This is a genomic window from Maridesulfovibrio spiralis (SeqCode), assembly GCF_048571135.1.
GTDB classification, from domain to species: Bacteria; Desulfobacterota; Desulfovibrionia; order Desulfovibrionales; family Desulfovibrionaceae; genus Maridesulfovibrio; species Maridesulfovibrio spiralis.
This window is the reverse complement of the sequence record NZ_CP182344.1, coordinates 4,376,923-4,485,098: the sequence shown is the minus strand read 5'-3', so window position 1 is coordinate 4,485,098 and position 108,176 is coordinate 4,376,923. Positions and strand designations below refer to the sequence as shown.

General features: G+C 48.8%; 96 protein-coding genes, 1 pseudogene and 1 riboswitch (1 of these 98 running past the window's edge). Of the genes and pseudogenes, 45 read left to right on the top strand and 52 right to left on the bottom strand.

Annotated features, from left to right (window positions below; all coding sequences use genetic code 11):
- Positions 1-18 precede the first annotated feature (18 nt).
- The 12 genes from ACNI29_RS20125 to ACNI29_RS20070 all read right to left on the bottom strand — a co-directional run bounded on the left by ACNI29_RS20125 (position 19) and on the right by ACNI29_RS20070 (position 12,011).
- Positions 19-429, bottom strand: a complete 411-nt coding sequence (locus ACNI29_RS20125) for a hypothetical protein (protein WP_419780156.1) — start codon at positions 427-429, stop codon at positions 19-21.
- A gap of 77 nt (positions 430-506) precedes the next feature.
- Positions 507-830 (bottom strand): hypothetical protein, encoded by a 324-nt coding sequence (locus ACNI29_RS20120; protein ID WP_419780155.1) that lies wholly within the window; start codon positions 828-830, stop codon positions 507-509.
- Between the two features lie 5 nt (positions 831-835).
- Complete coding sequence (locus tag ACNI29_RS20115; protein ID WP_419780154.1) at positions 836-1,534, bottom strand: flagellar basal body-associated FliL family protein; 699 nt, start codon at positions 1,532-1,534, stop codon at positions 836-838.
- A gap of 101 nt (positions 1,535-1,635) precedes the next feature.
- Complete coding sequence (locus ACNI29_RS20110) at positions 1,636-2,019, bottom strand: chemotaxis response regulator CheY (protein WP_015852469.1); 384 nt, start codon at positions 2,017-2,019, stop codon at positions 1,636-1,638.
- A gap of 10 nt (positions 2,020-2,029) precedes the next feature.
- On the bottom strand, positions 2,030-2,821 hold the full coding sequence (locus tag ACNI29_RS20105) for a FliA/WhiG family RNA polymerase sigma factor (protein WP_419780153.1): 792 nt from the start codon (positions 2,819-2,821) through the stop codon (positions 2,030-2,032).
- Positions 2,763-3,590 carry a MinD/ParA family protein gene (locus ACNI29_RS20100; protein ID WP_419780152.1) on the bottom strand — a complete coding sequence of 276 codons (828 nt, stop codon included), beginning with the start codon at positions 3,588-3,590 and terminating at the stop codon, positions 2,763-2,765. The genes ACNI29_RS20105 and ACNI29_RS20100 overlap by 59 nt, the downstream gene beginning before the upstream one ends.
- A 101-nt stretch (positions 3,591-3,691) precedes the next feature.
- On the bottom strand, positions 3,692-4,780 hold the full coding sequence (locus tag ACNI29_RS20095; protein ID WP_419780151.1) for a flagellar biosynthesis protein FlhF: 1,089 nt from the start codon (positions 4,778-4,780) through the stop codon (positions 3,692-3,694).
- Positions 4,781-4,793: 13 nt separating this feature from the next.
- The gene (flhA, locus tag ACNI29_RS20090; protein ID WP_419780150.1) at positions 4,794-6,881 is read right to left on the bottom strand and encodes a flagellar biosynthesis protein FlhA; all 2,088 of its coding nucleotides are present in this window, start codon (positions 6,879-6,881) and stop codon (positions 4,794-4,796) included.
- A gap of 69 nt (positions 6,882-6,950) precedes the next feature.
- Positions 6,951-8,012, bottom strand: coding sequence for a flagellar biosynthesis protein FlhB (gene flhB, locus ACNI29_RS20085; RefSeq protein ID WP_419780149.1), 1,062 nt, complete (start codon positions 8,010-8,012; stop codon positions 6,951-6,953).
- A gap of 89 nt (positions 8,013-8,101) precedes the next feature.
- Positions 8,102-8,905 (bottom strand): flagellar biosynthetic protein FliR, encoded by an 804-nt coding sequence (fliR, locus tag ACNI29_RS20080; RefSeq protein WP_419780148.1) that lies wholly within the window; start codon positions 8,903-8,905, stop codon positions 8,102-8,104.
- A gap of 297 nt (positions 8,906-9,202) precedes the next feature.
- On the bottom strand, positions 9,203-10,918 hold the full coding sequence (locus ACNI29_RS20075) for a bacteriohemerythrin (protein WP_419780147.1): 1,716 nt from the start codon (positions 10,916-10,918) through the stop codon (positions 9,203-9,205).
- A 163-nt stretch (positions 10,919-11,081) separates the two neighbouring features.
- Complete coding sequence (locus ACNI29_RS20070; RefSeq protein WP_419780146.1) at positions 11,082-12,011, bottom strand: LysR family transcriptional regulator; 930 nt, start codon at positions 12,009-12,011, stop codon at positions 11,082-11,084.
- Between the two features lie 153 nt (positions 12,012-12,164).
- Between ACNI29_RS20070 and ACNI29_RS20065 the strand changes: the two genes are divergently transcribed.
- Positions 12,165-12,602: a hypothetical protein gene (locus ACNI29_RS20065; protein WP_419780145.1), complete on the top strand. Its 438-nt coding sequence runs from the start codon at positions 12,165-12,167 to the stop codon at positions 12,600-12,602.
- A 10-nt stretch (positions 12,603-12,612) separates the two neighbouring features.
- On the opposite strand, the gene ACNI29_RS20060 is transcribed toward ACNI29_RS20065, so the two are convergent.
- The 5 genes from ACNI29_RS20060 to ACNI29_RS20040 all read right to left on the bottom strand — a co-directional run bounded on the left by ACNI29_RS20060 (position 12,613) and on the right by ACNI29_RS20040 (position 19,976).
- Complete coding sequence (locus ACNI29_RS20060) at positions 12,613-13,338, bottom strand: substrate-binding periplasmic protein (RefSeq protein ID WP_419782125.1); 726 nt, start codon at positions 13,336-13,338, stop codon at positions 12,613-12,615.
- Between the two features lie 65 nt (positions 13,339-13,403).
- Positions 13,404-14,318, bottom strand: a complete 915-nt coding sequence (locus ACNI29_RS20055; RefSeq protein ID WP_419780144.1) for a phosphate acyltransferase — start codon at positions 14,316-14,318, stop codon at positions 13,404-13,406.
- Positions 14,319-14,379: 61 nt separating this feature from the next.
- Entirely contained in the window at positions 14,380-14,859 is a 480-nt protein-coding gene (gene ilvN / locus ACNI29_RS20050; RefSeq protein ID WP_419780143.1) for an acetolactate synthase small subunit, read from the bottom strand.
- 97 nt (positions 14,860-14,956) lie between these two features.
- Positions 14,957-18,085: an EAL domain-containing protein gene (locus ACNI29_RS20045; RefSeq protein WP_419780142.1), complete on the bottom strand. Its 3,129-nt coding sequence runs from the start codon at positions 18,083-18,085 to the stop codon at positions 14,957-14,959.
- A 184-nt stretch (positions 18,086-18,269) separates the two neighbouring features.
- Positions 18,270-19,976 carry a Na+/H+ antiporter NhaC family protein gene (locus ACNI29_RS20040; RefSeq protein WP_419780141.1) on the bottom strand — a complete coding sequence of 569 codons (1,707 nt, stop codon included), beginning with the start codon at positions 19,974-19,976 and terminating at the stop codon, positions 18,270-18,272.
- A gap of 326 nt (positions 19,977-20,302) precedes the next feature.
- Between ACNI29_RS20040 and thiC the strand changes: the two genes are divergently transcribed.
- Together thiC and trhA are read left to right on the top strand one after the other, a co-directional pair.
- On the top strand, positions 20,303-21,568 hold the full coding sequence (thiC, locus tag ACNI29_RS20035; protein WP_419780140.1) for a phosphomethylpyrimidine synthase ThiC: 1,266 nt from the start codon (positions 20,303-20,305) through the stop codon (positions 21,566-21,568).
- Positions 21,569-21,714: 146 nt separating this feature from the next.
- On the top strand, positions 21,715-22,374 hold the full coding sequence (trhA, locus tag ACNI29_RS20030; protein ID WP_419780139.1) for a PAQR family membrane homeostasis protein TrhA: 660 nt from the start codon (positions 21,715-21,717) through the stop codon (positions 22,372-22,374).
- 222 nt (positions 22,375-22,596) lie between these two features.
- Here the strand turns inward: trhA and thiL are convergent, their stop codons facing one another.
- The 5 genes from thiL to ACNI29_RS20005 form a co-directional block, all read right to left on the bottom strand.
- Entirely contained in the window at positions 22,597-23,568 is a 972-nt protein-coding gene (gene thiL, locus ACNI29_RS20025) for a thiamine-phosphate kinase (protein ID WP_419780138.1), read from the bottom strand.
- A 260-nt stretch (positions 23,569-23,828) separates the two neighbouring features.
- Positions 23,829-25,943, bottom strand: coding sequence for an ATP-dependent helicase (locus ACNI29_RS20020; protein ID WP_419780137.1), 2,115 nt, complete (start codon positions 25,941-25,943; stop codon positions 23,829-23,831).
- Positions 25,944-26,207: 264 nt separating this feature from the next.
- Positions 26,208-27,503: an alkaline phosphatase family protein gene (locus ACNI29_RS20015; protein WP_419780136.1), complete on the bottom strand. Its 1,296-nt coding sequence runs from the start codon at positions 27,501-27,503 to the stop codon at positions 26,208-26,210.
- A 157-nt stretch (positions 27,504-27,660) separates the two neighbouring features.
- Positions 27,661-28,545 carry a DUF2156 domain-containing protein gene (locus ACNI29_RS20010; protein WP_419780135.1) on the bottom strand — a complete coding sequence of 295 codons (885 nt, stop codon included), beginning with the start codon at positions 28,543-28,545 and terminating at the stop codon, positions 27,661-27,663.
- Entirely contained in the window at positions 28,538-29,929 is a 1,392-nt protein-coding gene (locus ACNI29_RS20005; protein WP_419780134.1) for an MATE family efflux transporter, read from the bottom strand. The genes ACNI29_RS20010 and ACNI29_RS20005 overlap by 8 nt, the downstream gene beginning before the upstream one ends.
- 286 nt (positions 29,930-30,215) lie before the next feature.
- On the opposite strand from ACNI29_RS20005, the gene ACNI29_RS20000 reads away from it, so the two are divergent.
- On the top strand, positions 30,216-30,623 hold the full coding sequence (locus tag ACNI29_RS20000; RefSeq protein ID WP_419780133.1) for a winged helix-turn-helix domain-containing protein: 408 nt from the start codon (positions 30,216-30,218) through the stop codon (positions 30,621-30,623).
- 66 nt (positions 30,624-30,689) lie between these two features.
- On the opposite strand, the gene ACNI29_RS19995 is transcribed toward ACNI29_RS20000, so the two are convergent.
- The 8 genes from ACNI29_RS19995 to ACNI29_RS19960 form a co-directional block, all read right to left on the bottom strand.
- A complete protein-coding gene (locus ACNI29_RS19995; RefSeq protein WP_419780132.1) occupies positions 30,690-31,544 on the bottom strand; it encodes a hypothetical protein in 855 nt (284 codons plus the stop codon).
- A gap of 298 nt (positions 31,545-31,842) precedes the next feature.
- Complete coding sequence (locus ACNI29_RS19990; protein WP_419780131.1) at positions 31,843-34,101, bottom strand: carboxyl transferase domain-containing protein; 2,259 nt, start codon at positions 34,099-34,101, stop codon at positions 31,843-31,845.
- Positions 34,102-34,110: 9 nt separating this feature from the next.
- Positions 34,111-35,529: a biotin carboxylase N-terminal domain-containing protein gene (locus ACNI29_RS19985; protein WP_419780130.1), complete on the bottom strand. Its 1,419-nt coding sequence runs from the start codon at positions 35,527-35,529 to the stop codon at positions 34,111-34,113.
- Positions 35,530-35,927: 398 nt separating this feature from the next.
- Positions 35,928-36,536, bottom strand: a complete 609-nt coding sequence (locus tag ACNI29_RS19980) for a tetratricopeptide repeat protein (protein WP_419780129.1) — start codon at positions 36,534-36,536, stop codon at positions 35,928-35,930.
- 183 nt (positions 36,537-36,719) lie between these two features.
- The gene (locus ACNI29_RS19975) at positions 36,720-37,991 is read right to left on the bottom strand and encodes a Y-family DNA polymerase (protein ID WP_419780128.1); all 1,272 of its coding nucleotides are present in this window, start codon (positions 37,989-37,991) and stop codon (positions 36,720-36,722) included.
- The gene (locus tag ACNI29_RS19970) at positions 37,991-38,425 is read right to left on the bottom strand and encodes a LexA family protein (protein WP_419780127.1); all 435 of its coding nucleotides are present in this window, start codon (positions 38,423-38,425) and stop codon (positions 37,991-37,993) included. The genes ACNI29_RS19975 and ACNI29_RS19970 overlap by 1 nt, the downstream gene beginning before the upstream one ends.
- Positions 38,426-38,524: 99 nt before the next feature.
- A complete protein-coding gene (locus tag ACNI29_RS19965; RefSeq protein ID WP_419780126.1) occupies positions 38,525-39,442 on the bottom strand; it encodes an exopolyphosphatase in 918 nt (305 codons plus the stop codon).
- Between the two features lie 129 nt (positions 39,443-39,571).
- A complete protein-coding gene (locus tag ACNI29_RS19960) occupies positions 39,572-39,994 on the bottom strand; it encodes a universal stress protein (RefSeq protein WP_419780125.1) in 423 nt (140 codons plus the stop codon).
- Between the two features lie 828 nt (positions 39,995-40,822).
- Between ACNI29_RS19960 and ACNI29_RS19955 the strand changes: the two genes are divergently transcribed.
- The 3 genes from ACNI29_RS19955 to ACNI29_RS19945 all read left to right on the top strand — a co-directional run bounded on the left by ACNI29_RS19955 (position 40,823) and on the right by ACNI29_RS19945 (position 44,583).
- Positions 40,823-41,395 carry a TetR/AcrR family transcriptional regulator gene (locus tag ACNI29_RS19955; protein WP_419780124.1) on the top strand — a complete coding sequence of 191 codons (573 nt, stop codon included), beginning with the start codon at positions 40,823-40,825 and terminating at the stop codon, positions 41,393-41,395.
- A gap of 187 nt (positions 41,396-41,582) precedes the next feature.
- Positions 41,583-43,658: a transporter substrate-binding domain-containing protein gene (locus ACNI29_RS19950; RefSeq protein WP_419782124.1), complete on the top strand. Its 2,076-nt coding sequence runs from the start codon at positions 41,583-41,585 to the stop codon at positions 43,656-43,658.
- 19 nt (positions 43,659-43,677) lie between these two features.
- Positions 43,678-44,583, top strand: a complete 906-nt coding sequence (locus tag ACNI29_RS19945; protein ID WP_419780123.1) for a TIGR01777 family oxidoreductase — start codon at positions 43,678-43,680, stop codon at positions 44,581-44,583.
- A 234-nt stretch (positions 44,584-44,817) separates the two neighbouring features.
- On the opposite strand, the gene rsgA is transcribed toward ACNI29_RS19945, so the two are convergent.
- On the bottom strand, positions 44,818-45,858 hold the full coding sequence (rsgA, locus tag ACNI29_RS19940; RefSeq protein ID WP_419780122.1) for a ribosome small subunit-dependent GTPase A: 1,041 nt from the start codon (positions 45,856-45,858) through the stop codon (positions 44,818-44,820).
- Positions 45,859-46,051: 193 nt separating this feature from the next.
- On the opposite strand from rsgA, the gene ACNI29_RS19935 reads away from it, so the two are divergent.
- The 5 genes from ACNI29_RS19935 (at position 46,052) to ACNI29_RS19915 (ending at position 50,598) form a co-directional block, all read left to right on the top strand.
- Positions 46,052-47,017: a serine/threonine protein kinase gene (locus tag ACNI29_RS19935; RefSeq protein WP_419780121.1), complete on the top strand. Its 966-nt coding sequence runs from the start codon at positions 46,052-46,054 to the stop codon at positions 47,015-47,017.
- A gap of 39 nt (positions 47,018-47,056) precedes the next feature.
- Positions 47,057-47,545 (top strand): universal stress protein, encoded by a 489-nt coding sequence (locus ACNI29_RS19930; RefSeq protein WP_419780120.1) that lies wholly within the window; start codon positions 47,057-47,059, stop codon positions 47,543-47,545.
- Positions 47,546-47,582: 37 nt separating this feature from the next.
- Positions 47,583-48,566, top strand: a complete 984-nt coding sequence (locus ACNI29_RS19925) for an ABC transporter substrate-binding protein (protein WP_419780119.1) — start codon at positions 47,583-47,585, stop codon at positions 48,564-48,566.
- A 107-nt stretch (positions 48,567-48,673) separates the two neighbouring features.
- Positions 48,674-49,123, top strand: coding sequence for an arsenate reductase ArsC (locus ACNI29_RS19920; protein ID WP_419780118.1), 450 nt, complete (start codon positions 48,674-48,676; stop codon positions 49,121-49,123).
- Between the two features lie 266 nt (positions 49,124-49,389).
- Positions 49,390-50,598, top strand: coding sequence for an L-serine ammonia-lyase (locus ACNI29_RS19915; RefSeq protein WP_419780117.1), 1,209 nt, complete (start codon positions 49,390-49,392; stop codon positions 50,596-50,598).
- A gap of 40 nt (positions 50,599-50,638) precedes the next feature.
- On the opposite strand, the gene ACNI29_RS19910 is transcribed toward ACNI29_RS19915, so the two are convergent.
- Both ACNI29_RS19910 and ACNI29_RS19905 read right to left on the bottom strand, forming a co-directional pair.
- Positions 50,639-51,595 (bottom strand): ABC transporter ATP-binding protein, encoded by a 957-nt coding sequence (locus tag ACNI29_RS19910; protein WP_419780116.1) that lies wholly within the window; start codon positions 51,593-51,595, stop codon positions 50,639-50,641.
- A gap of 13 nt (positions 51,596-51,608) precedes the next feature.
- Positions 51,609-52,571 (bottom strand): ABC transporter ATP-binding protein, encoded by a 963-nt coding sequence (locus ACNI29_RS19905; protein WP_419780115.1) that lies wholly within the window; start codon positions 52,569-52,571, stop codon positions 51,609-51,611.
- A gap of 199 nt (positions 52,572-52,770) precedes the next feature.
- On the opposite strand from ACNI29_RS19905, the gene trmFO reads away from it, so the two are divergent.
- The 7 genes from trmFO to cobI all read left to right on the top strand — a co-directional run bounded on the left by trmFO (position 52,771) and on the right by cobI (position 60,176).
- Complete coding sequence (trmFO, locus tag ACNI29_RS19900) at positions 52,771-54,093, top strand: methylenetetrahydrofolate--tRNA-(uracil(54)-C(5))-methyltransferase (FADH(2)-oxidizing) TrmFO (RefSeq protein ID WP_419780114.1); 1,323 nt, start codon at positions 52,771-52,773, stop codon at positions 54,091-54,093.
- 105 nt (positions 54,094-54,198) lie between these two features.
- Positions 54,199-55,539: an MATE family efflux transporter gene (locus ACNI29_RS19895; protein WP_419780113.1), complete on the top strand. Its 1,341-nt coding sequence runs from the start codon at positions 54,199-54,201 to the stop codon at positions 55,537-55,539.
- Positions 55,540-55,558: 19 nt separating this feature from the next.
- Positions 55,559-55,762, top strand: a riboswitch (cobalamin riboswitch).
- Between the two features lie 105 nt (positions 55,763-55,867).
- Positions 55,868-56,770 (top strand): sirohydrochlorin cobaltochelatase, encoded by a 903-nt coding sequence (locus tag ACNI29_RS19890; RefSeq protein WP_419780112.1) that lies wholly within the window; start codon positions 55,868-55,870, stop codon positions 56,768-56,770.
- 19 nt (positions 56,771-56,789) lie between these two features.
- On the top strand, positions 56,790-57,851 hold the full coding sequence (locus ACNI29_RS19885) for a FecCD family ABC transporter permease (protein WP_419780111.1): 1,062 nt from the start codon (positions 56,790-56,792) through the stop codon (positions 57,849-57,851).
- Entirely contained in the window at positions 57,848-58,624 is a 777-nt protein-coding gene (locus ACNI29_RS19880; RefSeq protein ID WP_419780110.1) for an ABC transporter ATP-binding protein, read from the top strand. The genes ACNI29_RS19885 and ACNI29_RS19880 overlap by 4 nt, the downstream gene beginning before the upstream one ends.
- The gene (locus tag ACNI29_RS19875; protein WP_419780109.1) at positions 58,542-59,468 is read left to right on the top strand and encodes an ABC transporter substrate-binding protein; all 927 of its coding nucleotides are present in this window, start codon (positions 58,542-58,544) and stop codon (positions 59,466-59,468) included. The genes ACNI29_RS19880 and ACNI29_RS19875 overlap by 83 nt, the downstream gene beginning before the upstream one ends.
- Entirely contained in the window at positions 59,469-60,176 is a 708-nt protein-coding gene (gene cobI, locus ACNI29_RS19870) for a precorrin-2 C(20)-methyltransferase (protein WP_419780108.1), read from the top strand.
- Positions 60,177-60,235: 59 nt separating this feature from the next.
- Here cobI and ACNI29_RS19865 read toward each other — a convergent pair whose 3' ends face one another.
- The 5 genes from ACNI29_RS19865 to ACNI29_RS19845 form a co-directional block, all read right to left on the bottom strand.
- Positions 60,236-61,186, bottom strand: coding sequence for an aminotransferase class IV (locus tag ACNI29_RS19865; protein ID WP_419780107.1), 951 nt, complete (start codon positions 61,184-61,186; stop codon positions 60,236-60,238).
- A gap of 388 nt (positions 61,187-61,574) precedes the next feature.
- A complete protein-coding gene (locus ACNI29_RS19860) occupies positions 61,575-62,603 on the bottom strand; it encodes an aspartate-semialdehyde dehydrogenase (protein ID WP_419780106.1) in 1,029 nt (342 codons plus the stop codon).
- 93 nt (positions 62,604-62,696) lie between these two features.
- The gene (locus ACNI29_RS19855) at positions 62,697-63,569 is read right to left on the bottom strand and encodes a methylenetetrahydrofolate reductase (protein WP_419780105.1); all 873 of its coding nucleotides are present in this window, start codon (positions 63,567-63,569) and stop codon (positions 62,697-62,699) included.
- Positions 63,570-63,758: 189 nt separating this feature from the next.
- A complete protein-coding gene (locus ACNI29_RS19850; protein ID WP_419780104.1) occupies positions 63,759-64,175 on the bottom strand; it encodes a (deoxy)nucleoside triphosphate pyrophosphohydrolase in 417 nt (138 codons plus the stop codon).
- Between the two features lie 148 nt (positions 64,176-64,323).
- Entirely contained in the window at positions 64,324-66,315 is a 1,992-nt protein-coding gene (locus ACNI29_RS19845; RefSeq protein ID WP_419780102.1) for an ABC-F family ATP-binding cassette domain-containing protein, read from the bottom strand.
- A 279-nt stretch (positions 66,316-66,594) separates the two neighbouring features.
- On the opposite strand from ACNI29_RS19845, the gene ACNI29_RS19840 reads away from it, so the two are divergent.
- Positions 66,595-66,894: a GIY-YIG nuclease family protein gene (locus ACNI29_RS19840; protein WP_419780101.1), complete on the top strand. Its 300-nt coding sequence runs from the start codon at positions 66,595-66,597 to the stop codon at positions 66,892-66,894.
- A 67-nt stretch (positions 66,895-66,961) separates the two neighbouring features.
- Here the strand turns inward: ACNI29_RS19840 and ACNI29_RS19835 are convergent, their stop codons facing one another.
- The 5 genes from ACNI29_RS19835 to ACNI29_RS19815 form a co-directional block, all read right to left on the bottom strand.
- Positions 66,962-67,549 carry a hypothetical protein gene (locus ACNI29_RS19835; RefSeq protein ID WP_419780100.1) on the bottom strand — a complete coding sequence of 196 codons (588 nt, stop codon included), beginning with the start codon at positions 67,547-67,549 and terminating at the stop codon, positions 66,962-66,964.
- The gene (locus tag ACNI29_RS19830; protein WP_419780099.1) at positions 67,550-69,118 is read right to left on the bottom strand and encodes a sigma-54-dependent Fis family transcriptional regulator; all 1,569 of its coding nucleotides are present in this window, start codon (positions 69,116-69,118) and stop codon (positions 67,550-67,552) included.
- A gap of 172 nt (positions 69,119-69,290) precedes the next feature.
- On the bottom strand, positions 69,291-69,878 hold the full coding sequence (locus ACNI29_RS19825; protein ID WP_419780098.1) for an indolepyruvate oxidoreductase subunit beta: 588 nt from the start codon (positions 69,876-69,878) through the stop codon (positions 69,291-69,293).
- Positions 69,878-71,722 carry an indolepyruvate ferredoxin oxidoreductase subunit alpha gene (gene iorA, locus ACNI29_RS19820; RefSeq protein ID WP_419780097.1) on the bottom strand — a complete coding sequence of 615 codons (1,845 nt, stop codon included), beginning with the start codon at positions 71,720-71,722 and terminating at the stop codon, positions 69,878-69,880. The genes ACNI29_RS19825 and iorA overlap by 1 nt, the downstream gene beginning before the upstream one ends.
- Before the next feature lie 156 nt (positions 71,723-71,878).
- Complete coding sequence (locus tag ACNI29_RS19815; protein ID WP_419780096.1) at positions 71,879-72,529, bottom strand: tetratricopeptide repeat protein; 651 nt, start codon at positions 72,527-72,529, stop codon at positions 71,879-71,881.
- A 308-nt stretch (positions 72,530-72,837) separates the two neighbouring features.
- Here ACNI29_RS19815 and ACNI29_RS19810 point away from each other — a divergent pair, with 308 nt between their 5' ends.
- Together ACNI29_RS19810 and nadD are read left to right on the top strand one after the other, a co-directional pair.
- A complete protein-coding gene (locus ACNI29_RS19810; protein WP_419780095.1) occupies positions 72,838-74,097 on the top strand; it encodes a glutamate-5-semialdehyde dehydrogenase in 1,260 nt (419 codons plus the stop codon).
- A gap of 117 nt (positions 74,098-74,214) precedes the next feature.
- Positions 74,215-74,865: a nicotinate-nucleotide adenylyltransferase gene (gene nadD / locus ACNI29_RS19805; protein ID WP_419780094.1), complete on the top strand. Its 651-nt coding sequence runs from the start codon at positions 74,215-74,217 to the stop codon at positions 74,863-74,865.
- 109 nt (positions 74,866-74,974) lie between these two features.
- Here the strand turns inward: nadD and ACNI29_RS19800 are convergent, their stop codons facing one another.
- Positions 74,975-75,988: a glycosyltransferase family 9 protein gene (locus ACNI29_RS19800; RefSeq protein ID WP_419780093.1), complete on the bottom strand. Its 1,014-nt coding sequence runs from the start codon at positions 75,986-75,988 to the stop codon at positions 74,975-74,977.
- 251 nt (positions 75,989-76,239) lie between these two features.
- Here ACNI29_RS19800 and ACNI29_RS19795 point away from each other — a divergent pair, with 251 nt between their 5' ends.
- The 21 genes and pseudogenes from ACNI29_RS19795 to ACNI29_RS19695 all read left to right on the top strand — a co-directional run bounded on the left by ACNI29_RS19795 (position 76,240) and on the right by ACNI29_RS19695 (position 95,374).
- Complete coding sequence (locus ACNI29_RS19795; protein WP_419780092.1) at positions 76,240-77,307, top strand: hemolysin family protein; 1,068 nt, start codon at positions 76,240-76,242, stop codon at positions 77,305-77,307.
- Between the two features lie 14 nt (positions 77,308-77,321).
- A complete protein-coding gene (locus ACNI29_RS19790) occupies positions 77,322-77,738 on the top strand; it encodes a cytochrome c maturation protein CcmE (RefSeq protein WP_419780091.1) in 417 nt (138 codons plus the stop codon).
- 85 nt (positions 77,739-77,823) lie between these two features.
- Entirely contained in the window at positions 77,824-79,701 is a 1,878-nt protein-coding gene (locus tag ACNI29_RS19785) for a heme lyase CcmF/NrfE family subunit (protein ID WP_419780090.1), read from the top strand.
- A gap of 10 nt (positions 79,702-79,711) precedes the next feature.
- Positions 79,712-80,392, top strand: a complete 681-nt coding sequence (locus ACNI29_RS19780) for an ABC transporter ATP-binding protein (protein ID WP_419780089.1) — start codon at positions 79,712-79,714, stop codon at positions 80,390-80,392.
- The gene (locus tag ACNI29_RS19775; protein WP_419780088.1) at positions 80,385-81,062 is read left to right on the top strand and encodes a heme exporter protein CcmB; all 678 of its coding nucleotides are present in this window, start codon (positions 80,385-80,387) and stop codon (positions 81,060-81,062) included. Before ACNI29_RS19780 ends, ACNI29_RS19775 begins: the two co-directional genes overlap by 8 nt.
- A 36-nt stretch (positions 81,063-81,098) precedes the next feature.
- Positions 81,099-81,764 (top strand): cytochrome c biogenesis protein CcsA, encoded by a 666-nt coding sequence (gene ccsA / locus ACNI29_RS19770; RefSeq protein ID WP_419780087.1) that lies wholly within the window; start codon positions 81,099-81,101, stop codon positions 81,762-81,764.
- Positions 81,765-81,783: 19 nt separating this feature from the next.
- Positions 81,784-81,924, top strand: a complete 141-nt coding sequence (locus tag ACNI29_RS19765) for a CcmD family protein (RefSeq protein WP_419780086.1) — start codon at positions 81,784-81,786, stop codon at positions 81,922-81,924.
- Positions 81,914-82,534 carry a tetratricopeptide repeat protein gene (locus tag ACNI29_RS19760; RefSeq protein ID WP_419780085.1) on the top strand — a complete coding sequence of 207 codons (621 nt, stop codon included), beginning with the start codon at positions 81,914-81,916 and terminating at the stop codon, positions 82,532-82,534. Before ACNI29_RS19765 ends, ACNI29_RS19760 begins: the two co-directional genes overlap by 11 nt.
- 487 nt (positions 82,535-83,021) lie before the next feature.
- Positions 83,022-84,137 carry a branched-chain amino acid ABC transporter substrate-binding protein gene (locus ACNI29_RS19755; protein WP_419780084.1) on the top strand — a complete coding sequence of 372 codons (1,116 nt, stop codon included), beginning with the start codon at positions 83,022-83,024 and terminating at the stop codon, positions 84,135-84,137.
- Positions 84,138-84,217: 80 nt separating this feature from the next.
- On the top strand, positions 84,218-85,120 hold the full coding sequence (locus ACNI29_RS19750) for a branched-chain amino acid ABC transporter permease (protein WP_419780083.1): 903 nt from the start codon (positions 84,218-84,220) through the stop codon (positions 85,118-85,120).
- A 66-nt stretch (positions 85,121-85,186) separates the two neighbouring features.
- Complete coding sequence (locus ACNI29_RS19745; RefSeq protein WP_419780082.1) at positions 85,187-86,410, top strand: ABC transporter permease subunit; 1,224 nt, start codon at positions 85,187-85,189, stop codon at positions 86,408-86,410.
- Positions 86,403-87,206 (top strand): ABC transporter ATP-binding protein, encoded by an 804-nt coding sequence (locus ACNI29_RS19740; RefSeq protein ID WP_419780081.1) that lies wholly within the window; start codon positions 86,403-86,405, stop codon positions 87,204-87,206. Before ACNI29_RS19745 ends, ACNI29_RS19740 begins: the two co-directional genes overlap by 8 nt.
- Positions 87,199-87,906 (top strand): ABC transporter ATP-binding protein, encoded by a 708-nt coding sequence (locus tag ACNI29_RS19735; protein WP_419780080.1) that lies wholly within the window; start codon positions 87,199-87,201, stop codon positions 87,904-87,906. Before ACNI29_RS19740 ends, ACNI29_RS19735 begins: the two co-directional genes overlap by 8 nt.
- A gap of 400 nt (positions 87,907-88,306) precedes the next feature.
- On the top strand, positions 88,307-89,764 hold the full coding sequence (guaB, locus tag ACNI29_RS19730; protein ID WP_419780079.1) for an IMP dehydrogenase: 1,458 nt from the start codon (positions 88,307-88,309) through the stop codon (positions 89,762-89,764).
- A 12-nt stretch (positions 89,765-89,776) separates the two neighbouring features.
- A complete protein-coding gene (guaA, locus tag ACNI29_RS19725) occupies positions 89,777-91,324 on the top strand; it encodes a glutamine-hydrolyzing GMP synthase (protein ID WP_419780078.1) in 1,548 nt (515 codons plus the stop codon).
- Positions 91,325-91,552: 228 nt separating this feature from the next.
- Complete coding sequence (tatB, locus tag ACNI29_RS19720) at positions 91,553-91,885, top strand: Sec-independent protein translocase protein TatB (protein ID WP_419780077.1); 333 nt, start codon at positions 91,553-91,555, stop codon at positions 91,883-91,885.
- A 236-nt stretch (positions 91,886-92,121) separates the two neighbouring features.
- Positions 92,122-92,883 (top strand): annotated as a pseudogene (tatC, locus tag ACNI29_RS19715) (twin-arginine translocase subunit TatC); the annotation flags it as partial.
- A 206-nt stretch (positions 92,884-93,089) separates the two neighbouring features.
- Complete coding sequence (gene hisB, locus ACNI29_RS19710) at positions 93,090-93,677, top strand: imidazoleglycerol-phosphate dehydratase HisB (RefSeq protein ID WP_419780076.1); 588 nt, start codon at positions 93,090-93,092, stop codon at positions 93,675-93,677.
- Positions 93,677-94,333, top strand: a complete 657-nt coding sequence (locus ACNI29_RS19705) for a hypothetical protein (RefSeq protein WP_419780074.1) — start codon at positions 93,677-93,679, stop codon at positions 94,331-94,333. Before hisB ends, ACNI29_RS19705 begins: the two co-directional genes overlap by 1 nt.
- Positions 94,330-95,058 (top strand): 1-(5-phosphoribosyl)-5-[(5-phosphoribosylamino)methylideneamino]imidazole-4-carboxamide isomerase, encoded by a 729-nt coding sequence (gene hisA / locus ACNI29_RS19700; RefSeq protein ID WP_419780073.1) that lies wholly within the window; start codon positions 94,330-94,332, stop codon positions 95,056-95,058. The genes ACNI29_RS19705 and hisA overlap by 4 nt, the downstream gene beginning before the upstream one ends.
- Positions 95,059-95,167: 109 nt before the next feature.
- Complete coding sequence (locus ACNI29_RS19695) at positions 95,168-95,374, top strand: heavy-metal-associated domain-containing protein (protein WP_419780072.1); 207 nt, start codon at positions 95,168-95,170, stop codon at positions 95,372-95,374.
- Between the two features lie 75 nt (positions 95,375-95,449).
- On the opposite strand, the gene ACNI29_RS19690 is transcribed toward ACNI29_RS19695, so the two are convergent.
- From ACNI29_RS19690 to ACNI29_RS19655, 8 genes are all read right to left on the bottom strand, one after another.
- Positions 95,450-97,621 carry a pentapeptide repeat-containing protein gene (locus ACNI29_RS19690; protein WP_419780071.1) on the bottom strand — a complete coding sequence of 724 codons (2,172 nt, stop codon included), beginning with the start codon at positions 97,619-97,621 and terminating at the stop codon, positions 95,450-95,452.
- A gap of 164 nt (positions 97,622-97,785) precedes the next feature.
- Complete coding sequence (gene rbp / locus ACNI29_RS19685; protein ID WP_419780070.1) at positions 97,786-98,049, bottom strand: RNA-binding regulator; 264 nt, start codon at positions 98,047-98,049, stop codon at positions 97,786-97,788.
- A gap of 340 nt (positions 98,050-98,389) precedes the next feature.
- The gene (gatA, locus tag ACNI29_RS19680; protein WP_419780069.1) at positions 98,390-99,853 is read right to left on the bottom strand and encodes an Asp-tRNA(Asn)/Glu-tRNA(Gln) amidotransferase subunit GatA; all 1,464 of its coding nucleotides are present in this window, start codon (positions 99,851-99,853) and stop codon (positions 98,390-98,392) included.
- Between the two features lie 62 nt (positions 99,854-99,915).
- A complete protein-coding gene (gatC, locus tag ACNI29_RS19675; RefSeq protein WP_419780068.1) occupies positions 99,916-100,209 on the bottom strand; it encodes an Asp-tRNA(Asn)/Glu-tRNA(Gln) amidotransferase subunit GatC in 294 nt (97 codons plus the stop codon).
- Positions 100,210-100,335: 126 nt separating this feature from the next.
- Positions 100,336-102,396 carry a type 1 periplasmic-binding domain-containing protein gene (locus ACNI29_RS19670; RefSeq protein WP_419780067.1) on the bottom strand — a complete coding sequence of 687 codons (2,061 nt, stop codon included), beginning with the start codon at positions 102,394-102,396 and terminating at the stop codon, positions 100,336-100,338.
- Positions 102,397-102,534: 138 nt separating this feature from the next.
- Complete coding sequence (gene dnaK / locus ACNI29_RS19665) at positions 102,535-104,445, bottom strand: molecular chaperone DnaK (protein WP_419780066.1); 1,911 nt, start codon at positions 104,443-104,445, stop codon at positions 102,535-102,537.
- Positions 104,446-104,531: 86 nt separating this feature from the next.
- Entirely contained in the window at positions 104,532-105,110 is a 579-nt protein-coding gene (grpE, locus tag ACNI29_RS19660; protein WP_419780065.1) for a nucleotide exchange factor GrpE, read from the bottom strand.
- 143 nt (positions 105,111-105,253) lie between these two features.
- Positions 105,254-106,465, bottom strand: coding sequence for an aminopeptidase (locus ACNI29_RS19655; protein ID WP_419780063.1), 1,212 nt, complete (start codon positions 106,463-106,465; stop codon positions 105,254-105,256).
- 289 nt (positions 106,466-106,754) lie between these two features.
- Between ACNI29_RS19655 and ACNI29_RS19650 the strand changes: the two genes are divergently transcribed.
- Positions 106,755-106,988, top strand: a complete 234-nt coding sequence (locus tag ACNI29_RS19650; RefSeq protein WP_419780062.1) for a FeoA family protein — start codon at positions 106,755-106,757, stop codon at positions 106,986-106,988.
- Between the two features lie 3 nt (positions 106,989-106,991).
- Positions 106,992-108,176: the 5' portion of a ferrous iron transport protein B gene (feoB, locus tag ACNI29_RS19645; RefSeq protein ID WP_419780061.1), read on the top strand. It continues 996 nt past the right edge of the window; 1,185 of the gene's 2,181 nt are visible here — the first part of the coding sequence; its start codon is at positions 106,992-106,994; its stop codon lies beyond the right edge, outside the window.

The window sequence follows — 108,176 nt, the reverse complement described above, 5'->3', positions numbered from 1 at the left end:
GAGGGCCGCCGGAGGCATTTAACTATGCTGATCAATAATTAATTCAACTTCTTCGATGGAAAGACCGGTAGCCTTGGCTAGACGGCTGACGGGCTTACCTTCTTTGTGTCCGGTCAGGATAATCTGGCGCAGGAACTGAGGAGAACGCGAAAATTCTTCGGCCTGCGCAAGGATTTTTTTCAGTTTCTTGGACTTGCGGTCAAGCATCATATCCAGTTGGGCCAACTCTTCCTGCCTTTCAGCAAAGGTATTCATCATTTCGTTTTCAAGCTGGGTGTTGAACTGGAGTTTTTTTACAAATTCTTCTTGTTTAGCCTGAAGTTGCGTAACCAGTTCTTCAGATTTGCGCAGCCTTAAAAAGAAAAATATCACAGCGACAAGCAATGCTATTTCGGTTACCGAGAAGAAAATGAGCAGGAATACAGTCATGATTATCTATGGTAGAGGTTTGTTGAATAAGTAATAGTCTGCCCTGTTTAACGACGAAGAGCAATAGGCTCCAAATATCAAATCTTTACATTGATGATATTGCCGGACCACGGGGATTTCTTAGGGGATTGATCTTCTTCCGGCTCTTCTTCTTGCTTCTTGCGCCTTCGCCGGGAGTGCTGCTGCCCGCCACCGGCGTTGTCCTCGTCCTTTACGGAAACGGAGGCTTCGTCCTTTTCGGTCTTTTGAATTTGCTTTTGGGCTTCCTTATTCTTTTCCTGCTCTTCCGGATTAATCATGAGTGTCTGCTGAAGTTGAGCCTTGGTAACTTCAGAATTGGAAATCTTCTGAACATTCGCCAGTTGCGAAATGATAAGGGGCATATCCACGGAACCGGGCATGATATTTACCTCACGAGATACTCCTCAAAAAGGATTTTCTCAAATTCGCCTGCTACTATGTATTGGTTGATAACCATGAGCAGGTCTTTTTTTAACTTCTCTACATTCTTCTCATCGGCTAAAAAGTGTAAATCTTTATTTTTGAGGTAGAGGTAGACCGCATCGCGCAGGATAAGAGTCTTGCGCCCGTACTCAGCAACAACCCTTTCGTCAGTTGTAGTCAGCGCGAAGCGGGCAATAAGAAATCTGGTATGATTATCCTTGTCTTTCTGTTCGATCCAGAAAGAGTCCATGCGCAGTAAAGTTACGCCCGGTTCTTCAGGGGGCGGGGGAGGGGCTTCTTCGGGAATTTTCATGGGGATTTCTTCCATGGTTTCCTCTACAGCCGTATCTTCCTTGGGGGGTGGGGTGGAATCAAAAAAGAAAAGTTTTACCAGAATGGCGGAGAGCAGAAGGATGATTACTCCGATTCCGATAAAAACGAAAAGTTTGGTCCTGGATTTTTTTTCGACAGGCGCTTCTTCCAGCGCCTCTAGCTCTTCCGGTTCTTCATCCGGAATATCATCCTCGTCATCCTCGTCCTCAAGGAAAGGAGCATCATCAAGGTCCAGTTCAACTTTTTGAGCTGCCTTGTTACTAGGAGGGGCTGAAGATTGAGTTTCCTCCCCGGATTCAGAATCATCATCAATTGCGAGGAAGATCATGCATGTATCCCGATAGGCAAGTTCTCAAACGGGAGATGAAACACTTCCGCTCGAAAATGGTCAGCGGACATGACGTTCCATGTCCGCTGACCAGAAATAATCTATTCAAAAATTTTATTGATTTTCTGGCCGAGTGTATCAGGTGTGAAAGGCTTAACGATGTAGTTGGAAACCTTAGCCTGAACAGCCTCAATGATGTTTTCCTGCTGTGCTTCAGCGGTAACCATCAGGAAGGGGATATCGGCGAATTCTTCACTGGCTCTTACTTTGCGCAGTAGTTCGATGCCGGTCATCTGGGGCATGTTCCAGTCAGAAACGATGAACTGAATGCTGTCGTCTTTGTTCAGGGTTTCCCATGCTGTTGTTCCGTCATCTGCTTCCACGATATTAGTGAAGCCGATCTGGCGGAGGATGTTTTTGATGATACGACGCATGGTTGCGAAGTCATCCACAACAAGAACTTTCATAGAGTAATCAATCGCCATTTATTTCTCCTTAAGGTTCCGTAGAATATTTATCGTGGAACATTTTTCTCAATTTTTTCAATGCCTGAGAATGAAGCTGGGACACCCTGCCCTCAGTGATTTCCATTACTTCGGAGGTCTCTTTCATGTTGAGTTCCTCCCCGTAGTACAGTGATAATACCAGTTTTTCTCTCGGCGTCAAATTATCAATCAGATCAGCCACCTTGTCCACTGTTTCCTGAAAAAGAGTGTTTTGGAATGGCTCATCGTCAAGTTGCGAGTCGCTGTTGCTGGGAATATTGTCGTTGAATGCGTCTAGATTTACGCACAGCTGGTTCTGGAGGGCTTCAAGGCCCTGCTGGACTTCTTTGGGTGTCAGTCCGGTTGCTTCTTCGATCTGGGCACTGGTCGGTTTCTCACCTGTTACGTGCTCAATCTCGCGGATGGCGTTTTCAATGGTCTTTACTTTCTGGCGCAGTCCGCGTGAAAACCAGTCCATGCGGCGCAGTTCATCAAGCATGGCTCCCTTGATGCGGTTTTCGGCATAGGTTTCAAACTTAATTTTCAATTCCGGTCGAAACTTGCCAAGGGATTCCACCAGTCCCAGACTTCCGGCACTGATAAGTTCTCCAAGCTCCACGTTCTGCGGGAGCTTGGATTTCATGCGGAGTGCAATAATACGGATTTTCGGTGAATAATGCCGTACTATCGCCTCTTGATCTGCGGGCGAAAAATCTTCCCAGTCAGTAGTCCCGGCTTCGAGATTAAGCCACGGACTGTTCTTGGAAGAGAAGTTTTTTCCAGAAGAACTTGATATTACCATCTAGCTCGGATGTCGCTTTCCATTTGGTTATTTTATTAGCAGCTGCAGCAATCTGGGTACAAGCCGGGCTTGAAGGAGCAATCTTGCACAGCGGTGTTTGTTGAATGACAGCCTTACGCATGTTCGGATCGCGGGGGATGACTCCCACCAGATCCAGGGATACTCCGCTCAGGAAGTGGTCGCATGCCATGTAAAGCTTTTTGAATACTTCCTTGGCTTCCTTTATGTCCGGGGCCATGTTTACCAGAACCTTGAATTGGTCGACTCCGTGATGCAGTTTCATGACCTTGATCAGGGCATAGGCATCGGTAAGTGAAGTCGGTTCCGGGGTCAGTACCAGAAGGCGCTGCTGTACGGCAAGGTTGAAGTAAAGAACGTTATCGTTGATACCTGCGCCGGTATCTACGATAAGGTAGTCGATCTCGTCTTCAAGATGGTCCATAGCTTCCAGCAGATCCAGCTTTTGTCCGGTAGAAAGGGATACCATGTCGCTCACGCCTGAAGAGGCCGGGAGGATGTCGAATCCATAATCTGTCTTGTGCAGCACTTCCCTGATTCCGGTTCCTTCATGGAAGAGGTGGAAGAGGTTGTACTTAGGAGCAATCCCAAGCAGAACGTCGACGTTAGCGAGGCCTAGGTCGGCGTCCAGCAACAATACTTTCTTGCCCATGCGGCTTAAGTTGTAGGCTAGGTTTACGGAAATGTTGGTCTTGCCTACGCCCCCTTTTCCGGAGGTTACTGAAAATACCATGGGAAGATTGGAATTCATTTGTATCACCCTGTTCTTATTTATCTATACTGTTTACGTTGCCAGCGTTTTTTATGCAACGAATATTGTGCCTGATTTATCTAATTTTTCAGGAAAAAAAGTTAAACTGCCTTGGCAAAGTCCACTTTTTCAATGGTGGGGAGCTGGTGCTTGAAGACCAGTCTCCAGAAATCTTTTTCACAGGCCGGTTTCATACTGTTTCGCAGTCCGGAACCATAGGAAAGCAGGGAAACCGGAAGTCCGCTTTCATAGGAGGTGTTAACCAGTGCGCCATAGTTGCAGGCTTCGTCGAGTTTGGTCCAGATAAGGCTTTTGACTTTGTCGGACTTAAATTTTTTCAGGAAAGCGGTGTACTGCGCTGAAGCGTAGTAGGGATTCAGGACCAGATGTACGGCCAGATCACAGGGGCCGCGCATGCCGCAAGCGGCCAGCCAGCCTTCCAGTTCGGCATTTCCGCCGAGTCCGGGCAGGTCGATGAAAACCCGGTCAAATTTTTGGCTTTCACCAACAAGTCTTGCAAAGTCTTCGCGGGTTGCCAGTTCTCTAAACTCCAGTCCGGAGAGGTCGGCGTAGTGGCGCAGGACGAGGCGTCCTTTACCCTGTCCCTGATCAGCCGAGGCAAGGCAGATGCGGGATGCGGGGTTTTCTTTTTTTTCTTTGAGGGCAAGGCGGATAATTGTAGAGGTCTTGCCTGCGCCGTGCGGACCGGCGAGGGCTTGGAATTTATGGGGCCAGTTATCGGGGGTAAGCGCGCGAACCGGGGCGATCTTCTCAAGTTCAGGCAGGATAGCCTTGGACTTGTCGCCGCGCAGCTGCTGGAAGAGGTCGAGGATAACCTTGTTTTCCACGCCTTCCCGCTCAAGGTATTCGAGGGCCAGACGCTGGCGGGGTGCGAGCAGATTCAGGTTCATCTGCGGCTTCAGGAGAGCCATCATATGGCCTTTGATCTGGTTCCATTCCTGACACCAGTCGGGGATGTTGTTCATTGCGTCATCAATGACTTCTTCCCTTGTCTCCTTAGCCGGTACAGGTTCTTCCTGACCGTCAACGCCGACCATGATCTCGTGGATCTTGCGTCCGTCTTCCTCAACTGACTTATTGCTGAGGATGACTGCGTTGTCGCCGAATTCCGCCTTAATGTCGGCGAAGACCGCTGCCGTGCTGTTGCCTCTGAATGTTTTTACCCGCATATTACCAACCTTTTTAGAACTCTACGGTACCCGCAGACATGATTCTTACACTCGCAGGAATCTCGGCCTGCGATATTACAGGTATTGTAGGCAAGAAGCGTACCATCAGTTGAGCCAAGTGGCTTCGCAGCTGAGGGGCGCATAAAAGGACAGGCTGACCGTCAGTATCCAGTACATTTTCTGCGGTAGTATTGATGCTTTGGATCAACTGCTGGGCGCTGCCGGGGTCGAGTGCCAGAAAACCGCCAGTCTCGGAGGAGCGAACTGCATCGTTGAGCTTGGCATCCACGGAGGGGCCGAAGGTCAGGATGGGCAGGCTGCCGTCGCTGGCGAGGTAAGGCTTGATGATGGTCCTGCTCATGTGGGAGCGGACGTACTCAGTAAGCTGGTTGGGGTCCTGAATGGAAGGACCGTAGTCAGCCAGAGCTTCAACGATGGTCAGCAGGTCACGTATGGATACGTTTTCGCGTACAAGGTTCTGGAGAACCTTCTGGACCGCGCCAAGAGAGAGGATGTTGGGAACGAGGTCTTCAACAGCCTTGGGAGCGCGTTTGGAAAGGTTATCTAGCAGATCCTGTGTTTCCTGCCTGCCGAGGAATTCACCGAGGTTGCGGCGGAATACTTCGGTAAGGTGTGTGGCGATAACAGTAGAGGGGTCAACCACAGTGTATCCTGCGAGCATTGCTTCTTCCTTCTGGGTGTCAGGAATCCAGACAGCGGGAAGGTTGAATGCAGGCTCGACGGTTTCGATACCTTTGATTCTGTGTTTGGCATCACCCGGATCCATGGCCAACTGGTGGTCGATAAGGATTTCAGCGGAAGCCACAGCATTACCTTTGATGAGCACGCGGTATTCGCCAGGCTTGAGCTGCAGGTTGTCACGCAGGTGCAGTGACGGAATAATGACACCCATATCCAGCGCATACTGGCGGCGGATGGAACGGATGCGTGAGAGAAGGTTGCCGCTCTGCTCTTCGTCTACCAGGGGAATAAGGCCGTAGCCAACTTCCAGTTCAAGAGAGTCGAGGGGCAGCAGGGCTTGTACTTCTTCGGGGCTGTCCAGTGAAGGCTGTTCGGCTTTTGCTTTCTGTGCCTTTGCTTCTGTTTTCTGTTCTTCAGCTTCAACGTCGCGGCCAAGCAGGGATACGCAGTAGATCAGTACTGCGAGGCAGAGGAAAGGAATGGTGGGCATGCCGGGGACAATACCGAACACAACAAGGATGATAGAAACAAGCTTGAGTGCCCGGGAGTGAAAAGTAAGCTGCCCGATGAATTCTTCGCCCATTTTCGCTTCGGCAGCTGCGCGGGAGACGATGATACCAGCGGAGGTGGAGATGATCAGTGAGGGGATTGTGGATACCAGACCGTCACCGATGGTCAGCAGGGTATATGTCTGGGCTGCGTCGGTCCAGGCCATGTTTTTCTGGAGTACACCGATCAGAATCCCGCCGATGATGTTGATGGCGGTAATGATCAGACCTGCGTTAACGTCTCCCTGTACGAATTTACCGGCACCGTCCATGGCGCCGTAGAAGTCTGCTTCGCGGCGGAGGTTTTCACGCTGCGAACGGGCTTCGTCTTCATCGATCAGTCCGGAGTTCAGGTCGGCTTCAATGGCCATCTGTTTACCGGGCATGGCGTCGAGTGTGAATCGTGCTGCGACTTCTGCGATACGGGTAGTACCCTGTACGATAACGGTTTTGTTCAGGATGAACAGGATCATAAAAATGACCATACCGATGATGTAGTTACCACCGACAACAAATTCACCGAAACTTTGAATAACACTACCGGCCGCCGATGTTCCTTCGTCACCATGCAAAAGAATAGCTCGGGTTGTGGCTACGTTCAAGGCCAGTCGGAGCAGGGTGGTTACCAGCAAAAGTGTTGGAAAAATTGAGAATTCAAGAGGGGACTGCATGAACATGGAGGTAATGAGAATTACCAGTCCCAGTGAGATACTCACTGTGAGCATGAAGTCGATAAACATGGTCGGCAGAGGGATGAGCATGACGAAGAGGATGATTACAACCCCGCCCGCGAGAAGGACATCTCCCTGCTTGGCAAATTTTTCGTAATTTATTGCTTTGGATTCGGCCATGATTTTGACACCCCTTTGAGGTCTTGTTTTGCTGTGGCATTCTTACCCCGGAGGAGGTGGTAAAGCCTATTATTTGCGGGTAAATTTATTAAGTTTAGCCAGTATCGCCGCAACGGCTTTGTATAGTTCTTCCGGAATGATGTCACCGATCTCAACCTGTTTATACAAGGCTTGTGCCAAAGGCTTGTTTTCACGGATAGGGACTTTGTTCTCCCGGGCAACTTCTTTGATGCGTTGTGCTACTTTATTCATTCCCTTGGCAACCACCAGCGGAGCCGGGGCAACCATTGGGTCATACTTCATGGCAACGGCGTAATGGGTCGGGTTGGTAATAACCACGTCGGCTTTAGGTACTTCCGCCATCATACGTTGTTGCAGCAGGGCCATCATTTTCTGTTTCTGTTGCTGCTTGATCTTCGGGTCACCTTCAGCCTGTTTGCGTTCGTCTTTGACCTCGTCCTTGCTCATTTTCATTTCTTCCTGATAATTCCAGCGCTGGTACCAGAGGTCAGCCAAGGCGAGAACGAGCATGGGCAGCATAGTGTAGGTGACCATCTTGTAGCCGATATTCAGCATGTAGAGAGCCAGCCCTTTGGCATCTGTATAGAAGAGCGGTAGGAAATTTCCCACTTCATTTTTGATAATTATATACGGTGCAATTCCGACGATGACCGCGAATAGGATACTTTTAAGCAGCCTGATTGCGGTTTTCATATCGAACATGATTCTTTTTATGCCTTTCAGCAGGTTGAACATCTTCGAGAATTTCGGCTTGAAAACCTTTGTGGTCCAAAGACTTCCTACCTGCAGGCGGAGAACTAGGAATGCAATGAAAGCGATAAACAGAAAAAGCGGCAGCAGGATGACCGCCAACTTTTGCGAGCACCATTGGAAAAGCTGGTACACAGACTGTTTGTCCATGTTCATGAAGATGCCTTTTGTAAAGAACCAATGGAAAATTTCGTAAAACTGTTCGTAATAGATATCCATGACAAAGCGCAGGCAGATAACCCCGGCAATAAGGGTCATGATTTTGCCCATTTCTTCACCTTTGGCGACGCTCCCGTCTTTACGCGCTTTTTTTATTCGTTTGGGCGTCGCCTGCTCAGTTTTACTGGGATCTTTAGCCATTCAGCTGCCTCCCTGTGCTTGAATCCGCTACGTTCATATTTGTAATCTTATTGTTTTTATATCGGGGTGTTGGAAAAATAAACACTACGTCAGTTGCCTACCGGCAGAGAGGGAGGGCTTCCGGCTTTAATGATACTTAGCATGTAGCCGGGAAGGTCGGCTACGAATTCGCCAACATGCAGAGAGAGTACGGTGAATACCATGCTGAGTACAAAGAATCCGGCCATAATTTTAAGCGGGAAACCGAGCATCAGCACGTTCATTTGCGGAGCCATTTTACTGATCAATGCGAGTCCGAGGTCGACAACAAAGATTGTTGCGATGATTGGTGAAGCTACTTTGATAGCCAGTACGAAAAGGTCTTTGGATATAGTCATGATCTGGCTGGTCAGGGTGGATGATATGAAGATTTGTCCCGGTGGTATGTACTTGAAGGTCTCCACCATGGCAGACATCAGGTAGAGGTGACCGTTGATGCTCAGGAAAACCAAAATGGCACACATGTAAAGGAAGTGGGCGGTTACAGCTTCGTTGGTTCCGGTCAGCGGGTCAAGGACGTTTACCATGGAGAAACCCATCTGCACTCCGATGAGGTTACCACCGGTCTGAACGGCGGCAAACATGACATGCACGGAAATACCCAGAACCAGACCTAGAACTAATTCTCCCAGTATCATCAGGGCAATGTTGTAAGGGCTTGCAGGCATGAGGCTTCCATCGAAGGATACGTGGGAGTATATGCCCAGTGTCAAAACAATGGTCAGTGCTGCTTTAACAGGGTTTGGGATAGATTTTCCACCGAAAAAAGGCATCAAAAACAGCACGATACTTACCCTGAACAGGGTAAGGTAAAAACTCATCAGGTCGCTGGGATTGAAATTAAAAAAAGTCATGCTGTCCTCGTTTAAGATGGGTCTGCAAAATCAGGACCCATTCTTTAGAGTCTGTTATCATCAAGAGAGAAAGAGGGCAAAGGCTGGCAAGGGTTGAATATTTTTTTGTCAACTTCAATACGCATCGGTTGTATCTCAGGACAAACTCCGAAAAGCGAAAATGATTTCCTTGGGCTTTAAAACGCGAACGCCGAACCAAATACACGAACAAGGCTGTGGGGGATATCCCCACAGCCTTGTAGTGAAACAATTAACCGTAAATCCATTTCAGGACGGCTCACAGTGCGTATCTGGTTCCTAGTGGTAGCCGTTCTTATGCATGAAGTCGGTGTATTTGGCATCGACAACCATTATGTGCTTGATGAGCCAGTCTTTGAGGAAGCGGATCAGTTCGGTGGAAGCTGTAAGTTTACCGCCGTCAAGATCGTTTTTGAAGTCTGCAATCTTTTGAATAAAAATACCGTGCAGTTTCTTGTGTTCTTTGGTTTCAGGGTAACCATGCTTGTCGAAGATTTTTTCTTCGTAACCGAAGTGGTACTTGGTGTATTCAAGAAGGTCGTTGGTGAAATCAGCGATTACGTCGATGGACTTACGCTGTCTCATAGCAGCGTACAACTCGTTGATTAGATCAAGGAGTTTCATGTGGTGCTCATCAATGGTTCTTACATTGACGGAGAGGTCATCGGACCATTCAACTATTTTACCGGAGCTGGTATCGACGAGACGACCGGTTGAAATTCCCTGAACGATTGAATCCAGCTCTTCGACGACACTTGCGATTTCGTTCAGTGCGTGGGCAGATGCGGACATGCCGTCGGAAGTATCCTGAGCAACGCGGGCAACATCGCTGATAGCCATGTTGATTTCTTCTGATGCTGCAGATTGTTCTTCAGATGCTGCGGCAATGGACTCAACCTGAGTGTTGGTCTCATCAACAATACCGACGATGGCTTCCATGAGTTCACCGGATTTAGCGGCGGATTCTGTGGAGTTTACAATGTCTTCAGCTGCAGATTCAACAGCGGCGATGTTCTCGCGGGCATTGTCCTGAATTTTGGATACTGCTTCGCCGACACCTTTGGTTGCGTCCATGGTCTTTTCAGCAAGCTTGCGGACTTCATCGGCAACAACAGCGAAACCGCGACCGGCTTCCCCGGCTCTTGCCGCTTCAATTGCAGCGTTAAGGGCCAGCAGGTTTGTCTGGTCGGCAATATCGGTGATCACGGTCATGATCTGGCCGATATTGTCAGCCTGTTCGCCGAGGGTTGCCATTGTCTCTTTAAGATTGAGGATAGTATCCTTAATCTGCTCAAAAGACTGTATAGCTTCGGATACTCCCTGTGCCCCGTGGACGGCGTTATCTTTGGACTGCGCAGAGCTGTTTGCGGCCAGACCGGCATTCTGGGCAACTTCAAGAACGGTGCTGTTCATTTCTTCCATTGCTGTGGCAGTCTCGGTCACGCGGTCTCTTTGCAGTTCCATTCCAGCACTGACCTGATTAACCTGTGCGCTGAGTTCTTCAATCCCGGCGAAAAGTTTACCGGAAATTCCACCTGCGTTGGCAGCAGAGTTACTGATTGCTTCAAGAGCCTGTTTTTGTTCGCCTACTTCTTTGCGAGCATTTTCAATTTCCGTCTTGGCAGATTCAACACGGCGGTGGAGCTCTGCAGATTCTTCCTGTGCTTTGGCGCAGGCTTCGGCAAGGCTTTGGACTGCCTCACCTGATTTTTTAACCGCAGCCAGAAAATCATCATCCAAATCTGCTGGAACAGATGCTTTTGCTTTGCCTTTGGTCAAATCAACCAGATAGTTGCTGAGGATTTCCAGTTGTCCGCTTAAACCGGAATTAAGTGAAATGAAAGCCAGAACAGTCGCGGCTAGAGCAACGCATATATAAATTATCTGTAACGTAGAAAATCCGGCTTCTGGAGAAAAAGCGGCTGTGACGACCGAGGCGACGGCCATCAGGAAAAGTATTATGATTGATAGAGTTAGTTTCAGTTTAGCGGGCATGTTCTCTCCTTTTGCGGAAAATTCTGTAATCCGGTTTATTTATACTTTCTTTTTTAAGTAAAAAAAGCACGTTGCGCAAGCAAGTTTCGGCGAAATACATGTCTACACAAAATATTATAACATATTATCAGCAGAGATGTTAATTTTATGTGTTGATTGTCTTTTATAGACCAAGGGCCGGAAGTGTTGCTGCCACATTCCGGATCAACGTTCGCATCCATTTTTGCGCCGGATCGTCGTCGTTTACCGAATGCCAATGCTGAAAGACTTCAAAATCTGTATTTTTCAGTGGCATCCTGACAATCCGCAATCTTCCTTTGTCTGCATAAATTTCAGCCAGCCGTTGCGCGATACTGCCGACAAGGTCAGAATTCTCTACAAGTGAAGGAATTACTGTCTCCTGCTGCAGCACAATCTTTATCTTTCTTTGCACACCCTTGCGATAAAGGTAATCTTCCAGAAATCCCAATCCCGTTTCAGAAAGTGAAAGCGCGGCAAACTCACTATTGGCCATTTCGGCCTCGTTCATTACCTTTCCTTTTATGGGGTGACCGTTTCTGACCACGCAGACTTCCCGGTCTTCAAATAATTTTTCCTTCAGCACACCTCCCCCATAATCACGAGGACAACCGAGGAAAATATCAAGCTTACCGTTCTGCAGCATTTCTATTCTCTGCTCATAAGTCGTTTGTATGATGCGGATTGATATGTCAGGAGCCTTGGTTTCGAGTTCATGCAAAATTCCTGGCAGGAGCAGTTTGCACAGGTAGTCACTCAATCCAAGGCTGAAAACACGCTTCGATGAGTCGGGCTGAAATTCGCCGCTGTCAGCAATGGAGTGTATTATTTGTTTCAGGCTGGGAGAAATATTGGCTTGGATTTTTTTGCAGAGCGGGGTTGGTTCCATAATATTGCCCTGACGGACGAAGAGACGGTCATTGAAATGGTGGCGCAGTTTTGAAAGGGCGTGGCTTACTGCGGATTGGGTCATGAACAGTTTTTTCCCGGCCTGTGTCAGGTTTTTCTCGGAAAAAATAGTGTCCAGTATGATCAGCAGATTCAGATCAAGATTGGCAGGATTAGTTTTGCTCATACAGATAATGAATAACTTTCAGTGGTAAATGTTAATATGCGGGGCTAGTTATCTCTTCAAATGTGAAATTTAAAGCTGAACCTGTCTCACGTGCAGCTCTTATTTATTTTTTGATTTATTAATTTTTACTACTTCATTAATGGGGAAAATGAAATGTTCGCACTTTACGGTTCCATCGCAGTCGTTGTGGCTTCGTCTGTGATTTATCACCTTGCCCAGAAAAGTATTTCCGGCAGCGGTTCAATTTTTGGTTCACTGGCCTTCGCTTACGCTATTGCCATGGTTTTCAGCCTGGCCGGAATGTTTCTCCAGACTGGAAAAATTGAAGTTACCGAAATAGTTAATTTTAGAAATTGGCCGGTATTGCTGCTGGGGTTGGCGGTTTTCGGTATTGAGATCGGGGTATTGCTTACCTACAAGGCCGGGGCAAATGTGAATACGCTGCCTATTCTGGTAAACGGGGTGGTCATGGCCTGCCTTATACCGCTTGGCGCACTGATTTACCGGGAACACATCTCTCTTGGCTCGGTTATGGGGATTTTGCTGATAGGTTCAGGCGTTTGGCTGCTTTGCAATTCTTCCCACGTTTAGATGCCTTGGTCTATTTGCAGGGGGAAATCAATTCCGGAAGTATCCCAATACTGCGCATGACTTCCTCGCATTCATCAGATGTTTTGAATTTAATAAGATGTTTGGAGAATTTTCGGCTTATTTTCCCGTTTCCGGGATTGTTCGTGAAACCGATGTAGAGCGGACTGACATGTATTTTTCCGCGGCACTTTACAATTTGTCCAAGCATGTCCATTTCCTTCAGTACATGAAGGCCGACAGTACGATACCCGGCTACCAGATCGATCCGTCCGGCTTTCAGTTTAAGGAAATTCTGACGCAGATTGGCTACTTCTTCTTTGCGGAAAAGATTGCTTTTGTCGAATTCATTTCCGTACGTGTAGCCTTTGATTATTCCGATATTTTTGCCTGCCAGGGATGGGATACCGTCAAATACGAACGGATCATCCGCACGTTTGAAAATGACGGTATAGACATTCATGAGCGGCTCTTCGGGAAAGATCATCCAGCGCTGTCTTTCTTGTGTCCTGCGCAATCCGAAGACTCCGTCCACCTTGCCTGATTCAGCCATAAGTAAGGCCCGTTTCCATGGTACAAATTTAATTTTGAACCTGGTGTTCATACTGCTGAATATTATTTTGGCAAGTTCGTATTGCATACCCTGCGGCTTCCCATTTTTTTCATAGTAGAAGGGCGGGAATGGGTCCGTCGCAAAAGTCAGGGTTTTCGCAAAGGCGCAAGGGCTTGTAAGCAACATAGCTGCAAGAAAACAAGTGATCATTATTTTCATGTCCCGGCGCCTCATAGCATTTCTGCAATAACTTATAGCCCTGCCAGATAGCAGGCCAGAGCTATGGAATGGAATTTAGAACTATCAGAATCCCCACGTGATGAAACTACAATAGGTACATCGCTGCCTATAACTACACTGGCCATCGTTTTTCCAGCGATGGTGGTTAGGGCCTTATAAAGAATATTCCCGCTTTCAATCTCAGGGGTCAGCAGTATGTCTGCATCCCCGGCGACCGGATTATCAATACCTTTGCAGCTGGCCGCTGCTTCGGAAATAGCAAGGTCAAGGGCCAGCGGTCCGGCCACTTCTGCATCTCCGAAGGCGTCTTCAGCACCCATCTTAGCGAGGATGTCTGCATCAAGTGTGGCGGGCATGGCCGGGTAATTAACTTTCTCTGTAGCAGCAAGTATCGCCGCCTTAGGCCTTGCTATGCCGAGTTTGCGGGCCACATCAATAGCATTGCGCAGGATGTCCGCTTTACGCTGCAGATTCGGCTTGATGTTAACACCGGCGTCGGTCAGCAGGATCAGTTTCTTTTTGGATGATGCCTCAAAGATGCTGACGTGGCTGATGATACCTTTTGGCGGAACACCGGTTTGTTTGTTGAGAATTGCTTTGAGCACTACACTGGTACTGACCAGTCCTTTCATAATAAGATCCGCTTTGCCTTCCCTGAAGAAGGTTACAGCTATAGCTACTGCTTCGGCGTCATCGTTTTCTTCATGGAATTCAAAGCCGTCTATGTTCAGGCCGTGCTGCTCGGCGACGGCAAGTGATTTCTGGCGGTTACCGATAAAAATGGGTTCGGCAATGCCTTCTGCATGAGCAGTTAGGGCAGAGCGGATAACGAATTCTTCAGCGCAGGGAGCAATGGCCACCCGCGCAGGGCTGCCTTGGTTACGGACTGCTGAAATGATTTCATCTAATGCTGTGATGGTCGTCATGTGCATACCTTTATCAGGTCTGGGAGTTCAGTATAGTTCTTTAAGATTCCGTAACTATGTACTATTCATCACCGCGCTTAAGGGCGATCATGCCTGTACGGCAGAGGCTTTTGATTCCGAATGGCTGCAGGATTTTGATCAGGCCTTCAACACGTTCCTGATCGCCGCTGAGTTCAACAGTGATGGTCTTCTGGCCCATGCCGACAACATCTGCGCGGAAGACTTCGAAAATCTGCATGATCTGGGACATGGTGTCTTTATTTACTTCAACTTTGATCAGCACAAGCTCACGGTCTACAAATTCTTTTCGGGCAAGGTCATCCAGTTGGATAACGAAATCCATTGCCTTAAGCTGCTCTGTGACTTTGCTGATTTCTTCCCTGCTGCCTTCAGCGCAGATAACCATGCGGGAGACATCCATATTTTCTGTTTCGCCGCAGGAAATGGAAGTGATGTTGATTTTATTGTCTTGGAAAGCTGCTGAAGATTCAGCCAGAACCCCGGTCTTATTTTTAACCAGTGCAGATATTGTGTGTTTCACTATGTTCTCCTGAAATGAAAGTTCTTTCAAAAGATATACACGTAAAACAGTTTGCAAACAAGCAGCGATAATGGAAGAGCAGGGAATAGAAGGATAATTATATGCTTGTCAGCCCGGGCGGGCAGAATCCCTCAGAACGCATTTTAACGAGTCTTTCAGCATCTTCCATGGTCTGGGGTTTATCAAAGTAAAAGCCCTGAACGTAGTCACAGCCGATGTCTTTCAGCAGAATCAGCTGCTGGCGAGTTTCAACTCCTTCAGCAATAACATCCATACTCAGGCTGTGTCCGAGGGCATTAACCGCACGGACAATCTCAAGAGATTCGTGGTCTCCGGCCATATGGCTGACAAAGGAACGGTCGATTTTAACCGTGGAGGCCGGGAATCGTTGCAGCTGGGCCAGAGATGAATACCCGGTTCCGAAATCATCAACGGCAAGTCTGATGCCCATTTCCCCGATTTTTTTCAGGTTCAGGGAAGATGCCGCATTTCGTTCCATGATTGCGGATTCGGTTATCTCCAGTTTCAGGCTGTCGGGTGAGATTCTGGTTTCGTGGACAACTTCCTGAATGGCGTCGGCCAGATCAGGTTTGGAAAGCTGACTTGGCGAAAGGTTTACGGTCAGGAAAAGGTCATCAATATTAGGAAAATTTCTGCTCCAGGCGGCCATGGCCCGGCAGGCTTCAAAAAGTATTACCCGGTCCAGCTCAACAATCAGCCCGGTTTCTTCAGCAACGGGAATAATCTGGTCCGGGGTCAGGAATCCGCGTTCAGGATGGTTCCAGCGCACCAGAGCTTCAAATCCTGCCAGATTGCGATTTTGCATGCTGTAAACCGGCTGAAAGTAAGGGAAGAATTCCTTTTCAGGAATACCCTGCCGGATTTCGGTCTCTATGAGCAGGCTTTGCAGTGCCTTTTCGTGCATTGATTTGTTGAAGACTTTGAACTTGTTAACGCCCTGTTCTTTGGCCTTGTACATGCTGATGTCAGCGTCACGTACAATATGTTCCGGATGGTCATAGCTTGAGGTCTTGAACACAATTCCGATACTGGAACTGATAACTACCTCGCGGGATGAAATATTCACCGGTTTGCGGATTTTGTTACGGATATCGCGGATTATCCGGATAACCTGCTGCGGTGTAGAAAAATCATCGATCAGCACAGCAAATTCGTCGCCGCCCATTCTGGCTACGGTATCCACCGGTCGCAAACAGTGTTTGATTCTTTTGCCCACCTTGACGAGCAGTTCATCCCCGGCCTGATGCCCAAGGCTGTCATTGATGCGCTTGAACATGTCGATATCCAGCATGAGCACTGCAAAAGTGCGTTCAGGCATTTTGCGTGAAAGGTCAAGTGTTTCTTCCAGTCGTTCAAGAAAGAAGGTCCGGTTGGGTAATCCGGTCAGGGAATCGTGTAAGGATTGGTAGGAAAGTCTGCGTTCGTATTCCTTGCGTTGCGAAATATCATCGTAGATTATGAACGTTCCCGATATCTCGTCATTATAAATAAAAGGGTAGCCTAGAATTGAAACAGGAATCAATCTGCCGTTCTTGTGCCTGCGCATATCCTCGGTGCGAAATGTATTACCGCTGAGAATTTTTTTCAGGTTGGCTTTGATTGCCCCCGTGTTGGAGGGTGAAAGGTTGTCGCAGCAGGGCGACATTTCTTCCGTGGAGTATCCGAAAAGTTTACTGAAAGCCCGGTTGGTATCAACAACATTTCCTTTGGAGTCAGTCAATGCGATTGCTTGTGGTGAGCTTTCAAAAAGCTGCATGAACCGGGATTTGTGCCGGAAAATTTTGCGTTCGGCCACGATTTCAAGGGTAGAGTCGAAAGCTGTGCCTGTATAGAGAACAGGAGTTCCATGTTTATCGTAAGACGTACGGGCGTTGATGGTAACCCATTTTTCGTTGCCGTCACGGTGGTTGACCCGTAAAAGCATGCCATTCACAGCACCATCGGTCAGCAATCTTTTTAAAAATTGTTGTCGGCTTATACGGTCAAAGATGAATTTTGAAGCGCGGTCGTTGGCTTTCAGCATTTCGTCAACATTATCATAGCCCATTATTGAAGCCAGCGCAGGGTTGGCGACTGTAAGCTGCCCGGTAGTTGAAATCTGAAAAATGGCCATGGTGGCGTTTTCAAAAATTGAACGGAATTTCTTTTCGCTCTCAAGTAGTGCGTTTTCTGTCTGTCGGCGCAGCAGTGCCGCCGCTACCTGCTCAGATATGGCTACCATCAGGTCTATGTCTTGTGATGTGTAAATTCCGGTCTGCTTGTATGACTGGATGGCCATAACCCCGGTCGTTTTTCCGGCAAAGCGTAAAGGTACGCCCAGCCATGATTTAGCCGGAGAACCAATGTGGTTTATGTTGTTGTCCTTTTTGAAATCTTCTTCATTCAGCAGCATGGGATGTCCGGCTTTGATTACTTCCACGCTGAGGCTTTTCCCGGGAATTACCGGGACAATTTCGTTTGGAGCGATGTAGTCTTTTTCGTCAGCGTAGTAAGGAAAAGAAAGGGTCCCATCTGTTTCATCAAAGAGGGAAACATAGAAATTTTCTGCATCAATAAACGGTTTCAGGCTTTCGTGGACCTGCTGAAGAAAAATAGGGGTGTCCGCTGCAGTATTGAGGGCAGATGAAATTTTGAACAGAATATCGTTGATATTTTCGATTTGTTTCCTTGCTGATATATCGCGAAGGGATTCAACCGCTCCAATGGGATTTCCGTCGGTGTCGAGAATAGGGGCGGATTGGACCCAGAGGTTGGTGCTTTTGCGGTTGCCGAGGTTTTGAATACAGATTTCCGCAGCCAGTGCTTTGCCTCGGCGGCTGATAGCTTCATATTCGATTTCCCCGACATCTTCACAACCGTTAACAAGGTCAATCAATCCGGGAGTTCTCTTGCCGTGGACAATCTTGATATGTTCGTAATTTCTTTTTCCGATAACATCGCAGGCATTTACGCCGGTGAGCTTTTCCAGCGCAGGGTTCCACGCAATGACAACCCCTTTGCGGTCAATGATAAAAGCGGGATCAGGAATGAATTGTAGGATGGAGACTGAAGGGGAATCGGCAACGAGGGTGGAAGCATCAATGCCGGAATAGGTGTTTTCCACCAATTTGATGAACTTGTTCAGCTCATTGGATAGCTCTTCGGATACTTCAGTAATCTTACTTCCGATGGTTTGATTCAATTGTTTTTCCAGCAATTCGTGCATTGTAGGTAGGGGATACTTTATTAATTGTTTAGATGCAAGGTATGGTGTCTTAATTTATGAAATATCGTTATTTCTTTAGATTGTAGACATATTTCTGGTTAATGAAACTAAAAAAATCCCTCTCTCCGGTTTTATCCGGTGAGAGGGATTTCATTTTAATCTGCTTTGTTAAGTGCTGCTTTAGTTAGTTGGCAACAGGCTTACCAACGAATCTTACCAGCGCGAGGATGGCAAGGACTCCGATGGGCAGTACCATCAGAACGGGCATTCCCAGACCTGCGGGGATGTATCCGAAGAAGATGGAAATCAATGCTACCGGAACTGCGTAGAAGAGCTGGGTTCTGGTGTGGTCGATATGGTCACAGGCGGAACCCATTGAGGACAGGATTGTGGTGTCCGAAATGGGGGAGCAGTGGTCACCGAAGATTGCTCCGGTAAGAACCGCACCGATGTTCAGGATTACGTAGCCCTGTTCGGGAACCAGTGCGAATGCCAGCGGGATGCACAGCGGCATAAGGATACCCATGGTTCCGTAGGAAGTTCCTGTTGCAAAAGAGATGATGGAACCCATCACGAAAATGATGGAGGGCAGCAGGAAGGGCGGGATGGTGTCGGAAAGCACACTTACGAGGTACGCGGCGGTTCCGAGTTCCTTAATTATACCGGAAAGAGACCATGCCAGCAGCAGGATAACTGCGGTGATGTTCAGGGATTTAACACCCTGTACCCAGGTGGAGATTGCTTCGTCTACAGAAAGGATGCGTTTACCGATGGCGATGGCCAGAGCCACAACACCGGCGACGAGAGCAGCCTGAAAGAGAACAACGGAAGCATCGGAAGCACCGAAGGCTTCACGGATAGCAACAAAGCTCATTGGAGCGTCTTCGAAAATCTGTTTAAGCGCAGCATCGTCACCACCCATGATTCCATTGTAACCGTTGAAGTAGAAGCCGAGGAAGGCTGCAACAATCAGGGTTCCGATAGGGATGATGGCGTACCAGATGCTGGGGGTGATATCTGCAGCAGGTTCCAGTTCGGTTGCTTCGTCTGCGACCATGGGTTTGGCGTTATCGTCCAGAACTTTACCGGTAGTACGGGCGCGCTGCTCAGCTTTGTACATGGGACCGAATTCACGCATGAACCAGATGGTGGCGAGAATGAAGACCAGAATGAGAATGTTGTAGAAGCGGTAGGGGATGGTTTCCACGAATACGCCGTATGCGTTCATGGTATAACCGATGCCCTGAAGGCCGTCACGGATCAGACCGACTTCGTATGCAACCCATGTGGAGATCAGTGCGATACCGGCGATAGGTGCTGCGGTAGCATCAATAACGAAAGCCAGCTTTTCGCGGGAAACTTTCATTTTATCAGTTACCGGACGCATGATCGGACCGACGGTCAGAGAGTTTGCGTAATCATCAAAGAAGATGAACAGGCCGAGTACCCAGGTTACAAACTGGGAGCTTCTGGGACTTTTGGCTTTTTTAGCAAGAGCATCCGCGATTGCTTTTGCTCCGCCCATTTTAGAAACAAGAGCGATAAGACCGCCGATGGCGAGGCACTGCAGGACGATACCGGCGTTCCATGAATCAGCAAGTGATCCGAGGATTTCGTTGGAAAGACGCAGAAAACCGCCAACAAAGCCGTTGTAGATGTCAAATCCCTTGGCTTCCAGCATGAAAGCACCGGAAAAAACACCGATGAAAAGTGAAAGAACAACGTTCTTGGTAATGAAAGCAAGAACAATGGCCACCAGAGGCGGAATCAGTGTGAATAGACCGAAAACCTTGGCGTTTACCGGGCCGAGGCTGGAGTCAGCCGCGAATGCGGGCTGGCACAGCAGTGTAAATAGCACTGTAAGTAAAAACAGTCCTCTCCAATTGCGCATGTAAATTTCCCCCTTGAAATATAAGTGTCGCAAAAAAAATATGTTCTGCCATGTACTAGAAAATTTATGTTAATGCAAATTTCATTTTGTATCTGTTTAATTTTCCATGATAAAATTCTGAAATGATAGACTTTAACCGTAGGTAATTAGATCGGAGGGTAATGCTGTCGGGGACTGGAAATCTTCGGGAAGTCACGCTCTTATTTGATTTCGGGGTAAAAAGTTCCATTGTACCCCGTAACGATTTGGGGTATGGACTTGCCTGTACAGACACCATTGATAATACGTAAAATGCACAATCCTAAATAAAGTAATAAGGAAATCAGATGTTTTCAAAAAATAAAGCTCTCAAAAGCATATTTGATTCCAGCATTGATGAACTTTGCAAGAGCGAAGGTCTCTCTAAAGAGACAATTATTCAGGGCATTGAAGACGGGACCATGGTTCTGCTCGGGAACCCCAACCATAAGAATGTTACTCCCACCCTTATCGGACAGCCCGCAAAGGTAAAAGTAAACGCTAACATCGGTACTTCTCCGTTTAAGAATGACCGTGAAAAGGAAATGAAGAAGCTTGATGCTGCATGGAAAGCTGGCGCACACGCCGTTATGGATCTTTCCACTGCTGGTGATCTTGACGGAATCAGGACCGATATGCTGAACAGCTGCCCCCTGCCTCTGGGTACTGTACCCATCTACGCTATGGCGCAGCAGTATGTTGCACGTGATGAAGATCCTGCAGGTTTCTCCATCGACGAACTTTTTGCAGAAGTAGAAAAGGAAGCTGAACAGGGTGTTGATTTCATGACCCTGCACTGCGGTCTGACCCGTCAGGGAGCCGAGTGGGCAACCGGCGGTGACCGTCTGATGGGCATCGTTTCCCGTGGCGGCTCCATCCTCACTCGCTGGATGCGTGACCATGATCAGGAAAACCCCCTGCTCACAAACTACGATCGTCTGCTTGAAATATGCCTCAAGCACAACGTGACCCTGAGCCTTGGCGACGGTCTGCGTCCCGGTGCTGGTGAAGATGCTGGCGATGCTGCACAGTGGGAAGAAGTTCTCTGGCTCGGCAAGCTTGCAAAACGCGCCCACGAATTCGGCGTACAGGCAATGATCGAAGGCCCCGGCCACGTGCCCATGCATCTGGTTGAAACCCAGATCCGCGGCATCAAGGCTGCTACCTACAATGCACCTCTCTACGTACTCGGACCTCTGGTCACAGATTCCGCTCCCGGTTATGACCATATTGCCGGTGCAATCGGTGGTGCTATCGCAGTTCAGAACGGTGTAGACTTCCTCTGTTACCTGACTCCTGCGGAGCACTTGACTCTGCCCGAAATCGACGACGTATGGAACGGTGTTAAAGCATCTCTTGTTGCAGCACAGGCCGGTGAAGTTTCCCTTGGCCGTAAAGATGCTGTAGAGCGTGACCGTGCTATCTCTCAGGCACGTATGGAACTTGATTGGGACCGCATTGCCAGTCTGGCAATTGACCCCGCTCTGGCCTGCGCACGCAGAAAAGATCACAAAGACGAAAAAGAATGCGCAATGTGCGGAAAATTCTGCGCAGTTCGCATGCTTTCCGAATAATCCCGATTAGAAATTAACGAGCCGCTCTGTACATTCTATAGATGATAATGGCCCGTAACACCGCTGGTGTTACGGGCTTTTTTTGTGTACTATTTTCAAAACAACTTAAACGATCGTTTAAATTTGTGATCCTTGGAGGAGTGGCAATGTTTCAATATGTTCGGGACCCCATGAGCGGGTTGACCCATTTTATCGGTTTCTGTCTTGCCATTGCCGGGCTGGTTATGCTGCTGGTCGCTTCGGTTAATCCCACCAGCGTTATGCATGTGGTTACCTTCTCAGTCTTCGGCGGGGGGATGATTCTGCTTTATCTGGCCAGCACGCTCTACCATTGGCTGCCGCTTTCAAAACGCGGCATCATGTGGTTGCGCAAGCTTGACCATTCCATGATCTATATTTATATCGCCGCAACTTACACACCCATCTGCCTCGTTGGTTTGAAGGGGACGTGGGGCTGGTCGCTTTTCGGTGCAATATGGGGAATGGCTGTTGCCGGGATAATAACCAAAATGCTTTGGCTGAACGCGCCGCGCTGGCTTTCCACGGGCTTTTATCTCGCCATGGGCTGGCTGGTTATCGTCGGGGCATACCCTTTGATTCATGCTTTGCAGACCGGGGCGCTGCTCTGGCTGTTGGCTGGCGGGATTATGTATTCGATCGGTGCAGTAATTTATGCCCTGAAGCGGCCTGATCCGTGGCCGGAATTCTTCGGGTTCCACGAAATTTTCCACGTGTTCGTCATGGCCGGAAGCTTCTGCCATTTCTGGGTCATGTATGAATATATTACTGAGCTGGGCTGGGGTTGATTTGATGCGCTATCGCGCTTTTAAGGATGAAAAGAGTATGCCTCCGGCGGCGCTTTCAGCGGGACCACCGTTGCTCTCAATATCCGTAAGACTCGAGCAAAAAGCTCTCGCCTAACGGCTATAGGTGAGAACCCTTTTGGAAAAGGTTTCTCTGGACTCTCCTAAAACTTTTATTAGGCTTCGCAACGTTAATTTTAAGAATTCCGTATTAGTCAAGAGTGGCTAGCCCGAAAAGTGGTCAAATCCCCCGGATGTGTATTCCCTGCCGTTCAGTGTTATTCTGTTGTCTGCGGTGATGGTTCCTATTTTATGGAGGCCGGGGATAGATTCGGCCAGCTCCGCAAATCCGTCTGCTGATGCAGCCCCGAACAGCGCGTAGTCTTCGCCGCCTTGGAAGGCGTGTTCCGCTGCGGAAATTGATTTTGATTCAGCGTAGCGGAGAATTTCTTCATGCAGCAGCTCTTCGGGCAGTGAAATTTCAGCACCCACATTCCCTTCACAATTTCCCAAAAAGCGGGGCAGGTCACGGGCAAGGCCGTCCGATAGATCCATCAGCCCTTTCACGTCCGGTGACACGGCCAGCTTGATACCGGCGGCAACCCGCATCGGCGGACGCAGGTGCGCTTGAGTGGATTGCGGATAATTCTTGAGCGCGTAAGTTGCGTTTTCTTCAAGGCTCAATAGTCCGGTCCGGGCCATGCCGGCAGGGCCGTGCAGAAATAAAACATCACCAGATTCGGCATTCCCACGCGAAAGGAAACGGCCCCCTGCGCTTTCGCCCCAGACTGTGACAGAAATTCCCAAATATTGGCCACCGGAAAGATCTCCGCCAGCCAGCATAACACCGTGCTGCTCTGCAAGTGCGGACATGGATGCGAAAAAAGGTTCCCAGAATTCACTTTCCAGACTGGGCGGGACAATTAAACCCAGCGCAAACCCGCAGGGCTGTCCACCCATGGCTGCGATGTCACTGATATTGACCGCCAGAGATTTGTAGCCGATGTCCGCCGGGGAAAAGTAAGACCTCCTGAAATGTACATCTTCCAGAAACAGATCTTTACTGATGCAAAGGTCAGTTTCAGCTCGCAGAACGGAACAATCATCTCCGCGTCCAAGCGTTACATGACCGTTTTCGGATGGGAAATATTTGTCGATCAGAGTTAGGAAATCCTGTTCGGAATTTAATTTTGTCATATATGCCTCTGGCGGCCCTTTCGGGAAACCCTGCCGGGGGCCTCAAACCCTTTTGGGAAAAGGGTTTAAGAATCCCAAAACTTTTTATCAGGGTTTCGCCGTAGTTAAATTTAGTATTATGTTTATTTCTTATTGGACCCAACTAACGCGTTTTGGGAAGGGGGAGAGGAGTCCAGAGGAGAGGGGGAAACACTTTTTGGCGTTAGCAAAAGGGTTTCCCCCTCTCCTCTGGTCCCCGAAGGGCCGCCGGAGGCAATAAACTATAACATTTCCACAAAATCTTCGACAATGACTTTGGGGCCGAATCCGGGGAAGTTGATACGCAGTTTGTTAGGCTCGATGCGTTCGATTATTTTGCCCCTCCCGAATATCTTGTGCTTGCAATGTCCCATTTTCATGGGTGCAGGCTTTTTGCTTGCCGTTACCGAAGGCGAGGCATAAGCGGGCTGAACCGGGGTGTTCTTCTTAACATTCATGCCGCCGGAATAAGACTCCTGCAATTCTTCGAAAAGCTCGGTATCCAGTTCGCGCAGAAACGGGCTGGGCACTGCAGGTTCGGAGAAATCGGTGTTCTTGCGGTTGATGGAAGCCGGAGCACACATGATCAGTTCTTTTCGTGCGCGGGTGCAGGCCACGTAGAGCAGTCTGCGTTCTTCTTCATATTCCTGCGGTTTTTGCATGGATTTACGGGAAGGAAACCGGTCTTCCACAAGATCAATGATGATAACCGCATTCCACTCCAGACCTTTAGCAGAATGGATGGTGGAAAGGGTGACCACATCTTCCTTTTTCTCTTCCTCGTTGTGCTGATCAGGATCAAGACAGAGGTCGGTCAGGAAAAATTCCAGATCGTCATAGTTTGATGCAATCTGGCTGAGCTGCTCGATTCCGGCCTCGCGGCGCGGGTAGTCGTCCGGGTACTGAGCCACCAGCAGCGGCCTGTACAGCGGTACGATTACTTCAAGGCATGTTGCGGGTGATGACTTCTGCCTACGGAGTCCGTCTAGATCGCGCAGGATATCCTTGAGCAGTTCATATTTCTTGGTGAACTTGCCCAGCGATTTCTGATCTGCTGAAATGACCGAGTTGGCGATTTTGGTTGCGGTCTTGGGTCCAACTCCCTTGATGTGCCCAAGGGTACGCTGCCATGCTATTATATCCGCCGGGTTGCTGACCAACCGCATGAAGGCCAGTACGTCTTTGATATGCGCGGCTTCGTTAAATTTCAATCCGCCGTACTTTTTGAAGCCGACACCCAGACGTTTAAGGGCAACTTCCAGCCCGTAACTCTGGTATCCGGCCCGGAAAAGAACTGCTACTTCCTCAGGACCATGTTTTTTCTGTAATTCAATGATTCGGTCCAGCACACGGTTGGACTGGCTGAAATCACTGAGCGGGACCATGAGTTGCGGTTTGCTGCCCCATGTCTGTTCGGTGAAAAGTTTTTTGTCGAACTTGATTTCCGCACCATCAAGAATGGCGTTGGTCAGGTCGAGGATGGGCTGGGTGGAGCGGTAGTTCTGCTCCAGACGAACAATTTTTACATCCTCAAAAATATCCGGGAATTTCAGAATGTTGGTAACGTCAGCTCCGCGAAAAGAGTAAATGGACTGGGCATCATCACCAACTGCCATGACATTTCCGTTTTTTCCGGCCAGAAGACCGACAATACGGGCCTGTACAAGGTTGGTATCCTGATATTCATCGACCATGATGTACTGGTAGCGCGATCGCAGGGAATTGCGCAGAAATTTGTCGTTCTGAAGCAGTTCTTCAAGGTAGAAGAGCAGGTCGTCGTAATCCATCAGCCCGTGTTGTTTTTTATAGACAGCGTAGCCCTTGGCAATTTCTTCCATTTCGGAAGCGTAGGTCGCTAGATGGAATGCTTCTGAATTGACCAGTGTATCAATGGAAACTTCTTTGTTTCGCGACTTACTGATCATATCCAGCAGGGTGGATTTTTTAGGATAGGAGCGGTCGCCTTTACCGAATTTCAGCCCGTCTTTAACTTCTTTAACCGCGCCTTCGCTGTCAGCTCGGTCCATAAGTGTGATGCCGTTGGGATAGCCTATTTCGGCAGCGTTCTGGCGCAATACGGAATAAGCAAAAGAGTGGAATGTTCCGCCCTGTGTGCCGTGCAGCGGGCGTCCAAGAATCAGTTCCGTACGTTGCAGCATCTCATGCGCAGCTTTACGGGTGAAGGTCATCAGCAGGATGGATTCCGGGGGAATTCCCTGTTCCACCAGCCAGGCCAAGCGGTAAACAATTGTACGGGTCTTGCCACTGCCCGCACCCGCAATTACCAGTACCGGTCCCTGCGGATGAGTTGCTGCTTCATACTGCGCAGGATTTAATTCTTTTTTGAAATCTATCATATATATGTGCCTCCGCGGCCCTTCGGGGACCAGAGGAGAGGGGAAAACCCTTTTGCTACCGCCAAAAAGTGTTTTCCCCTCTCCTCTGGACTCCGCACCCCTTTCCCAAAACGCGTTAGTTGGGGTAATTGTAAATATTGATTTGGGTATTAAAGTTTACCCCGGCGAAGCCCAATAAAAGGGTTTAAGCCGCCGGAGGCGAAATCATATTAATAAACAACGTTTGAGCGTATCAAAATGCCCCCGGCAGGGTCGCCGAAGGCTCTAATCTGGCAAATTGATATCAAACCAGTCAAGTATGATTTGTCCGGTCTGGTGTATGGATTCGATCTGTTGCCCGTCGGAGCTGTAGAAGAACGCATCTTTTACGGTATGCGTCCCGGTCCTGCCGTGGAAACCAAATATCTCGTCACGGTCAAATTTGGCTTTGAGATCAAATCCCGGCTTGGCGGTGCAGATCAGGTCCGGCGGGTTGCCGGTAGGACTGTCACCGTATGCTTCGCGTTGGGTCAGAACCTGTTGCATAACCTGTTGCCCGTTGAATTCGAGCTGTATCAATTTTGCTGAGATTTCAGTCGCGATTTTGTCTGCCTGAGCATGGTCGACCTGTCCGCGCGCGAAATCAGACGTATGGATATATATTCTTCCGGGATCAAGGGCAAATGCTTTGCTGGTCGGGGAGATGATTGTGGAATCCCATTGGTCTTTTGCCGGATGGGTGTACTCAAGGTATCCATTTTGAACGAGAAAAGTGTTCAGGTCCACTTCGGTTTCAAGGGCGGCGAAGCCGTGGTCTGCGAAGGATATCAGTTTTTTCTCACCCGGCAGGGCTTCGAATTTATCCAGCACAATACCGATTGCCCGGTCCCATTTGCGCATGAACTCAGTTGCCTTGGTATAGAGCGGATGGTTCTCGTTTTCGAAGGCGGGGTAAAAGAAATGGAAGAGACGGTCGGTCTCTGTGAAAACTATGGTGAATAGATCCCAAGCGAGATCGTTCCAGAGCAGTTCAAGAGCCTTCAGGCGGCAGTCAAGTGTGCGCGAGACCTGATCGAAAAGGTATTCCGGGTCCATGATACCCCGGCTGGTGTCTGCTTCCAGCTGGTAACCTGCATCACGCAAAGGGCCGAGCAGAAACGGCGGCTGCACAGCCTGCTCAAGAGTATCAGCTACAAAACCGGAAATGAGCATGCCCCGCAACGGCTTGGCTGGATAGGTATTAGGCAGGTTGATGACTTTACTGATCAGTCCTTTTGCGCCCAAAGCATCAAAAATAGTCGGGCAAAGCACTTGCTCAAAATTATTAATGGACAGGGTGTAGCTCTGCGGATCAATAGAAGTAAAGCCGTAAAGTCCATGCTTTTCCGGCTTTTGTGCCGTAAAGAAAGATGTCCAGTTTACAGGGGAAAGTTCCGGCAGTTCAGCGGATATCGGAGAATTTTTCCCGGCAATACGTGATAAATTGGGGAGCTTTGCTGCCCATTTGAGTGCGAGAGAAGACGGAAGCCCGTCCAATCCTAAAACAACAAATCTTTTACGTTCTGTCGGAGTTAAAAACATATTTAATCAACTGACGAAATTAATGAGCTGAGCGGCGAAGCCCTGATGAAAGGTTTTGGGATTTTTAAACCCTTTTTTCAAAAGGGTTTAAAGCCCCCGGCAGGGTCGCCGAAGGCAAAATCTTTTTATTAAAAGCGCGTAGCGTATCAAATTAAATTTACAAAACTACAAGCTCATACTTTTTCATGAAATGTACGGGATTGTATGACTCTTTAGCTTTTCGCAGGCCGGGTTCACCGAGATCCTGTTCGCGGTTGACGAATTTCTTGTCGCTGGCGTTATTCTCAAGGAACATCTGGTTGATGGCCTGATAGACGCCTTTGAAATAGGTATTTCCTTTTTCGAAATGGATTACGATGGTGTCGTCTCCGAGCGGTTCGGCAATTGTGTAGGCTATGATCCGGTTGCCTATACGCAGGGTTCCGCCGGTAAGATTGCGGATAGTATCCATTTCTTTGAGTACCTTGGCGATGGCTTCGTTCTCGGCCACCAGTGCGGGGGAGAAGTTGTTTTCTTCCTGCCAGCGATACCATTCGAGCTGCATTTCAAGCACTTCTTCGACGCAATCAGGGGTGATTTCGCGATACTCGTAATCGTATTTCTTCATGAACTGGCGGTACAGGTTTTTCTTTTTATGGAACCGGTTTCCGCGCAGCTCGATGAGTTCCTGAACTGAGTACACGTAATCGAAATGGTCGCGGTTCTCTGTAATTTCTATTTTGTCGCCGAATATTTCCTTAAGATGCAGGGCCAGCTCTTCAGGAAGACGTGTAAACTTAGTGCCGGGGGTATTCAGTAGTTCGCATTTGCTCCAATCCGCACTGAACCAGTCGCCGATAGGGGCCCAGTTGATAGCTTCGGGTTTGGTCTGGCGTATGTGGATCAGTCCAGACTCAGCACAGCGTATTTCGAGTCCGTAGTGCTCGGTCCAGCCCCAGATATTGGCGAAGGTAAAGTCGGAAGTGCGCTGCGGGCAGGCCGCAAGCGCTTTATCAAATTCGTCTTGGCATTCAAGGGTAATGGGCTTGAATTCGTTATTCATTACTGGTCCTTTTATTGTTTTTCTTGATCATGCTGAATTTCTGCCAGTTTCTGCACGAGAATGTGTAAAAAATTATAGATGCCTGCACGCCTTGCGAAATGAGCATAGCCATCCAGATTCCGGTGGGGGAATGCATAACCTGATGTCCAAGCACGTATGCCAGCGGCAATCTGCATCCCCAGACAGTGACGGCAAAAATGAACAGGTTGTAGATGGTCGCACCTGCACCGTTCAAAGCCCCGGCCATGATCATGGAGGTCAGGGTAAACGGAATGGCAAGCATATTATAATAAAGATAGTTTACGGCTTCATCAAGGACCACCTGTTCCGGGGCGATGATGGCGGTTACCGGGTATATTACCTGCCAGAGCAGAAGTGCGGTGACGCTCAAAAATCCTATGGCCAGAAATAGAATTCTATAGCCGAATTTTTTGGCTTCGTCAGCTTTGCCGTCTCCTAAGTAATGCCCAATGATGATTGAAGCGGTCATGTTGAAGGCAAAAGCGGGCAGGAAAAGAATTGACTCGATACGAATTCCCGCAGTCATGCCGGCCAGCGCGATAACATTGTTTTCCGGCAGACTGGCGGTAATGGAGTAGAGCACCATATATCCGGAATGCCAGACCAGTTGCATCAATCCGCTGGGCCACGCGACTTTGAAAAGATATGGAAAGGCACTTTTCATCCAGCGCAGCGGAGCCATGGTCTTGCGGCGCAGATGTCCCATTTTGAAAAGGACTCCCATGTTGAAGATAGCCCCGGCCGTTATGGAGCCGAAAGTGGCCCATGCGAGACCTTTGTAACCCAGATCAGGTATTCCCCACATACCGAGTCCCAAGCCGAGGTCACCGATGGTGTTGAGCACGGTAACGATGATCATGCTGTAAAGCGGCAGCATGACACGTTTCTGGGCCCTGAAAATAGCATTGGTGATGATCAGCATGTAGTAGATGGGTACGAGGTAGAGGAATACCTCGATGAAATATTCCATCACATAGCGCATTTCCTGCGGGACTTGCAGGAGGGTGAGAAGTCCGTTGCGGAAAGGGAACCCGATGATAAAAATAGTTGAGCCGAGCACAGCTCCAAGGATGATGCACAGCCCTACATAACGGGTTGCGCGGGCCAGCAAACCGGCCCCGATGGATTGGCTGATGGCCGCAACTGCTCCGTTGGCTGTTGCCATGGCTATGACCAGAAAAAAGAACAGGGATTGGCTGATCATGCCCATGGAAGCCTGAATTTCACGGCCCAGTTTGGATGCCACCCAAACATCCACAAGACCGATCATCAGGTGGAAGAGCATCATCAAAATTTGCGGCCATGACAGGTTCCATATTGTTCTGTATGGAGCGTTGGTCATGTCGGCGGTGGTCATATTCATAAGCGGGAAAAACTCCGTATAAAAACTTATCTTAGACAGCCGTAATATAGCGGATTCAGGTTTAAGGAATCAGAGGAAAGGTGGATTCGGCTGTGGAGCTAGCATTTTAGTTACAGTTTCAGGAAATGCAAGGGGCGCGGGGCCATAATATTATTTTTGCCGCGCTTTTATAATTTATGGTTCTAGATTCATTCTCATGACCTTGGTCATTGTACTTTGTGGTCGGGTTTGTTTATGTTAGGAAAAACATGAATTCAGAAGTGATTGGTAAATACAGGAGGTTTTAATGTCGAGTGATGAAAATTTCTGTCCCCGCGTGCGGTTGAATCTTTGGCTGGAAACAGAAGAAGGTATGCTTTTCGGTCTCGGAAGGGCTCAGCTGCTGGAGCAGATTGAAAGACAGGGTTCGCTCAACAAAGCGGCCAAAGCACTCGGCATGTCCTACCGTGCGGCTTGGGGCAGACTCAAAAATACTGAAGAAGTTCTCGGCGATTCTCTGGTGCTGAAAACCAGAGGCCGTAAAGGTTGCAGCCTGACACCCCTTGGTGAGCGTGTGCTGGAAGATTATCGCCAGTGGGTGCAGGAAGTTGAGAATTTTGCAGTCATGACCGCCCGTAAATCCTTCCCTTGGAATATCGCTTCCTATGAAGAAGATATGGAGCGCATCGCTCAGGAAAAGAAAGGCAAGAAGTAATAGTTCGGTTTTAAAGTACCGCTGTAGATATAAGCCCCTTGCAACCTCGGTTGCAAGGGGCTTTTCTTAGTTCAGAATATAATCAAGATATTTGTTGTCAGACGGGCGATTGTTCTGGGTGTCATTGTTGTTTGAGTTGTCAGGTTTGTTGTTGGCCGGTTTGGGGTCCTGCTTGTTTTGATAAGTGTTGCCTGAGTTGGAATATCCCGTATCCTGAGTGTTAGAATAGGAGTTGTTGTTTGTAGCGGCAGGCGGGGGATTATAGCTGCCCTGACGCGTGCAGCCCGGTCTGTTTACGTTGACAGTCACGTTGGTATCGGGGTTGGTGTTTGAATTGATAGTCGGGTTTTGGTCAGGAAGGCTTTGCTGGTTATTGTTGTAGGTATTTGAATAACCGGAATTGGTCGGCCCGGAAACTCCGGGATAATGCCATGCATTCATGGAATTTCTCATTTGAATTCTGACCCGGTCATGTCCTTTCATCGCGTAGCCTACGAAAATATAATTTGTTCCCCTGTAGTTTGAAACGACAAGGTAAGAGTCATACCATTTCCCATCGCGGTCCCATCCTGAAAAGAATCTGAGTATTGCCGGATATCCGGATACGTGTCCCGGTTGTTCGTTTAAAAGGCGTTGGTAGGGCATGCCGTTACGCCGTAAATCTTGAGTCCACTTGTCGAGTTCTGCAACCAGAGAAGTTGAAGCACTGCTGGTGGCATATAGTTCAATCACCGCGTCGTTAGTTTGCGGAACGCATCGTTTGAGAAGAGTGCGGTATCTTAGCAGCGGGGGCATCTGTTTTGTTCTCTGCCAGTCAGAAGGGCATTGCAGTCCATCGGCCATGCTCCCGGCCATAGAAACTGCAGGCAGCAGGAGGGTTGTAAAAATTACCAGAATTAAAAGTCTTACAGCTTGTTTCATTTTCTGCCTCCTGCTTTAAAAATTTCAGTCCTTAGTTATTGTATACCACTATCGGGAACTGTGACAGCATATTTTATTTTGCAGGAGTCTACTGGTATTGAAATGGAAATTGGCGGGAAAAAGGTTTCTTTTTATTGGGAAAGTTGAGTCGTATTATATTAGAATTCGGTTGATATGTTTCTTGAAGGTTTGAAGGAACGCTTGATTTGATTTTAATTAAAGAGCTTAGCTGCAGACTAGAACACCCCCTGTTTCCGAAGGAGCAGGGGGCGTTCTGTATATGAGGGGTGTGTGGATATTATCTGTAGTACAGATTGCGTCCGCCTACGGTCAGGAATGCCTGATGCAGGTTTCTGCGGATATCGCGGCGGTCCCAGATGTCCTGAATGTGACCTCTGGAAAGCGCGTTGTATGCGGAATGGTAATCCGGCGGAATATCCATACCGGTGGTTTCTTTGATAACGCCCGGACCGGCAAAGCCGATGCGTGAAGAACGCACAGCGTACTGGTAGGGGGAGCAGCCGAGGAAACTTGCTACCGGGCCGGCGTAGGAGTTGGTATCGTAGAGAACGATATACAGTCCACCGGACTCGATGTAGCGGCGTACAGCCATGGTTACACGCGGCATCTGGATAAGGCCGTTGGTACCTTCCTGAATACGGATACCGGCAGTACCGTGTACGTATGCGAGGAAGGGGTAACGTTTCTTACCTGCCAGTTCAAGGGCGCGGATGAATTTTTCACCTTCTGCTGCACCTACGGAGCCGCCGCGGAAGGGGGCTACTAAGGTTGCACAGGTCACCTTAGTGTGCTTGATGGCACCTTCGAAGGTGATACAACCGGACTGCAGACCTGTTTTGGCTTTTGCAGCATCCAGCCTCTCCTGAAAGTTGGGGAAGCCGGTGGGGTTTGCGGAGCAGATGGATTTGTTGAACTCCCGCACTGTGCCCCAGTCGAAAAGGTTCGCCATGTACCAGCGGTATTCCATGGGGAAATGATGACCGCAAGTGGGGCAGACCCCGGCGAATTCGTCGAACAGGTCGCGGGACCAGATTTCGAGACAGCCGTTTTTCTCAGCGTTGGGACAGGTAATTTCCTTGTCTTCGCTGGCACGGGGGCTGACGTAGTGGCGGTAATCAGACGGTGGTACGTCCGGTTCCGCATCTTCGGAGAGTTTGGTCAGAGCCGCTTCAACTTCGGACTTGGTTTTGGAGCCAGCACCCATCTTGCCGATGAGCATGTGCTTGAGCTTGTCGAACTTGTTGGTTACGACGTGCATTTCGTCCTTGGCTTCTTCGGCAAGGGCCTGAATCTTGGACTGGTACTTTCTGATCATATCGTAGCGGACAGTGGAGTACGCTGCGGCCATAGCGTCAACTTTTGCGGAGTTGAGCTTTTCGAGGAAAGAACGCTTGTCCTCGAAACTGTCCTGCGCCATGCGGCGGTACTTCTTGTAACGCTTCCAGAGCAGGCGGTCTTTGGCATTGGGGCTGATCTGCCAGCGAACGAATACGGATTCGTCAGTGAGATCTTTTTTATTGCGGTTCTTGATGGCCGCTTTACTGAACAGGCGCAGGCCCTTAACGCTCAGCACAACTTCGTCGGTTGCGCGGATAACTTCCGCACGGACCATCTTGTAGAAATCAAAATGTACGGGGCGTGCACCGAGTGCTGGTTCGCGGATGATGCCGTCGATGTAGCCGAAACGCAGGTTGTCGTCCGCAGTGATACACTGGGATTTCGCGCAGGTTTCGATCAGTTCGGTCGGTGCACGTTCTCCGCCGCGGATACGGCCTTCAATAGCGGCAGCACCTTCGGGGGAGATAACAGAGTAGTAACCATGGGAAAGCATGAGCCTTTTATCGGCCATGGCGATTGCTTCCGCACCACCGGAACCACCTTCGGAAATAACAGAAATGACAGGCACATCAAGGCCGCACATTTCGTAGATGTTTTCCGCGATCTGCTGTGCTGCTCCGGGGTAATCTTCCACGGGAAAGGAACCGGGAGTGAATACGTAGGTGTGGATGGGAATGTTTTCGCGGGCGGCAACTTTCATGTAGCGCAGGGCGTTGGCATTACCCCAGGGCTTGATGCAGCCGCCGTTGCGGAATTCCTGACCGTGGCCTTTTTCCTGACCAACGACCATAACCGGCTGGTTGTGGACTTTCTTGCCCACGCGCCGGGTGATATAGGCACGGGCGATGACCATGCCGGGGTCGATGCTCATATCATCCTTACCGCCGACGACAGTGTAGTTGTCGTAGACGTTTTCAAGGATGTCTTCGAGGCAGATTCTTTCGGAGTGACGTACGATACGAACCTTGTCCATGGCGGACAGGGTTTTATCGAGGTCTTTTTCCAGTACTGCGAGGCTCTCATCGTAGGTGTTGAGTTTGTCCCACAGCTCTTCCTGAGTCTTGTTTATGCTGGTTTCAAGGAATGCATCAAGCTTGCCCGCAAAGGCAGTAAGGCGTCTGTCCTCGGCTTCACCGAGAATATCACGCGCATACTGGACCCGCTTGACCAACCCGTCCAGTTTTTTTTCAATATCCATAATGTATTATTAGAATTCCAGTATGTTTGTTGATTTCTTGGCCAGAAACTTGAGGTTGGACTTAAGGGAAATTTCCTTTCTGTCCTTACCTTCCAGAACGAATTCATTCAGGAATTCGAGTCCGCGTTTCTTGGATTCTTCAAGGTCTTTGCCCCAGATGATGGCCAGTGCCAGGTTGGGGTCAAATTCTGTGGGAATCTGATAGGGCAGATCTTTGGGGATGTGGGTGTGCATCTTGAGCCATTCGTGCTCGTCCCAGTGGAGATTTTCGATTTTGCCTGCCCATGGTGCGAATTTTTCATCAGTATCTTCAGCAATGATCCTGTATTCGATTCCCACACCTTCAAAGGTGATGTCATCCTGAGTGTAGCCCATATCATCACCCAGAGCGAGTCTGATCTGTTCTTTGATCAGGTTCACATCAGAATTGCCTTTGATACGGGAGATGGCAGCAGAAACACCGTTTTCAACCTGAATACGGGTGTTGACTTCCATGAGGAAGGGTGCGCCTTTAGGAGTTACAATCCATTCCCATGTTCCTACGTTGTCGTAGTTGATTTCACGGGCCATGTTCAAAGAGTGTTCAACGATATCGTCGAGAACTTTCTTTGCATCAAAGGAGTAAGCGATGCTTTCCGGGCAGAATCCGGGAGCAATTTCGATCCTCTTCTGGCGTCCGGGGCTCTGTACGGAGCAGTTACGGGTGCCGAAGTGGACGTGTTTTTTACCGGAACGTTCGGAAACAATCTGAACTTCAAGGTGGTTGAAGTTGAAGATACGCTGCTCAATGAGTACGCCTTCGTCGTTGAAGGTACGCAGGGAGTAGTTTCTGATGCGGCGGTATACCTGACGGAATTCCTCGATGGAGTAAACTTCGTCAATACCCATTCCTCCACCGCCTGCGGAGGCTTTAACGAGAACTACGGGGTTGCGTACACCCTGTTCTTTCTGGAATTCGAACAGGTTGGATGCGATTTCTTCTGCTTCCAGCTCGTCGTAGATTGCTCTGTCGGAGCCGGGAATGGTAGGAACGTCGAGCTTTCTAGCCAGACGTTTGGTGTTGATTTTGTCACCGAGATCGCGGATTACCCACCATGAAGGACCGATAAAGGTCATGGGGCGGTCACGCTCGGTTACCCTGCGTGCAAACCGGAAGTTTTCGGAAAAGAAACCGTATCCGGGATGAACCGCAGTACACATGGTCTCGTCCGCAACAGAGAGAATATCCCCGGCATCGTTGTAAGACCTGATTTTATAGACTGCAGCTTCACCGCCAAGCTTTTTTGCCATGGTGATGTGTCCTGAGTCCTTGTCCTCTTCCGTGTATACACTGACAAAACTGAGTCCGAGATCTTTACACGCCTGCATGATGCGTACGGCGATTTCGCCTCGGTTAGCAATAAGTACTTTATCTGTTTTGGGATTCAAAACGACTCTCCTGAGTCTTTCTGGTTAATTTCAATATATGATTTTTGGTAGACTGTTTTTTTACAAAAATACGCAACCGTTTTAAGCCAAATAAGGCTTCTGTCAAGCTAAATATAACTGACACTTACGTAGGTATAATGGTGCCTGCTCCGGGTGTGGAGACAAAATTATAACCAGTTAGAGCAGTTAGGTTGGTGGTTTTGTTGGAAGTTGACCTTTCATGACGATCCGATTTTTCGGACATGGGTTCAGCCAGAATTCATTTCAGCTTGCCCTGATAAAACAAACACGCGCATTTCGTCAAATTTCTAAAGTTGGCACAACTGGCGTCAGAAAAAATAAAATCCCGCATTCTGTCATCAAAATGCGGGATTGGTTTTACTCAGGCAGACGGTTGATTAGATGAGGCCGAAGCTCAGCATCCCGAGGATGTCTGTTTCTTCATCTTTCGGTTCTGTCGAATTCGGTCCGGATTTGGCTTTTGTGGACTCTTCGATGATTTTATCCACCGCCAGATTTTTTTTGTCTTCAGGAAGACTAAGCTCCGCCACGAAGTTCTCTGTGTCGGATATTTTCTGGGCTGTGAATTTATCCTGCCAGACTGACATGCGGGTATAGATGGTTATGTGCTCAAGGGCTTTCTCGGAATTTCCAAGCTCCTTGTAAGCCCGTGCCAGCTTACGGTGGGCCAGTCTGATGTGTCCCTGTTCCAGCTCAAGGTTGAGGCCTTTGCTGATAACGTCAACCGCTTCCTTGTACTTGCCTTCCCGAAGGTAGCAATCCCCGAGCATGATGTAGCTGGGGCCGTATTCCGGGTTGGAGTCGATTGCTTTTTCAAAGTAAACAGAAGCCGCCTTGTCTTTATTGAGCATGAAGGCGACTGCGCCTGTCTGGTGAAGCCCTGCGGCTTCGTTTTTTGTGCCACAGCCGGTAAGTAATGCTGCGGTTATCAGGGCCAGTCCGATGAGAGAGGCTGTTTTCCTGATGCGATTGAATTTTTTACTCATAATTTTGTGAATCAGTAATCCTGTTTTTCCCCGGTTAGGGCTTTTGAGTTTTACTTGCACTTCGTTTAATGCCCGAAACTTTTCGAATGGGCAAGCAGGATCGGGACAGGATTTTGCCTTTTTACTCTACTGTTAAAGGAGGGGGTGGTCTTAGGCAGGTTATATATTTTTGATTTTACAGAATTAGCCTATGCTGGGCAGTTCGTCCCAGCAGGTCGTGTAGGCCGGTGATTTAAATTTTCTGTTCATCTGCCATGGCTGTTCGATTCCCTCTGAAGCATAGCTCAGGGTCTGGCGTCCGAAGCGGGAGTTTGTTGCATCCAGCAGGTTCATGAGTTTATCTTTTTTGACCGGATTATCCTCACGCTCCAGTTCCAGCAGATTGCATTGGCGGTTGTACTTGCCGCAGAGATCAAGCAGGACTACGCCTGTTTTCTTGTAGCTGTATCCTTCCTTATAGATAGATCGGATGCATGATTGCGCAATGCGGATCAGTTCCGGGGTGTAGTCTGTGGCAATGGAAAACATGTGTGTTGCCGAGTTGGAATATTGTGGCAGATTGTTGAATCGGTTGGTGGTCAGATAGGCCATAACCCCACCGGTCAAGGAATTCTGCTCGCGCAGTTTTTCTCCGGCCCGGGCCACATAGGTTGCTACGGATTCTTCAAGGTCGGTGAGGGTGGAAACGGGGCGTCCGAAAGAACGGGAGGATGATATGCTTTTTTTGGGCTGAGGGGTATTGTCCAGCTCAAAGCAGGGAGTTCCGCGTAGTTCAAAAGCAGTGTGCAGTCCGGTTATGGACATATTCTTTTTGAGCCACAGGTTGGGCAGGTCACGGAAGGCGCGGGCAGTATTTACTCCTCGAGCGGTTAGTTTTTTACCGTGTCGTCTACCGATGCCCCAGATGTCAGTGACCGGGACTCTCTCCAGCAGGCGGTCCATATCGTTGCGGCCGCAAAGACTGAAGGTTCTGCCGGTCTGCTTATGTTTTTTAGCGAACGATGCGGCCAGCTTGGCCTGTGTTTTCGTTTCCCCGAAGCCCACAGAGACTGGAATCCCGGTCCATTTTAGAATTCTCTCTCTGATTTCGCGGCCTATAGATGGCAGTTCCCGAAGCATGCAGGGCGGGAATTCGAGGAAGGATTCATCAATAGAGTAAACTTCAAGATCCGGGGTGATTGATGCAAGGGAGGCGGTCACCCTCTGGGAGAGGTCTCCGTAGAGGGCGTAATTGGATGAAAATATTTCAACCCCGTGGTGCAGGAAAAAATTTTTATACTTGTAGGCCGGAGCGCCCATAGGGATGTTCAGGTTCTTGGCTTCCTGCGACCGGGCTATGACACAGCCGTCGTTGTTGGAAAGGACAACCACAGGGCTGGTCTTGAGTTCCGGGCGAAAAAGACGCTCACAGGACACATAGAAATTATTACAATCCACCAGTGCGAAGATCCTCATTAGACTGCCTTGTGGATTATGTATGTGACCACGCCCCATATTTCGAAAGATGTTTCGGCTGTTATTTCCAGCGGGGAGTAATCCGTGTTTTCAGGAATAAGATAAATTCTGCCGTTTTGTTGCTTTATTCTTTTTACGGTCAGTTCACCGTTGACTACCGCAATGATGATCGAGTTGTGGTGGGCGTCTTTGGACCGGTCTACTATCAGAATATCGCCTTCTTTGATGTTGGCATCAAGCATGGAATCGCCATAGGCGCGTACCAGAAAGGTTGCGGCTTTGTTGCTGATAAGCTGCTCGTTGAGGTCCATCTTTTTATCGATGTAATCATCTGCTGGAGAGGGAAAGCCTGCGATGACTTCAGATAGGAGCAGGGGTAGCTCTATTCTGTCTATAGCTTCCGGGGAAAGTATTTCTGCGTGACTAAAGTTCATGTTTATTTTGTATTGACTTTTTGTATTGCGTGTCAATCTTAAATAAACAATACTTCCAAAAAAGAACCTGAACGGAAATCCGCTCAGGTTCTTATAATTTTATTTTTTGTTCATGAACATGGCAACCATCTGACCCAGTACAGCGTCTGCTTCGTCGTGGGGGACCTGACAGGTTCCGACCTGCTTGTGCCCGCCGCCGCCGAATTTGAGCATTACGCTACCTACGTCTACTTTACTGGTGCGGTTGAGGATGCTGTGTCCGACAGAAAAAACTGTGTTTTGCTTCATCTTACCCCAGATGATCTGGATGCTGATGTTGCACTCCGGGAACATGGAGTAAAGGGTAAACCTGTTTCCGGGATATATTTCTTCCTGTTCGCGGAGGTCGAGAATTGCCACGTTGCCGAACATTTCTGTCCGGTTTTTCAGCATTTCGCGGAACTGCTGATCTCTTTTAAAGTAGAGGTCCACGCGTTCTTTGACATCGGGAAGTTCGAGAATCGCGCTTATGGGGAGTTCGCGGCAGTAGTCAATGAGGTGCTCCATGAGCTGGTAGTTGCTCACCTGGAAATGCCTGTATCGTCCCAGCCCGGTGCGCGGGTCCATGATGAAACCGAGCAGTATCCAGCCTTTGGGGTCGGCTATTTCTTCGGCGTTGAGGTCGCCGCTGTCCACCTTGTCGACGTAATGAAGCATTTCGTCGAACTTGTCGCCGAACTTATCGTTGCCGCCAAAATATTCCCATATAACGCGGGCCGCGCTTTTGGCTGATTTGGACATGCCTTTGTAGTCGAAGTCCATGTTAAGGCGTTCGTCTTCACTGGAATGGTGGTCAAACCAGTATCCACATCCTTCAATATAAGGAACGTTGGCAACTATGTCGTTGGGGTCGCCGGGATAGCGTCCGTCCTGCACATCTTTCGGGTGGACAAACATCCAGTTGTCCATGATTCCTATTTCTTTGAGCAGAACCGCACAGGCAAGGCCGTCAAAATCAGATCGTGTCAAAAGCCGCATTAAACTCTCCATCTGCTGGGATGAATAATTAAAAATATCAATAATAACTTTTGAAATACTTAGTTGAAAACAAATTTAATTACAATCTCATTTTAATTATAGATTGTAATATTTTTAAAAATACCGGGATTATTTTACGACCAGTACAGGGCATTGCGCAGTGTGCAGCACTTTGTGGGTGACGCTGCCGACAACAAGTCCTTCAAGGTCTGATTTGCCTTTGGAGCCCATAATGATCAGGTCGCAGCCTTCAGTTTCGGCAACCGTTTTGATTGATTTCGCAGTTGATCCTCCTATAATTTTTTCTTCATAATTGATGTTTTTGTCTTTGATGTTCGCAGTCTGTTTTTCAAGTACGGCGTATGATTCGCGGGTGGCATTGTCGATCGCTTTCTGGAAATTGGGTTCCCCCAGTCCGGTGGGGACCGGGCGGTGGCAGTGGAGGACTATAAGCTTTGCGCCGGACATTTCGGCAAGGGAGGTTGCGTATTTCAGTGCCTGTGCTGAATGCTTGGAGTCGTCAACCGGGATGAGTATTTTCGAAAAGATCATGTTTGTTCTCCTTAAGGGTGTTTTGAGTACATTACTTTAAGCTCCGTTTTGCTGCAACAGTATCTATTCTGTCTCTTGCCTGAGTCTATGAATTTGATATGGTTGAATAGTTGATCAGTTCTTTTTCGGGTCAAAATTACCCAGTTTCAAGTCGGTAAATTAGGTTTTTTAGAGAGTGTTTTTTCGTTGTTATGTTCTTTTAAATCAGTATTTTATGTGTGAAATTGATTAAATGATCAAAAAAATAAAAAAATTTGTTGACAGGATTCAAAACTGAACGTAGATATTGTTTCCAGTTGATGTCGCTCTGAAAACGAGTTCAGGGTAGATGTCTGCAAGGGCTGATGCAGCCTTCAGGTTTAGCATGTTTCCTGCCTTCGGCGACTGTAGGGGTTTCCGGGAGTTAGTTTGAAAGCTTCGCCTGATAAAGTTGGATGACGATTCAACCTCAGCAGCTGATTGTAAGAGTTACTTTGACACAACACGGGGGGAAGCCCGCATCTCTCCCCGGGTCTGATGGACATCAATTTTGATCGGATAAGATTTCAGATGTACGAATAATTATCGTACACATGGTTTTAAAAGATCAGCTTAGTAAAACACCTTCCGTTTCCATTCCTTAAAGCATAGGCCCCTCCACCACCGGAGGGGCTTTTGTTCTTTAACGGCAAAGGCTGTGGGTATGAGTTCTTTGGAGAAGGGATTTAATATTCATAAGGCTTGAGATTAAAGGGGTGACCACTTTCAGAGTTGACCTTTGCTTGAATTTCCGTGTAATGATTTTTTGTGTCGATAAATTTCAACAAATTGAAATAACGAGACTTTATAATGACCAAAAAGGATACAGTTTTAAAGGCGGCCAAGGAGCTTTTCGGCGAGCTGGGTTACAGCGGTACCACATTCAAGAAAATTGCAGATCGCGCCGGTGTCGCGGTAGGACTGCTGTCTCATCATTATGGGAATAAGGAAAAGCTTTTTCGTGCGGCAGGTTTCGATGTTGCTGAACGTTTGACTCAGGCTTTGCAGGATGAAGTCGTGCAGGCGGAAAACGGCTTTGATGCTGTCTACAGGTTTGCCCGCCGTTACCTTGAGTTCTCAGTTGATCCCGATGAGGATTTTTTGGTGCTGATCAGGTGTTCGCCTTACAGTGATCTCAAAACCGGCGAGGATCGTGACGCTATGGTCCATAAATTCGTTCAGATTCCGGTCCTGTTGGAAAACTGTGTTGCCCGTGGAGTGCGTGACGGTTCAATCCCGAGTGTGCCTGTGTCAGAGACTGCTTCTGTAGTGCTCTGCAATCTGGTAGGTGCAGTCAGAACCAATCTGCTCACCCCGTATAGTCCGCCAAGTCTTTACAAGGAAATTTTGAATTTCATCAGCAGAGCGTTGAAAGCTGCATAGCTTTCTGATTGTTGTGATTCTATTGCCCCGTGCAGTTTCGACTGCACGGGGTTTTTTGTTTTCAATGCTGATTTTATGTAATTTCTGGACAGAAGCTATATGGATGACCTATTATTGTTTTTGAATTTCTTTAGGGTGGATGTTGTACGGCTTTAAGTTGTGAACAAGGGAGTGCGTTTTGTTTGCAGTGATAAATGCAGCAAGGCAAGTAATTGCTTTGTTGCTGGTGCTTATTGGGATTGTTTCGGCTACGTCTGTTTATGCCGAAAGTATTCTTGTGGAAGGAGACAGCAATTATCCTCCATATGAATACTTGGAGGATGATGTTCCGAAGGGATTCAATATAGACATTATTCGTGCCGTAGCTAAAGCATCCGATCTTGATGCCAGAATCAATCTTCGCCCTTGGGGCGAAGTTATAGAAAATCTGGAAAAAGGAGCCAGCGACGTGGTCTCCGGTATGTTTTTTACTCCTGCCCGTACAGAACTTTTCAGCTTTTCCATTCCTCATAATATTGTATCCCACTCAATTTTTGTCCGCAAAGGTTCGCCTATTAAAGGTCTTGATGATTTGCATGGTAAGGAAATACTCGTCCAGCGCAGCGATATCATGCATGACTATGCCCTTGAACACTATCCTGATGCCACAATCGTTCCTGTCGCATATCAGGACGATGCATTGAGAATCCTTGCGTCTGGCAAGCATGATGCTGCTCTGTTGGGGAAGTTGTTGAATCTGTTCCGTGCTTCTGAGCAGGGGATAGATAATCTGGAAACAACCGGAGCCGATTTTGCCTTCGGTAAATATTGTTTTGCTGTCCGTAAGGATGATCAGGAATTATTGAGCAGGCTGAACGAGGGGTTGAACCTGATTAAGAAATCAGGTGAGTATGATGAGATTTATGAAAAGTGGTTCGGAGTTTATGAACGCAAAACCCTTTACGATAAGATTCTCCATTATGCATTTCTGGTTTTGACTCCTTTGCTGGCGTTTCTTTTGCTGTTTATACTCTGGGTCGGTCTGCTGCGGCATAAGGTCCGGAAGAAGACTGAAGAATTGCGTTCAGAGCTTAAGGAACGGCATCGCGTTGAAAAGAGTTTAAAAGAAACACAGCAGTATCTGGCAAGCATAATTAACTCCATGCCGTCTGCCATCATTGGCGTTGATAAAGAATGCCGCATCAACCAGTGGAATATAGAAGCCGAAAAAGTTTATGGACGCAGTCGGGATCAAGTACTGGATAAAGCTTTGGAGTTAGCAGTTCCGGAGCTGAGCGCCCAGTTGGACCGAGTGCGGAACTCCCTTCAAAGCGGTGAGCAGGAAGTTGACCGGATGGTCCGCCGATATGTGGATATGCAGGTTCGCTATGAGACTGTGACTATTTATCCCCTGACTGAATCCGGGATGGAAGGTGCAGTCATACGTGTTGATGATATCACCGAGCGCATGAATTTTGAGCAGATGGTGATGCAGAGTGACAAGATGCTTTCTATTGGCGGGCTGGCTGCGGGAATGGCCCATGAAATAAATAATCCACTGGCGGTTATTTTAGGGAATGTCCAGAACATCATTCGCCAGACATCCTCCGGCCTGCAAAAAAACGATGCTGTTGCCAGGGAGTGCGGAACCTGCATGAATGCTGTCCACGGTTATATGGAAAAGAGAGGAGTTTTTCGTAAGATTGATAGCATATATGAGGCGGGAGTCCGGTCTTCTAATATTGTATCAAATATGCTGAGTTTCAGTCGCAAGAGTGATAAAGTAAAAGGGTATCATGCCTTGACGGTCCTTTTGGATAAGACCGTGGACCTTGTTTCCAGCAGCTATAATTTGAATGAAAAGTATGACTTCAAGCAGATTGAGGTTATTCGAGAATATGAAGGCGGTGTTCCTAATGCATGGTGTGAAAGCAGTGAGATTCAACAGGTCTTTTTGAATCTCATCCGCAATGGTGCCGAGGCCTTGCAAAGCAAGCATTATGAGACAGGTGGGCCGCGTTTGATTTTACGGGTTAAGCGTGCCGGGGACATGGTCCGGGTTGAGGTTGAAGATAATGGACCCGGCATGGATGAAAGGGTAAGCAAAAGAATTTTTGAACCGTTTTACACCACTAAAGAAGTGGGTAAAGGTACTGGGTTGGGGCTTTCGGTTTCCTATTTTATTGTAGCAGAACACCATGACGGAACCATGGAAGTTGATTCCATGCCTGGGGAGTGGACCCGTTTTGTAATTCAGTTGCCGATAGACAAGTCAAAGTGTTGATTTGCGGCAGGGAGGGACCATGCGAGTTGTAGTTACCGGCGGAACCGGATTTATCGGGAAGAGTTTGAGTCGTGAGTTGGTTGCCAAAGGGTATCAGGTTATATGTTTGACCCGTTCCAGCCGTCCTTCCGAAATTTCCGGTGTGCGGAATGTTGTTTGGGACGGTCAGAGTTCATCGGGATGGGCGGAGTATGCGGACGGTGCTGCCGCTATTGTTAATCTTGCCGGAGACAACATTGCTTCCGGACGGTGGAGCAAGGCCAAGCAGGAATCTATCCTCAACAGCAGGGTCAATGCTGGGCTGGCTGTAAGCGAGGCTGTAGCAAAGGCAAAAGTTAAACCTCAGGTTGTCATTCAGGGTTCCGCAATCGGTTATTACGGCAATTGCGGTCCTGAGCCGGTTAATGAAACTTCGCCCAAGGGGGATCTGTTTCTTTCTGATGTAGTGGAAAAATGGGAAGCAAGTTCCAAAACGGTGGAAGAGCATGGTGTGCGACGGGCGATTATCAGAACTTCCATGGTGTTGGGTAATGGGGGTGCTCTGGCAAAAATGATTACTCCGTTCAAGATGGGATTAGGCAGCTATCTGGGCGAGGGGCATCAGGGTGTCTCATGGATTCATATCAAAGATGAAGTCCGCGCGATAATCTTTTTGATTGAGAACGAGAAATGCCGCGGCATATTTAATCTCAGCTCGATCCACCCGTTGACCTTCAATCAGTTTGCCGATTCCCTGGCGGGAGTCTTTGGCAAGCGGGTTTTTTTGCGTGCTCCCGCCTTTGTTATGAAATTAATACTGGGCAGGATGGCCGAAGAGTTGCTTCTGGGTGGTCAGTTTGTGATGCCGGTAAATTTGATTTCTGCTGGCTTTAAGTTTGATTATACTGAGGTGGGCGAAGCGTTGTCTGCTATTGAGAAACGTTAAGTAAATCTTTTATAGTTTTGTTTTAATTATTTTGTGTGATCAAGTTGCCCAAGAAGATCAGCCGGTACTGAAATAAAAAGCGGGATGACGATAAAAGTCATCCCGCTTTTCAGTATCAAATTCAGCGAAGCTTATTGAAAGTTTTTGTGATTCTTAAAAGCCTTATTTAAAAAGGGTTTTAGCCGCCGTAGGCGAAATCTTTTAATTTAGGCGTGAAGCACATCAAATGCCTTTTTATTTTTTCCACTTACGGGAATAGTTCTTTTTCTTCCCGTCCTTGCGTTTTGTGCGTTCAGCTATTTCTTCAGTATTTTTTTCAGCTTCTTCTTTAAGCTTCAGGTAATTATCCAACCTGCGTTGGGTAATGCTGCCGTCTTCGAGTGCTTCACGGACACCGCAACCGGGTTCGCGCTTGTGGCTGCAGTCTGAGAAACGGCACATATCTTCTGCTTCGACTATTTCACTGAAAGCGCGGTTGATACCCGCATGACAGTCATGAAGCTGCAGTTCCCTGATTCCCGGAACATCAATGAGCAGTGCGCCTGATTTCATTACATGCAGAGAACGGGTTGTTGTGGTATGCCGACCTTTGTCGTCGCCATGGCGGATGGCCCCGGTCTTTTCTTTTTCAGTGCCGTTGACGGTGTTGAGCAGGGTTGTCTTGCCGACACCGGAAGAGCCGAGCAGGGCTACTGTTTCGCCTGGTCTGAACCATTTTTGGAGACATTCAACACTTTCCGGGTCTTTGCCGTTAATGGTTACAATAGGCATGCCTTCATGTAGATGCTCAGCCTGCTTGCGGTATTGTTGCGCTTCTTCGGTCAGGTCTTCCTTGGTCAGGACCAGCGTGAAATCCACTCCGGCTTCAAGGGCAAGGCAGATGTAACGTTCAATTCGATTCAGGTTGAACTCGGTATTGCAGGACGAAACAATGAAAAGTGTATCGATATTGGCGGCAATGGGTTGCAGCTTAACTTCCTGCCCCGGAGCCATGCGTTGCAGCAGGCTGGTCCTGTCCAGAACTTTAACCGGGACCATTGTTTCACGATCCATAAGCAGCCAGTCACCAACTGTCGGTTGTTCGTTTAGGCTTCCGATACCTTTCCCGGCAATCTTCAATAACAATTCAGATTCGCCGGTGGAAACAACCAGATGGCCCTTGTGGGTCATGGTTACCCGTGCGGGGAGATATTTAGCACTGTCTTCAGCTTCGTATTGTTTTTTGAAGCAGTCTTTCCAGCCTAATTCGTTCAGTGAATATTTCTTTTGATTCAATTAATCCTCCAATTCATAAATCTAAAGTACAAATTGAAGACAGGCAAGGGCAGACATACTAGATATTACAATTAAGCAGGAATATTCCAAGTAGGGTAAATCTGTTTTTCTTTCTTTATTTGTAGTGGTGTGTTAAATATTAGGTAAGGTTTGAAGTAGATTAGCTGAGCAGCCTCAATCGCGGGAGTTGACCATGAGTAAGGAAGTTCGGGATCTGATTAAAATGTACCTGCCTGATTACCGTAGTTCCCGGTTCGGGAATTTGTACACTGATACCACTGAGTTCATGAATATTGATTTCAGCGATGTAATTAAGTTGGGTGATGAGCACTTTTTTGTCTCGAAGAATGAAATGGAGCGTAGATTCGGCCTTGATGATCCCAAATATTGGGTGAAACGCTGCAAGAGACTTGAGGACGGTCAGCCTCAGATTTTGAAGCTCGCCTTCTATGAAAAATTTCCCATGAATATAGGTCCATTCAAAATTGAATGTTACCGCAGTCCCCGCAAGGAAGCACGTATTCTTGATCTTGTCCGTGGTGATATGCGTTTCATGCAAGGATACTCCGGAGAAGACTCCGCCGGAAACAATGTCCGGGTACTTGATATTATCCGGGGCAAGCGTCTGGATGTCTGGGTATACAATATTCAGGCAGATCACCGGACATATTTTTATGAGCATTTTCCAGATATTTTTGAAAAGTATATCGGGGCTTGTGAAGCCATCAAGTTTCTGCATGACCATGATGAAAAGCATGGTGACATCCGTCGCGATCATCTATGGGTTGAGTACGGGACTGGCGATTACCGCTGGATTGATTTCGACTATGCTTTTGAGCTTTACGAGAATCCGTTCGGGCTTGATGTTTTCGGGCTGGGAAGCATCCTTATCTATCTGGTGGGCAAGGCCAATCTTACCTCGCAGACTTTATTTGATCACAGTATTGATCCCGAAATTCTGAGGACAATCAATCCGGGGGATTACTCCGTTATTATCGGCAACAGGATCGTAAATCTGCGCAAAATATATGATTACATTCCAGAATCATTGAATAATATATTGATGCACTTTTCATCCTCAAGCACTGTTTTTTATGAAAGTGTGGATGAATTGATTTATGATATGAATATGAGTTTGAAAGAAATTCGCGGTTTGTAGACATTTTCATGCTGTTTTTGCAGCAGGGAGGAAGTCGAGATGAAGAACATGAAGATGCTGATTGCTTTTGATGGTTCCGAAAATTCATTTAAGGCTGTGGAATATGTAGGAAATATTGCAAGAAATTGTTCCGGTGGCGAAGTTGTTTTGTTTTATGTGGAGAGGCTGCCGGAAAAAGATATGTTTCCTGATGACCAGGCTTGGGAAAATCAGTGCGCCGAGAATGAGCAGGAGATCAAGGCAAAGCTTGCCGAAGCCGAAAAGAAATTGATTTCCATGGGAGTTAATTCGCAGGAAGTGCGGACCGAATATTTTGCAAGTTGCAAGTCGCCGTTTCATGAAACAGACATCTGCTCCACAGGAAGAAGCATTGGTATGGATATTCTGCGCATCCGGGAAGAGGGCGGGTACGGAACAATTGTAATCGGCAGACGCGGAGTAAGCAAAGCAGAGGAATTTTTGTTTGGCTCTGTTTCCACTAAAGTCGTGCAGTCAGCTGTCGGATGCACGGTCTGGGTCGTAAATTAAGCTCCATGCTCGCATTGTTTTACTCAGGGAGTTTCATTTGAAAAATTTATTCTTGCTCTTTGCATTGATGGTAATGCTGGTCTCTGCTGCTGCGGTTCAGGCGAAGCCGCGCGTTCTATTAATAGAAAGTTACCACAGCGGATACAAGTGGGATCAGGAGTTGAATAAAGGACTTGAAGGTGTACTTGGTGATAAGGTTGAGCTGTTTGATTTCCAAATGGATACTAAAAGGCTGCCAGCCAGCGAGTACTCTGAGCGTGCTGATCTGGCTTGGCAGTGCTATTTGGATATAAAGCCGGATGTTGTTGTCCTTGCTGATGACAATGCCATGTTGCTGCTGGCTGAACGTTTTCTTGTGACAGGTACTCCGGTTGTTTACATGGGGGTCAACAGCAATCCGCGTAAGTACGCTCCACTGGGTAGAAATATTACCGGGGTGCTTGAACGTCCTCTCTATAAGCGAACAGTTAAGTATCTTAAGGAGCTGTTGTTTATCGGCACTGATAAAGTCCTTATCCTGCTGGATGAGAGTACAACATCACAGGCTTTCAAAACAGCTATCTTTAATGATGAAGATAGTCAGGAAATAAGCGGTATCACCACTGATATAGAGCTTATTTCATGCATGAAGGACTGGAGAAAGACGATTCTGGATGCCCGCAAAAATGACTACAAAGCAATTGTCATAGGGTTGTATCATCGAGTCTTTGAAGATGACAATCATGTGGATAGTGAGGAGATTCTTGAGTGGACCTCTGCGAATTCGCCGGTTCCGGTTTTTGCTTTTTGGGAAATGAGCGTTGGTAAGGGTAAGGCTGTCGGCGGAATGGTCATGAACGGCGAAGTTCAAGGTAAGGCTGCGGGCAAAATGGTTCTCGATATTCTTGATGGTACTCCTGTCTATACTATTAAACCGGTAATTCCTGAGCAGGGCCGGTTTATTTTTAGTCGGACAGAATTGGACAGGTGGAAGATCAGGTTGCCTCGCTATATGTTAAAGCATGGTCTCATAGTTGAATAATGGCGGTAGGTGACATTTTTGTTACACTTATAGCTTGAATATTGACTCGATATAAAAGCTTCGGTAGTTGGTTTTGCTCTTTGGCAAAATATCGAAGCAGGTAAATTATGACTAAAAAGGTGAATCTTCTTTTTTTATGTACAGGTAACTCCTGTCGCAGTCAGATGGCTGAGGGTTGGACCCGTCACCTTAAAGGCGACGTAATTGATGTCTATTCTGCAGGAATTCAAACTCATGGTCTGAATCCCAGCGCAGTAAAGGTCATGGCTGAGGCCGGGGTGGATATTTCCGGGCATAAATCACAGCATATTGATGAACTTAAAGATGTGCCCATTGATTACGTGGTTACAGTTTGTGACCATGCACATGAGACATGTCCGTTCTTTCCCGGTGGCAGCAAAGTTGTCCATGTGGGCTTTGATGATCCGCCGCGTATGGCTAAGGACATTGCAGAGAAGGGCGGGTCACTTGAAGAGCAGATGGATTGTTTCCGCAAAGTCCGTGATCAGATCAAGCAGTATGTGGAAACATTGCCCGAAGCCTTAACAGTTCTTTAGTTCCCCGGAATTTAAAAAGCTCCTGTCTTTAAGATGGGAGCTTTTTTTATGATTGTATTGATGTTCTTTAGTGTAGCTGTTAATTTTTGTTTATTGGTATTTTTTTGTTTTTATTCATTTTATCTGATTTCCAAATGAAATTGATCATGTAATCAGTATTTTTTGGTTGTCTTTTTTAGTTAATGCGTAATATGGGTTGTAAAAATATGGCAAAGCACAGTGTGTTTTCAGGGGATGAATAAAAATATTACAAGGCGGCAGGTGATATGGAGTCTTTAAGAGAGTTGTACCGTATAGGAGTGGGGCCTTCTTCCAGTCATACTATGGGGCCGCGTATGGCTGCGGAAAATTTTTTGGAGAAGTATCCTGATTCTCAGCGTTTCAGAGTGACGCTTTTTGAAAGTCTCGCTGCTACCGGTAAAGGTCACCTTACAGACTGGGCTATACTCAGTGTTTTAGGTGATGATAAGACTGATATAGTCTGGAAGGCTGAAGAGAAGATGCCGGAGCACCCCAATGGCATGTATTTCGAAGCTCTTGATGATTCCGGTTCTGTGATTGGTAAATGGAAGGGATACAGCGTTGGCGGCGGTGCAATCCGTGAAGAAGGCGCGTCGGTATCGTCTTCCGAACCGGTTTATGATTTGAGCACCATTGCAGATATTATGGCACACTGTGAAGACAAGGGTATTAACTACTGGGAATATGTCGAGCAGTGTGAAGGTCCTGAAATATGGGATTTCCTGCGTGAAGTGTGGCAGGTAATGGAAGCTTCCCTTGAACGCGGTCTGGATGAAGAGGGGGTTCTACCCGGTTCCATCGGATTGCGCAGGCAGGCTAAATCCTATTACCGCCGGACCAGACTTGCCGGACCGGATATGCAGCTTACCGGATTGACCACTGCATATGCGCTTGCTGTTTCCGAAGAGAATGCCGGAGGCGGGGAAATAGTCACTGCGCCGACATGCGGATCTTGCGGCATTGTTCCGGCGACTTTGCGTTATCTCAAAGAAATTCATGAACTCAAAGAGAACGACCTGCTGCGGGCGTTGGCTACTGCCGGACTTTTCGGCAATGTAATCAAGACCAATGCTTCTATTTCCGGGGCCGAGGTAGGTTGTCAGGGTGAGGTCGGATCGGCTTGCGCTATGGCATCTGCTGCTGCCACCCAGCTAATGGGCGGAACCCTGCGCCAGATCGAATACGCAGCGGAAATGGGGCTTGAGCATCACTTGGGACTGACCTGTGATCCCGTGGACGGATTGGTGCAGATTCCCTGTATCGAGCGCAACGCCTGTGCTTCCACCCGTGCCCTTGCCCGTGCCCAGATGTCCATCCTTTCCGACGGATCGCACCGTATACCTTTTGATGAGGTTGTGGAGGTCATGAAAGAAACCGGACACGATCTACCCAGCCTCTACCGCGAAACATCGGGCGGGGGCTTAGCAAAAGCCTACAATGAACGAGCTAAATAAATTTAAAGCCGGGACCTTGGTCCCGGCTTTTTTTTGAAATTTAATACAAATGGCAGGCGACCTTATGTTCCTCTTCAGTCTCTTTGAGGTCCGGCTTTTTCTTGGAGCATATGTCCATGGATTTGGGGCAGCGGGTATGAAAGGGGCATCCGTTCGGCGGTGAGATTGGACTGGGCATATCGCCTTCAATAATTACATCTTCTCCCTGCATTTCGGGGTCGGGAACCGGGACGGCATCAAGCAGGATCTGGGTGTAAGGGTGCATGGGGTTGCTGTAAAGTTTTTCAGCTGTGGTTATTTCCATGAGCTGGCCTAGATACATGACCGCAACCCTGTCGCTGATGTGGCTGACTACAGAAAGGTCATGGGATATGAATACATAGCTTAAACCGAATTCTTTCTGGATCGACTTAAGCAGGTTGAGGACCTGTGCCTGTACCGATACATCCAGTGCGGAAACAGGTTCATCACAGATAATCAGGTCCGGGTTCATGGCAATGGCCCTTGCTATGGCGATGCGCTGACGCTGGCCGCCCGAAAATTCATGGGGATACCTCTTGCGGTGCTCCGGCCTGAGACCGACCTGCACCAGCAGTTCTTCGACCCGTTTTTGGATTTCATCTTTGCTGCCGGATTTATGGATGCGCATGGATTCGGAAATGATGTTTCCGACACGCTGGCGGGGGTTGAGTGATGAGTACGGGTCCTGAAATACCATCTGGAGCATGGTGCTGCGTTCAGTTGCGGTCCACTTATTAAGCTGGCGGCCTTTGAAATCAATGGAACCGAAATCCGGCTTTTCCAGCCCTGTCAGCAAGCGTGCAAGAGTGGATTTGCCGCAGCCGGACTCGCCTACAAGCCCTAAAGTTTCACCTTTTTTTACTTCTAAACTAATACCGTTAACCGCTTTAAGTGTTGTTTTTGTTAAGGAAAGCAGGCCGCCACTGACCGGGTAGTGGCGTTTCAGGTCTTTTACTACCAGTATATTTTCACTCATTGTTAATCCATTTCTATGTGTGCAGCCAGCAGCGAACCTGTCTGCCGTTTTTATTTAAGATTTGCGGTTCCTGTTCCCGGCAGAGGTCAAAGGCCCGGTTGCAGCGGGGGTGGAAGCGGCAACCCTTGGGTAGGTCAAGGAGAGCCGGGACGTTGCCGGGAATAGGTGTAAGTTCCTCACGGCATCCCAGACGTGGAACCGAGTTCAGCAGTCCCTGCGTGTATGGATGCAGCGGCTCTTTGAAAATATCTGCTATTGAAGCCGATTCCACAACCTGTCCGGCATACATGACCGCAACCCGTGTTGCCACCCGCGCAACTACACCTAGATCATGGGTGATGAGCATGAGTGAGCCGTTCATTTTGTTTTTCAGGTTATCCAGCAGCCGCAGAATCTGGGATTGAATGGTAACATCAAGAGCGGTGGTCGGTTCGTCGGCAATAAGGATTTCCGGTGAGCAGACCAGAGCCATAGCGATCATGACCCGCTGGCGCATACCTCCGCTGAGTTCGTGGGGAAAACTGTTGATCCGTTTGTGGGGGTTGGGGATTCCGACCAATTTCAGGGCATCTACCGCGGCTTCAGCAGCTTCTTTGGCATCCATTCCCCTATGTAACCGCAGGGTTTCACCGATTTGATCTCCGATTTTAAAGACCGGGTTCAGTGAGGTCATTGGCTCCTGAAATACCATTGAAAGCTTGTTGCCGCGAATTTTTTGCATTTCCTGATCCGAGAGCTGCACAAGGTCCTGATCGCGGTAAAGGACTTCGCCTCCTGTGATCCGGCCCGGAGGATCAGGTATCAGACCCATCACCGAAAGGGAGAGAACTGTTTTACCACAGCCGGATTCACCGACAATGGCTAAAGTTTCTCCTTGCCCTAAGTCTAGACTGGCATTATCCACAGCCTTAATGATTCCGCCCGGAGTGGCGAAAGATGTCGTCAGATTCTTGATTTTCAGGATAGGTGAGGTCATAGTTATGGAATCTCATACGCTGAATTTGTTAATTCAGCACAGATTTATATAATGAGAGCTTTAAAACCCTCAGGGATTCCAAAGGGTATTATCCCCTTTGGCCGCCGGAGGCGAAATCTTTTGATAGAAAGCGCGAAGCGCATCAACTAATTCTTAATTGAGAATATCAGAAAATACAATCGACTTTGGAGTACGATAAGTGAATAAAATTGCTGTAATCGGTGGCGGACTGGCCGGGTGTGAATGTGCTATGCAGCTTGCGAAGGCTGAAATTCAGGTAACTCTTTATGAAATGAAGCCAGATAAATATTCCGAGGCCCACCACCTGCCCGGTCTGGCTGAACTGGTCTGTTCCAACTCTCTGCGTTCCGGTGAACTGAACACCGCTATCGGGGTGCTTAAAAAAGAGATGGAAGCCCTCGATTCCGTGCTCATGAGAGCTGCCATGAATGCTCGCGTTCCTGCTGGGTCCGCATTGGCCGTTGACCGTGAGGTCTTTTCCAGACTGGTTACCGAAGAAATTGAACAGAACGAATTTATCTCCGTTGTCCGCAAGGAAATCAGCTCCCTTGATGATCCTGAACTTGCCGACTTCGATAAAGTTGTTGTCTGTGCCGGGCCGCTTGCCTCCGAAGGCTTGACCGAAAGCCTGATCTCCAAAATCGGCGAACAGCGTTTATATTTTTATGATGCCATCGCGCCTATAGTCAGCCGTGACTCCGTGAACATGGACGTGGCATTCTTCGGTTCCCGCTACAAGCCCGAAGATGATGATTACCTGAACTGTCCCATGACCGAAGAACAGTATAATTCTTTCATTAAGGAACTCAAGGAAGGGGAGCGCGTTGTGCCCCGTGAGTTCGAAAAGGAAATTCACTTCGAAGGTTGTCTGCCCATTGAGGAAATGGCCGACCGTGGTGAAAAAACCCTCTCCTTCGGGCCTCTGAAGCCTGTTGGTCTGATTGATCCGCGCACAGAAGAACAGGCCCATGCCGTTGTTCAGTTGCGCGCTGAGAATAAAGATAAGACCGCCTTCAACCTTGTAGGCTTCCAGACAAAACTCAAGTACCCGGAACAGAAACGTATTTTTCGCATGATTCCCGGACTTGAAGATGTGGAATTTCTGCGCATGGGTTCCATTCATCGCAACACCTATGTCAACGCTCCCGAAGTGTTGGACGAGACACTGGCTCTTAAAGCCGATTCCCGTATCCATCTCGCCGGGCAGATTACCGGTGTTGAGGGATATCTTGAATCCGCTGCTTGCGGTCTCTGGGTAGGGCGCATGCTTGCTGAACAGGCCAAAGGTAAGGAACTCCCTGCACCGCCGCCGGAAACTTCCATGGGTGCATTGCTTGGGCATCTGCGTGAAAAGAAAAAGAATTTCCAGCCCTCCAACGTCCAGTTCGGACTAATGCCCGCGCTCAATAAACGCGCACCCAAACGTGTCCGCAAAGAACTCTACGGCAAACGGGCCATGGAGATGTTTGAGGCTTGGTTAGAAAACAATATAGAAAAATAGACCTTTAAGCTTACTACGCGAAGCTTGGTAAAAGGTTTTGGGATTCTTAAACCCTTTTGCAAAAGGGTTTAAGGCTCCCGGCAGGGTCGCCGAAGGCATCTTTTCATGACAAACAAACAACATCCTTTTGAAATAAATCCGAACCGGACATTGCTGACTCTGGCAATTCCGGTTCTTTTTTCCATGGTAGCGGAGCCTCTGACAGGGCTGGTGGACACAGCTTTTGTTGCCAAGCTGGGACCTGAACCGTTGGCATCACTTGGCATCGGGACCATTGTGTTTTCATCCGTGTTCTGGGTTTTCGGATTTTTAGGAATCGGCACACAGACTGAGGTTTCGCACGCACTGGGCAAGGGTGATCTGGAACGGGCTTCTTCCCTTGGCTGGATGGCTGCGGGCATTTCCGCTGTACTGGGTGTAGTTCTGGCCTTACTGGTTTCTCCGTTTCTGGGAAACATCGCGGCTCTTATGGGCGGTGACGGCGCTGTGCGTGATCTGGCTGTTGATTACATGCGCTATCGGTTGCTGGGTGCTCCGGCAGTGCTGGTGGTACTGGCCTGCTTCGGCTCATTGCGCGGTTATCAGGATATGCGTTCCCCACTTTGGATTGCGGTGGGTATGAACGTCATTAACGTTGTGCTCGATTGGTGTCTGGTCTTCGGCAAAGGACCGTTCCCGGTTATGGGCGTGGGCGGGGCAGCTTTGGCTAGTGCAATCAGCCAGTGGATCGGTGCGGTCTGGGCGGTGCTGGTAGTGCGCAAGCATTACGGATTCAATACCGGATTCAGTCTTGCGGATGCACGGCGGTTGTTCGTGATCGGTGGTGATATGTTTGTGCGGACCGGATGTGTATGCCTGTTTTTGCTGCTCTGTACCCGGTTTGCAACCAAGGCCGGGGCGGAATCAGGAGCTGCGCATCAGGCTATCCGCCAGTTTTTTGTTTTTCTGGCCCTTTTTCTGGATGCATTTGCCATCAGCGGACAATCGCTGGTGGGCTACTTTGTGGGCCGTGCTGACAGGAGGACCGCCCGTAAAGTTGCCGCACTTGTCTGTAAGTGGAGCTTTGCAACCGGGGTGTTGCTGACCGTCGGCATGTATCTGGGGCAACAGCCTGTAGCATGGTTGCTGGTCCCGGAAGAGGCGGCAATGGTTTTTGCCCCGGCATGGCTGGCTGTAACTTTTTTGCAGCCCATAAATTCACTTTCCTTTGCCACAGATGGAATCCATTTGGGAACTGGTGACTTCCGCTATTTGCGTAATGCCATGCTCGCGGCGGTGCTGACCAGCTCGGCAGTTCTGTTTGTGGTAGACTGGTTGCATCCGCAGCATATGCTGTTCTGGATCTGGATTGTGGCCGGATTGTGGACTTCTTTGCGAGCTGTATTCGGTATGATCCGTATCTGGCCGGGGATCGGGAACGGCCCGTTGGCTGTGGATCGTGATTGACAATGTATGTGAACAATCATATCAAGCTTTTGCCTGAGGTGCTCTCACGAGCTTAATAGGGAATCCCGTGTAAATCGGGAACGGACCCGCCGCCGTGAGTCCTGTTGATAATTTCATCCCGTGGATCGGATTAATTCCGGTCCGGCACGCCACTGAATCAATATTTGGGAAGGCTGGATGGAATGGGACGAGTCGGAAGACCTGCCCGGGTGCAAATCACGATCATTCTGACGGATAACGGGGCTTTTAACTGTCAGAAATTACTACGCATACCCTTGGTCTGTGTGGTTTTACCATTCCCAAGCCCCCCAAATTTGAGGAGACTGTTATGCAGTGTCGCTTTGGGGACAAATTCAAATTCATCCCCGCATTTCTTCTGGTTTGTTGTCTGCTGATTCCTTCACTTGCCATGGCCGGACACGGTGAAGCAAAAACTGTCAAAAAAGGTATTATGCTGGCTGCTTTCGGTTCCAGCATGCCACAAGCTCAGGCTTCCTTTGATGCCATTGATGCAGCTGTGAAAAAAGCTTTCCCCGGTGTTCCGGTTTACTGGTCCTATTCTTCCGCTATCATCAGAAATGTGTTGGCTAAAGAAGGCCGTAGTGTGGATTCCCCGGCAATGGCTATGACCAAAATGATGGATGCCGGATTCACTCACGTTGCTGTGCAGTCGTTGCACACCATTCCCGGTGAAGAGTATTTCGGAATAGTTGAAACAGTTGAGGCTTTCGAAGGCATGCCCAAAGGCATGAGCAGGGTTACCGTCGGTAAGCCTCTGCTTTACTCCGACAAAGACATGCTGCGCACCGTTGATGCCATTGTTGCCAACATCCCTAAAGACCGTAAGGCTGAGGATGCGGTTGTACTCATGGGTCACGGAACCCACCATGCTGCAAATATTTATTATCCCGCTTCCCAGAACTACTTCTCCAAAGTTGACCCCAAGATCTTCGTTGGTACTGTAGAAGGCGCACCTTCCCTTGATGATGTGAAAGTCCTGCTCAAGAAAAGCAAGGCTGAAAAAGTTTATCTCATGCCTTACATGTCCGTAGCAGGCGACCACGCCCGCAATGATATGGCCGGTGATGAAGATGATTCATGGAAGTCCGAGCTGACTAAGGAAGGCTACAAATGCGTGCCTGTACTCAAGGGTACTGCTGAATTTCCGCAGGTTGTGGATATCTGGGTTGACCATCTCAAGGTTGCTTTCAAGCACCTTGGTGATCATTAATTAAAATCAGGCGGTGATGATGGCATTTATTGGTAATAGAAGGGCGCAGGCTGTTTTGGTTCTGTCTCTGCTCGTGCCTGTTTCCATCTTTGCCGCCTGTCTTTTCGGGGCTTATGGAACTGATCCCGCGCAGGTGCTGGCGGTTTTTAAATCCGTCCTCGGCATCGGGACGCAGAAGGTTGATCAGGCCCTGTCTTTTATCGTTATTGATCTGCGGCTCAGCCGGGTCTGCCTTTCATTTCTGGTAGGCATGTCGCTGGCTGTAGCCGGGACTGTTTATCAGGGCATCCTGCGCAACCCGCTGGCAGATCCGTTTACTTTAGGGGTGAGCAGCGGGGCGGCTTTCGGGGCCAGTCTGGCTATTTTTTCCGGCTCGACCATGCTCGGTGCGGAACTCTGGTCCAGATTCGGGAATCTGTTCCTGCCTCTGGCGGCCCTTGCCGGAGCAATGGCCGCGCTAGGTGCGGTGCTCGTGCTGGGGCGTATCGGCGGCAGACTGCGCCGTGAAACGATGGTCCTTGCCGGGATTGTGGTGGCGACCTTTCTTTCCGCGCTGATTTCCCTGCTCAAATCCCTTGATGAGGAGTCAGTAACGTCAATTGTCTTTTGGATCATGGGTAGTTTTCAAGGACGCGGCTGGTCGCATTTGCAGCTGTTCCTGCCGTATTTTATCGCCGGCTTGATTCCGCTGGTCTATTATTCCCGCGAGTTGGATATCCTTTCGCTGGGTGAGACTCAGGCCCGTCATCTGGGCATGGACGTCTCCCGCGTGCGCATGGCTTTGCTGGTCGGTTCCGGTTTGCTGACCGGGGCGGCGGTGGCGGTTTCCGGGATAATCGGATTTGTGGGGCTAATTGTCCCGCATCTGGTGCGCATGTTTCAGGGAGCGGAGCACAGGCCGCTGCTGATTTCCTCCTCATTGCTGGGAGGTCTGCTGCTGGTCTGGTCCGATGTCATTGCCCGTTCTCTGCTTTCCGGTGGCGAGGAGCTTCCGGTTGGTGTGGTTACGGCCCTGCTCGGCGGTCCGTTCTTCTGCATTGTGCTGCGTTCCGGTTTTAACAGCGGAGGAGGCTCCGCATGATCAGGATCAGGAACTTGAAAGCCGGATACGCCGGACGCGAAGTCCTGCACGGCCTTAATCTGGAGTTTCCGTCAGGCTCCATGACCGCAATCCTCGGGCCGAACGGCAGCGGCAAGACGACCCTTGTTTCATCAATTTCAGGTGTCCTTACCCCTCTTGAAGGTTCAATTGAAATTGAGGGCAGGGCTGTGGATGTTTACCGTCCCCGTGAACTGGCCGGGATAATGGCTGTGCTGCCGCAGCGTGTGGACCCGGCTTTTGGGCTGACCGTTAGATCCATGGTTATGATGGGCCGCTATGCACATGGTTCCGGCTTTTTCGGTTATGATGCAGCGGATGAAGAAATTTGCGCTGAAGCCATTCAACGGGTCGGCATCAGCCATCTTGAGGATCGTTCTGTTGCCGAGCTTTCAGGAGGTGAATTCCAGAGGGTGCTCATGGCCCGGACTGTTGCGCAGCAGGCCCGGATCATGGTGCTGGACGAAGCCTCTTCCGGTGTTGATGTGGCTGGTAAAATTGAGCTTTTCGACCTGCTTAAAAAAATGAACAAAGAGGGAGCAACAATCGTCTGCGTGATTCACGATCTTAATCTGGCGGCTCTTTACTTTGATCGGCTGGTTTTCCTGTCCAAAGGAAATCTGAAGCTGGACGGTTCTCCTGCAGAAGTAATTACAGAGGAAAATATTTCAAATGTTTACCAGACATCTGTTGCGGTTGTTGAGCATCCCCGGCTCCATGTTCCGCAGGTTCTTTTTTCTCCTGCTGATAATTAGTTTAGCAGGTAGCGCGCAGGCCGGGATTTCCATTACCGATGATTTCGGTAACGAAGTTGTGCTGCAGCGTCCGGCAAAGCGCATCGTGGCCTTGTACGGCTCTTTTAATGAGATTTTGTACGCAATGGATCTGGGAGACTGGCTGGTGGCCCGCACTGCTGCGGATCACTACCCGGAGCAGATAACCGCGCTGCCGTCCATCGGAACGCATATGCGGCCCAACCCGGAGCTGATCGTAGCTTTGCAGCCTGATTTAGTCTTGCAGATGGCCGGACGCTCTCAGGCGGCGACATCCCTTGAACCGCTACGTACACGGGGCATCCCTTGCGCCATGTTCAAGGTTGCCTCTTTTGACGAGATGTTTTCCATGATCCGCAGGCTTGGCGTACTTACCGGGGAACCGGGAGCAGCGGATAAATTGATTGCGTCAATGAATGCACGGCTGGATAAAGTGTTGCATAATCGTGCTGTTTCTGATTCCTTGCCGTCAGTTTTTTTTGAGATACGTTATCCCAATTTGTTGGCAGCGGGGCAGGGATCAATTGTGAATGACATTATCCGTCATGCCGGAGGCGTGAATTGCGTGACCAATAACAAGAAGATTGTGCGCATGGGTGAAGAAGAGCTGATGCGGATCAACCCGCAGAACTACGTCTACCAGACTGGACGCATGAATCCTTCTCCGGTCAAACCTGATGAGCGCAGTCATTTTAAGCTCATCGACGCGGTTCGCAGCAAAAGAATTTTGAAAGTGGATGAGTCGGTATTTTCCCGGCCCGGTCCCAGAAATGTGGAAGCCGTGGAGATTCTGGCGGACTTCCTTTTTAATACTAAAGAGAAATAAATGAGTAATTCTGGAAAAATATATGGCATCGGGGTCGGTCCCGGTGATTCCGACCTGCTGACTGTGCGCGCGGTGCGCGTGCTGGAAAAAGTTGATGTGGTCTTTGCCGCTTCTTCAACTAAAAATGAATATTCCCATTCCCTTGAAATTGCTTCAGAATTCGTGCGTGGTGATTGCGAGGTAGTCAAGCTCGGCTATCCCATGACCCGTGATAAAGATGTTCTGACCGCGGCTTGGGAAGAGAATTGCCGTACCGCACTGAAGTATCTTGAGGGCGGCAGGACTGCAGCTTTCCTGACCCTTGGCGATCCGCTGATTTATTCAACCTTCGGCTACATGATGCAGACCATGAAACGGCTCTATCCTGAAGTGGAATTCGATGTTGTGCCCGGGATAACATCCTATCAGGCTGCTGCGGCCAGATCACAGCAGGTGCTTGTGGAATCCGGTCAGAATCTGCTGCTGACCTCCGGTGTGGCTGATACTGCGAAGTTTGCTGAGTCATTGGATTCAGTCGATAACGCAGTAATCCTAAAAGCCTACCGCAATTTTCCTGAGCTGCGTGATACCGTGAATGAAATGGATAAGATGGATGTGAAATTCTACACCCGCCTCGGTCTAGACGGCGAAGCTATCTATCCGGACATCAACGAAGTGCCGGAAAAGACGACTTATCTTTCGCTTATGCTGCTTACGGCTCGAAAGTAAGTTTAGTTCGAGATGAATTTAAAAGGCCGTGAATTCCTGTGGATTCACGGCCTTTCTTTTTAGCTCTTGATAATCGGTGTCCCTGTTTCGTGCAGGTCCTTTTGCAGCAATTCACGCATGCGTTTGCAGATGGGACCGGGGCGGACATCGTGGATGGGCTTTTTGTTGAAGCGGACAACACCTACTGCATCAATGGATGTTCCGCAGATGATGACTTCTTTGGCCAGCAGGATGTCTTCTTCGGAAATTGCCCTGAAATCCACTTCAATCTCATTTTCGATGAGTTGCAGAGCACGGGCAATGGTAGTCCCGGCCAGAGAGTTGGTAAATTTCGGAGTATAGAGTTTGCCATCCTGACTGACGATGCAGACGTTTTCGGTCGCACCTTCGGCGAGGAAGCTTAAGCTGTCAAAGCAGAAGGGAACATCAAAACCTTCTTCTTTGGCATTGATCTTCATCATTACGTTGGGCAGGTAGTCGATGGACTTGATTGTTGCCAGATAGGGCTGCTTGGCCGGAACCTTGCTTCTGAAGGCCGTTACGCCTTTTTCATACCATGATTCCGGTTTAGGCTCGTGCTTGTAAACTACGATGTACAGGGAGGGAACCGGGCATTCGTAAGGGTCAATCCCGAACCCGCCGGGCCCGCGCCCAAGCAGAACACGTACAAGACCTGAATCCACCCCTGAAGCCCCGGCAACCTCAAGGATGAGAGTTTCCAGCTCTTCCCATGGGCAGGGCGGTTCCAGACTGATGGTCCGTGCGGAGCGTTTCATGCGGCGCATATGCGGGGCCAGTTGGTACATTTTGCCGTCTACAAATTTCATGGTTTCAAATACGCCGTCACCACGATGCACCAGGTGGTCATCCCAGGGCATGAGCATGAGTTTGGGGTCGGTGCAAACCAGCCCGATACGGTGTTCATAAAAAGCACAGACTTTTTCGGTTCCCGCGCGCATGGCGGAAAGCATTGCATCGATGTATTCGTTCGCGTCAACTTTTCTAATCAATTCCAGACTCCGTAAAATTATATATACCCTTTCGGGGATCATAACCGCCATATGCTCTCACGGAATCCACTTCCGCAAAGCCGGATTACATTATCGCCAAAGCACGGGATTTCGCAAGAGGGAATACAAGACACAAAAAAACGGTGAAGCTTAGAAGTAAGCTTCACCGTTTCAGATTTTGTAAGGGAACATTTAATAAGTTTTGCATTAATCAAAACTATTAAAAGTTTTTGGGATTCTTGAACCCTTTTTACACAAATCCGCAGGAAAGCGGATTTGCCCGGTGCCTGAAAGCACCGCCCCGAAGGGGTAAGCCCCAGGAAGGGGCGCAATAAAAAGGGTTTAAGGCTCCCGGCAGGGTTCCCCGAAAGGGCCGCCGGAGGCGTTCCTATTTTACACGAACCAGATCACGTTCGATCAGGGTCTCAGCGATCTGTACGGTGTTGAGTGCAGCACCTTTACGGATGTTATCGGAAACGATCCACATGTTCAGGCCGTTTTCAATGGTTTCGTCTTCGCGGATACGTCCGACATATACATCGTCTTCACCGGTAGCGTCGATGGCCATGGGGTAGAGGTTCTTCTCGGGAAAGTCCACAACTGTTACGCCGGGAAAATTGGAAAGCATGTTGCGGCATTCCTCAACAGTAACTTTTTCCTCGGTTTCGATGTTTACGGACTCGGAGTGGCTGTAGAAGACGGGCACGCGCACGGTGGTAGCGGTGAGCTTGATTGAGTCGTCGCCCATGATTTTTTTGGTCTCGTTGACCATCTTCATTTCTTCTTTGGTGTAGCCGTTCTCCATGAAAACATCGATGTGCGGCAGGCAGTTGAATGCGATCTGATGCGGGTAGGTGCTGGGGACCACTTCTTTGCCGTTGAAAAGTCTGCTGACCTGAGTTTCCAGCTCGGTGATGGCTTTCTGTCCGGTACCGGATACAGCCTGATAGGTGGAAACAATGATACGCTTGATTTTGGCTTCGTCGTGAATGGGCTTCAGCGCAACAACCATCTGAATGGTGGAACAGTTGGGGTTGGCGATGATGCCGGGATGCCAGTCGAGATCTTCAGGGTTAACTTCAGGTACTACGAGAGGAATCTTGGGGTCCATGCGCCACTGGCTGGAGTTATCAACAACTACGCAGCCCGCTTTAGCAGCGAGGGGGGCGAATTTCTCGGAGGTTCCGCCGCCTGCGGAAAAAAGAGCCAGGTCAAAACCTTCAAAGGAATCTTCTTTCAGCTCGATAACGGTCAGCTCTTCGCCTTTATAGGGAACCTTGGTTCCGGCGGAACGGGCGGAAGAAAAAGGAACAATTTCGGATGCGGGGAAGTCGCGCTGCTCAAGCACTTTGAGCATTTCACGTCCAACCGCGCCTGTGGCTCCAACAACAGCAACTCTGGGATTTTTTGTACTCATAGCTAAACCTCCGTATTCTTGACCCGGACCATCGGCAGCCCGGTTTATCTGTTAATCTTTTGCAGCAGTGTTTCTGCTTTTCCAATAGCCGTATTAAAATTTTAATGCCTGACCGATTTCAAGGCAGGCTTTAGCTCTATTCAAGGTGTAAAGATGTACTCCAGGTGCGCCGCCGTCCAGCAGTTCCTGGGCCTGTCTGGTGGCGAACTTAATTCCCAGTTTGTAAACCGCTTCATCACCGCCATCAGCATGTGCTTTTTCCAGCGCGCTGAGGAATTTCCCGGGAATGGCCGCGCCGCACAGTGAAAGAATGAATTTGGCTGATTTAAGGCTCATGATAGGCAGTACACCGGGCAGAACCGGAACATCAATGCCCATGCCTTTCAGTCTGTCACAGAAGTCAAAGTAGACCCGGTTATCAAAAAAGAGCTGGGTGATGATGAATTCGCCGCCCTCGTCGATTTTGTACTTCATCCACTTGAAGTCTTCCTTGATGGAAGGGGATTCAAGGTGCGCTTCCGGGTAACCGGCAACAGCTATCCCTACACCGGGATGTTTATCCTTCACGTACGTAACAAGGTCGGAGCCGTGCTTGAAAGCCTGGGTGTTGAAGTCAAAATCCTCGTCATCAGCAGGAGCGTCGCCGCGCAGGGCAAGGATATTTTCGACATCCGCTTCCTGAAGTGCGGAAACAAATTCACTGATATTTTCCGGGCTGGCACCGACACAGGTAAGGTGTGCAAGAGGTTCAACACCCGCATCCTGCTTCATTCTTTTAACAATTTCAAGTGAATTGTCCTGTGTTCCTCCACCTGCGCCGTAAGTAACGGATGCGAAAAGAGGATTCAGAACTTTGAGCTTCTCTACAACTTCAAAAAATTTAGGCCACGACTCACGGTCTTTGGGAGGGAAAAATTCAAGAGAAATGAACTGTCCGTTTTTATTGATTAAATCGATGATTTTCATATTTTACTCCAATGCCTCCGGCGGCCCTATCGGGAATCCCTGCGGGGCTGATTTGATGCGCTTTGCGCTTTTTGATGTAAAGAATTTGCCTTCGGCGACCCTGCCGAGCCTCAAACCCTTTGAAAAGGGGGTGAGAATCCTGAACTTTTTTATTAGGGCTTCGCCGTTTAGGCAGAAATTGTGCGGGGATTATTTGTTTTGAAGAGCTTTTTCTCGCTCTTTCAGCAGTTCAAGAATTTCGTAATTCACGGGCAGGAATTTTACGTCACGCATGTCGGTCAGGTCGAACCAGTCAAACCGCTGGTTTTCCATAGAACTGACTTGGCCGGAAAAATCCCAGATGTCGAAAAAATTCAAGTGCACTGTATATTCGGGGTACTCTACAGTTTTTTCCATCCAGAAGTCAAAGTTTGTTGGTGTTATACCCAACTCTTCCTGTAATTCGCGAACCAGTGCATCTCCGAGTGATTCATTCACTTCAACCTTGCCGCCGGGGAATTCCCACCATCCGGCATAATCCTTACCCGCAGGACGTTCAGCAGAAAGGAAAAGGCCGTCTTTCCAGATAACTCCGGCAACAACTTCAATTGGATTTATTTTTGTCATTATTAAGATGGTTGGTTCAGGAAATTAATTCGCGAAGCGTAATAAAAGTTTTAGGAGAGTCCAGAGAACCCTTTTTCAAAAGGGTTCTTTGGTCCCGCTGAAAGCGCCGCCGGAGGCAAAATCTTTTAATTAAAAGCGTGTTAGCGTATCAGCTCTCTAATAATTGCTTCTTACGTTCTTCGAGTTCAGTTATTTCTTCTTCCAGAACGGCCATTTTTTCCATGAGTTCATCGGCCCATGCGCATGTCTCGGTATAGCGTGAATTTAGTTCTACTGCAGCCGCTCCGTCGTTATAAAGTGCGGGATCGTTGAGCTGTTCTTCCATTTCTGCCTGATCTTCCAAGGTCTTTTCAAGATCCTTTTCGAGTTTTTCGTACTCGGCAGTCTTGGGTTTTAACTCTTTGTAGAGAGCATTGCGGATTTCAGCCTGACGGCGTTTGTCTTCCTTACTCAGTTTACGCTTGGCTGGCTTGTAGCTGTCGTCGGATTCAGATGAACCGGAAGTACTTGTCGGTGCTGCGAGTTTTTCTTTGCGGTAGTTGTCGTATTCTTCAAATGAAAAGAATGTCTCGACTCCTGTATCTGTCAAAGCCCAGATTTCGTCGGCAACTTCACCAAGCAGATAGCGGTCGTGAGCGACAAAGAACAGGGTTCCGTCATAATCTTTCAATGCCCGGATCAAACCTTCACGACTTTCAAGGTCAAGATGGTTGGTAGGTTCGTCAAGAATAAGCAGGTTGGCCCTTGAAAGGAAAAGCGAGGCAAGGATAAGCCTGTTTTTTTCACCGCCCGAAAGAGCGGAAACCCTGCGTTCAAAATAGCCTTCACCGAGGAGGAAAAGGCCAAGCACGCTTTTGAGCTGTTCCTCTGTGGTATCAGGGTCGCAGAGACGGCGGATTTCGGAGAGCGCGGTAGCTTCCTCACGCAGAGTGTCGCTCTGGTGCTGGCTGAAGTATGCCAGAGAAGTGTTTTGTCCGACTTTGGCAAAACCAGCATTAGGTTTGAGGTTGCCCATGATTACTTTGAGCAGGGTTGATTTACCGGCTCCGTTTGGTGCAGCCAGCGCAACCTTTTTACCCCGGAAAAGCTGGAAGTTGAGCAGGGGCCAGATGGACGGCGGTTTGCCGTCATATGAAAATTCGAGATCAACTATGCTGATAGCTGCTTTGTCTCCACGAGAGGTCGGCGGCAGACGGAAACTCAGAGTCCGGCCGGAACGGTTGAGGTCGGCTTCTCCCTGAATCTTGTTCAGCTCCTTGGACATCTTTTCCACTTTCTTGATCTTGGACTGAGCCTGAGCGGCCTTGCGGGCCTTTACGCGGAAGCGGTTGATGTAGGAGTTTTCAGCTTCGATGCGCGCGGAAAGTTTGGCAGCTTCACGGCTGCGCTGTTCGGCGTTTTCAGCCTGCCACTTCAGGAATTCGGTGAAGTTGCCGCGTCTTACTGTGGGACGTCCGGAGCCGAGGAAAAGTACATGAGTACCTACCTTGTCCAGAAAAATACGGTCGTGTGCAACATAGATTACAGCACCACGGAAGGAGAGCAGGTAGCTTTCCAGCCATTCAACTGCCTCAAGGTCAAGGTGGTTGGTAGGTTCGTCAAGCAGCAGCAGATCCGCACCCTGCAGCAGCACGCGGCCAAGCTTGGCGCGTTCACGCCAACCACCGGAAAGTTCTTTGATCTTGCTGAGCAGGTCGTGATCGGAAAAGCCAAGCCCGGTCAGGATGGTGCGGGCTTTGTGTTCCGGGTTGTATCCGAACTGGTGTTCAAGTTCTGCCTGTTTTTCGGAAAGGCGTTCCATGAGAGCCTGATCATTTTTCTGCCCGGCTTCTTCCCACTGTTCCCAGAGTTTGTTCCATGAAGGCAGTGCTGAGAGTACCCAGCTGAGCAACGTGTGTTCAAGGATTTCCCCGGTAAGTTCCTGCGCAACATAGCCGAGGCGTGCGCCTTTGGAGATGGAAAGTACGCCGGCATCCGGTTCGATTTTTCCGGCTATGAGTTTAAGCAGGGTGGATTTACCGCAACCGTTCGGTCCGGCTACGGCAAGGCGCATCCCGGCACTCACTTCGAATGAAAGGTCGCTGAAAAGGTCTTCACCGTTGTAGGATTTCTCAAGGGATGAAATGGTAATTCTGGGCATCTGATCTCCGAATACAGGTCTTGTCGGCCCTAAAGTAAAGGCAAATTATTTGATTCGCTTCGCGATTATGATATTTGATTTCGTCTCCGGCGACCAAAGGGACTAAGCCTCTTTGGAATCCCTATCTGTGTGGGGTGTTGCTGGAGATTGAGAACGAAGAAAAATATATGGAGATGCTTAAGAAAGCAAGGGCAAATGGTCCTACGGAGACGTTAATTAGCAAATATCAAATAGGAATAAAGTTTTGACCCTATAACAACTAAAAGTTATCTCAAATTCATGAGCACATGGTACGTATATCTCCTGCGTTGCAGCGACAATTCCCTCTATTGCGGTGTGACTACCGACCCTGAACGCAGGCTGAAGGAACATAATTCCGGTACAGGCGCGAAATATACCCGCTGCCGTCTTCCGGTGATCTTTGAAGCATACGAATCTTTCCCGGGTAAACGGGCTGCCTATCGTGCAGAATATGCGGTGAAGCAAAAGCGAGCAGCCCAGAAAGTGCGCTTTCTTAAAGAGTTGGCAAGCCAAGCCGAAAAACAAGAACAGTCTGAGAAGAATATCCGCGAAGCATAATAAAAGGGTTTAAGCTGCCGGAGGCAAAATCTTTCAATCAAAAAAGCGCGACGAGCGTCAAATCAACTTACTCAAATTTAAACAAAGAATCTGAAGTTCGGTTGAAATTTTCCACTTCTTCCTGCTGATCCGGGCTGAGATTATGCGGCTCCCATTGTTTGCAAAGCTCCTGCGGTTCACGAGCCCGGTTGCGTACACGGATCACAGCTAGACTGCGTTTTCCGGTAGGGATGAAAGTTGTACGTACCAGATGGCAGTCTATATGTGCAGTGAAGCAATCAATATTCTCGCCCCCATCTATGCATTGTCCGACCGACACGGTAGACCAGTCTCCGATTTCAGGCATGTCAACTTTCGCAGTGCGGTTCAGGATCATGCGGACACTGGCGGTGCAGTTCTTGTTGTCAAAATAGAAATCATGATGGGTGATATGTTTGAAAGACCGCTCATCACTTCCATCGGGGAAAAGCTTGATGGATACGCTTAGCTGTTTTTCTGTGGTGATGTGTTCTGAGTCAAAAGGAATTAGAAAGGGTTGCCCCGGTAACTGGTTAGCACCGGAACAACCCGTAATAATCAATGTAAGCAGGCAAAGAGCAGCCACGAAGATAGGCTTGGAATGGCCTTTTCCGGCGTGCTTTGAAGTCTGCATCATTTATTTCTTCTTTTTTGCGCCCGCGTATTTCTTGACGTCAATGTTGTACTTTTTGACCTTGTAGTTGACGATACGGTAGCTGACCCTCAGGTCGCGAGCTGCCTGTAACATGTTACCGCGAGCTTTTTTCAGGGAGTCTACCAGTAGTTCCTGCTCGAATTTAGCCACAGCTTCACCGAAAGAAAGTGAGGTGTCAGTGGCGGTTGATTCTGCTGTCTGCAGAGTCGGTGGCAGGTGGTAGGTTCTGATTACCTCTTCTTCGCAGATCAGAACCGCACGCTCGATGCAGTTTTTCAGCTCACGGACGTTCCCCGGCCAGTGGTACTGGGTGAAGAGGTCGATGGCAGGACTGGATATACGTTTGATCTGTTTGCCGTATTCTTCGGAAAACATATCGAGGAATTTTTCAGCCAGTGGGAGGATGTCTTCACGTCTTTCACGCAGATGCGGGATGAAGATGGGGAAAACATTGATGCGGTAGAACAGGTCTTCCCTGAATTTACCTTCACGCAGCAGGGTTTCGAGGGGCTGATGTGTAGCGCAGATCAGGCGAACGTCAACTGCGATAGGCTGTTCGGAGCCGACGCGCTGAATTTCCTTTTCCTGAATTGCGCGCAGAACCTTGGCCTGTGCGTCAAGAGAGAGTTCCCCGATTTCGTCGAGGAACAGGGTTCCGTTGTTGGCGATTTCAAAGAGACCGCGCTTGTTCTGGTATGCTCCGGTGAAAGCACCTTTCTGGTGACCGAAAAGTTCACTCTCAACCAGTTCCGCAGGCAGTGCTGCACAGTTGAGCTTAACCAGCGGCTTGTCCCTTCTGGGGCTGCAGGAATGGATAGCTTCGGCAAGAAGTTCTTTGCCTGTACCGGATTCCCCGCGAAGCAGTGCAGTCGCACGGCTGGGTCCGACCTGACGGGCCTGGCGGAGAACTTGTTTCATGCTCTTGGAAGTGGCTACGAAATCTGCAGGCGGGGGAATATCCACCGCTCCGGGCATCATGCCCTGAGAAAGCATCTGGGCCTGCATGGACATCTCTTCCTGTAGGCGGGAAACCTGATTGGAAATAAGAGCCGCCACAACTTCAAGAAAATGTTTGTGCTCCAGCAGGTCGTCCATGGGCAGGATCGGGGAATCAACGCTCAGCGCGCCGAGAACTTCCTGATTACCATCAGAGTCAGTACTCTTGATGGGTACGCAGATGAAAGATAATTTTTTCTGTTCTTCCTCAGACCTGTTGAAAGCTTTGTTCAGCAGCTGATTGTCGTCCGACATTCTGGGGATGATTACAGATTCACCTGTTTCATAGACCTTGCCCACCACTCCTTTTCCCGGAGCGTAAGTCGCTGTGTAATCCTTTGCCGGGCTGTGGGTGATGGAAAGCTTCAGCTTTTCCGATTCCGTGTCCATAATGGCCAGGAATGCACGTGGGAAGTGGAGGTCTTTGGACAGAACTTCAAGGATCGCATTGAGGCTGGGTTCCAAATCGTGATGGGGAGCTACAGAATCAAGAATTTCACTCAAAGTTGAAAGATAGATATTGTCCACTCGTTCCGTCAGTCCGTTTCTAGTCATTTCTTTACTCATGCCGTCCAGGCTGTTTTAGATTTCAGCTTTGTCGGAGCCCCATAGACTCCGTGGTTCCGGCCTAAAATTGTGATGGCGCATCGGGAGTATCCTCCCGAGATGGTATACTGTTCTGTAAAGTCGACAGCCGCATGGAGTCATGCGGCTGTCGATTGTTTACTTATGAAATTGCCTTAACTCCGAGTTCCAGAGCTTTCAGGTTGATGTCCGCAATTTTCGGTTTCATGACTGATTTGATTGTTTCAGCCAGTTCTTCGGGTTTCAACGGAATGCATCCTGTGGCGCAAAGCGCTCCGAGCAGGGCGATGTTACCGCTCTGCACGGCTCCGGCTTCAAGGCCTAAACTCTGGCAGGGCAGGTAGTATGCTTTTCCTGCGCAGCTGGCAACCTTTTCCTTGATGGTTTCAAGGGGAGTGTTTTCTGCTTTACCGGTGCATACGGAAAGGGGCGGAACATATTCGGTGCTGGAAAGCACAGTGCCGCCGGGTTTCAGGTAAGGCAGGGCGCGCAGAGTCTCCAGAGGCTCAAAGCCAAGGATTACGTCAGCTTCTCCGTGTCCGATTTTAGGGGAAGCCAGACCGATAAGCAGTGCGGATTCAACAACACCGCCGCGCTGGGCCATTCCGTGGATTTCACCGGCAGTAACATCGATACCGCAGTCAAGAACCGCCTGTGCGAGGAGGTTGGTGGCTGTCAGGGTCCCCTGTCCGCCGACCCCGGTCATGAATATACGCAACTTAGTATCCATTAGCTGCTCCTTTTCCGGGCTTTTATATCTTTAGTCAGCTGCAGGCAGAGCATACAGCCGGAACAAAGGATTTCGTTGATTTCAACACCTTCCGCAGTCTTTTCGAATGCGGGACAGGCCAGTTCTTCCATTACCTTGAGCACTTCTTCAGTCTGATTTTCAACGTAAGCGGTGCGCACAGGGGCTTTTTTGAGGGTTCTGCGGGCGAAAAGCGGGCAGGGGTCCTTAGCGATAAGAACACGGACGCCGCTCATGGCTTTAAGTTCCTCAAGAGCCTTGGTGGTGGCTTTCTGATTCAGCGGGCTGACGGTGCGGATTTCGGTTACGCCGCAACCTTTAACGATGGACTCGATGTCTACCTGTGCAGGGTTGGAGCCGAGCGCGGTTGTTTCAACACCGGGGTGCGGCTGATGCCCTGTCATGGCTGTGGTAGAGTTATCAAGGATCACCAGCAGGATATCGTGCTGGTTGAATACAGCGTTAACCAGTCCGGTGATACCGGAGTGGAAGAAGGTTGAGTCGCCGATGAAGCCGACTACAGTCTGGCCTGCTGCGCGGGCAGCTCCGGAACCGGCAGAGATGGAGGAACCCATGCAAAGCAGGAAGTCCGCAGCGTTGAGCGGAGGCAGGATGCCGAGAGTGTAGCAACCGATGTCGGAAGAACATACTGCATCAGGACCGAATACCTTTTTAACTGCGTAGTAAGCAGCACGGTGGGTGCAGCCTGCACAGAGGTTCGGCGGACGCATGGGCAGTCCCTCTTCTGCGGGACAGTTGTCGATCTCTTCAACTTCCATGCCCAGAACTTCGTGGATAACCGCGGTAATGTTCAGGGTGGAGTATTCGTCGTTCAGGGGCAGCAGAGCATTATCTTTACCGATAATTTCTACTGCAATGGAGTTCTTCTGAGCCAGAACCCTGAGTTCATTCTCAAGGAAAGGCTCGAGTTCTTCCAGAACAACGACTTTTTCTACGGAAGAGATGAAGTCGGTGAGCATTTTGGTGGGCAGCGGATAAGTGAAGCCCAGCTCAAGGATTTTAAATTTATCTGCAAGACCGGTATCGGCCAGTGCATCTGCGAGGTATGCTCTACAGATACCGGAAGATACGATACCAATTTTTCCGTTACCGGAAACTTTGTTGTACTTGGAAGTCTCGGCCATCTCGCGAAGCTTTTCGAGCTTTTCAAGAAGATCCACGTGCATTCTGCGTGCAAAAGCCGGGATTGGTACAAACTGAGCAGGATTCTTTTTGAATCCTTCAGCAGGAGCAAGCTTGGCTATATCACCGTACTCAACAGGACCACGAAGGTGGTTTACGCGTGTGGTGGTTCGCAGAAGGAAGGGAGCAGACATTTCGCGTGACATGTTCAGTGCATCGCGGGTCATGTCTTTTGCTTCCTGAGCAGAGGAAGGCTCGAAGCAGGGCATGCCTGCAAGGCGTGCATAGTAGCGGTTGTCCTGCTCGTTCTGGCTGGAGTGGCATCCGGGGTCGTCTGCGGAAAGCAGAACCATACCGCCGGGAGTACCGGTATAGGCCAGGGTCATGAGCGGGTCAGCTGCGACGTTTACGCCGACATGTTTCATAGTGGTCAAGGTCATTGCACCGGCTAGAGTGGCGCCGCCGCCAACTTCCAGTGCGACCTTTTCATTGACCGAGTATTCGAAAGTGAAGTCACCTTCCGGGGAAAGACGGAAGAAAGTGTCCGGTACTTCGGAGGAGGGTGTTCCGGGGTAACAGGTAACAACCTGAATACCAGCTTCAATAGCGCCTCTGACAATGGCTTCATTGCCGAGAAGCAGCTTTTTCATGCCCGGACTGTCCTTGAGAAGGGGGTGAGCCATGAATGTGCTCCTTAGGTCATGTGGTTAACAGAATGTTCACAAACGCACGACTGTTGAGTCTCAGCGGGGATCCGGCCCCATTGGTTAATGCCGGAGCCCCGGTCTGCGTCTCATCACATCACGCAGTCGTACACTTATGATCAGCCTGTGATAAATTTAGAGTTTGGCTTTAAGTTCGTTGATCTTGATTTCAAAGTAGGGAGCTTCCTGCGGGGAGCTGGTCAGCAAACCCTGATATGCTTCAACAGCAAGCTGAATGTTGCCGGCCTGCTCTGCTGCTTCGGCAAGGACTCTGCCTACAGTTGCTGCGTATTCTTCTCCTGCACTGTCCTTAAGACTCTGCAGAATGGGAAGAGCTTCAGAAGCTTTGTTCTCAAGCATCAGGCATTTTGCTTCGCCGAGACCTGCAACGGGGGCCATTTCAGGGCTGGATTTACCTACAGCTGCCCATGCAGCTTTTGCTTCAGCGTAGCGGGAAGAATCCATCAAAGACTTAGCAAGCGCCAGTTGAACTGCAGGTTTCATGGATGACGGAGCGTTTTTTTCGAAGTCAGCCAGTGCCTTGGCCTGTTCTTCTCCGCTGTATTTGATCAAAATGGTTCCCATCTCGCTCTGGGCTGCGATCAGTTGTTGGTGGTTCATGTATTTGAAACCGGCTGTTCCTCCTGCAATAAGAAGGATAGCCGCAATCCCGGCTGCAATCATTTTTCCGTTCTTAAAGATGTAGTCGAGAACAGGGTGCAGGCTGTCGGGGGTGGATTCGTGAACCTGATTCAGAATGTCCTGTGTAGTGTTTTGTTCTTCCATTTTAAAGGAATGCCTCCATGAAAATTTTATACAAAGTTGAAGTGCGCTATATAAAGCAGTCTGACAAAAAGGTCAAAAATGTAAGTTTGAGTTAAAGTGTTGTAAAAAAAGGATAAAGTATAAAGTGTTTGAAAAAGATTACAAAAAAAGAAAAAATAATTCTATATATTTCCCATTGAAAACCCTCAGTGGCTGCTTACATTGGTAAATGGTAGTTGACTTTTTTGCAATATCCTTAGTAGCCAAAAAGGATGAATCGGCGGAAATAATGATAATTCAGTCAATATAAATGTCTTTGAGGTATATTTATGAGTCATTCAGAAGCAATGAAAGCGGTGGCCGTTAAGGCCAAGGAAGCTTCCCGTAAAATAGCCTGTGCCGATGGAACCGCGCGTAATGCGGCGATCATCGAACTGGCGGCTTTGCTGGAGCAGGAAAAAGAATTTATTTTTGCAGAGAACAAAAAAGATCTTGATGCAGCTAAAGAACGTGGGCTGGATCAGGCCCGTCTGCAGCGTCTTGAGATCACTCCGTCTGTCCTGGATTATATGATTCAGGGCTGCAACGAGGTTGCCGGACAGGCCGACCCTGTCGGTGAGATCGAAAAGATGGAGCGCCGTCCAAATGGTATGATGGTTGGTAAAATGCGTATCCCGCTGGGCGTTATAATGATGATTTTTGAATCCCGCCCCAACGTTACCGTTGATGCCGCAGTGCTTTGCCTTAAAGCGGGTAACTCGGTTATTCTGCGTGGTGGTTCCGAAGCGATTTATTCCAACCTCGCGCTTGCCTCCCTGCTGCAGAAAGCTCTCGGCAAAGCAGGTCTTCCCGCAGAGGCTGTTCAGGTTGTTGAAGTGACCGACCGTGAAGCGGTCAGCGAACTGCTCAAACTTGATGAATATATCGATGTTGTAATCCCCCGTGGTGGTGAAGGGTTGATCCGTGCGGTTGTTTCTCAGGCAACCATGCCCGTTCTCAAGCATTACAAGGGTGTCTGTCACATCTATGTGGATAAGGATTGCGAAATCCCCGAAGCTATGGACATCATCAAGAATGCCAAGGTTCAGAAGCCTGCAGCCTGTAACTCGCTTGAGTGTCTGCTGGTGCATGAAGATATTGCCAAAGAGATTCTTCCTTCACTTGGAATCCTGCTCAATGCTTGCGGTGTAACTTTGAAAGGTTGTCCCCGCGCGATGCCTCTGCTGGGAGCGAAGGCCATTGCAGCTGATTTTGACGATTGGGGTATGGAGTATCTCGATCTTATTCTGTGCGTCAAAGTTGTCAGCACACAGGATGAAGCGCAGGATCACATTGCCCGCTACGGTTCCAACCATAGTGAAGTCATCCTGACCAAAGATCATGCCCGTGCAATGCGTTTTATCCGTGAAGTCGATGCTTCCATGGTCGGTGTGAACGCGTCCACCCGTTTCAACGACGGCGGGCAGCTCGGACTTGGTGCGGAAATCGGTATTTCCACCTCCAAGCTCCATTCTTACGGTCCCATGGGCGCAACCGAATTGACCAGTACTAAGTTCGTACTGCTCGGCAACTGGGACGTCCGTAATTAAGATGCCTCCGGCGTCTGGAGAAGGGAAACTTTTGGAAAAAGTTTCCCTTCTCCAGACGCCATCCCTTCAAAACTTTTCAGTATGGCTTCGCCTCCTTTCTTGGAAAATTTACTTCATATGAAAATAGGTCTTTTCGGCGGCAGTTTTAATCCAATTCATTCGACGCATATTGATGTGGCGAATGGTGTGATGAATCGTCTTGGGCTGGATAAGGTTTTGTTTGTCCCTGCGGGGAACCCTTATCACAAGGAGCAGGGCGAAATGCTTCCTGCTGCTTTGCGTTTTGAACTGGTGGAAAGGGCAGTGCAGGACTATGAAGGACTTGAAGCCAGCGATATTGATATTTCAATTGATGGCCCGACGTATACAATTGATACTTTGCGTGAGGCTGTGCATCGTTATCCGGGTGCAGAACTTTATTTTTTGATGGGACAGGATTCGCTGGAAGCGTTTACCACCTGGAAGGATTGGCAGCAGATCCCGAAGCTTGGCAATGTGGTTGCGGTTAGCAGGGCGGAAGCCGACCATGGGGCCATGGCGCAGGAGCTGGAACGGATTTTTCCTGAGCTTGAAAAGGCCGGGGATAATCGCTGGAATCTGCCGGGCGGAAAGTTGATTTACATAATCGGAGATTTTGATTTTGTAATCAGCTCTACTCAGGTGCGTGAAGAGTGGAGAGCTGGAAAAGATATTTCGAATCTAGTTCCGAAAGCTGTCGCTGAAAGTCTGAGCCAACATAAAAAAGATTTATCTCAATTCTGGCGTTAGCAGATAAAGAATTTTAGTAATATTTTGAGCCCACCCCAGCGAAGTTTATTAAAAGTTTCTCTGGTCCCGCTGAAGGCGACTCGCGGTAGCGCCGCCGGAGGCAAGCGCGTCAGCGCATCAAATTCTGTATTTTCTCAAATACCTCTTCAGGTGTGATTTTCCTCAGGCATTCGCGGTCTTTTTTGCAGTTGCTTTTACCGTGCAGTGAGCAGGGGCGGCAGTCCATCTCTGACTCTAGAACTACATCCTGCGGTCCGGCGGGGTAGAATCCCCATGCTTTGGAAGTCGGCCCGAACATGGCGATAACCGGGGTGGATACGGCTGCGGCAAGGTGCATAGGGCCGGAATCCCCTGTGATGAGCAGGGTGGATTTTTCCAGCAGGGCACAGGTCTCGCGCAGTTGCAGCTGGCTGGTGAAATTGCAGCTTGATCCTTGCGGTTCAAATACATTTTTATCCCGTCCGATTATTGCCCAGCGGATTCCATTTTCATTCAGCATTTCTATGAGAGCCTGCCAGTTTTCTTTCGGCCACGCTTTGTCGGGGTGGGTGGCGTAAGGGTGCAGGGCAATGAATTTTTGACCCAGATCATGTTCTTCGATCAAAGTTTGGGCGATATTTCTTTCATCTTCAGTGGGATAGATGCGCGGCAGCAGCTCTGATGCTTCCGGAATTTCCCTTTCAATGGCTGCTGCGTAGCGTTGGGTTACACGCAGCCCGGAAAGCTTGTCGTTCAGTTTTGCGGAGCGGGTGAGCTTGAAGGTGCGGCGTTCCAGTGAAAATTTGTTGTATCTGGAAACTTTGCCTTTCCAGCGTGCGCCGAGGATTCTGGAACGCAGGGTGGAGTGCAGGTCGATGAGTTCACAGCCTTTGTATTCAGAAGCGATCTCTCCGGCTTTTTTTATCCAGGTCAGATCGCCGAGGTCTTTTTTGTCAAGGCTGATGACATTTGTGATATGAGGATTATTTTCTAATACAGGGCTGCTGGATATTTTGGTGATTACTGTGAAGGTGCAGCCGTATTTTTCAGCCCAGTATTCGATTACTCCGGTGGTCAGGACTACGTCCCCGAGGGCACTGAGTCTGAATATTACTTTGTGGTTTGTGTTTGTCATCGCGCGCATATTTTAATTGTGAAGCGCAAAAGGTCAATGTTTTTTACAGGAGTTAAATTTAGTAGGTACAATTATTTTTTTTCGACCTAACTGTTTGAACTCTTGCTAATTTTGCCTAATAATTTTATTTTGTATTAAAACCGTAGGGAATCGGACTGAGCCGTCCTATTTCTGTTGCACCACTATCTCCCTTCTGGTACTGATGCCAGTATCAAAAAGAAGCCACATGGTGCTATTTTATAACCTCAACACAAAATTTAATGCTGGAATTAATACTTTCCGTCAGTGTTGCTACACTTATTTCCGCTTACTGTTCAGTCAGTGAAGCCGTCTTTTATTCCTTTCCTTGGAGCAGGATTGAAACTCTGCGCAAGGAAGGTCACAAGTCCGGGGCAATTCTTCATAAGTTGCGTTCCAATGTGGATCGGCCAATCACTGCAATTTTGACTCTCAATACAGTTGCTCACACTGCCGGGGCTGCCTTCGCAGGTGCCGCATGGTCCACCGTTTACGGTGTCGAAACCCTGCCTTGGTTCACTCTCGGATTCACCATCGTTATTCTCGTCCTTTCTGAAATTTTACCAAAGACCATCGGTGTTCTCTATTGTGAACCACTGGGGCGGGCGTTGGCTCGACCCATGGAAATTTTGATTTGGATTTTTCTTCCGGTAATCTGGATTTGTGGAATCTTTTCCCGTCTTGTTAGTCGTAACAAGGCATGCGAAGGACCGCAGGCCACGGAAGATGACATAAGAGCTATGGTCAGCCTGACCAGGAGATCCGGGGCGATTAAACCGTATGAAGCCCTCTCAATTGCCAATATTTTGTCGTTGGACGACAAAATTGTTGAGCAAATTATGACACCCCGGACTGTTGTGTTCTCTCTTCCTGCTGAGATGACCGTAGCGGAGGCCCATGTCAAGTACAGTGCATGGCCCCACAGCCGTATTCCTGTGTATGAAGGGGATGATCCCGAAGACATTGTCGGGGTTATTTACAGGCGTTCCGTTTTCGAAGCGCTTGCCGATGATCATGATGATGTTAAGCTATCCGAATTGATGAAACCGGTCCGTTTTGCGCTGGAAAATATCACTTTGGATAAGCTGCTGGTGAAATTCCTTGAAAGCCGCATGCACCTTTTTGTGGTGCTTGATGAATACGGTGGAATGTCAGGGGTTGTAACCCTTGAAGATGTTATGGAAGAGATCCTCGGAAGCGAGATTGTGGACGAGACCGATCAGGTCGTCGATATGCGTGAGCTCGCCCGTAGGAGAAGAAAAGAACTGGTCGTCAGCAAGGAAGAAGATTCCGCTGACGTTTCGAAATAGAACGGAGAACTAGAATGGCCAAGAAAGGCGGAAAAGGCGTCTATTTTGCCGCCTTGATCCTTTTTCTAGGTGGGTTGGGATATCTGATTTATTCAGGAATCTCACAGGATAGCGTGTACTTCCTCAATGTCTCTGAAGCACTTGCAATGGAAGAGTCCGAGCTTGGACAGGCCCGGTTGTTCGGTAAGGTTGCTCCTCAGAATATTGAGTCTAAACCTGGTGGTCTGGGCGTTTCTTTTGATCTTACAGATCAGGAAAAAGCCGTAGGGACTATCCGTATAGACTACAGTGGCGCTGTGCCTGATACCTTCAAAGAAGGGGTTGAGGTTATTGTTGAAGGGAATTTTGTTAATGGACATAAAATGTTCAAAGCCACTTCCCTGATTACCAAATGCCCGTCCAAGTATGAAAAGGAAAATCGCGAAGGGTGATCCTTAGCGTTGGTGCTCCGGCGCGCACTTGTTCCGGAGTTTTCCGTTTTTAAAAAGAATTTATCCGTAATGGAGTAAATATAGTATGCAGCTATTTGCCAACCTTTTGCTCCTCATCGCCTTACTTGTGGCGTTGGGGGCGGGTGCTTATGCGTGTCTTGCCTTGCTTACAGGCAAACGCAATGTGCTGGATTTAATCGATAAAGCCAATATGGCTATTGCCGGTTTGATTACTGGTTCCAGTATTATACTGACTATCGGTCTTGTGAACAGGGACTATTCTTTCAAATACATTTACGAATACGTAGATAACACACTTCCCATATTCTATACGCTTACAGCATTCTGGGCCGGAGCTGACGGTTCACTGCTTTTTTGGATGCTTTCCATTGCGATTATGGGTGTCATTTTTGCGAGATTTTCTCTTTTTCAAGAGTTTTCCGAGAAAACAAGACTTTACTACTGGCTGTTCTACATGGTGGTGCAGGCTTTCTTCCTGCTCCTGCTGACCAGCTGGTCCAACCCTTTTATGGAACTTGTGCCCACTCCGGCAGATGGTCGCGGACTTAACCCGCTGCTGCGTAACCCCGGCATGATTTTCCATCCGCCGCTGCTGTTCCTCGGCTATGCCGGATTCACCAGCCCCGCGGCTCTTGCTCTTGCATCTTACATTTCCGGTGAATTGAAATCATGGGTTTCTTTCTGCCGTAACTGGAATATTCTGGCTTGGATTTTTCTTACTGCCGGTATCGTTCTCGGTTGCTGGTGGTCCTATATGGAGCTCGGCTGGGGTGGGTACTGGGCATGGGATCCTGTGGAGAACGCCTCCCTCATTCCGTGGCTAAGTGCTTCCGCTTTTATGCATACAGCAATTATCCAGATCAAGCGTAAGGCATTGCATAGGACTAACGTATTCCTCATGGCTTTGACCTTGCTGCTCTGTATCTTTGCTACCTATCTCGTTCGTTCCGGTGTTGTGCAGTCCCTGCATGCATACGGTGAGAACGGCGTTGCTCTGCCATTGCTGATTTTTCAGCTTTCTAATCTGGCTCTCATCGCGGTGGTTCTGGTTGCCGGTCCCCGTCCTGAATCCAGAACCCTTTCCGGCCTGAACAGCAGGCAGGGTATGCTGGTGATTGCAGCATGGGCTTTTTTGGGTCTCGGCCTTGTTGTTGGACTGGGAACCATGTGGCCGGTTATCAGCAAAATGTGGAGTGCGAACCCTGTCGGTCTGGATGCTCGGTTCTACAACCGTGTTTGTCTGCCGTTGTTCAGCCTGATCATCCTCATTTTTACAGTTTGCCCTTGGTTCAACTGGAAAGAAGGCATCTTTGACAAACGTGGGCTGTTTCTGGTCGGTGGAGCTTTTGTCGGCGGCGGTGCAATCAGTTACGCCTGCGGTCTTCATAATCCCCTCGGCCTGATTACCAGTGCCGCTTCTATTGCATCTCTGGTCGGAATTCTCGGCGTTTTCGCCTTTATTCCCCAGTTGCGCAAAGTCCGCTCCATGATTGGGGTTTACGGACTGCACTTCGGGGTGGCTCTTATGTTCCTCGGTGTTGCGTGGTCCGGTCCCAATAAAATTGAACATCAGTATGTGGTTCAGCAGGGCGAAAGTGTTAAGCTCGGCGAATACGATGTTACATATAAAAAGCTTACAGAAGGCCAGACTCCTGAAATGGCGCATATCTCCGCTATTCTGGAAGTCACTGAAAACGGTAAGATGGTCGGTTTGCTCGCTCCCGAGCGGAGATTGTACCGCAACTTTGATCAGCCTTTTGCTGAAGTATCGGTCATTCCCAGCCTCGGCAGTGAAATCTACGCTACACTTTTAAGTGTTGATGCAGAGGGTAATGCCACCTTGAAGATGAGCCTTAACCCGCTCATTAACTGGCTCTGGATCGGCGGTACTTTGATGTGCCTGTTCGGATTTATGGCTTTTAGAAAACCGAAACTGAGCTAGGCGGATTGCAGTGGCAGAGAATGAAAGTATAGCCCTTAAGGTGCGCAAAGCAGCCAAGTTCTTCGGAACAAGGCTGATTTTCAAGGATGTAAGTTGCGATGTTAAACGCGGAGAGATTCTTCTCGTGGTAGGTCGCAACGGGGCTGGTAAGACTACCCTGCTCAAAATCATGGCCGGGCTTTCGCGGCCTTCGGCCGGGGCTGCCGAGATTTTGACTGAGCCGGAGAAGACTGCCTATCTTGGGCATGCCACCTTTATTTATCCGCGCCTCAGCGGTTTGGCGAACCTTTCATTCTGGGCTTCCATGTATGACCTTTCGCCTTCCCGTGAAGAACTGATGGCTTTGCTGAAACGTGTAGGACTCGAACGGGCTGCTGAAGAGCAGGCCGGGTCCTATTCCAGAGGTATGGCCCAGCGTTTGAATCTGGCTCGCGTTTTTCTCGTCAATCCGGATCTTCTTTTTCTGGATGAACCGGGGACCGGGCTTGATCAGGCATCGCTGACCCTGCTTCGCGAAGAAGTCGTGGCCTTACGGAATCGAGGCACTGCCATTGTCTGGATCAGTCATGATGTGAACCATGATACTGCACTTGCGGACCGAGTCCTCGGACTTGCAGGACGCAAGATGGCTTATCTTGGTTCCGCAGCAGAGTTCGACCCTGAAACCGTATTGGGAGGGGAGAATGCTTAAGCGTGGATTGACTATCGCGGCCAAGGACCTGCGTCTTTCCATCGGCGGAGGGCAGGGGCTGACACAGGCGGTTCTGCTGGGGTTGCTGCTGATTTTTGTCTTCAGCTTATCCCGTCCGGCCGGACAGCTGGTTGAACCGCAGGCGGCCTCGGCCATTTTCTGGCTGGCATCTTCCTTTGGGCTGGTTTTGGTTTTCAATACTTTGTTTTCAATGGAAGAATCAAATGAAGCGCGTTTGGGACTGCTTTCATCGCCTGTTCCCCTGCACGCTGTCTGGTTCGGTAAAGGCCTTGCCGGGTTCGGGCTGCTGCTTTGTTCGCAGCTTGTGTTTCTCCCGGCAACGATTGTATTTCTCGGTCAGGACATGAAAGGGTCGTTTGCGGTTTTTGCTGCAACCCTGCTGGCTGCGGACTGGGGACTGGTCGCCCTTGGAGCTTTGCTTGGAGCAATCTCTCAGGGGCAGGCCGCGCGGGAATCTTTACTTTCCGTGATCCTTTTTCCGCTGATGCTGCCTATCCTGCTGGGTGCTATACAATTGATGACTTCGGTTTTTTCCGGGGTTAACCTGATGGACGAGAGTTCCTGGATGGGCATTATTGTTGCCGCCTCGGCTCTTTTCAGCGGTGCGGGCCTGATCCTTTTTCCTTTTGTATACAGCGGCGAGCAATAGCCACGCCGTTCAATATAGTTTTACGGAGTTTTATAAATGAACCTTGCAATCGCAGCACTGCTGGCTGGTGTAGCACTTTGTGCCGGGCAGTATCTTATCTGGATGTATGCTCCCATTGAGATGACTATGGGGTTGGTCCAGAAGATTTTTTATGTCCACATGCCAATGGCGGCTTGGGCCATGATCAGTTTTTTCGTGGTTTTTCTCGCCAGTGCGGCGTATTTGCTGAAACGTGATATCAAGTTTGATTACATTGCCGGGGCAGCGGCTGAGATCGGTGTGGTCTTCAGCGGTCTTGCCCTGATAACCGGGTCTATCTGGGGCAGGGCGGCATGGAATGTCTGGTGGACATGGGATCCGCGGCTGACCACTACATTGATTATGTGGTTTGTTTATGCTGCTTATCTTGTGTTACGCACTTCGCCCATGTCTGCTGAGCGCCGCTCACTTGTTTGTGCTGTTCTCGGAGTTGTTGCATTTGTTGATGTCCCTCTCGTTTTTTATTCTGCGCGACTCTGGAGAAGTGTGCACCCCAACGTAATCGGTGCGAAGGGCGGCGGAATGGAGCCTGAAATGTTGACCACTCTGCTGGTCAACATCGCTGCATTCGGTTTGTTCTGGCTGGTTCTGCTGGCTGTGCGGTACAAGCAGGTCAGGCTTTCAGGTGAACTGGATGCCAAGATGGTCTGGGATCAGGATTAATAATCAGGAGTAAATATATATGAATACCGAAACTTATCTCTTAATTGCGAATGTAGCAGTATGGTCTGTTCTGGCCGGATATCTGGCATTCATTGCAGCTAAGGCTGCATCCATGGACCGCCGTATCAGGCAGATGGAGATGCTCGATAATGACAAGTAAATCTCTCAAGGATTTTACACTGAGTGGCGGACAGAAAGCTGTTGTCTGGTTGCTCGGTGCTGTATTGGTTGCCCTGTTCATTTCATCGCTTACTTACCGTATGAACCATCCCGGCAATAAGGTTGAGTTTCAGCAGCAGAGCAAAGGCGGCGGAATGCCCGGTGGCATGGATGGCATGAATGAAGAGGCCATGAAGCACGTGCGTGAACTTATGGAACGTATGGGCAAGGAACCTGATAATCTGGAAATCCAGCTTGAGCTTGCTAATTCTTTCATGATGATCCGCGCTTATGGCCGTGCTCAGACTTTCTTCGAGAAAGTGGTCAGCGTAGAACCCCAGAACATTCAGGCTCTCATGGGACTGGGGATGTGTTACTATCAGGCTGAACAGTTTGAACAGGCTGCGGTAACATTTGATAAGATTGTGGCTATTAATCCTGATGACGCCATGGCAGCGTTCAATGCCGCTATCGTCAAAAAGTATTATTTACACAAACATGAGGAAGCTGACGCACAACTCAAAAAGATTGTGGACAATCCCAAATCTTCAGCTGAAATGAAAAAGCGTGCAGAAGAAGAGCTGAAAAAAGATGCTCACGCTGATCAGTAGTTTTCAGCAAAGTTAAAAAAAGTCGATTTTAAAAGGGAATTCGTGAAAACGAATTCCCTTTTTTTCGTTTATGCAACATTCGAGATGTTTTTTTTATTCAAAGAGCAATAGTGAACGCTTGCCCCGACGATTCTTTTTTTAATGGCTAAATTTTAATGGTAAACAGACTATTTTTTTACGAGTAGGTTGATTTGGCTTACTTTATTCGTAAATTGCAGCCAATCATTGACAAGTTTGCTCAATGCTGGCTAGTTAATAATTAAAGCTGATTGAGTTTCTCGCAATTTTAATATGTCCGTCTTGCCGGATCTGGACATGGTTGCGTGAAAATCAGTTAATTATCGAAGTCTGTTGTTTTCAACAGCAGTAATAACATGATAGGGTTATTCACGTTTCTTACTTGTGGCGAAGAGGCACGAGTGTTTCGCAGGTGAATACGGTAACCGGGCTTGAAAAGCCCATATTAACACAGTCAAGGAGTGTTATGATGAAACGTTCATTGCTGGTCCTGCTGGTCGCAGCCATGATGACCATTGGTTCTTTCGGTTCTGCTTCAGCAGGCAAAGTTATTCTCGGTGTCCCCGGGGCTCATAGTGGCGACCTCGCAGCTTACGGACTGCCTACAGTGGATGCTGCCAAACTTGTTGTTAAGTCCATCAACGAATCCGGTGGTGTAAATGGAATGCAGGTTGAATTATCCGCACAGGATGATCAGTGCAAACCTGAATTCGCCACCAACGCAGCCATGAAACTTCTCTCTGACGGCGTTACCGTTGTTCTCGGACATATCTGCTCCGGTGCAACCAAAGCTGCACTGCCTATCTATAAAGATTCCAATCTGGTCTGCATGTCTCCTTCTGCTACCAGCCCCTCGCTGACTCTTAGCGGAGACTACCCCAACTTTTTCAGAACTATCGCTTCCGATGACGCTCAGGGCGCACTGGCAGCTATGTTCGCCATTGAAAAGCTCGGCCTTAAAAAGCCTGCCATCATTCACGACAAGGGTGACTACGGTAAAGGTTTTGCTGAGTTCACTATGAAGTACATCAAAGAAAAAGGCGTTGAGCCTGTTCTTTTCGAAGGTGTTACCCCCGGTGCTGTAGACTACTCTGCTGTAGTACAGAAAGTTAAAGCTTCCGGCGCTGACGGCGTTATCTTTGGTGGTTACCACCCTGAAGCTTCCAAGATCGTATCCCAGATGCGTAAGAAAAAAATGACCATTCCTTTCCTGTCTGACGACGGTGTAAAAGCTAAGACTTTTATCGACATCACCGGTAAGGCTGCTGAAGGTGTTTACGCAACCGGTCCTCAGGATATCACTGTTAACCCCATGTACAAGGTTGCTCTGGACCAGTTCAAGGCTGCTAACAGCGGTAAAGAACCCGGTGCTTTCTACTTTGAAGCATACTCCGCCGCACTGGCACTGCTCAAAGCTATCGATCACGCCAAATCCACCGACTATGATAAGATCGTAGAAGCTCTCCGCACCCACGAAGTTGAAACTCCCGTTGGTAAGATTAAGTTCGACGCCAAGGGCGACGCTATCGGTGTAGGTTTCTCCGTTTATCAGGTTAAAGATGGCGAGTACGTAGAAGTTAAATAAACTTCTGCGCTTTTAAGCAATTCCGGTTCAGGGGGCAGGCACATTGCCTGTCCCCTGACTCTTGATTCAGCAGGGTCCAAATGGAATATTTTCTGGAATTATTTTTCTCCGGTCTGACCAGGGGCAGCATTTATGCTCTTATCGCCCTTGGTTACACCATGGTTTACGGTATTATTGAGCTGATTAACTTTGCCCACGGCGAAATCTATATGATTGGTGCCTTTGTGGGACTTGTTGTTGCGGGTGTTTTGAGCAGTTTCGGCTTTCCCGCTGCATCCATTGTTATTCTGGCCACCATTGCGGCTGTTATCTATGCGGCTTCATATGGCTATACCATCGAAAAGATAGCATACCGTCCGCTGCGTGGTGCGCCTAGACTCTCTCCGCTCATTTCCGCAATCGGTATGTCCATTTTTCTTCAGAACTACGTAATGCTTTCTCAGACTTCAGACTTTCTGTCTTTTCCCAGTCTGATTCCTGAGTTCGGCTTCCTTAAAAACTATGAGTCCATGGTCGGCTCCACCGATTTTCTGATTATCGTGGTGGCTGCAGGCGTTATGGTCGGGCTCAACCTTTTTATCAAATTCACCCGTCTGGGCAAGGCTATGCGCGCCACCGCACAGAACCGCAAGATGGCCATGCTGGTCGGTATTAACGTAGACCAGGTTATCTCGGCAACCTTTGTTATCGGTTCAGCTTTGGCTGCAATCGGCGGTGTCCTGATTGCTTCCCATATCGGGCAGATCAACTTTTTCATCGGATTTATCGCAGGAATCAAGGCCTTCACAGCTGCAGTTCTCGGCGGAATCGGTTCCGTTCCCGGCGCTATGCTTGGCGGACTGATCCTCGGCTGGACTGAAAGTTTCTGCACCGGATATGTTTCCAGTGATTACGAAGACGTTTTCGCCTTTGCACTGCTGGTTCTCATCCTCATCTTCAGACCTTCCGGACTGCTCGGAAAGGCTCCGATCCAGAAGGTGTAACAGCCCGGCTGATGGAACGGGTTGGTTCCCGTTGTGTGAAAATGTTAAAAATGGATATTCTTTAATATGGAAGGTTTTAAAAAATCTATACTGGCTTCATTGTGGTTCATGTTTTTGACCCTGCCCATTATGGGGGTCTTCGTGAACACGATTGATAAGTCCGTTACCTGGCATCTGGATCGGGTTCTTTACGTTGGTGCTGCGGCTTTTGTCCTTTCCTATTTCTGGCGCTACATGCTGGCCCGTAAGGAAATGGGCAAAAAAGAAGAGGAAGAATCCAACGAAGAAAAAGTTACTTTTTTCAACAAGCTGATAGCCAATCCTAAAGTATACTGGCCTGCTTTGATTGCTGTGGCCGGATTCGCTATCGCTTTTCCTAAGCTCTTCTCCATGTATCAGGTCAACGTTATGACCACCGCACTTATTTATGTGGTGCTCGGGCTGGGGCTGAACATAGTTGTTGGTCTGGCAGGTCTGCTGGACCTTGGTTTTGTAGCTTTCTACGCAGTGGGTGCTTATTCCTACGCTCTGATGAACATGTACTGGGGAATCAGCTTTTGGGTGGCTTTGCCTCTCGGTGCGCTGCTTGGTGCTTTCTGTGGTATCCTGCTCGGTTTTCCTGTCCTGCGTCTGCGTGGTGATTACCTCGCGATCGTTACTCTCGGTTTTGGGGAAATCATCCGCCTTGTGCTGGAAAACTGGGGTGACTTCACCCACGGACCTGCCGGTATCTCCAATATCGCTCGTCCTGAGTTTTTCGGCCTTGCAAAGGGATTCCTCGCTCAGATTAATTTCATGTACTACCTGATGCTGGTGCTGGTAATCTTCACCATCTTCGTGGTTAACAGGCTTAAAAACTCCCGTATCGGCCGTGCATGGCAGGCCCTGCGCGAGGATGAAATAGCCTGTCAGGCCATGGGTATCGATAAGATGAAGACCAAACTGATGGCTTTCTCCCTCGGTGCAACATGGGCCGGGATGGTCGGGGTTGTTTTTGCCGCCAAGACCACCTTCATCAACCCTGCATCATTTACGTTCCTTGAATCTGCTATCATCCTTTCCATAGTTGTTCTTGGTGGTATGGGTTCTATCCTCGGGGTTATCCTTGGTGCGCTGGTGTTGATTCTTATGCCGGAATACTTGAGGGATTTTTCCGAATACCGCATGCTCATTTTCGGTGCGACCATGGTTCTGGTTATGGTCTTCAGGCCGCAGGGACTGGTCAGGGATGTACGTAAGAAAATTGATATCAGCGCAGTTAAAAAAGCTTTAGGTGGCGCCCATGAGTAATGAAAAAAGAACAGTCCTTCAGGTAAAGGGCGTCAGCAAGGATTTCGGTGGTCTGCGCGCCCTTGATGATGTTGATCTTGAAGTGAAGGAAGGGGAGATCGTCGCCCTCATTGGACCCAACGGGGCGGGTAAGACTACCTTCTTTAACTGTATCACCGGAATATATGCCCCCACAGAGGGTGACGTTAATATTGACCCCAAAGGCGAGGGCTTCAAGCGTATCAACGGCATGAAGACCAACATTGTTACTGAAATGGGAATGGCCCGTACTTTTCAGAACATCAGGCTTTTCCCGTCTATGTCGGTAATTGAAAATGTTATGATCGGCTGTCACTGCCGGACCAAGGCCACTTTCCTCGGTGCAGTTTTTCGCGATCCGCGTACCCGTAGGGAAGAGCAGGAGACCATCCTTAAAAGTTATGAGCTGCTACAGGAACTCGGACTTGAACAGTTTGCTGATGAACTGGCCCGGAACCTGCCCTATGGTGCACAGCGTAGGCTGGAAATAGCCCGTGCTCTGGCAACGGAACCGTTTATTCTGCTCCTTGACGAACCCGCAGCAGGCATGAACCCGCAGGAAACATCAGAGCTTGAAGAGCTTATCGTTTCCATTAAGGAAAAACATAAAATATCTGTCCTGCTCATTGAGCATGACATGAAGATGGTCATGTCCCTCTCTGATCGCTTGTACGTTCTTGAGTACGGACGTGAAATTGCCAACGGCACACCGCAGGAAGTCAGCGAGAACCCCGCTGTAATCAAGGCTTATCTCGGGGAGGAACTCGTCGATGCTTAAACTTAAGAATGTAAACACATTTTACGGAAATATTCAGGCTCTGCGAAATATCAACATCGAAGTTGAGCAGGGTGAGATCATCACCCTTATCGGAGCCAACGGAGCCGGTAAAACCACTACACTGATGACTATCAGCGGTGTTGTTCCGCCTCGAACCGGTGAGGTTCTCTACAACGGTGAACCGATTCACAAGGCTAAGCCGGATAAGATCGTGAAGATGGGAATTTCTCAAGTTCCTGAAGGACGTCTGATTTTTCCGGATCTGACCATCACCGAGAACCTCGATATGGGGGCTTTTCTTCGTGATGACAAGGAAGGGATTAAAGCCGATATGGACCATGTTTTCGAGCTTTTCCCCATTCTCTGGGAAAGGCGTAAGCAGCTGGGCGGCAACCTGTCGGGAGGTGAACAACAGATGTTGGCTATCTCCCGTGCGCTCATGGCCAGACCCAAGCTCCTGCTGCTCGATGAACCTTCTCTTGGTCTTGCGCCGCTGATTATCCGTCAGATTTTCGAGATTGTTAAGAAGATTAACGAGGAGAGCGGAACGACCGTATTTCTGGTCGAGCAGAACGCGAACCTCGCACTGAAAACAGCGCATCGAGGATACGTAATGGAAAACGGGGAGATCATACTTTCCGATACCAGCGACAAGCTCCTTGCTAATGAAGAGATCAAAAAAGCATATCTCGGACTTTAAGTTGAATGGTGAATGCCTCCGGCGGTTTTGCCGGAGGCGTTTTATTTTCTAAGGCAGTAGAAAACGAGTTGAAACCTTGCCATAACGCCTTTGTGAAATAAGGCACAGCAAAAGGGATGCATTCTTTGACTTGACAAAACTCGGTCGTGCCAATATGCGGGGCCGAACACTTTTAATAACTTTTCAGTTACGGCCTTGAGTCCGTGGCAAAAAAGTATATAATAAGTTCATTCAAGATTGAAATTCCCGGCAGGGAAGGACCTGCCACAACCCCTGTGAAACTGATGGTGCCGTACCGGTAAACCGCCAGAAAGACCGGCTCGGTCCCTTTGAGAGGAATCATATGTAATGATTTCTCTTTTCTTTTAGCTAATATTTCAAATCATTTTGCGAGGGCAATATGGAAAAGGTAGTAGGTCAGGCTCTGACTTTTGACGATGTTCTGCTTTTGCCCGCCTATTCGGAAGTTCTTCCCGATAGTGTGGACGTATCCGCTAAACTTACCGAAGAGATCACTCTTGGAATCCCACTGGTCAGTGCCGCTATGGATACTGTCACCGAGTCCAAAATGGCGATTCAAATGGCCCGTCACGGCGGTGTCGGCGTTGTTCATAAAAATATGGGCGTACGTGATCAGGTCCGTGAAGTAGAAAGGGTTAAAAAATCCGAATCCGGCATGGTTACCGATCCCATTGTGGTTCATCCTGATGATACCGTGGGTAAGGCTCTCGATCTGATGGCTGAATTCAAAATTTCAGGTTTTCCGGTTGTTAAAGGTGAGCACCTCGTAGGTATCATTACCAATCGTGACGTTCGTTTCATCACTGATCGTAACGTTGCTATCTCCGAAGTTATGACCAGCCGCAACCTCGTAACCGTGCAGAGGGGGACTTCTTCTGAAGAAGCAAAACGTCATCTGCATACCAACCGCATTGAGAAACTGCTGGTTGTTGACGAAGAGAACAAGCTTACCGGTCTGATCACTATCAAAGATATTGATAAGGTTAAGAAGTACCCCAACGCCGCTAAAGATTCCGCAGGTCGTCTGCGTGTCGGCGCTGCTGTCGGCGTCGGCCGTGATCTCATGGAGCGTAGCTCCGCACTGATCGCTGCCGGGGTTGACTTCCTGACCCTCGATTCCGCCCACGGTCATTCCAAAGGCATTCTTGATGCAATCAAGGAACTCCGCTCCTGCTATCCCGACCTTCAGCTGATCGGCGGTAACATTGCTACTTATGACGGCGCCATGGCTCTTATCGATGCCGGGGTCAACGCTGTTAAAGTTGGTATCGGTCCCGGTTCCATCTGCACTACCCGTGTTGTTGCCGGTGTTGGCGTTCCGCAGATCACCGCGATTATGGAAGCTGCCCGTGCTTGTCAGGAGCGCGGCGTCTGCGTAATCGGCGATGGCGGAATCAAATTCTCCGGTGATGTTGTTAAAGCTCTGGTTGCTGGTGCGAACACTGTAATGATGGGTTCCATGTTCGCAGGTACCGATGAAAGTCCGGGTGAAAAAGTTCTTTACCAAGGTCGTTCCTACAAGCTCTACCGCGGCATGGGTTCCATTGACGCAATGAAAAAGGGTAGTTCCGACCGTTACTTCCAAAAGGATACCAACAAGCTGGTTCCCGAAGGAATCGTTGGACGTGTTCCTTACAAGGGCCCCGTTTCCGACAGCATTTACCAGATGATCGGCGGACTCCGTTCCGGCATGGGCTACGTTGGTTGTGCTAATATCGCTGAAATGGTTGAGAAAGCACAGTTTACCCGCATGTCTGCCGCCGGTTTTAAAGAAAGCCACGTCCATGATGTAATTATTACCAAGGAAGCACCCAACTACCGGGTTGATTCCTACTAATCAGGAGTCGTCATGCAGCACGATAATAAAGTAATTATTCTGGATTTCGGGTCTCAGTTTACTCAGCTGATCGCCCGTAGAATCCGTGAAGCGGGTGTATATTCCGAAATTCACCCCTGTAATGTTGATCCCCAGAAGATCAAAGATCTTAACCCCGGTGCGCTGATCCTCTCCGGTGGTCCTTCTTCCGTACTGGAAGAAGATTCCCCGCAGCTCGACAGCTCCCTGCTGGAACTGGGCGTGCCCGTTCTCGGCATCTGCTACGGTATGCAGCTCATGACCAATGATCTCGGCGGACGTGTTGTTTCCTCCGAAGACCGTGAGTATGGCCGTGCGGAATTCAAGGGTTCCAATGACTGCGTTCTTTTCGACGGAATCGAAGACGTTGAAAAACTTACCGTCTGGATGAGCCACGGTGACCGCGTAGAAGCAATTCCCGAGGGTTTTGAAGTCTGCGGTACTACCGAGTCCATTCCTTACGCAGCAATGGCTAACGAAGATAAGAAAATGTACGCCTTGCAGTTCCACCCCGAAGTGGCGCATACCGAGGGCGGTACAACCATAATCAATAACTTCGTATTCAAAATTGCCGGTCTCAAAGCAGACTGGACCATGTCTTCTTTCGTAGAAAACTGCATCGAAGAAATGCGTGAAAAGATCGGCGACAATCAGGTTGTGCTCGGCCTTTCCGGCGGCATCGACTCCACTGTAGTTGCTGTGCTCCTGCACAAGGCTATCGGCAAACGTCTGCACTGCATCTTTGTCGATAACGGTCTGCTGCGCATGCACGAACGCGAAGAAGTTATCGGCTTCCTCGAAGAGCATTTCGAACTCAACGTTAAATGCGTTGATTCCGCTGATCTCTTCCTTGATAAGCTTAAGGGTGTTGAAGATCCCGAGAAGAAGCGCAAGCTCATCGGTTACACCTTCATTGATGTTTTCAACGAAGAAGCTACAGCCCTCAAGGATGTTAAATTCCTTGCTCAGGGAACACTTTACCCCGACGTTATCGAGTCCGAATCCTTCAAAGGACCCTCTGCGGTCATTAAGTCCCACCATAACGTTGGAGGACTGCCTGAAGATATGGATCTTGATCTGGTGGAGCCTCTGCGTGAGCTCTTCAAAGACGAAGTCCGCAAGGTTGCTTACGAACTTGGCCTGCCCGAGTTCATCATCTGGCGTCAGCCTTTCCCCGGTCCGGGTCTCGCTATCCGTGTTCTGGGTGAAATCACTGAAGAGCGTCTTGAAATTCTGCGTCAGGCCGACAAGATCGTTCAGAACGAAATGCATGCCACCGGCTGGTACCGCAAGGTCTGGCAGGGCTTCGCTGTTCTGCTTCCGCTTAAGACTGTCGGAGTTATGGGCGATGACCGTACTTACGAGCACGTCATTGCACTGCGCATCGTAGACAGCATTGATGCTATGACCGCTGACTGGTCCCGCATTCCCAACGATATCCTCGCCCGTATGTCCAATAGGATTATTAACGAGGTAAAAGGTGTTAACCGCGTCGTTCTGGATATCTCCTCCAAGCCGCCGGCAACCATCGAGTGGGAATAATTAAGTTCTCAATAGTTGATTGATTAATGCCTCCAACATTGTGTTGGAGGCATTTTTTATGGGATTGCACCAAATTTCATTGCCGATAAGACGTAGATAAAGTTTTAGAAATCGGGTACAAGACGTCAGCAAATTTTGAAAAACCTGTTTTGAATTCTGCTAAAGTAGTCGTTTTCAGGTTTTGTGCGCATTGGCGCGTTTTTTTGTCGCAAAGAAGAAGGAATTAATATGTTCGGTATCGGTTCTACAGAACTTATCGTAATTTTGGTTGTAGCCTTAATCCTCATTGGACCCCAGAAACTTCCAGAACTTATCAAAAATCTTGGTAAAGGTATTTCTGAAGTCAAGAAGATGTCCAACGATGTGAAGTCCACTCTGGACGCTGAAATTTCTGCTGCTGACGAAGAGCGTAAGCAGAAGGATGATGTTGAGCGCGAGGCGGCACGCAAAAAAGCTGAGGCTGAAGCTATGGAAAAAGCTCGTCAGGCTGAAGCAGAAAAGCAGCAGGCTTCTGAAGAGGAAGTTGCTAAAGCACCCAAGACCGAGAGCGAGAAAGCATGAGTTCAGCGGAGAAAGATTCGCGCGAAGTAGGGCAGGAGCAGCCTGAGGAAAAAGCACAGGCTGAAGAAACTGCTGAGGAAACTCTGGAATCTGAAGAAGCATCTGAAAACTCAGAGACCGAGAGCAGCTTACCTGCTGAAAAGGGCGAAAACGAGGCTTCTCTGACCGGGGATGATTCTGAAGAGAAAGATGAATCCGATGAAGATGATGAGGAGCTTGACGAAGAAGAAGCTCCCATGACTTTTTTGGAGCATCTTGAAGAACTGCGCCGTCGTTTTGTCAGGATCATGATTGCCAGCTGTGTTGGTTTTCTGGCCTGCTACTCTTTTGCAAAGCCTCTCTTCTCCTTGCTCATGGCACCGCTGGTTGCTGTCTTGCCTCCTGATTCCACTCTGATTTTTACTTCCCTGCCCGAAGGTTTTGTGACTTATCTTAAAGTTGCTGCCGTGGCTGGTATTTTTGCAGTTTCACCATATATTTTTGCACAGATCTGGGGTTTTATCGCGCCCGGATTATATGAGCATGAGCGTAAGTGGATGATTCCGCTGGCTTTCCTGTCCGCATTTTTCTTTGTGGGCGGTGCTTTGTTCGGCTACTACGTTGTTTTTCCCTTCGGGTGTGAGTTTTTCATGGGCTTTGCCGATGAATTCATCAGGCCGATGCCTACCTTGCGGGAATACTTGGGGTTTTCTCTTAAGCTGTTATTCGCTTTCGGGGTTATCTTTGAGCTGCCGTTGTTTATCTTTTTCCTTGCAAGGCTTGGAGTTGTCACCGCTGAAGGACTGCGTAGCAAGCGTAAATACGCCATTCTGGTTTGTTTCATTTGTTCCGCAATCCTGACACCGCCGGATGTCATGACCCAGACCCTGATGGCCGGACCGCTGATTATTCTTTATGAGATCGGTATCTGGGTGGCTTACTTTTTCGGTAAGCGTGGTGGCAGAAAGCTGAAACACGCTGAGGCTGAAAATGACGGTCCGGATGATTCCGGTCCTGATGGCGGCTCTTCTGCAGAGTCCGCAGCAGACTCTGAGACTGATGCTGAACCGGAAAAGACCGAAGCAGCTGAATCTGATTCTGCAAAATCCAAAGCTGAGAAAAAGAAAGCCAAAGCCGACAAGAAATCCAAAGAAGACGCCGGCTACGACGAAGATTTAATTGAAATGTAATGGCCGCCGCAGGCCGCACTATAAGAGAGGTTGGTTTGTCACAGAGATCCGCTGCAATTAGCCGTACCACCAAGGAAACCGATATCGCGCTGAAAATTAATATCGACGGTGAAGGCCGTACTGATATTGATACAGGGGTTGGATTCGCCGACCACATGCTTACTCTGATGAGCTTCTGGGCCGGATTTGATCTCGACCTCAAATGCAAGGGTGATCTTGAAATCGACTCGCACCATACTCTTGAAGATATCGCAATCGTACTCGGTCAGGCCCTGTTAGAGGCCATGGGCGACAAGAAGGGTATTAACCGCATCGGGTTTGCTAAAGTTCCCATGGATGAAGCTCTTGTCGAGGTCGTAATTGATCTTTCAGGACGAGCCTATCTTGTGTATGATGATGACATCCTGCCTCCGATAATTGCCGGAGATGAAAGGGACGTCTGGCGTGAATTTTTCAAGTCACTGGCTTTCAAGGCCGGTATGAACCTGCACATCAAGTTTGAATACGGACGTAACGGCCACCATCTGCTCGAAGGTGCGTTCAAGGCTTTGGGACTTGCTTTTCGCAATGCCCTGTCCGTTGAAAGACAAGGTGTTTCCAGCACAAAAGGGAGTCTCGATTAATGAAACGGCTTTTCCCTCTGCTTATTATTTGTGTTTTTGTTTTTGGCTCTCTCTCTGGTTGTGCCAGTAAGAGTGAGCTTGTCAAACTCCCGCGTCCTGCTGGAAAACTCGCGGTTGCCGGATTTACTAATCCTGTTTTTAACTGGGAACTTCTGGCTGGATATCTGCCTCAGGAAGGGAATCCCGTTGATAAAAAAATCCTGCAGCAGCTTGACGCAAAGATGGTCGGAGTGCTCTCCAAGCACGGTGTGACCGCTTTTGCGCGTCCGGCAATTACTCGCCAGTGCCAGGAAATCGAGGTTTTTGAAAATTTGGGTGGCCGTCGTGAGGCTGCTTTTGCTTATTGGGTTAAGGTCGGCCAGTGTATGAGTGCCGACTACATTCTGGTTCCGCAGATTCTTTTCTGGCAGGACCTGCGCGGTATGCAGAAGGCTGATTTCAATATCCAGCCCGCATCCGTTATTATTGATCTGTTTCTTATAGATGTTAACAACAAGCGCATCATCAGAAGATTCCACTATGACGAAACCCAGCAGACTCTCATGGAGAATGTGCTGGAAGCCGAAACTTTCTTCAAACGCGGCGGCAAATGGGTCACCGCCATGGAACTCTCTGACGAAGCCCTTGAGACCGGACTTATGGAGCTTGGTTTATGATTGTTTTTCCCGCCGTGGACATTAAAGACGGCGTTTGCGTGCGTCTTTCACAGGGGCAGGCTGATGCTGTAACCGTATTTTCCAGTGACCCTGTAGCTCAGGCAAAGTACTGGGAAAATCAGGGCGCAAGATACCTGCACGTAGTTGACCTCGATGGCGCATTCAGCGGAATGCCCAAGAACTTTGATCTTATTAAAGATATCTGCAGCCAGCTCAGCATTCCAGTGCAGCTGGGTGGCGGTATCCGCGATATTGAAACCGCATCCAAGTACCTTGAAGCTGGCGTAAGACGTCTCATCATCGGTACTATGGCTCTCGAAGACGAAGAAACCTTTGCCGAGCTTTGCGCCAAATTCCCCGGTCAGATCGGGGTGTCACTTGACGCAGTAAACGGCCAGCTCAAGTCTCGCGGATGGGTTGAAGATGCAGGTATCTCCATCTTCGATATCATCCCCCGCATTGAAGCAGCCGGAGCCGCATTCATCATCTACACCGACATCAGCCGCGACGGCATGCAGACCGGTGTAAACGTGCTTGCTATGTCTGAGCTTTGCGCCAAGACCAAGCTGCCTGTTATCGCAGCCGGTGGTGTGGCAACACTCGAAGACGTTATTAACCTTCAGCCTCTGGTTTCCAAAGGTCTGGAAGGTGCTGTTTCCGGTCAGGCCATCTACACCGGGACTCTCAATTTCGCTGAAGCTGTTGAGTGGATTGAGAATAACTAGTTGATGCGCTTCGCGCTTTTATCGATTTGATTTCGCCTCCGGCGGCCAAAGGAACAAGTCCCTTTGGAATCCCGATCAAGGGACTGTTGAATATCTCAGGAGATTGATCATGAAAAAAGTAGAAGTGAAAGGCATGAGCTGCATGCATTGCGTAGGTTCTGTTGAAAAGGCTCTCAGCGCGATTGATGGTGTTTCTGATGTCAAAGTCAGCCGTGATGATGCATGTGCCACCTTTGAAGAAACCAGCCCTGTTGATGAGGCTCTGATCAAGGAGACCATCAACAAGATCGGTTTTGAGGCTGGCGAAGTTAAGTAAGTTTCTTGTTTTAGAATAAAATTAAGCCCCGCACTCTGATGAGTGCGGGGCTTTTTTGCGCTCTGTTAGCCTCTGTTAGCGACGCAGCTTGTTTCGCAGGGCAAAACCGAATAGGGCTGCTTGGAGGGTTATGAGAGTTACTGAGAGGCCTTTTAGGAGGTAGTGGAGGCCGTCGGCTTTAAGGTTTACTTTTATTAATGGCATGTACCACATCCATCTTGTACTGAAGTCAGATGATGTAGAGTCCGGGCCGAAGATAGCAAGAAGCATTGCCCCAAAAATGAATATCAGCAGCCATACTCCGGCTCTAAGAGGTTCTTCGCCGTAGCCGGAAACTATCCAGTATGCTGTGTTTATGAAACGCAGGAACGGGGTACGTGTTTGTTCCGAGATTTCGATCAACTTGGAGAATTTTGTTTTTGCTATTTCTATATTACAGGGAAGAAGCTCACATGTCTTTGTACACAGTTTTTCGATAATTCCAGGACCGTTTTCCTCACGCATTTTTTTGCGGAGCATTTCTTTTTCGTTGTAATGCCATGTGGAAGCCTGCATTTCATCATTATTCACACGGGCTACTTTTTTTAATCTACGATATATCTCTTCAAGTTTTGTGAAGCTTAGACCATTCTCTGAGTCTATTGGTGAAATTTCATCTGCAATAGCTCTGCGTCCATTCTTTTTCCGTGGCCATGTACATTCTGTGAACTTGAAAGATTCAATGTTTGTCTCAGCAAGGTAGAGATTAGATAAGTCTACATTTTCAACCACAATAGTTTCTTTGGAGATGGCTCCTGCGAATGAGGTTGCACTTCTAAATTCCACATTACGAAAGTAGCTCCATTCTTTAAATAGGGCATGTCGGAATGATACGGTGTTATTGAATTTGGTCTGTTCAAAGTTGGAATATTCATGACATATAATATTCTTGAAAGAGGTCTCCTTTTTAAATGAAGAATTTACAAAAGAAACAGATCCCTTAAATTCAATTTGATCAAAATTAGAGTTTATAAATTTTACAGAATCAAATCTTGCTTGTTTTCGCGTTTCGGCAATTCGGAAATCAGCTTTTCCGTAAAATTGCGAGCTGTCGAAGTTTGCGTTTCCACGGAATTGTGTATTTCGGAAATTAGCTAGTTTGCGGAACTGTGAGTTTCTGAAATCAGCATCTTTTCGAAATTGTGAGTTTTCGAAATCTATAGATTTGCTGAATCGTGATTTTATAAAAGATATGTAGCCACGGAATTGTGATGTATTGAAGTCTGATTGTCCGCGGAATTGAGAATTGCTGAAATCAGCAAAATTACGATATTGAGAGCCTCTGAAGTTAGCGTCTGCGCGAAAATTTGAATTGCTGAAATTCACATCCCCTCGGAACTGTAATTTGCAAAAAAAAGAATTACCTCTAAATTTAGATCTGCTGAAATCAGCTTTTTGGCGGAACTGTGAGTTAGAGAAAAATACTGTCCTATGAAAACGTGCGTCACTAAAATCTGCGTCACCGATGAATTGTGAATTGATTGCAGATAGTTGATGGTGGAATTGAACTCTTCTAAAATCTGCGATGAAAAGAAACTGCGTCTCCATAAAGCAGGTTTCTCCATGGAGTTGTGTTTTTATGAAACTAGCGTGTCCGCAAAATTGAGCTTTATCTATGTCCATCCTTTCAGTAAAATGTGCGCTATTGAAAAAAGTGTCTCCGCTGAACTGTGCACTGGTTAAATCGGCGTCTCCGTTGAACTGTGCACTGGTGAAATCAGTGTCTCCGCTGAACTGTGTGCTGGTGAAATTAGCGCCTTCGCTGAACTGTGCACTGGTGAAATAAACAAATCCGTCGAACTGCGCACTGGTGAAATCAGCGTAACCGCTGAACTGTGAGCTGCTGAAATTTATCGGTGGTAAATACTTATCATTCTGTCCGTCATAATTAGCGAAAGAAATTGCATAAGGAAAAATAGTTCCTGCAAAATTACATCTTGGGTTCCAAATAACAAAATTAAAGCCATCCCGCTCCTCATCAACCCCAGCCTCAATAACAGCATCAATCCGCTCAAAAACCAAGCCATTAAACTGCTCAGCTTCCATCAAATCAGGTTTATCCCCACCTTTCCGTTCATCATAAAGCTCGGTAAACTTACAATCAGCAGGAGCATGGAAAATACAATATTCTTTGCCTTCAGCATCAATGTAGACGATGCCGTATTTCTCACACCAATTACTATGATTCGCCCCGACGCAGCAGCCCATCTGTACCTCTTATGAATGATGAATTTCAGTAAGTGGAGGTTTTATATCTCATAAGGTTATGATTAATCTAGAGGAAATAAATTTATCTTTGGCGCACAAAAAAACGCCCGATTCTCAAAAGAGAACCGGGCGTAAAGAAGTCTATTTAGACTTACAGAAACAGACTACCAGCGGGGGCGTTCTGCTCTGGGCTTGGCTTCGTTAACCTTGAGGTTACGACCACCGAAGTCTTTACCGTCGAGTGCTTCAATAGCATCGAGAGCACCGTTGTCATCCATTTCTACGAAACCGAAACCACGGGGGCGACCGGTTTCACGATCTTCGATGAGCTTAACGGAAACAACTTCACCGTAAGCTTCGAAAGATGCGCGGATGTCTTCTTCAGTAGCGGACCAAGGCAAGTTACCAACATAAATATTCTTAGACATTCAAAAATTCTCCAAAAAAGTAAAAAAGTATATTAGCGCCCGTGCACCAAAAAAAAAGGGCCGCGTACAAGATGCGTACTCGGCTCCTCGATAGTCATGTTTAATCTAAACCAGCGCTAGTCACAGTCTGACCGTGCCTTCACGGGTACGGCTGGTGTTTATAGAGACATTAATCATCTATTCCTGAAGCAAAGTCAAGCAAAATCGTAATAAAAAAGTGTTAAATATATATTTAGTTGTGTTGTTGATGCTTAATGTGTTGAATAGATTGTATAAAATTATTTAGAGAAAGCCCCGTACTCAGATGAGCGCGGGGCTTTCTATTTTATCTATTGAGATCCTAGAGCTTGACTTTGGGAAGCTCAGGGAGGTTTTCTTCGAGTACGTTTGCAGCCTGCAGCATGGTTTTTTCGTCAAAAGCGGGAGCCATGAATTGGAGACCTACGGGCATGTTGGAATCTTTGCCCAATCCAACAGGCAGGGACATGCCGGGCATTCCCACGAGGTTCAGGGAGATAGTGAAGATATCCTGCAGGTACATCTGCAGGGGATCGGAGGTCAGATCACCCACGGGGAAGGCTGTGGTAGGGCATACGGGGCCGGCGATGAGATCGCAGGACTCGAAGGCCTTGTTGAAGTCTTCGCGCAGCAGACGGCGAATCTGGGCGGCTTTGCGGTAGTATGCATCGTAGTAACCTGCGGAAAGTACGTAGGTTCCGATGATGATACGACGCTGCACTTCGTCACCGAAAGCTTCGGTGCGGGATTTAGTGTAAAGTTCTGCAAGCTCTTTGGGGGCCTTGGTGCGGTGGCCGTAGCGGACACCGTCGAAACGGGACAGGTTGGAGCTGGCTTCAGCCATAGCGATGATGTAGTAGGTCGCGATGGCGTATTCGGTCATGGAAAGTTTAACCGGAACGGTTTTGGCTCCCAGTTCTTCGGCCTTGTCGATTGCTGCGCGGCATGCTTCTGCAACTTCTTCGGAAAGACCTTCGCCCCAGTATTCTTCAGGCAGACCGATGGTCAGGCCGGAAAGGTCTTTGCGTTCAGCAAGTGCTGCTACAAAGTCGTCCATCGGCTTGTCCACGGAAGTGGAGTCGCGCTGGTCGTGACCGCCGATGACGTTCAGTACGCGGGCGGCATCTTCAACAGTTCTGGTCATGGGACCGATCTGGTCGAGGGAAGAGCCGTACGCGATCATGCCGTAGCGGGATACGCGGCCGTAGGTGGGCTTAACGCCGACACAGCCGCAGAAAGATGCGGGAAGACGGATGGAGCCACCTGTATCAGTGCCGAGGGAAGCGAAACACTGTCCGGCAGCGATGGTTGCGCCGGAACCACCGGAAGAACCGCCGGGAACGCGGGTGGGGTCCCAAGGGTTGGTGGTGGTCTGGTAGGCGGAGTTCTCAGTGGTGGAACCCATGGCGAATTCGTCCATGTTGGCCTTACCTACAATAATTGCGCCTGCTTCTTTGAGTTTTGCAACTGCAGTTGCATCATAGAAAGGAGTGAATCCTTCGAGGATCTTGGAACCTGCAGTGGTGGGTACACCCTTGGTAGCCAGCACGTCTTTAACTACGACAGGCACACCCCAGAGCGGTTTGGAAGCATCGGGACCGGCTGCGTCCATTTCTTCTGCAAGCTTGAGGGCTTCTTCGTTGCAGGTAGCAAGCAGGGCCTTGGTTTCAGGTTCGGTTTTTTCGATCTGTTCAAGGCAGGCTTTGACAGCTTCAGTGGCGGTCACTTCTTTGGCCATGAGCATGGCTTGAATTTCAGTGAGTGATTTTTCTATGAGTGAGGACATTCTTTAATCCGTATTCATTGAGTTAAATATTAGGAAGTAGTTCGCTGCAATCAACGTTCAGTCTAAACAATTCTGGGAACGACGAAGTACTGGCCGTCAGAATCCGGTGCATTGGAAAGGATTTCTTCCCTTGTGTGCTCTTTTTTGACTTCATCCTTGCGCAGAACTGTGGTGTGTTCAACAGGGCTGAACATAGGTTCCACTTCGCTGGTGTCGATTTCGTTCAACTTGTCCATGTATGAGAGGATGTTATTGAGCTGTCCTGCGAAAAGTTCGGTCTTTTCTTCTGAAAGATCAAGTCTTGCAAGGCGTGCTACACGCGCGACTTCTTCTAAATTGAGTTTTTCATCACTCATGAATATCTCCTGATAACATTATTTTTTTATATACCCGGCGAAGCCATACTAAAAGGTTTTGTGAGAGTCCAGAGAACCCTTTTGCAAAAGGTTTTTTTGGACTCCAGAGGGCCGCCGGAGGCAATATTATTGCTCAGTATTTTCCAATTCAGCTGCTTCTGCTTTTTTAGCTTCCAGTTCGGCCTGTTTTTCTTCCCATGCTTTAACGCGTGCGGCGCGGCGGCCTTTTGCTTTGGCAAGGGTTGTGCTGACCAGTTCCGCATCAATGCGGGTTTTACCGTTCTGCTCGGGGCGGAACAGGTAGAGCTTCTGGCTGGCGTGGCCTTCTGTATCCCAGCTGATGGGTGCTAGGCTGAAGTCCATGTTTTGCGCTTCGGCGATACGTCCATTGACGGTTTCGGCTGTCCAGCCTTCGGAAAAGGTTCCAAGACGGCCTGCGAATTTGATGAAATCGTAACCCAGTGCAATCCAGAAATCGGGAGTGCCCAGACCTTCACGGTTCATAACTTCTTTAAGCCTTCCGGCACCGTCACTTGCGGGCCACCATGCACCGGGGGCAACGGTGAGACGCAGGTTGCGCGCTTCAACATCGCGCGCAGAGTTCAGGGCCTGACTCCAGAGTTCAGGACCGAGAAAGACGAGAGTATCTGCCTCGTGGAAAAAGAAGTGCGGAATCAGGAGCTGTGCCTGATGCCATGTGTCCGGGATGAATACAGCACCGAAATCAGTTTCAGCAAGAGGAGCATCTTCGCCGAGACCCTCGGCTTCGTTCTGGGCTTGCTTCTGCGGTGCGCGAACCAGCTTGCCTACCACTTTACCCCATTTGGGAAAGTCTCGGGGCGGGTAGGATTCCATCCCGGTGATACGAGCTCCGCGCATGGCAGCCATATCGAAGAATTTCTTGGACATCTGGCGACCGAATTTTTCCTGCGGATAAAGCACGGCTAGGCGGGTGATGCCCAGATCATTAACGGCAAGGTCAAGGCTGGCACGAATCTGGTCTTCAGGACTGGAGAAAAATCTCCATGCCTGTTTGCCTTCCTCAAGATTACCGGGCTTGGCAAGGAAAGAGAAGGTTACCTTGTCGGCATAAATCCCGGCCTGTTCCAGCTTTTTGAAAGCTTTCACGCTTATGGGGCCGCCGATGGTAGTGTACCACGGGGGGAGATTCTGGAGTCTTTCAAGCCAGTCCGGAGCTTCGGTGTTGATGACCTGTACGTCGACATCAAGACCGGCCTTGGTCATCTCCCACTGGGCTGCGCCTGCACCTCGCACGATTTTCCAGCCGTATTCCTGAAAGCGACCGGAAATGGGTAGTACAAGAGCGATACCGACACGCGGGATACCGTACTTGCTTTCGAGGCCGCTCAGTATTTCGGTGAAAAATGTTTTGTCTGTGATTTGGCCGTTCTGGATGATTCCGGCCATGGCGCGCCATGACATAGGCCAGTATTCAGTATCTTCAGCCTGACGGACAGCTTTTTCAAAGACAAGCAGTTCGTAGGGAAATTTTAGATTGCCGCCACTGGGAATGAGTTCATTCATGGCGTCAATTTCAGCTTTACTTTTGGATTTAAGGCCGTTCATCACCCACTGTTCAAGCTCTGTTTTATTCGCATCTTCAGGAGCGATAGCATAGAGGCGTTCAAGGGCAGCCAAGGAATTTTCATCCTGATTCATGCCGGAAAGATTTTTACCCGCAGTGGAGCGGATAGCCCAAGGCAGGAAAGGGTCTTCCATAGTCTGGGCGAGATGTTCACGCAGCTTGGGGTAATCTTTGATAGCGGACAGTGTTTCGAAGTAATATTCCTGCCAGACCGGAGAGCTGATAGCTTTGTCGGAAAGTCTCTTCCACTCTTCTAGACGGGCTTCGGCTTCGTGGTAATGACCGGATTTAAACGAACTTACAGCCAGACGTTCGGTGGCCGGAAGGATAACGTTTTCCGGGATATCGGTACGGGCCAGCAGTCTAGTGTAATACAGTTCACTGGTTACATAGTCCCGCATACGCCAAGCTTTGTCCGCTTCACTGGTCAGAGTCTGAGTAGTCATCATCTCGGTGGAAACAGTCGGTACTTTGACCGGTTGTCTCTGAAGAGAAACACAGCCGCCCGCGAAAATGAATGCAGTCAGCAGAACAACAGCAATAATATGGTTGGAAGGGTGCATGCCCTTATCTCTATTCATTGAGTTTTCCATGCAGAGTTTGTGGCCTATGAAAGTAAATTCGTCAAGGAAAGGTAAAAAAAATCCGGCCTTCCTCTAAGTAAGGAAGGCCGGATTAAATTATACTTTACTTATCAGCTATGCAAGCTTGGACGGAAATTATTTTTTCTCGTCTTTAACTTCGGTGAAGTCTGCATCGACGACATCTTCGTCTGCACCTGCTGCGCCGGCATCTGCTGCTCCTGCTGCGCCTTCTGCGTCAGCTGTGTTCTGCTGTGCGTAGAGCTGCTCTGCCAGTTTGTGGGAAGCCTGAGCGAGGGCGTCGGTTGCCTGCTTGATGGCTTCAGGATCGTCGGAATCAAGGACTTTCTTGAGATCTTCAGTCTTGGCTTCGATGTCGGACTTCAGAGCTGCATCCACGTTTTCACCTACTTCACGCAGGGATTTTTCAGTGGTGTAGATCAGGGAGTCGGCCTGGTTGCGGGCTTCAATGAGGGCCTGTTTTTTCTTATCGTCTTCAGCGTGGGATTCAGCATCCTTAACCATCTTCTCGATGTCTTCTTCGGAAAGTCCGGAGGAAGCGGTGATCTGGATGGACTGTTCTTTGCCGGTTCCCATATCCTTAGCGGATACGTTTACGATACCGTTGGCGTCGATGTCGAAGGTAACTTCGATCTGGGGTACGCCGCGGGGTGCTGCGGGAAGACCGGTCAGTTCGAAACGGCCGAGAGTCATGTTGTCAGCTGCCATGGGACGCTCGCCCTGCAGGACATGGATGGACACGGAAGGCTGGTTGTCAGCCGCTGTGGTGAACACCTGGCTTTTGCGGGTGGGGATGGTGGTGTTTCTTTCGATAAGGTTAGTGAAAACACCGCCCATGGTTTCGATACCCAGAGACAGCGGAGTAACGTCAAGCAGGAGAACGTCTTTAACGTCACCGGCGAGGATACCACCCTGAATGGATGCACCCATTGCAACAACTTCGTCCGGGTTAACGGAACGGTTGGGTTCTTTGCCGAAGAATTCCTGTACCTTCTGCTGTACCAGAGGCATACGGGTCATACCACCGACGAGGATAACTTCGTCAATGTCTGCTGCGGTCAGGCCTGCATCTTTCAGTGCTTTCTGGCAGGGAGCCTTGGTGCGGTCAACAAGGTCTTCAACAAGTTTTTCCAGCTTGGAGCGGGAAATTTTGACCATGAGGTGTTTAGGACCGTTCTGGTCTGCGGTGATGAAAGGCAGGTTTACTTCGGTTTCCATTGCAGTGGAAAGTTCTTTTTTAGCCTTTTCTCCAGCTTCTTTCAGACGCTGCAGAGCCATGCGGTCAGCGGAAAGATCAATGCCGTTTTCACGCTTGAATTCTTCAACAAGGTACTGGATTACAGCGTTGTCGAAGTCTTCACCGCCGAGGAAGGTGTCACCGTTGGTGGCGCGAACTTCAACAACGTTGTCGCCAACTTCGAGGATGGAAATATCAAAGGTACCACCACCAAGGTCAAATACTGCGATTTTTTCGTTGGCTTTCTTGTCGAAACCGTAAGCCAGAGATGCAGCGGTCGGCTCGTTAATGATACGTTTTACTTCCAGACCTGCGATGCGTCCTGCATCTTTGGTTGCCTGACGCTGGGAGTCGTTGAAGTAAGCTGGAACAGTGATTACTGCTTCGGTTACGGGCTCACCAAGGTAAGTTTCAGCATCTTTTTTGAGCTGCTGCAGGATAATAGCGGAAACTTCAGATGGGCTGTATTTTTTGCCTTCGATTTCAACCCAGGCATCGCCGCCTTTACCGTCAACGATGGGGTAAGGGCAGTGGGCAGTCCATTTTTTAACTTCAGGAGCGCTTGCCTGACGGCCCATGAGACGCTTGATGGCGAATACGGTTTTTTCAGGGTTGGTAACAGCCTGACGTTTAGCGATTTCACCGACGAGGCGTTCTTTGTCAGTGAAGCCTACGATAGAGGGAGTGGTGCGGCCGCCTTCTGCGTTGGTAACACATTTGGGGTCTTTACCTTCCATAACGTAAACGCAGGAGTTGGTAGTACCGAGGTCGATTCCGATAATTTTAGACATATATAAATTCCTCCAGATGTATGTTCAAATTTACTGCATTAAATTTAATGCCTGATTTCAGGTTGTAAAGAGTCAGGCTCTAAAAATTAGGATAATTTATTAACCATTACTTTGGCAGGACGAATTACGCGTTCTTTAAGAACATAACCGCGCTGCATAATCTGGGCAATGGAGTTGTCGGGAAGATCCGCATTTTGTGCCATGCCCATGGCTTCGTGAAAATTGGGGTCGAATTCTTCTCCGACTTTACCGACAGCCTTGAGGCCGTGTTTGCCGAGGGTTTCCAGAAACATTTTTCTGGTCATGTCCACGCCGATTACGAAATCCTTGCAGGCGTCAAGGTTCTGGGCGTGATTGAGTGCGAGGTCGAGGTTGTCCAGCACGGGCAGCAGGTCGGAAAGGATGGAGTCTGCCGCGAACTTTTTCAGTTCTTCAGTTTCGCGGGCAAGTCTCTTTTTAATATTTTCCGTTTCTGCCAGTGCGCGCAGCCGTTCTTCCTTAGCTTCTCCCATAACATCGCATGCGGGGCATACATGTTCCCGGCAGAGGGCTTTGAGTTCGTCTTCGCTTAAAGTCACTTCGTTCTCAGCTTCCGCAGTTTCTTCTGTTTCAGTCGCTGCGGTTCCCTGTTCATTCATTTCTTTATTATCTTCTTTTCCAGACATGGACTCTCCGGTGTCATGAATTAGCGGCCTGATACCTTAAAAAAGGACAGTCAGACCGCACAATTAGACAAATAAGCATCCCGCATATCTTGTCAACACATGAAACGGGATCAAAAGGTATTTTTTTTGAGGTTCTTGGCTTTTTAGTCCAATTTGAACCGTCCGTTCTCGTAAATAGTCACTTTTTTGCCATCCGCAAGGTTTGCAGTGACCTTTTTTTCTTCTGTGTTAACCAGATCCCAGTGAATGGAGGAGGTGTTGAATCCGAGGGAGTCCATCATCATTTTGTCCAGAATCTCCGGCGGTCCCGCAAATGTTTCGCTCAGAGATTGGCCCAGCGCAATGTGGCAGCTGCCGTGTTCGCCGCCGAAATTCTCATCCAGAATGGTCTGGGCCATGAAGTGGTCCACCCGTGAAATGGAAGCATCGGTCAGCGCGAACTCGCCAACGCGGCGCGCACCACCATCCACCCGGAGCTGGTCAAGCAGCAGTTTTTCCCCACCCATGGCTTTTGCCCGCATGGCGATGCCGTCCATGAATTCTATCTGCACACCGTAGGTAGCTTTATCCATATATAATGATGGCAGGTCCGCGAAGTAGATTCCGTTCACAGTGCGGCAGTCCGGGGAGATGTAGATTTCATATCCGGGAATATTTTCGCCGGCTGCTCCCTGCCAGCGTCTGTTTTCACCGGGCGAGAAAAAGAGGTCGCAAAGTTCGGATTGCATGCGGATGGTCTTGATGTCCATTGAAGTCAGCCAATGGGCGATTTCGTTGGTGCGCTCGGATATTTTCTGCCATTCGCGGGCCGGATCAGGCATATTCAGGTAGCAGGCCCGCATCAATCTTGAAGTGTAGTCGTCAATGGAAAGGCTTGATTTTTCCGCCAGCGCCGGGGTGGGATAGACACATTCGGTCCAGGCAAGCTTGCCGTGTAGTTTGCGTTTTTCTATTGTCTGGAGGTAAGTCCGGGAAGCGTTACGGTTTTCCATGATGGAGCGCGGGTCGATTTCGGTCATAGCCTCTATTTCTTCCGGGGCATGAATGCGGATTACTCCGGATGCCTGTGAGTATAATTCTTCTTTTCCCGGGGGGTGAAAAGTCAGCTGCCCGTAGCTGGAATTGATATACAGTTCTGCTCTCATTGCCGGTGTCAGTCCGGTTTCCATGACCGGATGCAGATGCTTTTCGATCAGCAGCGCAAACAGGGCTTCGGCCAGCGGTGTTGCAAGGTAGTCATATTTTATGATGACGATGTCTTTATTTTTCAGCCCGTTTTTTTTCCGGCTGTTTAAGGCCCAGAGGAGGACTTTCGCATATTGGCGCAGGTCTTCGTAAGAGATTCTGTTTTTCATATAAAAAAGATGTGGGTTAGAAGGATACTTGGTCTGTTAACTTTAATGTTTACCTCTAATCTAATCTACTAGAAAATTAATTATATCTGGTTGACGGACAATGATGCATACTTGAAAAGTATGATTTTGATTGTGAGGAAAGTTACAATGTAAATAATTGCGTATGAGATTGACTTTCAATCATGAGCGTGGCTAAGTAACGGATTCTAATCTCGGCTGGAGTAGACTGGCCGTTGTTGATAATGCCATTCATAATCAAGTTGTCAAGATATAAGGTCTAAGGGGAGTTATGTCTGTATCACTCAGAACTATGAAAAAGGACCAGAAGGGTGTTGTTGTTGCGGTTAATGCCAGCGGTGAACTCGGCCGCCGCATCCGTGACATGGGTCTTGTGCCCGGCACTGAATTCATGGTTGTAGGCCGTGCGCCTCTTGAAGATCCTGTTGCCCTGCGCATGAAGGGATTTACTTTGACCCTGCGTAATAATGAAGCTGATTACATTGTAGTCAAGCCGGAGGATTAGGCTATGGGTAAGGAATATTTTGTAGCGGTTTCCGGGCAGCCTAACTGTGGGAAAAGTACCATGTTTAACGCCCTGACTGGGGCTACGGCGCGCGTAGGCAACTATCCGGGTATCACTGTAGATCGTACCGAAGGGCGTTATTGTACTCCTGAGTTCTGCGCAAATCTCGTGGATTTACCGGGAACATATTCCCTTACTTCTTATTCAATGGAAGAGGTGGTCGCCCGTGACGTGATTGTTGATGAAAAACCCGATGTGGTTATCAACATGCTTGATGCCACTTCGCTTGAGCGTTCCCTCTACCTTGCCGTGCAGTTTATGGAGATCGGTGTTCCTGTTGTTCTCGGTCTGAACATGATGGATGAGGTTCGCAAGAAGGGCATCCGCATTGATTCCAATAAACTTTCCGAGTTGATGGGTGTTCCGGTTGTGGAATGTGTGGCCCGAAGGGGAATCGGAAAGGAAGAACTCATGGAGTCCGTGCAGTCGGTTGTAGAAGCAACTGAAGGCGAATGGAGTCCGGTTAATATTTCTTACGGCCACGATCTTGATCCTGTTATCGAAGAGATGACCGAGCTGATCGTGGAACACAACTTCATGACCGACCGCTATGATCCTCACTGGCTGGCGGTTAAATATCTTGAAGAAGATGAAATTGTTATCAAAAACGGCCGCAAAACCGGTCCGCTGTCAGAGCAGCTTGAAGAAAAGGTTCAGAAAGTCTCGGAACATATCCAGAAAACCCTGAATACTTATCCCGAAGCAGTATTGGCTGACTATCGTTACGGCTTCATCAACTCAATCCTGAAGCAGGGTGTCATCAGCCGTGAAGATAACCTGCGCTTTGATTTTTCCGACAAGGTAGATCTTGTACTGACTCATAAATTTCTTGGTCCTGTGCTCATGCTGCTGATCATGTACGGTATGTTCTACATTACTTTCAATGTCGGCGCTGTGCCGCAGGGTTGGGTGGAAGACGGCTTTGCATGGCTTTCCAATACCATCGGTTCTTTGTTGCCGGACGGCTTGCTCAAATCCATGATCACCTCCGGGGTGATTGACGGTGTTGGAGCAGTTATGGGTTTTACCCCGTTGATCCTGATCATGTTCGCCATGCTGGTTTTCCTTGAAGACCTTGGCTACATGGCTCGTGTTTCATATATGGTTGACCGCGTATTCCGTTCATTC

Bases quoted from the DNA above. Each gene is read 5' to 3' on its own strand.
- cobI (WP_419780108.1), top strand. From the start codon at position 59,469: ATGAGTAATTCTGGAAAAATATATGGCATCGGGGTCGGTCCCGGTGAT.
- flhB (WP_419780149.1), bottom strand. From the start codon at position 8,012: ATGGCTAAAGATCCCAGTAAAACTGAGCAGGCGACGCCCAAACGAATA.
- ACNI29_RS19760 (WP_419780085.1), top strand. From the start codon at position 81,914: ATGACAAGTAAATCTCTCAAGGATTTTACACTGAGTGGCGGACAGAAA.
- ACNI29_RS19930 (WP_419780120.1), top strand. From the start codon at position 47,057: ATGAAGAACATGAAGATGCTGATTGCTTTTGATGGTTCCGAAAATTCA.
- dnaK (WP_419780066.1), bottom strand. From the start codon at position 104,445: ATGTCTAAAATTATCGGAATCGACCTCGGTACTACCAACTCCTGCGTT.
- ACNI29_RS20055 (WP_419780144.1), bottom strand. From the start codon at position 14,318: ATGACGACCATCACAGCATTAGATGAAATCATTTCAGCAGTCCGTAAC.
- ACNI29_RS19650 (WP_419780062.1), top strand. From the start codon at position 106,755: ATGTCTGTATCACTCAGAACTATGAAAAAGGACCAGAAGGGTGTTGTT.
- gatA (WP_419780069.1), bottom strand. From the start codon at position 99,853: ATGTCCTCACTCATAGAAAAATCACTCACTGAAATTCAAGCCATGCTC.
- ACNI29_RS20075 (WP_419780147.1), bottom strand. From the start codon at position 10,918: ATGCCCGCTAAACTGAAACTAACTCTATCAATCATAATACTTTTCCTG.
- ACNI29_RS20020 (WP_419780137.1), bottom strand. From the start codon at position 25,943: ATGATAGATTTCAAAAAAGAATTAAATCCTGCGCAGTATGAAGCAGCA.
- ACNI29_RS19860 (WP_419780106.1), bottom strand. From the start codon at position 62,603: ATGAGTACAAAAAATCCCAGAGTTGCTGTTGTTGGAGCCACAGGCGCG.
- ACNI29_RS20070 (WP_419780146.1), bottom strand. From the start codon at position 12,011: ATGAGCAAAACTAATCCTGCCAATCTTGATCTGAATCTGCTGATCATA.
- ACNI29_RS19890 (WP_419780112.1), top strand. From the start codon at position 55,868: ATGCAGTGTCGCTTTGGGGACAAATTCAAATTCATCCCCGCATTTCTT.
- ACNI29_RS20005 (WP_419780134.1), bottom strand. From the start codon at position 29,929: ATGAATATGACCACCGCCGACATGACCAACGCTCCATACAGAACAATA.
- grpE (WP_419780065.1), bottom strand. From the start codon at position 105,110: ATGTCTGGAAAAGAAGATAATAAAGAAATGAATGAACAGGGAACCGCA.
- ACNI29_RS19895 (WP_419780113.1), top strand. From the start codon at position 54,199: ATGACAAACAAACAACATCCTTTTGAAATAAATCCGAACCGGACATTG.
- ACNI29_RS19945 (WP_419780123.1), top strand. From the start codon at position 43,678: ATGCGAGTTGTAGTTACCGGCGGAACCGGATTTATCGGGAAGAGTTTG.
- hisA (WP_419780073.1), top strand. From the start codon at position 94,330: ATGATTGTTTTTCCCGCCGTGGACATTAAAGACGGCGTTTGCGTGCGT.
- ACNI29_RS19825 (WP_419780098.1), bottom strand. From the start codon at position 69,878: ATGGATACTAAGTTGCGTATATTCATGACCGGGGTCGGCGGACAGGGG.
- ACNI29_RS19960 (WP_419780125.1), bottom strand. From the start codon at position 39,994: ATGATCTTTTCGAAAATACTCATCCCGGTTGACGACTCCAAGCATTCA.
- ACNI29_RS19920 (WP_419780118.1), top strand. From the start codon at position 48,674: ATGACTAAAAAGGTGAATCTTCTTTTTTTATGTACAGGTAACTCCTGT.
- ACNI29_RS19905 (WP_419780115.1), bottom strand. From the start codon at position 52,571: ATGACCTCACCTATCCTGAAAATCAAGAATCTGACGACATCTTTCGCC.
- ACNI29_RS20115 (WP_419780154.1), bottom strand. From the start codon at position 1,534: ATGATCTTCCTCGCAATTGATGATGATTCTGAATCCGGGGAGGAAACT.
- rbp (WP_419780070.1), bottom strand. From the start codon at position 98,049: ATGTCTAAGAATATTTATGTTGGTAACTTGCCTTGGTCCGCTACTGAA.
- iorA (WP_419780097.1), bottom strand. From the start codon at position 71,722: ATGGCTCACCCCCTTCTCAAGGACAGTCCGGGCATGAAAAAGCTGCTT.
- ACNI29_RS19995 (WP_419780132.1), bottom strand. From the start codon at position 31,544: ATGAAACAAGCTGTAAGACTTTTAATTCTGGTAATTTTTACAACCCTC.
- ACNI29_RS19990 (WP_419780131.1), bottom strand. From the start codon at position 34,101: ATGGATATTGAAAAAAAACTGGACGGGTTGGTCAAGCGGGTCCAGTAT.
- ACNI29_RS19655 (WP_419780063.1), bottom strand. From the start codon at position 106,465: ATGAAAAACAGAATCTCTTACGAAGACCTGCGCCAATATGCGAAAGTC.
- flhA (WP_419780150.1), bottom strand. From the start codon at position 6,881: ATGGCCGAATCCAAAGCAATAAATTACGAAAAATTTGCCAAGCAGGGA.
- nadD (WP_419780094.1), top strand. From the start codon at position 74,215: ATGAAAATAGGTCTTTTCGGCGGCAGTTTTAATCCAATTCATTCGACG.
- ACNI29_RS19740 (WP_419780081.1), top strand. From the start codon at position 86,403: ATGAGTAATGAAAAAAGAACAGTCCTTCAGGTAAAGGGCGTCAGCAAG.
- ACNI29_RS19975 (WP_419780128.1), bottom strand. From the start codon at position 37,991: ATGAGGATCTTCGCACTGGTGGATTGTAATAATTTCTATGTGTCCTGT.
- ACNI29_RS19785 (WP_419780090.1), top strand. From the start codon at position 77,824: ATGCAGCTATTTGCCAACCTTTTGCTCCTCATCGCCTTACTTGTGGCG.
- ACNI29_RS20015 (WP_419780136.1), bottom strand. From the start codon at position 27,503: ATGTTTTTAACTCCGACAGAACGTAAAAGATTTGTTGTTTTAGGATTG.
- ACNI29_RS20100 (WP_419780152.1), bottom strand. From the start codon at position 3,590: ATGAATTCCAATCTTCCCATGGTATTTTCAGTAACCTCCGGAAAAGGG.
- ACNI29_RS19885 (WP_419780111.1), top strand. From the start codon at position 56,790: ATGGCATTTATTGGTAATAGAAGGGCGCAGGCTGTTTTGGTTCTGTCT.
- ACNI29_RS19765 (WP_419780086.1), top strand. From the start codon at position 81,784: ATGAATACCGAAACTTATCTCTTAATTGCGAATGTAGCAGTATGGTCT.
- ACNI29_RS19790 (WP_419780091.1), top strand. From the start codon at position 77,322: ATGGCCAAGAAAGGCGGAAAAGGCGTCTATTTTGCCGCCTTGATCCTT.
- guaA (WP_419780078.1), top strand. From the start codon at position 89,777: ATGCAGCACGATAATAAAGTAATTATTCTGGATTTCGGGTCTCAGTTT.
- ACNI29_RS19830 (WP_419780099.1), bottom strand. From the start codon at position 69,118: ATGACTAGAAACGGACTGACGGAACGAGTGGACAATATCTATCTTTCA.
- ACNI29_RS19670 (WP_419780067.1), bottom strand. From the start codon at position 102,396: ATGAATAGAGATAAGGGCATGCACCCTTCCAACCATATTATTGCTGTT.
- ACNI29_RS20060 (WP_419782125.1), bottom strand. From the start codon at position 13,338: ATGTTGCTTACAAGCCCTTGCGCCTTTGCGAAAACCCTGACTTTTGCG.
- ACNI29_RS19775 (WP_419780088.1), top strand. From the start codon at position 80,385: ATGCTTAAGCGTGGATTGACTATCGCGGCCAAGGACCTGCGTCTTTCC.
- ACNI29_RS20125 (WP_419780156.1), bottom strand. From the start codon at position 429: ATGACTGTATTCCTGCTCATTTTCTTCTCGGTAACCGAAATAGCATTG.
- ACNI29_RS20065 (WP_419780145.1), top strand. From the start codon at position 12,165: ATGTTCGCACTTTACGGTTCCATCGCAGTCGTTGTGGCTTCGTCTGTG.
- ACNI29_RS19690 (WP_419780071.1), bottom strand. From the start codon at position 97,621: ATGGGCTGCTGCGTCGGGGCGAATCATAGTAATTGGTGTGAGAAATAC.
- ACNI29_RS20045 (WP_419780142.1), bottom strand. From the start codon at position 18,085: ATGCACGAATTGCTGGAAAAACAATTGAATCAAACCATCGGAAGTAAG.
- ACNI29_RS20040 (WP_419780141.1), bottom strand. From the start codon at position 19,976: ATGCGCAATTGGAGAGGACTGTTTTTACTTACAGTGCTATTTACACTG.
- ACNI29_RS19955 (WP_419780124.1), top strand. From the start codon at position 40,823: ATGACCAAAAAGGATACAGTTTTAAAGGCGGCCAAGGAGCTTTTCGGC.
- thiL (WP_419780138.1), bottom strand. From the start codon at position 23,568: ATGACAAAATTAAATTCCGAACAGGATTTCCTAACTCTGATCGACAAA.
- gatC (WP_419780068.1), bottom strand. From the start codon at position 100,209: ATGAGTGATGAAAAACTCAATTTAGAAGAAGTCGCGCGTGTAGCACGC.
- ACNI29_RS19850 (WP_419780104.1), bottom strand. From the start codon at position 64,175: ATGACAAAAATAAATCCAATTGAAGTTGTTGCCGGAGTTATCTGGAAA.
- ACNI29_RS19755 (WP_419780084.1), top strand. From the start codon at position 83,022: ATGAAACGTTCATTGCTGGTCCTGCTGGTCGCAGCCATGATGACCATT.
- ACNI29_RS20000 (WP_419780133.1), top strand. From the start codon at position 30,216: ATGTCGAGTGATGAAAATTTCTGTCCCCGCGTGCGGTTGAATCTTTGG.
- guaB (WP_419780079.1), top strand. From the start codon at position 88,307: ATGGAAAAGGTAGTAGGTCAGGCTCTGACTTTTGACGATGTTCTGCTT.
- ACNI29_RS19910 (WP_419780116.1), bottom strand. From the start codon at position 51,595: ATGAGTGAAAATATACTGGTAGTAAAAGACCTGAAACGCCACTACCCG.
- ACNI29_RS19835 (WP_419780100.1), bottom strand. From the start codon at position 67,549: ATGATGCAGACTTCAAAGCACGCCGGAAAAGGCCATTCCAAGCCTATC.
- ccsA (WP_419780087.1), top strand. From the start codon at position 81,099: ATGAACCTTGCAATCGCAGCACTGCTGGCTGGTGTAGCACTTTGTGCC.
- ACNI29_RS19705 (WP_419780074.1), top strand. From the start codon at position 93,677: ATGAAACGGCTTTTCCCTCTGCTTATTATTTGTGTTTTTGTTTTTGGC.
- ACNI29_RS19980 (WP_419780129.1), bottom strand. From the start codon at position 36,536: ATGAGTAAAAAATTCAATCGCATCAGGAAAACAGCCTCTCTCATCGGA.
- ACNI29_RS20110 (WP_015852469.1), bottom strand. From the start codon at position 2,019: ATGGCGATTGATTACTCTATGAAAGTTCTTGTTGTGGATGACTTCGCA.
- ACNI29_RS19880 (WP_419780110.1), top strand. From the start codon at position 57,848: ATGATCAGGATCAGGAACTTGAAAGCCGGATACGCCGGACGCGAAGTC.
- ACNI29_RS19875 (WP_419780109.1), top strand. From the start codon at position 58,542: ATGTTTACCAGACATCTGTTGCGGTTGTTGAGCATCCCCGGCTCCATG.
- ACNI29_RS19815 (WP_419780096.1), bottom strand. From the start codon at position 72,529: ATGGAAGAACAAAACACTACACAGGACATTCTGAATCAGGTTCACGAA.
- tatB (WP_419780077.1), top strand. From the start codon at position 91,553: ATGTTCGGTATCGGTTCTACAGAACTTATCGTAATTTTGGTTGTAGCC.
- ACNI29_RS20120 (WP_419780155.1), bottom strand. From the start codon at position 830: ATGCCCGGTTCCGTGGATATGCCCCTTATCATTTCGCAACTGGCGAAT.
- thiC (WP_419780140.1), top strand. From the start codon at position 20,303: ATGTTTTCAAAAAATAAAGCTCTCAAAAGCATATTTGATTCCAGCATT.
- ACNI29_RS19810 (WP_419780095.1), top strand. From the start codon at position 72,838: ATGAGTCATTCAGAAGCAATGAAAGCGGTGGCCGTTAAGGCCAAGGAA.
- ACNI29_RS19845 (WP_419780102.1), bottom strand. From the start codon at position 66,315: ATGCCCAGAATTACCATTTCATCCCTTGAGAAATCCTACAACGGTGAA.
- ACNI29_RS19745 (WP_419780082.1), top strand. From the start codon at position 85,187: ATGGAAGGTTTTAAAAAATCTATACTGGCTTCATTGTGGTTCATGTTT.
- ACNI29_RS19795 (WP_419780092.1), top strand. From the start codon at position 76,240: ATGCTGGAATTAATACTTTCCGTCAGTGTTGCTACACTTATTTCCGCT.
- ACNI29_RS20010 (WP_419780135.1), bottom strand. From the start codon at position 28,545: ATGAATAACGAATTCAAGCCCATTACCCTTGAATGCCAAGACGAATTT.
- ACNI29_RS20105 (WP_419780153.1), bottom strand. From the start codon at position 2,821: ATGGTAATATCAAGTTCTTCTGGAAAAAACTTCTCTTCCAAGAACAGT.
- ACNI29_RS19970 (WP_419780127.1), bottom strand. From the start codon at position 38,425: ATGAACTTTAGTCACGCAGAAATACTTTCCCCGGAAGCTATAGACAGA.
- ACNI29_RS19750 (WP_419780083.1), top strand. From the start codon at position 84,218: ATGGAATATTTTCTGGAATTATTTTTCTCCGGTCTGACCAGGGGCAGC.
- ACNI29_RS19735 (WP_419780080.1), top strand. From the start codon at position 87,199: ATGCTTAAACTTAAGAATGTAAACACATTTTACGGAAATATTCAGGCT.
- ACNI29_RS19855 (WP_419780105.1), bottom strand. From the start codon at position 63,569: ATGAAAATCATCGATTTAATCAATAAAAACGGACAGTTCATTTCTCTT.
- ACNI29_RS19840 (WP_419780101.1), top strand. From the start codon at position 66,595: ATGAGCACATGGTACGTATATCTCCTGCGTTGCAGCGACAATTCCCTC.
- ACNI29_RS19695 (WP_419780072.1), top strand. From the start codon at position 95,168: ATGAAAAAAGTAGAAGTGAAAGGCATGAGCTGCATGCATTGCGTAGGT.
- ACNI29_RS19915 (WP_419780117.1), top strand. From the start codon at position 49,390: ATGGAGTCTTTAAGAGAGTTGTACCGTATAGGAGTGGGGCCTTCTTCC.
- ACNI29_RS19800 (WP_419780093.1), bottom strand. From the start codon at position 75,988: ATGCGCGCGATGACAAACACAAACCACAAAGTAATATTCAGACTCAGT.
- ACNI29_RS20095 (WP_419780151.1), bottom strand. From the start codon at position 4,780: ATGCGGGTAAAAACATTCAGAGGCAACAGCACGGCAGCGGTCTTCGCC.
- ACNI29_RS19965 (WP_419780126.1), bottom strand. From the start codon at position 39,442: ATGCGGCTTTTGACACGATCTGATTTTGACGGCCTTGCCTGTGCGGTT.
- ACNI29_RS19935 (WP_419780121.1), top strand. From the start codon at position 46,052: ATGAGTAAGGAAGTTCGGGATCTGATTAAAATGTACCTGCCTGATTAC.
- fliR (WP_419780148.1), bottom strand. From the start codon at position 8,905: ATGACTTTTTTTAATTTCAATCCCAGCGACCTGATGAGTTTTTACCTT.
- trhA (WP_419780139.1), top strand. From the start codon at position 21,715: ATGTTTCAATATGTTCGGGACCCCATGAGCGGGTTGACCCATTTTATC.